The following is a 114,035-nucleotide window of genomic DNA, read 5'->3' as shown; positions in this document are numbered from 1 at the left end:
TGATGTGCGTCCGCAGCCGGGTCTCCTTGAACGGCTTGCGGTGGCCGCCCGACTGGTAGTAGCCGACGGCGCGGAAGCGCTGGACGTTGCCCGTGCAGAAGTCCGAGCCGGTCTCCTCCAGGGTGCCGATCATCAGCTCGTACGCGCTCGGCGGCAGGGTGTCGTCGCTGTCCACGAAGGCCAGGAACTCGGTGCCGTCGGCGATGTGCCGGTAACCGGTGTTGCGGGCCGCGCCGAGGCCCTTGTTCACCTGCCGGACGAGGCGGAAGCGGGAGTCCTTGGCGGCGTACGCCTCGGCGATCGCCGCACTCCCGTCCTTCGAGCCGTCGTCGACCATGACGCATTCCAGGTCGCCGAAGGTCTGCGCGGCGATGGAGTCCAGGCACTCCTCGAGGTAGCGCTCGACGTTGTAGATCGGGACGACGACGGAGAGTCGAGGGGCCATCGGAGCTGCGGGCCTTTCATCGGGGGCGTCGGCCGCGGGTGAATCGGCACAGATGTACGGAGATCCTACCGTCCGCCCCCGGACCGCCCCCGATCAGGGGACGAGGCCCACCAGCACGTACTCGTTGTACTTGAAGACCTTGCCGGCGGCCTCGGGCAGCGGGAAGGAGTACGTCCGCTCGACCCGCAGCCCGGCCTCCTCGGCCAGCGACCGCAGCGCCGCGAAGTCGACGAACCGCACGTGCGTCGGGTCGGAGCGGTAGCCCGCCGCCTGCGGGGTGATCAGCACGACCTTGCCGCCGGAGCGGATGCTCGGCAGATAGCCGGCCATCAGCTCCTTGCAGGTCTCCAGCGGCAGGTGCTCCAGCACATGGGCGACCAGCATGCTGTCGAAGGCGCCGGGCCGGCTGAGTTCCGGGTCCGCCTCGAACTCGGCGGCGGTGTACGCCGTCAGCCCGCGGGCGCGGGCGGTGTCGACCGAGGTCTCGTTGTGGTCCACGCCGACGCTGTCCGGCCCGCAGTTCTGCAGGTTGCGCCCGACGCCGCAGCCCACGTCCAGCACCCGGCCGAGCTCCAGGCGGCGCAGGTTCCAGCGGTACGGGGCCTGGGTGGGCAGCAGCCGCTTGATGCCGGACTGCTCCAGGGTGACCAGGCGCTCCGTGTAGGAGGCGTCGGCGGTGGCGCCACCGGTGGGGGTACCGGGCTTCGGCGTCTCGCGGTCTTCGGGCATGGTCGGCCTCTTCGGGATGGCGGGTGTGCGGCGCGGGGCTGGCAGGAGCCTAAGGGGTCCACCGGCCGCGGCCGTCGCCCGGGCGGCCCCGGGCCCGATCGTAGAGCGGTCGGCGTCGGTGCGCCCGCCCTCCGCGGCAGGCGGGGGTGCGCCGGTCCCGTCCCGGCGGCTAGTCTGCGGCTGGCCGTCCGCCGGTCCCGGGCGACTGGCGCCCGGAGATCACGGCCGGCTGAGCGCCCCCTTAGAATGAGCTGCAAATGCCCCGCTTCAGCGTGATCGTCCCCGTGTACCAGGTCCAGGAGTACCTGGCCGAGTGCCTCGACTCGGTGCTCGCACAGTCCTGCGCGGACTTCGAGCTGATCGCCGTCGACGACCGCTCGCCCGACGGCTGCGGGGCGATCCTGGACGAGATCGCGGCCCGCGATCCGCGGGTGCGGGTGCTGCACCTGGAGGAGAACGTCGGCCTCGGCCGGGCCCGCAACGCCGGGCTCGCGGTCGCCGACGGCGACTACGTGATCTTCCTGGACAGCGACGACACGCTCACCCCCGGCCTGCTCCAGGCCGTCGCCGACCGTCTGGACGCCTGCTCCGACCCGGACATCCTGGTCTACGACTACGCGCGCACCTACTGGGACGGCCGGGTCGTCCGCTCCAACTCGGCACCGATCTTCGCCCGCCCGGGCGCCGACGTGTTCGACCTCGACCAGCGCCCGGACCTGCTCGACCTGCTCATGGTCGTCTGGAACAAGGCCTACCGGCGCGACTGGGTCGCGGCCCAGGGCCTGACCTTCCCGGCCGGGTACTACGAGGACACGCCGTGGACGTTCCCGGCGCTGCTCGCCGCCGAGCGGATCACCATGCTCGACCGGGTGGGCGTGCACTACCGCCAGCGCCGCCAGGGCGGGAACATACTCGCGACCGTCAGCCGCAAGCACTTCGACATCTTCGACCAGTACGCGCTGGTGTTCGGCTTCCTCGACCGCCGTCCCGACCTGGCCCGCTGGCGGCCCGTGGTGTTCGGCCGGATGGTGCACCACCTCAACACGGTGGTCAGCCGCCCCGACCGGGTGCCGCCGGGGGACCGCCGGGAGTTCTTCCGCCGCGCCGCCGAGCACTGCGCCCGGCTCCGCCCGGACAGCTACCGCCCGGCCGCCGGGGTCGAGGGCGTCCGCACCGAGCTGCTCAGCCACGGCCACTACCTCACCTACCAGGGGGTGCGGGCGCTGGCCCGGACCCGCGGACTGGCCGCCCGGGCGGCCCGCCGGGTCCGCCCCGCCGCGGCCGTCCGGGACGTCACCCCCGGCACGGGCCGGCCGGCGCAGGCCGCCGAGGTCCCGGCCGACCGGCAGGCGCAGCCCGCCTCCGACGCGCGGACGCACACCCGCCCCTGACGGGCGGCGGCGGATCACCCCCCGTCACCCGGTCACCGCCGGTCCCCCGGGTCGCCCATCGGCCGCCCAGGGGGTGCCGACCGGTCGGCCGGAGCGCCGCGGCCATGGGGTCGCGACCACTGGGTATACAGGAGTGATCGTCCCTCTTTCAGGTGATCCAGTGGGGTATGCCCGTGGAATTCCTCGTCCGGCTCCCGATCGTCGGCCCGCTGGCCGCCCGGTTTCTGCGGAGCCGCGCCTGGCGGTCCTACGCGCTCTTCACCGACACCCAGGGCAACCGGCTGGCGGGAGCCGTCACGTTCTTCGGGTTCCTCGCGCTGTTCCCGCTGCTCACGGTGGCCCTGGCGATCGCCGCCGCCACGCTCTCCGACAGCCGGGTGAAGCAGCTCCAGGACGACATCGCCAAGCAGACGCCGGGCCTGTCCGACTCGCTCGACCTGAACGCCCTGGTCGCCAACGCGGCGACCGTCGGCGTGATCAGCGGCGTCATCCTGCTCATCTCCGGCCTCGGCTGGGTGGACACCATGCGCGGCGCCATCCGCACCGTGTGGCGGCTGCCCGAGCCCGCCGGCAACGCCGTCGTCCGCAAGGCGTGGGACTGCGTGGTCCTGCTCGGCCTGGGCCTGGTCTGCCTCCTGTCGCTGGGCGCCTCCGCGGTCGCCGGCACACTGGCCAAGCGGATCGCCGACGCCATCGGGCTGGGCGGCGGACCGGGCCGCGTGCTGCTCTCGGTGGTCGGTTTCCTGATCGCCGTCGGCGTCGACCTGCTGCTCTTCGCCTATCTGCTGGCCCCCTTCCCCTCGATCACCGACCAGCCGCGCCGGGCGGTGCTGGGCGGCGCACTGATCGGCGCCGTGGGGTTCGAGGTGCTCAAGGTGCTGCTCTCCTCCTACCTCGGGTCGGTGGCGGGCAAGAGCCTGTACGGGGCGTTCGGGGTGCCGGTGGCCCTGCTGCTGTGGATCAACTTCGTCTCCCGGCTGCTGTTCTACTGCGTCGCCTGGACGGCCCTGGACGATCCGCAGGCCGCCCGCGACCGGATGCGCGCACAGGGCGGCCGACTGGTCGAGGCCGCGGCGCACAAGTAGCGCCCAGCATCTGTCAGGCATTCTTTAATGTGACTAGGATCACGGCCACGTCTCGTCCGGATCACCCCGCGGGACCGAGCCGCCGATTTTGCCGACCCCGTCCGCCGTCCCCCCTGGAGACCCCAGTGACCAGCGCCGAGACCGTCACCACTCCCCCGTCCCGCTCACCCCGGACGACGTGCCCGGCTGGTTCTGGAAGGCCGACCAGGAGATCTTCAGCTGGATGCTGACCCGGCAGACGGCCGCGGGCACCACCGGCGACCTGATGGAGCTCGGCGCCTACCTGGGGCGCAGCGCGATCCTGCTCGGCCGGCACCTGCAGCCGGGGGAGACCTTCACCGTCTGCGACCTGTTCGACTCCGACGCGCCGGACGACGAGAACTCCGCCGAGATGGCCATGTCCTACCGCAAGACGCTCACCCGCCGCGCCTTCGAGGCCAACTACCTGGCCTTCCACTCCGAGCTCCCGACGGTCATCCAGGCCCCGACCTCGGTGCTCGCGGACGGCCGGGTCCCCGCCGACTCCTGCCGGTTCGTGCACATCGACGCCTCCCACCTGTACGAGCACGTCGCCGGGGACATCAAGGTGGCCCGTGACGTCCTCGCCAAGGACGGCATCGTCGCGCTCGACGACTACCGCTCCCCGCACACGCCCGGGGTGGCCGCCGCGGTCTGGGAGGCCGTCTTCGAGCTCGGTCTCAAGCCGGTCTGCATGACGCCGGAGAAGTTCTACGGCACCTGGGGCGACGAGGAGGCGGCCAAGCGCGAGCTCCGCGCCCGGGACTGGCGCGGCGACGGCTACTGGTTCGACGAGGAGCAGCTCGCCGGGCACACCTGCTACCGGATCTCCTGGGACGGCGCGCAGAGCACCCCCACGGCAGCCCCCGCCGCCGCGCCCGCGCAGCGTTCCACGGCCCGCAGGATCGCTCTCGACGTGCTGCCCCCGATCGCCACCCGGGCCGCCCGGCGGGCGCTGCGCGCCGCCCGGGCCCGCGGCGCCGCCCGGGCCTGACCGCGGGCCCTGCGGTCGGCCCGGGGCCTCAGACCCGGGCCGACCGCGGCAGCCGGAGGCGCCGGCGCAGCCGCAGCAGTCCGGCCGCGGCGGCGATCCCGCAGAGCGCGGCGGCCGCCGACCCGGCGAAGCCCACCGGGGCTCCCCGGCGGGCCGGCCGCGGCTCCGCCGCCGGCGTCGCCTGCGGGGGAGCGGCCGGGACGGTGCGGTGCGGGCCGGGGCCGGTCGAGCCGACCGCGTCGGGTACCGCGTTCGGCCCGGGGTCGGCCGACGGGGTGGCCGGTGCGGGCGACTCGGCGGCGGTGTCCTCGGCCAGCTGACCGACCGGGTCCACCTGGTCGGCGGCCGCGAACCCCCAGTCCAGCAGCGCCGCCGCCTCGTCGTACACCTTCTGGTAGGTCGAGGTGTGCATCACGGTGACCAGCAGCGTCCGGCCGTCGCGTTCGGCCGCGCCGGTGAAGGTCGACCCGGCGTTGGTGGTGTAGCCGTTCTTCACCCCGATCAGCCCGGGGTACGTGCCGAGCAGCCGGTCGGTGTTGGCGATGCCGAAGCTGCCGCGCTGCCCGGTCGTCCGGTCCACGGCGCCGGGGAACTGCGCGTCCCGGGTCGAGCAGTAGGCCCGGAAGTCGGCGTTGCGCAGGCCCGCGCGGGCGAACAGCGTCAGGTCGTACGCCGAGGAGACCTGCCCGTCCTGGTCGTAGCCGTCCGGGGTGACCACGTGGGTGTCGCGGGCCTGCAGTGCCTCGGCCCGGGACTGCATCTCGGCGACCGTCCGGTCGACGCCGCCGTTCATGGCGGCGAGCACGTGCACCGCGTCGTTGCCGGAGCTGAGGAACACGCCCCGCCACAGGTCCTCGACCTTGTAGTCCAGGTCCTCCTTGATGCCCACCAGGCTGCTGCCCTGGCCCATCCCGGCGAGTTCCTCGGGGGCGACCCGGTGCACGGCCTCGCGGTCCAGCTTGGGCAGCACCGTGTCCGCGAACAGCATCTTCAGGGTGGACGCCGGCGGCAGCCGGTCGTGCGCGTTGTACGAGGCCAGCACGGCGCCGGTGGTGCCGTCCGCGACCAGCCAGGACCGGCCGGTCAGGCCGCCGGGCAGCGCCGGCGCCCCCGTCCGCGGGGCGACCTGCACCCCGGGCCCGGCCAGCCGCTCGCCGCCCACCGCCCCCGCGGCGGCCCCGGCGGACGCGGCGGACGCGGTCGGCAGGGTGGACAGGAGGGCGGCTGTGGTTGCGACGGCACACCGGTACGCGAGGTGACGGGCGATCAGCATTCCGTAGTCGTACCCGCGGGCCGGGCGCGGGCCGCCCGGCCGCCCGACAACTCCCCCGAACGGATGCGCCCGGCCGGATGCGCATACTGGTCCGGACGACCCGCTCCACCCGTGAAGGACGCCCGATGAAGCTCAGCCGCCGCACCTCCTGGTTCCTCGCCGCGTTCGGCGTGTGGTCGCTCATGATCTGGACGACGTTCGTCAAGAACCTCTGGAAGGACTCCGGCGGCCAGGCCTTCGTCCACGGCGACCACTCCCAGCCCACCGCGTTCTTCTGGATCCACCTGCTGCTCGCGGTGACCTCGCTCGTCCTCGGCCTGGCCATCGGCTGGCTCGGTGTCCGCGCGCTGCGGGCCCACCGCGCCGGCTGACGGCCCGTCGGAAACGGCTTGCCGCGTGCCGATCGCCCCTGCCAGGATCTCCGCCGTGTGCGCACTGTGCGAGCACGTATACGAGTCATCGGGGTGGGTCACTCAGTGTTCCGTACTTCCTCTCCACGGCGGCTGGCCTCGGCCGTCGCGGTCGTCTTCGCCGCAGGTCTGCTGGCGGCACCGGCGGCCTCCGCCGCCGCCGAGGTCAAGGTGTCCGACCCGGCCGTGCTGCCCGGCCCGGGCTTCTTCGCCACCGGCGCGCACACCGACGCCTGCGACGCGACCACCGTGCCCGGCTGGATCTCCACCGCCACGCCGCAGCTGACCGTCCACGCGACGGGCGACCGGGCCCGGTTCACGATCAAGGACTCCGGCGGCCGCAAGGTCTTCGCGGCCGCGGCCACCCCGGCCGCCGGTGCCGCCGCCGTCGCCGCGACCGGACTGGTGGACGGCGGGACGTACAGCTGGTTCGCCCGCAGCGGCGGACAGCAGACCGCGGACTGCCACTTCCGGGTCGACACCACGGCGCCGTCGCTGACCGTCGCCTCCACCGACTTCCCGTCCTCCGACAGCGGTGGGACCCCGCAGAAGTACGCCGGGCAGACCGGCACCTTCACCCTCGCCGGCAGCGACGCCGCGTCCGGCGTGGCCTGCTACCGCTACGTCCTCGACGGCACGCTCGGCACGGGCGGCGGCTGCGACGCCGCCGGCACCGTCCTCGCCGCGGCCGACGGCAGCGCGACGCTCCGGATCAAGCCCACCCAGTGGGGGACCAACGTCCTCCAGGTCCAGGCGTTCGACAACGCGGGGAACGCGGCCCAGCCGGTCGCCTACACCTTCTACGCCCCATCCGACCCCAACCCGCCGAGCGCCCCGGGCGACGTGAACGGCGACGGCGTCCCGGACATCCTGCTCCCCGACGCGGCCGGCAACCTGCAGGTGATCAGCGCCGACGCGGCCACCGCCACCCCGTCCTCGACCACCCCGGCCGCCTACGGACCGCTGCAGACCTGGGCCGGCCGCCGGCTCGTCCACCGGGGCTGGGACAACCACGCGCCGGGCGACGACCTGCTCGCGCACGAGCCGGGCTCGGCCAACCTCTACCTGTACCGCAACCTCGACGCCGGAGCGTTCCAGGGGTCCGCGACCCTCCTGGCACGGCCCTCCGGGTGCGCCGCCGCCGGGTGCGCCACCGACTGGTCGCAGGCCGACCAGTTGGTCTCGCTCGGTGCGCTCGGCACCGGCACACGGCCGTCGCTCGCGAGTGTCGAGGGCGGTGACCTCTGGCTGTTCACCAACCCGGGCATCATGTACCGCTACAACACCGTCAAGCGGCTCTCCACCACCGGCGCCTGGGCCGGCTACGACCTCGTCGCCCCCGGTGCGGCCGCCGACGGCAGCCTCGCGCTGTGGTCCCGGGAGCGGGCGACCGGCGCGCTGCGCACGTACCCGGTCGTGAAGAACGCGGACGGCACGTACGACTTCTCGGCGCTCGCCGACCCGGCCTCCGGCAGCGTCGTCGCGACCCTGCCGGTCGCCGACTACCCCACCCTGGGCAGCTCCGGCGACGGCAACGGGGACGGCCGGCCGGACCTGTACGCGGTGAACGCCGCCGGGCACCTGCTGACCTTCGACGGCGTCACCGCCCCGAAGGACCTCGGCGCCCTGCGCTGACCCCGGACAAGCCCGAGGGCCCGTCCGCGGCGGTCGCGGACGGGCCCTCGGGCTGTGCAGTGTCAGAAGCGGCGGGTGACCAGCGCGCGCTTCACCTCGGCGATCGCCTTGGTGACCTCGATGCCGCGCGGGCAGGCCTCCGAGCAGTTGAAGGTGGTGCGGCAGCGCCACACGCCCTCACGGTCGTTGAGGACCTCCAGGCGCTGCTCGGCGCCCTCGTCGCGGGAGTCGAAGATGAACCGGTGCGCGTTGACGATCGCGGCCGGGCCGAAGTACTGGCCGTCGTTCCAGAACACCGGGCAGGACGACGTGCACGCGGCGCACAGGATGCACTTGGTGGTGTCGTCGAAGCGCTCGCGCTCCTCGGCGGACTGCAGGCGCTCGCGGGTCGGCTCGTTCCCCTTGGTGATGAGGAACGGCATGACGTCCTTGTACGCCTGGAAGAACGGGTCCATGTCGACGATCAGGTCCTTGAGGACCGCGAGGCCCTTGATGGCCTCGACCGTGATCGGCTTCTCCGGGTTGACGTCCTTGATCAGGGTCTTGCACGCCAGCCGGTTGCGGCCGTTGATCCGCATGGCGTCCGAGCCGCAGATGCCGTGGGCGCACGAGCGGCGGTACGTCAGGGTGCCGTCCTGCTCCCACTTGACCTTGTTGAGGGCGTCCAGGACGCGCTCCTTCGGGTCCATCAGCAGCTGGTAGTCGACCCACACCGGCTCCGGGTGCTCCTCCGGGTTGAACCGGCGGATCCGCAGGGTGACGTTGACCAGGGCGTCGCCGCCCGCCTCGGCCGCGTCCAGAGCGGCCGAGTGCTTCTCCATCGTCGGAGTGCTCATCAGTACTTACGCTCCATCGGCTGGTAGCGGGTCTGCACGACCGGCTTGTAGTCGAGGCGGATCGAGGTGGTGCCGTCCTCGGCCACCTCCTGGTACGCCATGGTGTGCTGCATGAACTTCACGTCGTCGCGCTTGGGGAAGTCCTCGCGGTAGTGACCGCCGCGCGACTCCTCGCGGGCCAGCGCGGAGACGACCAGCACCTCGGCCAGGTCGAGCAGGTTGCCCAGCTCGATCGCCTCCAGCAGGTCGGTGTTGTAGCGCGAGCCCTTGTCCTGGATGGCGACGTTCTTGTACCGCTCGCGCAGCGCGGCGATGTCGGCGACGGCCTGCTTGAGGGTGTCGCCGGTGCGGTAGACGGACGCGTTGGCGTCCATCGACTCCTGCATCTCCTTGCGGATCTGGGCGACGGACTCGGTGCCCGCCGACTCGCGCAGGGAGTCGACCATGTTCTGGACGAGCGCCTCGGCGTTCTCCGGCAGCGGCACGAAGTCGTTCTTGGACGCGTAGTCGGCGGCGGCGAGACCCGCACGGCGCCCGAACACGTTGATGTCCAGCAGCGAGTTGGTGCCCAGGCGGTTGGCGCCGTGCACGGAGACGCAGGCGACCTCGCCGGCGGCGTACAGGCCGGGGACGATCTCGGTGTTGTTCTTCAGCACCTCGCCCTCGACGTTGGTCGGGATGCCGCCCATGCCGTAGTGCGCGGTGGGCTGGATCGGGATCGGGTCCGTGTAGGGCTCGATGCCGAGGTAGGTTCGCGCGAACTCGGTGATGTCGGGCAGCTTGGCGTCCAGCTGCTCCGGCGGGAGGTGCGTGAGGTCCAGGTAGACGTGGTCGCCCTCGGGGCCGCAGCCGCGACCCTCGCGGATCTCGCTGTAGATGGCGCGCGAGCACACGTCACGGGACGCGAGGTCCTTCATGACGGGGGCGTAGCGCTCCATGAAGCGCTCGCCGTCCTTGTTGCGCAGGATGCCGCCCTCGCCGCGGGCGCCCTCGGTGAGCAGGATGCCCATGCGCCAGATGCCCGTCGGGTGGAACTGGAAGAACTCCATGTCCTCCAGCGGCAGGCCCCGGCGGTACGCCACGGCCTGGCCGTCACCGGTCAGGGTGTGGGCGTTCGAGGTGACCTTGAACATCTTGCCGGTGCCGCCGGAGGCGAACACCACGGCCTTGGCCTGGAAGACGTGGATCTCGCCGGTGGCGAGCTCGTACGCGACGACGCCGGCGGTCTTGCCCTCGTTCATCAGCAGGTCGAGGACGTAGAACTCGTTGAAGAACTCGACGCCGTGCTTGACGCAGTTCTGGAACAGCGTCTGGAGGATCATGTGACCGGTGCGGTCGGCCGCGTAGCAGGAGCGGCGGACGGGCGCCTCACCGTGGTTGCGGGAGTGCCCGCCGAAGCGGCGCTGGTCGATCCGGCCCTGCTCGGTCCGGGAGAAGGGGAGACCCATCTTCTCCAGGTCGAGGACGGCGTCGATGGCCTCCTTGCACATGATCTCGGCGGCGTCCTGGTCGACCAGGTAGTCACCACCCTTGACCGTGTCGAAGGTGTGCCACTCCCAGTTGTCCTCCTCGACGTTGGCGAGGGCGGCGCACATGCCGCCCTGGGCCGCGCCGGTGTGGGACCGGGTGGGGTAGAGCTTGGTCAGGACAGCGGTGCGGCTGTGCTGCGTCGACTCGATGGCGGCGCGCATGCCTGCGCCACCGGCGCCGACGATGACGGTGTCGTACTGATGAATCTGCATGGGGGTAATTCGCCTCTGGCTCTCGATGGCCGATTAGATGTTCGGGTCGAAGGTGAAGATCACCAGAGTGCCGAGCAGCACGGTGAACACCGCGGCAGCACCCATCAGGGTCTTCAGCCAGAGCCGAGTGGAGTCCTTCTCGGCGTAGTCGTTGATCACGGTGCGCATGCCGTTGGTGCCGTGGAGCATGGCGAGCCAGAGCATGAGCAGGTCCCAGCCCTGCCAGAACGGCGAGGCCCAGCGGCCGGCCACGAAGGCGAAGCCGATCTTGGACACGCCGCCGTCGAGCACCAGCATGATCAGCAGGTGGCCGAGGATCAGGAAGACCAGCACCACGCCGGAGAGCCGCATGAAGAGCCACGCGAGCATCTCGAAGTTGGTGCGGGTGCGGCGCGGGGTCCGCTTGGTGCGCGCACGGGCCGGCTCGACGACGAACGCGTCGGCGGGGTTGCCGGTGCCCAGGCCCTGCCCGGTGTGGGCGTGGACCGAGGGGACGACCAGCTGGTCGGTGGTGTCAGAAGCCATTGCGGATCACCCGAACCACGTGCGAAGAGTGTGCTGCAGGATGGGGTAGAAGGCGCCTGCCAGCAGGACGACCCAGACGCCCACGACGGACCAGAGCATCTGCTTCTGGAACTTGGCGCCCTTCGACCAGAAGTCGACGGCGACGAGCCGCAGGCCGTTCAGCGCGTGGAACAGGATGGCGGCCGTGAGGCCGTACTCCATCAGGTTCACGATCCAGGTCTTGTACGTCTCGATGACCGAGTCGTAGGCCTGCGGGGACACGCGCACCAGCGCGGTGTCGAGGACGTGTGCGAAAAGGAAGAAGAAGATGAGGACGCCGGTGACTCGGTGAGCCACCCAGCTCCACATGCCTTCCCGGCCGCGGTACAGCGTTCCAGCCGGCACGGAAAACCCTCCGGAAGCGGATTGGGGGCTCGGCCGGCTTCGGTGTCGGTCAGCCCGGCCGGGTACGGTCCACCGGCCGCGAGCATCCTATCGACGCCGTGTCGGGAACCGCCTCCGGGGGGCTCAGGTGTGATCAATCAGGCACTCCCGGCCTAATGCCCGCGGGAACCGTCACGCTCGGTGGTGTGATGATCGCGCCACCGGGGCGACGACCGCCCGCCGCCCCGCGGGCCGCCGCGCCCACCGGCCGCGACCCGGGCCCGGGGCGCTCCGCCGCGGTGAGGGGCTCCGGTGTCCGCCGGCCGGCGCGGGTCGTCGCGCCCGTCCCGGCGGGCGCGGACGCGGCGACCGGGTTCACCCTGACGGCCCAATCGGCCGGGGCCGCCGGGCGCAACGGACGGCCCGGCCCGGGCGGGATGCCACCCGCCCGGGCCGGGCCGTGTCGGTTCAGCGGGCGCCCGCCCCCGCGGAGTGCCGGGTGACCAGGTGGGCCAGCCGGATCAGGGCGATCCGGCGCAGCTCGTCCGAGGCGACCAGGCGCTCCTCGTCCGGCTCGTTGGCCAGCCGGGTGCGGATGGAGCTGAGAACGGTGTCGAGCATCTCCTCCGGATCGATGCCCTCCAGGCAGACCACGAAGACGTGGCCGAACTGGGCCTCGTACGCGGCGTGCGCGGCCCGCAGGGCGGTGTGGGCGGCCTGGCTGCCCGGGGCCCGCATGCCGAGGAGCGGCTGCGGCATCCAGCTCTCGTCGGCCAGGGCCTCCGCGAGGTCCGCGGGGCGCAGGTCGTACGAGGCCTCGCTGGCTGCCGCGAGCAGGGACTCTATGTCGGGGTAGGGGCGGTGGGCGGTGAGCCGCAGGGCCCACCGGTGGCTGCCGCAGCAGGCGAGCAGCGCCTCTTCGGCCGCGCCGGTGTCGGCCTCGTTGAAGCGGTGCAGCCCGAGCAGGGACGGTTCCGTCGAAGCGTCGAGGCGCTGCGGCGGGATGTCGCTGGCCAGCGGGTCCTCCTCGTGAGGGCGGGAAGGGGGATGCTCCAGAGACGAAAGGTAGGTGCTGTGCGGTGGCGCGACGTACCGTGCGGGGCATGCGCGGGGAGGTCACCCCAGGCAGCGCCTCCACGGTAGTTGAGGGCTCATCAGTTGGGGAGACGCCGCGCTAAATTCACTCGATCGAGCTATCAAGTTGTGACGTTGAACACCGAGGGACAGAGAAGGGGCGGGGGCGGGCGCCGCGTACGGCGCCCGCCCCCGCCCTCCGCCCGCCCGGGCTACGACTCCCGGTGCACCTTGTGGTTGGCGGCCTGCGCCCGCGGCCGCACCACCAGCAGGTCGATGTTCACGTGCGACGGCCGGGTGACCGCCCAGGAGACGGTGTCCGCGATGTCCTCCGAGGTCAGCGGCTCGGCCACGCCCGCGTACACCGCCGCTGCCTTCTGCTCGTCGCCGCGGAACCGGGTCACCGCGAAGCCCTCGGACTTCACCATCCCCGGAGCGATCTCGATCACCCGGATCGGCTCGCCGCACAGCTCCAGCCGGAGCGTCCCCGCGATCGTGTGCGCCGCGTGCTTGGCCGCCACGTACCCGCCGCCGCCCTCGTACGCCGCGAACGCCGCGGTGGAGGAGAGCACCAGCACCGTGCCGTCACCGGTGGCCCGCAGCGCCGGCAGCAGCGCCTGGGTGACGTTCAGCACGCCGATCACGTTGACCTCGTACATCGCCCGCCAGTCGGCCGGGTCGCCGAGCTCCACGCTCTCCGCGCCGACCGCCCCGCCGGCGTTGTTGACCAGCACGTCCACCCGGCCGACCTCGGCGGCGAACGCGTCCACCGCCGCCCGGTCCGTGACGTCCAGGGTGTACGCCCGCCCGCCGATCTCCTTCGCCAGTTCCTCGATCCGACCCGTCCGGCGGGCCGCCAGCACCACGTCGAATCCGTCCGCGGCCAGCCGGCGGGCCGTGGCCGCACCGATCCCGCTGCTCGCACCGGTGACCACGGCCACCTTCTGCTCGGTCATGCCACTCCCAGGGAGACTGTCCGGTCCGTTCCGCCCCGATCATCTCAAGACGGGCCGCGCCACCTGTGAGGAAGGTCCCAGCCGTGGCATCTGTCCGCTCTCGGCCGGCCGCGACTACATTGCGTGCACAGCTGAACGTTAATCAGGGCTAACTCCACCACCCTCACCCCCACCCTCGCGGAGGACCTCCATGCCAGCCGAGCCCCGCCGCTCCGAGTCGGGCCTGCCGATCGAGCCCCTGTACGGTCCCGAGACCCTGGCGGACTGGGACGCGTCGGCCAAGCTCGGCAGGCCGGGCGAATACCCCTTCACCCGCGGCGTCTACCCGAGCATGTACACCGGCAAGCCGTGGACGATGCGCCAGTACGCCGGCTTCGGCACCGCCGCCGAGTCCAACGCGCGCTACAAGCAGCTGATCGCCAACGGCACCATGGGCCTGTCCGTCGCCTTCGACCTGCCCACCCAGATGGGCTACGACTCGGACGCCACGATCTCGGCGGGCGAGGTCGGCAAGGTCGGCGTGGCGATCGACAGCGTCGAGGACATGAGTGTGCTGTTCGGCGGGATCCCGCTGGGCGACGTCTCCACCTCGATGACGATCAACGCCCCCGGCTCGCTGCTGCTGCTCCTCTACCAACTGGTCGGCGAGGCCCAGGGCGTGCCCTCCGGCAGGCTCACCGGCACCATCCAGAACGACGTGCTGAAGGAGTACATCGCCCGCGGCACGTACATCTTCCCGCCGAAGCCCTCGCTGCGGCTGATCGCCGACGTCTTCCAGTACTGCCGGGCCGAGATCCCCAAGTGGAACACCATCTCGATCTCCGGCTACCACATGGCCGAGGCCGGCGCGAACCCCGCGCAGGAGATCGCCTTCACCCTCGCCAACGGCATCGAGTACGTGCGCACCGCGGTCGCCGCCGGCATGGACGTCGACGACTTCGCGCCGCGGCTGTCCTTCTTCTTCGTCTCCCGCACCACGCTGCTGGAGGAGGTCGCCAAGTTCCGTGCCGCGCGCCGGATCTGGGCCCGCGTCATGCGCGAGGAGTTCGGCGCCAAGAACCCCAAGTCGCTGATGCTCCGCTTCCACACCCAGACCGCCGGCGTGCAGCTCACCGCGCAGCAGCCCGAGGTCAACCTCGTCCGCGTCTCCGTGCAGGCGCTCGCCGCGGTGTTCGGCGGCACCCAGTCGCTGCACACCAACAGCTTCGACGAGGCCATCGCGCTGCCCACCGAGAAGTCCGCCCGCCTGGCGCTGCGCACCCAGCAGGTCATCGCGTACGAGACCGACGTCACCGCGACCGTCGACCCGTTCGCCGGCTCCTACGTGGTCGAGCAGATGACCGACGAGGTCGAGGCCGCCGCACTGGAACTGATGCACAAGGTCGAGGACATGGGCGGCGCGGTCGCCGCGATCGAGCAGGGCTACCAGAAGTCCGAGATCGAGCGCACCGCCTACCGCATCCAGCAGGAGCAGGACTCCGGGGCGCGCACCGTCGTCGGCGTCAACCGCTTCCAGCTGGACACCGAGGACCCGTACGAGCCGCTGCGGGTCGACCCGGCGATCGAGGCCCAGCAGGCGCAGCGCCTGGCGGTGCTGCGCGCCGACCGCGACAGCTCGGCGGTCGACCGCGGCCTCGGCGCGCTGCGCAAGGCCGCCGAGGGCAGCGACAACGTCCTCTACCCGATGAAGGAGGCGCTCGCCGCCCGGGCGACCGTCGGCGAGGTCTGCAACGCGCTGCGCGAGGTCTGGGGGACGTACACCCCGGTCGACCGCTTCTGAGGCCGCCACGCACCGCGGGCCCGGAGTCGTTCACGACTCCGGGCCCGCGGCGTTCACGCGGTGGTGATCAGTGCTTGCGGCCGAGGCGGAAGGAGTCGAAGAACCCCTTGCCCGGGGTGCCGACACCGGTGGCGGTGTCGTAGCCGCGCTTGGCGCTCAGGCCGTAGTCGGCCGCCACCTTGTAGAGGCGGACCTTGAGCACGCCGCCGATGGTGCCGAGGTCGACGACGTTGCCGAACTTGTTGTGCACGGCGGAGTCGTTGACGTCGTTGAACGCCTTGGTGCCGGCCCGGTCGTACAGCGCCGGGTTGGCGAAGCCGATCGCCCGGCCGCCGCGCGCCTCGATGGCGTCGGCCAGCATGGCCGCGGTCTCCGGGGCGGAGACCGAGGTGCCGCCGTAGCCGCCCTCGCTGTAGGTGCCGTTCGCGGTGTAGCCGACCAGGGTGGCGGCCACCAGGTCACCGCTCATCGCGATGTCCGGGGTGGCGCGCAGCGGGGTGGCGGAGGAGCTGCCGTCGGCCGCGGTCTTCGCGATCCGGTCGGAGACGACGCCCTTCTGGTACCACGGCTGCTGGACGTCCTTGGAGACACCGCCGCCGCCGCCGAAGTAGAAGAAGCCCGGGTAGGGGTTCCACGACTTCTGGTCGTCCGAGAGCACCGAGCGCTGGTCGCCCATCGAGACCTCGTGGCCGTAGTGGCCTGCCTTGTCCGCGAGCTCCAGGGTGGAGCCGCCGACCGAGGTGACCCACGGCGAGGCGGACGGCCAGTCGGCCTGCGCCTGGTTGGAGTCGGCCTGGCAGTTCACGCCGGTCGCGGCCGCGCCCGGGGAGCTGTCGCCGCAGTCGCCGCTGGAGAAGGTGAAGCCGATGCCCTGCACCGCGCCGAGCTGGAAGAGCTGGTTGTCGGCGGCTATGGACGCCGCGTCCAGGTCGCCGCTCTTGCCGTGCATGATCTCGCCCCAGGAGTTGGAGACCACGTCGGCGAGGTGCTTGTCGACGACGGTCGCCATGGCGTCGTACAGGTCCTGGTCGTAGCAGGAGTTGGCGCCGACGTAGGTGATCTGGGCGTTCGGCGCGAGACCGTGCGCCATCTCGACGTCGAGGGCCTCCTCGCCGGACCAGTCGCCGCACTCGTCCTGGTGCACCCACTTGTCCGAGGTGACGAGCTCGCCGTACTGCCCCGCGGCGAACGGCTTGTCGCCGTGCGCGGTGGAGAAGTGGTTGGCGTCGGCCTCCATGCTGCCCAGACCGTAGGCGTCGATGATGGCGATCCGGGCCCCCTTGCCGGTCACCTTCTCGTCGGTCACGCCGTACGCCTTGCGCAGCTGCGAGGGGATGTACGAGCACGGGGCGAACGGCTCGTTCTTCTCGTAGCCCTGCGGGGCGCCCGCGGCGGTCTTCGAGCCGTAGCCGTTGTCCGAGCAGGTCGGGTCGGCCGGCAGGGTGGCGGCGGGCTTCTTGAGGTTGCCGGTGGCCAGGCGGGCGGCGTTCGCCTTCGCGTCGGCCTCGCGCACCGAGACGGCGTGCGAGACGTTCTTGTGGACGACGTCGCTCAGACCGCTGACGGCCAGGACGGTGCCGGCGACCTGCGGCGGCACGACGGCGTCGCGCGCGGGGGCGCGGTGGGTGCCGTCGGCCGTCCGGTAGGTGTGGATCGGGGTGCTGAACGCCTTCGCCATGGCGGCGGTGGTGCCGGACACCTCGACGTAGTGGGCGGTGGTCTGCGCCACGGTCAGGCCGGCCCCGGTCACCCAGGCCTTGACGGCCTTCACCTGGGCCGCGGACGCGCCGAAGCGGGCCTGCACCTGGTCGGTGGAGAGGAAGGTGCCGTAGGACGGCGAGGACGGGTCGGAGACCGCCTTCGCCAGGGCGGCGAGGCCCGCGGTGTCCTGGCCGGCGAGGTAGATCCGTGCGGTGGCCGGGGTGGCGTCGGCCACCGCACCCGCGTCGGCCTGCGGGGTCGCCCAGGCGGGGTGGGTCCCGCCGAGCTCCTTGGCGGCGCTGGCGCCGCCGATGGGGGTGGCCGCGTCGGCCGGGGTGGCCATCGCGAGGGTTCCCAGGATCAGCGCGGCGGCGGGTGCCGCCACGGCCGTCCGGGAGAGCCGGCTGCGTGCTGCTGGCACGTCGGTTCCCCATTTCTCGTCTTTTGGACCGTCAGCAATCCCTCGTGGGGGCATGACGGAGCAAGCCTGGGGGCGGATCGTCCGCCCGCGGCAAGAAAGTTGACTGTGCGGTAGCTGTCTATTCGGACATGTGCACGCCGCTCAAGGGATCATGCGAAAGCTTTGCCAGGGCATGACCGTTCGGCGGGGGAGTCGTGAAGAAGCGGTGCCGTGTCCGTCCGGGAGGGGCCTCGTTGACAGGGCAGGGATCACCCGGGAAGGCGGCGTAATCGAGATGTCATACCCACCTGTGCGGCCGCCATGCACCGATCGGGCCACATCTTCGTGGGAAGACGGGCCAAAAGCCCTCCGTCGGCCTACCCTTGTTGAGGTGAACGATCCTCAGCCCGCCGAGCGGGCGTCCCTCGCCACCGCCGTCCGTCCCGGCCCGGGCCTGCGCGCCCGGGTGAAGGCGTACGAGGCCGAGCTGATCGCCTTCCGCCGCGACCTGCACCGGCACCCCGAACTCGGCCGGCAGGAGTTCCGCACCACCCGGCTGATCGCGGAGCGGCTGGCGGAGGCCGGCCTGCAGCCCCGGGTGCTCCCGGGCGGCACCGGGATGACGGTCGACATCGTGCCGCCGGGCACCGCGCCGGGCACCCCGCTGCTGGCCTTCCGGGCCGACATCGACGCGCTGCCCATCGACGACGCCAAGACGGACGTGCCCTACCGCTCGACGCTGCCGGGCCGGGCGCACGCCTGCGGGCACGACGTGCACACCGCGGTCGTCCTCGGCACCGCACTGGTGCTGGCCGAGGCGGCCCGTGCGGGCGAGCTGCGCCGTCCCGTCCGGCTGGTCTTCCAGCCGGCCGAGGAGGTGATGCCGGGCGGCGCGCTGGACGTCCTCAAGGCGGGCGGCATGGAGGGCGTCGGCCGGATCTTCGCGGTGCACTGCGACCCGAAGGTGCAGGTCGGCCGGGTCGGCCTGCGGGTCGGCGCGATCACCTCCGCCTGCGACCGGCTGCTGCTGACCCTGGACGGGCCCGGCGGGCACACCGCCCGGCCGCACCTGACCACCGACCTGGTCACCGCCGTCGCCCGGATGGCCGCCGACCTGCCGGGCCTGTTCGCCCGCCGGATGGACCCGCGCTGGGGCGCCAGCCTGGTCTTCGGCCGGATCGCGGCCGGGTCCGCGCCCAACGTCGTCCCGCAGCATGCCGAGCTGGAGGGCACCGTCCGCTGCCTGGAGCTCGCCGGCTGGCGCGAGGCGCCCGAGGTGCTGGACGAGCTGATCGGCCGGATGGCCGAAACACACCGCGCCAAGTGGGCGCTCGACTACCACCGCGGCGTGCCGCCGGTGGTCAACGAGCAGACCTCGATCGCGCAGCTGGAGACGGCCATGAACGCCCGGTTCGGGGCGGAGGCGGGCCCGGTGGTGGAGGACACCGAGCAGAGCCTGGGCGGCGAGGACTTCTCCTGGTACCTGGAGCACGCGCCGGGGGCGCTCGCCCGGCTCGGTGTCCGCGCCCCGGACGAGAAGGCGGTCCGGGACCTCCACCAGGGCCGGTTCGACGTGGACGAGCGGGCCATCGCCGTCGGGGTGGAGCTCTTCTGCTCGCTGGCCCTGGAGCACTCCCCGGTCTGACCCGCCGGAGGGCCCTCCGGGCCCCTCCGGCGGCGTCGCCGCAGTTCGGAGCCGTGCCCGGCCGCCGGTCGGGCGCGGCTTCGGCGCGTCCACGTCCGGCCGACGTACCCTGGTGGTCCGAAATACCACCCGGTAGTGACAGCGGGTTGAACATAGATGGCGGTCTGTCCGGGTTCGTCCGGGCGAATGACCACATTTTGATAACAACCCGAATGCCCCCGCAGCCCGTAACACAACCGTGTTCTACGCGCGTTACGGTGGCGCTCGACCACGCCAAACGGGTGTGTGAGAAGGAGATACTCCCTTGCGCCGTTCACTGAAGCTCGCCGCGGTTGTGCTCTCGGGTTCCCTGGGCATGGCCTCGCTCGCCGCTTGCGGCGCAAAGAGCACCGACAACACCGCCTCCTCCGGCTCCTCCGGCGCCGCCGCCTCCGGCCTCAAGGTCGGTATGGCCTACGACATCGGCGGCCGCGGCGACCAGTCGTTCAACGACTCCGCCGCCCGCGGTCTCGACCAGGCCAAGAGCGAGCTGGGCGTCCAGGTCAACGAGGCCGAGGCCAAGACCGGCGAGGCCGAGGCCGACAAGGAGACCCGCCTCAAGTCGCTGGTGACCGCCGGCTACAACCCGGTCATCGCGGTCGGCTTCGTCTACCAGAGCGCGGTCGAGAAGGTCGCCAAGGAGAACCCGAACGTCAAGTTCGCGATCATCGACTCGGCTTCCGACACCCAGCCGTCGAACGTCACCTCGCTGACCTTCTCGGAGCAGGAGGGCTCGTACCTCGCCGGCGTTGCCGCCGCCTCCAAGAGCAAGGCCCACCACATCGGCTTCATCGGCGGTGTGCAGTCCGAGCTGATCAAGAAGTTCGAGGCCGGTTACAAGGCGGGCGCCAAGTCGGTCGACCCGAACATCGTCGTCGAGACCACCTACCTCACCACCCCGCCGGACTTCAGCGGCTTCAACGACCCGGGCAAGGGCAAGGAAGCCGCCCAGGGTCAGCTGGACAAGGGCGCGGACGTCATCTACTCCGCCGCCGGCTCCTCCGGCAACGGCGCCATCGAGGCCGTCGCCACCGCCCCTGGCAACAAGTGGGCCATCGGCGTCGACTCCGACCAGGCGCAGCAGCCCGCCCTGAAGAAGTACGCCGACCACATCCTCACCTCCATGGTGAAGAACGTGAACGTCGCGGTGTTCAACTACATCAAGGCGGCGAAGGACGGCAACCCGCTGACCGGCGTCAAGAACTTCGACCTCAAGTCGGGCGGTGTCCAGCTCGCCACCAGCGGCGGCTTCCTGAAGGACATCCAGCCGAAGATCGACCAGGCCACCACGGCCATCACCTCCGGCGCCACCAAGGTCCCGACCGCCCCGCAGGGCTGATCCTGCGACACTGAGCACCGCCCACCTGCCGGGCGGTGAGCAGGGCTTCACGACCGACATCGGAGGGGCCCGGCGGGGCGCGCAAAGACGCGCCCCACCGGGCCCCTCCTGTTCACCCCTCCCGATCGCGGCACGAGCCCGATCCCGGCACTCCGGCGCAACGGCGCGCACGACGACCACAGGAGATCGCCATCACCGGTTCCGATCCCGCCCTCCACACGGGCGGCACCCCCAGCGCGGGGACGGCGACACCGGCCGTCGAACTGCGCGGAATCACCAAGCGCTTCCCCGGCGTGGTGGCCAACCACGACATCGACATCACCGTGCGACGCGGCACCGTGCACGCCCTCATGGGCGAGAACGGCGCCGGCAAGTCCACCCTGATGAAGATCCTCTACGGCATGCAGAAGCCGGACGAGGGCACCATCGCCATCGACGGGGAGCAGGCCGAGTTCAACACCCCGGCCGACGCCATCGCCCGCGGCATCGGCATGGTCCACCAGCACTTCATGCTGGCCGACAACCTCACGGTCTGGGAGAACGTCGTCCTCGGCGGCGAGAAGCTCCACGGGATAGGGGGCAAGGCGCGGGCCAAGATCAAGGAGATCTCCGACCAGTACGGCCTGGGCGTGCGGCCCGACGTGCTGGTCGAGGACCTGGGCGTCGCCGACCGCCAGCGCGTCGAGATCCTCAAGGTGCTCTACCGCGGTGCGCGGATCCTGATCCTGGACGAGCCCACCGCCGTCCTGGTGCCCCAGGAGGTGGACGCGCTCTTCGCCAACCTGCGGGAGCTGAAGTCCGAGGGCGTCACTGTCATCTTCATCTCGCACAAGCTGCACGAGGTGCTCGCCGTCGCCGACGCGATCAGCGTCATCCGCCGCGGCACCACGGTCGGCGACGCCGACCCGAAGAGCGTCACCGCCCGCCAGCTCGCCGAGATGATGGTCGGCGCCGAGCTGCCCTCCCCGGAGAGCCGCGAGTCCACCGTCACCGAGACGGAGATGCTCCGCGCCGACGGCCTGCGGATCGCCAAGCCCGACGCCGAGGGCATCGAGCGCGTCGTCCTGGACGACATCTCGCTGCGGATCCGCAAGGGCGAGATCCTCGGCATCGCCGGCGTCGAGGGCAACGGCCAGGCCGAGCTCGTCGAGGCCATCATGGGCATGCTGCCGCTGGACGCCGGCTCCGTGACCCTGGACGGCCGGGACCTCACCGCCGTCGCCACCCGGGCCCGCCGCGAGGCCGGCATCGGCTACATCCCCGAGGACCGGCACCGGCACGGCCTGCTGCTGGAGGCGCCGCTCTGGGAGAACCGGATCCTCGGCCACGTCAGCGAGGCACCGAACTCCAAGGGCTTCCTGCTCGACCCGGCCGGCGCCCGCAAGGACACCGAGCGGATCGTCGAGGAGTACGACGTCCGCACCCCCGGCATCGAGGTCACCGCGGCCTCGCTCTCCGGCGGCAACCAGCAGAAGCTGATCATCGGCCGCGAGATGAGCCACCGGCCCAAGCTGCTGATCGCGGCGCACCCCACCCGGGGCGTGGACGTCGGTGCCCAGGCGCAGATCTGGGAGCAGATCCGCTCCGCCCAGCGCGAGGGCCTGGCCGTCCTGCTGATCTCGGCCGACCTGGACGAGCTGATCGGCCTCTCGGACACCATCCGGGTGATCTACCGCGGCCGCCTGGTGGCCGACGCCGACCCGGCCACCGTCACCGCCGAGGACCTCGGCACCGCCATGACCGGTGCGGCTGCCGGCCACATCGAGTCCGAGCCCGAGGCCGTCGCCGAGGAGCGGGCGGTCGCCGCCGAGGGGACCGAGTCCGCCGAGGCCGACGCCGCCACCGAGGCCCCCGGTACCGCCGACACCGACGAGACCGCCGCGTCCGACGGGCCCGCCGAACCGGCCGAGTCCGCCGACGACGACACGCAGGCGGGGAGTAACCCATGACGAGTTCCACATCCACCCCGGCGAAGCGCGCCAAGCGCTTCGACCCCGAGCGGATCCTGCTGGCGCTGGCCGCGCCGGTGCTGGCCGTCCTGCTGTCCGTGGTGATCTGCTCCGTGCTGCTGGCCGTCTCGGGCAAGAACCCGTTCGAGGCCTTCCGCGTGATGTTCACGTACGGGACGGCCTCCGACGGCCAGGTGCTGACCCTCAACCGGGCCACCGTGTACTACCTGGCCGCCGCGGCCGCCGCCTTCGGCTTCCGGATGAACCTGTTCAACATCGGCGTCGACGGCCAGTACAAGCTCGGCGTGCTGTTCGCGGCGTACGTCGGCAGCCAGGTCGACCTCCCGGCGGTCCTCCAGATCCCGCTGCTGCTCGTCACCGCGATGCTGGTCGGCGGCCTCTGGGCGTCGATCGCCGGTCTGCTCAAGGTCTACCGCGGCGTCAGCGAGGTCATCTCGACCATCATGCTGAACGCCATCGCCACCGCGGTGGTCGGCCTGCTGCTCATCCCGGGCCGGTTCGCCCCGGAGAAGAGCGGCACCAGCAACAGCATCCAGACCGACCCCATCTCGCAGTCCAGCCACTTCTTCTCGATCGAGACGGCCGGCGGCACGCTCTGGGGCTTCATCTTCGTCGCCGTCCTGGTCGGCGTGCTCTTCCAGTTCACCCTGAGCCGCACCCGGTTCGGCTTCGACCTGCGCGCCTCCGGCCGCTCGGAGACCGCCGCCACCGCCTCCGGCGTGAACGTCAAGAAGATGGTGATCACCACCATGGTGGTCTCCGGCGCCATCGCCGGTCTGATCGGCCTGCCCGAGCTCACCCAGAGCTCGTACTACTTCGGCCAGAACATCCAGCCCGGTCTCGGCTTCATCGGCATCTCGGTCGCCCTGCTCGGCCGGAACACGCCGATCGGCATCGCCTTCTCGGCGCTGCTGTTCGCCTTCCTGGACGTCGCCGGCACCCAGCTGCCGCTCCAGGGCGACTTCCCGCAGGAGATCGTCCAGGTCATGCAGGGCACCATCGTCATCTGCGTCGTCGTCGCCTACGAGCTGGTCCGCCGCTACGGCCTCAAGCGCCAGCAGCAGAAGGTCGGCGCCGAACTCGCCGCCCAGGCCGCCGCGGCCGCCAAGAAGGAGGTCTCGGCATGAGCACCGCTGTCACCGCCAAGCCGAAGACGCCGGCGTCGCCGGCCAAGAAGGGCAGGATCTCGCTGCCCGTCCTGCTCCTGCTGATCGCGGGCGCCCTGGTGCTGTTCTCCGCGGTCGGCGCGGGCACCGGCAACCACGGTCTGACCTCCTCGGGCCAGATCGCCGCGGCCCTCGGCTCCGCCGTCCCGATCGCGATGGCCGGTCTCGGCGGCCTCTGGGCCGAGCGGTCCGGCGTGGTCAACATCGGCCTCGAAGGCATGATGGTCGCCGGCACCTTCTGCGGCGCCTGGGGCGGCTTCCTGGTCAACCCGTGGTTCGGCCTGGTGGCCGGCATGGCGGGCGGCGCCCTCGGCGGCCTGCTGCACGCCCTGGTGACCGTGACCTTCGGCGTCGACCACATCGTCTCCGGTGTCGGTGTCAACCTGCTGATCCCGGGCATCTGCGCGTACGTCAACAAGATCTACTACAAGGACTACGTGGCGGACGGCGCCGGTGCCAACCAGTCGCCGCCGGCCGACTCGCTGCCGCTGATCACCGTGCCGGGCCTGTCACCGTGGCTGGCGAGCGTCGAGAAGCACCACTGGTTCCTGGTCTCCGACCTGGCGGGCATCGTCGGCGGCGTGGTCACCAACCTGTCGGTGGTCATCGTGCTCGCCGCGGTGCTGATCGTGGCCAGCTACTTCCTGCTCTGGCGGACGGTCTTCGGCCTGCGGCTGCGCTCCTGCGGCGAGAACCCGACGGCCGCCGAGTCGCTGGGCGTCAACGTCTACAAGTACAAGTACATCGCGGTCATCGCCTCGGGCGCGTTCGCCGGCCTCGGCGGCGCGTACCTGTCGCTGGTCGCGGCGCACTTCTACAAGGACGGCCAGACCCAGGGACGCGGCTTCATCGGCCTCGCCGCGATGATCTTCGGCAACTGGATGCCCGGCGGCCTGGCGGTCGGCTCCGGCCTGTTCGGCTTCACCGACAGCCTCCAGCTGCGGGACGCCGACTCGGTGCACGTGCTGCTGCTCACCGTCGCGGTGATCATGGGCCTGCTGGCCATGTGGCACGGCTACCGCCGCAAGTACACCACCGCGGTCATCAGCCTGGTGGTCGGCGGCCTGCTCGGCCTCTGGTACGCCACCACCGACGCGGTGGAGCGCCCGCTCATCGTCGCCACGCCGTACGTGATCACCCTCGTGGTGCTCGCCCTGGCGTCGCAGCGCCTGCGGCCGCCGAAGGCGGACGGCCAGATCTACCGCAAGGGCCAGGGCAAGTGACGACGGCTCCGGCGCCGGCACCGGACTGGGAGGCCCTGCGGTCCGCGGCCCGCGAGGCGATGTCCCGCGCGTACGCGCCGTACAGCAAGTACCCGGTCGGTGCGGCGGCCCTGGTCGACGACGGCCGGGTGGTCAGCGGCTGCAACGTGGAGAACGCCTCGTACGGGCTCGGTCTGTGTGCCGAGTGCGGCCTGGTCTCCGCGCTGTACGCCACCGGCGGCGGCCGGCTCACCGCGTTCACCTGTGTGGACGGCGCGGGCGCGCTGCTGATGCCGTGCGGCCGCTGCCGCCAGCTGCTGTACGAGCACGGCGGGCCCGAGCTGCTGGTCGACCTGCCCTCCGGGGTGAAGACCATGGACGAGGTCCTGCCCGATGCCTTCGGGCCGGAGCGTCTCTAGCAGCTCCTCTTGTTACGCGCGTAGAGTGTCGCGGAGGGCCCCGGGCGGGGCCTGCCGCGGCACTCTTCGCTTTCCTGCCCCCGAAGCACCAGAGCACCTCTTGGAGATCCCATGGACGCCCCCTCCGTCATCAGGACCAAGCGTGACCGCGGAGAGCTGACCGACGGTCAGATCGACTGGGTGATCGACGCCTACACCCGGGGCGAGGTCGCCGACGAGCAGATGTCCGCGCTGGCGATGGCGATCCTGCTCAACGGCATGAACCTGCGCGAGATCAGCCGCTGGACGGACGCGATGATCCGCTCCGGCGTCCGGATGGACTTCTCCGCGCTGGGCGTGCCCACCTCCGACAAGCACTCCACCGGCGGCGTCGGCGACAAGATCACCCTGCCGCTCGCCCCGCTGGTCGCCGCCTGCGGCGCCGCCGTCCCGCAGCTCTCCGGCCGCGGCCTCGGCCACACCGGCGGCACCCTGGACAAGCTGGAGTCCATCCCCGGCTGGCGTGCGCTGATCTCCAACGAGGAGATGATGCAGACCCTGCGCGACACCGGCGCGGTCATCTGCGCCGCCGGCGACGGCCTCGCCCCCGCCGACAAGAAGTTGTACGCGCTGCGCGACGTCACCGGCACCGTCGAGGCGATCCCGCTGATCGCCTCCTCGATCATGTCCAAGAAGATCGCCGAGGGTACCGGCGCGCTCGTGCTGGACGTGAAGGTCGGCTCCGGCGCCTTCATGAAGAACCTCGCCGACGCCCAGGAGCTGGCCCGGACGATGGTCGGCCTCGGCAAGGCGGCCGGCGTCAACACCGTCGCCCTGCTCACCGACATGTCCACCCCGCTCGGCCTCACCGCCGGCAACGCGCTGGAGGTCCGCGAGTCGATCGAGGTGCTCGCCGGCGGCGGCCCCGCCGACGTCGTCGAGCTGACCCTCGCGCTGGCCCGCGAGATGCTCGACGCCGCGGGCGTGCAGGGCAAGGACCCGGCCGACGCGCTGCGCGACGGTTCCGCGATGGACCACTGGCGCCGCATGATCGCCGCCCAGGGCGGCGACGTGGACGCGCCGCTGCCCGTCGCCCGCGAGCAGCACGTCGTCACCGCCCCGGCCTCCGGCGTGCTCACCGGCCTCGACGCGTACGCCGTCGGCGTCTGCGCCTGGCGCCTCGGTGCCGGCCGGGCCCGCAAGGAGGACCCGGTGCAGGCCGGCGCCGGCGTCGAGATGCACGCCAAGCCGGGCGACACGGTGGTGGCCGGCCAGCCGCTGCTGACCCTGCACACCGACACCCCCGAGCGTTACGACTACGCGATCGAGGCGCTGGCGGGCGGCATCACCGTCGCCCCCGAGGGCACCGCGTTCACCCCGAACCCGATCGTCCTCGACCGGATCGCCTGACGCGCGCGGGAGCCCGGAACGCCGGCGGGGCGGCGTGCACCGACGGGTGTCGGTGGACGCCGCCCCGGGGCGGGACGAGGTGCTCGGCTCATGGCCGCTACTTCGGGTCGCGGTCGAACGTCGAGGTCGACCAGAAGTAGCCGAGCACCGTGAGGCCGACGCACCAGGCGACGGCGAGCCACCCGTTGTGGCCGATCCCGCTGCCGAGCAGCAGGCCGCGCAGGGTCTCGATGGCGGGCGTGAACGGCTGGTACTCGGCGACCGGCTGGAACCACCCGGGCATCGAGTGGACGGGGGTGAAGGCGCTGGAGAGCAGCGGCAGCAGGATCAGCGGCATCGCGTTGTTGCTCGCGGCCTCGGCGTTGGGGCTGACCAGGCCCATGCCGACGGCGATCCAGGTGAACGCCAGGGCGAAGAGCACGAGCAGCCCGAACGCCGCCAGCCACTCCAGGGCGGTCGCGCCGGTGGAGCGGAAGCCGATGGCCACGGCGACGGCGCCCACCAGGACGACGCTCATGACCGACTGCAGCACGCTGCCGACGACGTGCCCGACGAGCACCGAGGGGCGGTGGATCGCCATCGTGCGGAAGCGGGCGATGATGCCCTCGGTCATGTCGTTGGAGACGGACACCGCCGTCCCGACCACGGTGCTGCCGATGGTCATCAGCAGCAGGCCCGGGACGACGTACGCGATGTAGGCGGCGCGGTCCGGAGTGCCGCCGCCGATGCCCGCGCTCATCGTGTCGCCGAAGATGTAGACGAAGAGCAGCAGCAGCATGATCGGCGTGAGCAGCAGGTTCAGGGTGAGGGACGGATAGCGCCGCGCGTGCAGGAGATTGCGGCGCAGCATCGTGGACGAGTCGCGGACGGCGAGGGAGAGGGCGCTCATCGGACGGCCTTCCTGGGCTGGTGGGGGATGGCGGTGCCGCCGGTCAGGGCGAAGAACACGTCGTCGAGGTCGGGGGTGTGGACGGTCAGCTCGTCCGCCTCGATGCCGGCCGCGTCGAGCCGGTCGAGGACGGAGCGCAGATCGCGCTGGCTGCCGTCGCTGGGGATCTGCAGCGTCAGGGCCTCGTCGTCCCGGCCGACTCCGGGCAGGGCGAGGGCGGCGTCCCGGTGCGCGGCCGGGTCGGCGAAGCGAAGGCGCACGTGACCGCCGGGGACGAGCCGCTTCAGCTCCTGGGCGGTGCCCTGGGCGGCGATCCTGCCGTCGTGGAGCACGGCGATCCGGTCGGCGAGTTCGTCGGCCTCCTCCAGGTACTGGGTGGTGAGGAAGACGGTCACGCCGTCGGAGACGAGCTCGCGGATGATCTGCCACATGGTGTGCCGGGAGCGCGGGTCGAGGCCGGTGGTCGGCTCGTCGAGGAAGATCACCCGCGGACTGCCGACCAGCGTCATGGCGATGTCCAGGCGGCGCTTCATGCCGCCTGAGTAGGTGGAGGCGGGCTGCCGCGCGGCCTCCACCAGGTCGAAGCGCTCCAGCAGGGCGGCGGCGGTGCGCCGCCCCTCGCTGCGGGAGAGGTGGTGCAGGTCCGCCATGAGGAGCATGTTCTCCTCGCCGGTGATCAGGCCGTCGACGGCGGAGAACTGGCCGGTGACGCCGATCGCGGCGCGCACCGCCTGCGGGTCGGCGGCCAGGTCGTGGCCGTCGATGCGGATGTCGCCGGTGCCCGGCCCGGCGGAGACGAGGGTGGAGAGGATCTTCACCACGGTGGTCTTGCCGGCGCCGTTCGGGCCGAGCAGGGAGAAGATCGTGCCGGCGGGGACGGCCAGGTCGATGCCGTCGAGCACGACCTTGTCGCCGTAGGACTTGCGCAGCCCGTTCGCTGCGATGGCCAGGTTCGTCACGGTGGGGGCTCCTCTAGAGGCTGCGGGCGGTGATGTCGCCCTGGCCGGTGGTGGCGTGGATGTCGAGTTCGGTGCTGCCGTCGTTCTTGAGGGCGTTGTCGACCCGGCCGTGGCCGGTGCGGGCGTCCAGGGCGGCGGAGACGCCGCGGGCGGCCCCGACCGTCACGTCGCCCGCCCGGGTGCGGAGTTCGACCCGTCCGCGGGTGGCCTCGGCGATCCGGATGCTGCCCCGCGCGGTGCTGATCTCTGCGGGGCCGCCCAGCCGGCCGACCTCGACGTCGCCGTCGACGGCGGTCAGGCGCAGGCTCGCGGCTTCCTCGATCTCGATCCGCCGGTACGCGCCTTCGAAGGCGACGTCACCGAGGCGTCCGGCGCTGCGCAGCTCGCAGCTGCCGGTGGTGGCCTCGACGCGGGAGCCGGCGGGCAGTCGGACGGTGACTTCCAGGGATCCGGAGGGGCCGAGGTACTGGTTCCCGGGGCCGGCGGTGCGGATCCGCAGAACGCCGTCGGCGAACTCGACCGTCGTCCGCTCGGCCGCCTTCACGTCGCGGCTCCTGGCGGGGTCGGCGGGAAGGATCTCGACGGTGGTGTCGGCCCGGTCGGCGGCGATGACCCGGATGCGTCCGGCGGCGACCTCCAGGACGGCGGAGATCGGGGCGGGGGTGGCGAACGTCTGCATGGGGGGATCCTGTCTGCGCGTTGTTTCTGACACCAGAAACGCTACGTTGCATTCATGGATCCTTCAATGGCCTTGTTGCGCCAAATCCCTATCACTGCACGTAAAAGCGGGATATTCATTGCAATGGTTCTGCATTCAATGCAACGGCAATCGGCCGCGTTCGTTGCAATGGATGAGAGTGAACGCCAAGGCGGCGCTCAGCCGCGGCGGTGGGCCGCGGGTGCCGCCGCCAGGCTGATCCTCAGCAGCTCGTCGGGGGCCTCGCGCATCAGGTCGTGGCCGACCGGGAGCGTGTGCACCGTCCAGGCGGGGTCGGCGGACAGCCGCCGGTGGGTGGGCAGGAACGGGGAGCCCTCGAAGCCGGCCGCGTGGACGTATGTCCGAGGGATGACGGCGCCGCCCGCGCCGGACGGCCGGATCCGCTGGAGCAGGGTGCCGATCGGCTGCGGGGTCGTCCGCGCGTCCGGCGCCGGGTGCAGGCCGACCAGGACGGCGTCCTCGCCGCGGTGCAGCTCCAGGACGGCGAGCACGTCCTCGGTGGGGGTGTCCAGGTTGACCTGGCCGGCCGCCTCGCGGTGGCGCCCGCCGAGGCCGGTGAGGGGCAGGGCGTGCGGCCGGTGTCCGTGCGCCCGCAGGGCGCGGGCGAGCGGCTCGAACCACCGGCCGCCGTGAGGGCGCCGGGGACGAGGACGAAGGTGGCCACGGTGCGCTCCGAGGTCGTGGGCGGTCCGTTCGGAGCGCAGCCTGCCGCGGAAACCCGACAGGGAGTGTCAGGTTTCCGCGGCGGTTCCGCGACCGTGCGCGTGACGGCCGGTCAGCGGGCGGCGAGGCCGCGCCGCCGCACCACCGCCTGCCGGGTGGCGTAGAGGGTGACGCCGCCGGCCAGGGCCATCGCGGTGAGTCCCACGGCGGCCGCCCCGGACCAGCCCGACGCGTGGTAGGCGTCCGCGCCGACCGTGCCGCCCAGACTGTTCCCCAGGTAGTAGGCGATCAGGTAGAGCGCCGAGGCCTGGGCCCGGCCGTGGGTGGCGGTGCGGCCGACCGAGGACGAGGCGGTGGCATGGCCCGCGAAGAACCCGGCGGTGATCAGCACCAGGCCGAGCAGCGCGGCGACCAGCGATCCGGCCAGCGAGAGCAGCAGCCCGGCGGTGGTGACGCCGATCGCGGTGTAGAGCGCACCGCGCCGGCCGAGCCGGGCGGCCAGCCGCCCCGCGGAGGCGGAGGAGGCGGTGCCGACCAGGTAGACCACGAAGATCGACGCGGCGACGGACTGCGGCAGGTCGAAGGGCGCCGCGGTGAGCCGGTAGCCGACTGTGTTGTAGACCGCGCCGAACACCGCCATGAACAGCAGTCCGAGGGCGTAGAGGCGCAGCAGCAGCGGGTTGCGCAGGTGGGTGGTGACGGTGCGGGCGAGCGCCCGGGCGTCCACCGGCGCGGGGGTGAAGTTCCGGGCGGCCGGGATCAGCAGCCGGAACGCGAGCACGGACAGCAGGGCGAGCGCGGCCGAGGTCGCCAGGCCCCAGCGCCAGCCCCAGGCGGCGGCGGCCCAGCCGGAGACCAGCCGGCCGCTCATCCCGCCGATCGAGTTGCCGGCCACGTACAGGCCCATCGCGGAGGCCAGTGCGCTCGGGTGGACCTCCTCGGCGAGGTAGGCCATCGCGGTGGCGGGCAGTCCGGCGAGCGCCGCGCCCTGGACGACCCGGAGCACCACCAGGGTGGTGAGGTCGGGGGCGAACGGGAGGGCGAGCGCGAGCAGGGCCGCGGTCAGCGTGGAGGCGGTCATCACCGCCGTCCGCCCGTACCGGTCGGAGAGTGCGCTGGCCGGCAGCAGGGCGAGGGCGAGCCCGAGGGTGGCCGCCGAGGCCGTCCAACTGGCCTGGCCGGGCGTCAGTTCCAGGTCGGCCGAGAGGATCGGCAGCAGGCCCTGGGTGGAGTACAGCAGGACAAAGGTGGCCACACCGGCGGCGAAGAGCGCGAGGTTGGCGCGCCGGAAGGCGCGGTCCCCGGGGCGGTGGCGGGTGTCGGTCGCGGCGGCGGTCGGGGACGGCGGGGTGAGGGCACCCGGCAGCGTGGCTGCGGATGCCCCGGTACTGGCAGGCGGCATGCACCGAACGTAGGCCGCCGCCGGCTGATGCGTCCAATGCATGATTCATGGAGAATCCATGCCATGGCGCATGACAGCAGCTCGCAGCCGATCCGGCTCGCCGAGCTCGATCCGGAGGCGGCCGTGGTCCGCCTCACACCGCAGCTCGCCCAGTTCGCCGCGGTCGCCCGGCTGGAGCACGTCACCCGGGCCGCGCAGTCGCTCGGGATGCCGCAGCCGACGCTGTCCCGCGCGGTGGCGAGGCTGGAGGCCGAGCTCGGGGTGGACCTGCTGGCCCGTCAGGGCCGGGCCGTCCGGCTGACCCGGGCCGGGCGGCTGCTGCTCGGGTCGGTGGAGCGGGCGCTGGCGGAGCTGGAGCGGGGCGCCGAGGCCGTCCGGGCCGAGGCGGATCCGGCGGCCGGCCGGGTGGCGTTCGGCTTCCTGCACACCCTGGGGACGGAGGCGGTGCCGGAGCTGCTCCGGGGCTTTCGGGACACGCATCCGCGGGTCCGCTTCCAGCTGGTGCAGGACTACGTGGCGGCGATGCTGGTGCGGCTGCGGGCCGGCGAACTGGACCTGTGCCTGGTCTCGCCGCTGCCGGACTCGCCCGAGCTGACCGCCCGTCCGCTGGACGAGCAGCGCCTCCACCTGGCCGTCCCGGCCGACCACCGGCTGGCCGCCCGCCGCCGGATCCGGCTCGCCGAGGTGGCCGAGGAACCGTTCGTGGCGGTGGAGGAGGGCTACGGGCTGCGCCAGATCACCGACGGGTTCTGCGCGGAGGCCGGGTTCGTGCCGCGGATCGCCTTCGAGGGGGAGGAGGCGGAGACGCTGCGCGGGCTGGTCGCGGCCGGGCTGGGGGTGGCGCTGCTGCCGCCCGCGCTGGTGACCCGGCCGGGTGTGGTGGAGCTGGAGGTGACGGCGCCGCGCACCCGCCGGGCGATCGGGCTGGCCTGGGTGACGGGGCGGCCGCTGACCCCGCCGGCGGAGGCCTTCCGCGACTTCGTGCTGTCCCGCCGCGGGCGGCTGCTGGGCGGCCACTGAGACCGGTCGCCGGGCGGGCACCCGGGAAGCCGGTCACCGCGCGCGGGCCGCCGGTGCGCAGCGACACGCGGGGATCGGAAGCAGTAGGAATCTACGCGCGTAGGAGCTACACTCCCGCAATGGAGAAGCAGATCCCCGCCACCGCGGGCACCACAGGCCCCCGCATCCCCACCGCCGACCAGATCGCCCGTGCCCCGAAGGTGCTCCTGCACGACCACCTGGACGGCGGGCTGCGTCCCGAGACCATCGTCGAACTCGCCGCCGCCTGCGGGTACGAGGGTCTCCCCACCACCGACCCGGCCAAGCTCGGCCAGTGGTTCCGCGAGGCCGCCGACTCCGGCTCCCTGGTGCGGTACCTGGAGACCTTCGCCCACACCTGCGCCGTCATGCAGACCCGTGCGGCGCTGGTGAAGGTCGCCGCCGACTGCGCCGAGGACCTGGCCGCCGACGGCGTCGTGTACGCCGAGGTGCGCTACGCCCCCGAGCAGCACCTGGAGGCCGGCCTCACCCTGGACGAGGTCGTCGAGGCCGTCAACGAGGGCTTCCGGCTCGGCGAGGCCAACGCCCGCGCGGCCGGCCACCGGATCCGGGTCGGCACCCTGCTCACCGCCATGCGGCACGCCGCCCGTTCCACCGAGATCGCCGAGCTGGCCAACCGCTTCCGCGACCAGGGCGTGGTCGGCTTCGACATCGCGGGCGCCGAGGCGGGCCACCCGCCCACCCGGCACCAGGCCGCCTTCGACTACCTCAAGGGCGAGAACAACCACTTCACCATCCACGCCGGTGAGGCCTTCGGCCTGCCCTCCATCTGGGAGGCCCTGCAGTGCTGCGGCGCCGACCGGCTCGGCCACGGCGTCCGGATCGTCGACGACATCACCGTGAACGAGGACGGCACCGTCCGGCTCGGCCGGCTCGCCGCGTACGTCCGGGACAAGCGGATCCCGCTGGAGATGTGCCCCACCTCCAACCTGCAGACCGGCGCCGCCGACTCGTACGGCGAGCACCCCATCGGGCTGCTCAGCCGGCTCAAGTTCCGGGTCACCGTCAACACCGACAACCGGCTGATGAGCGGCACCGACATGAGCCGCGAGTTCGGGCACCTGGTGGAGGCCTTCGGCTACACCCTGGGCGACATGGAGTGGTTCACCGTGAACGCCATGAAGTCGGCGTTCCTGCCCTTCGACGAGCGCCTCGCCATGATCAACGACGTCATCAAGCCCGGCTACGCCGAGCTCAAGGCGGAGTGGCTGTTCGCCGGCGCATGACCCAAGTCGCCGACGGCCCCCGGCTGTTGGCGATGCGAGTCGCAGGGCGGGCCGGGGCCGTCGCCGGGGCCCCGGCCCGCTCTGCTGTGATCGTCCGACTATTCAGTCCTGTGAGTGACGCTCCGTTGATCCGCATGCGACGTTGTCACTACGGTGTGCCAGTCAATGCTGACCCGGTGTGATGGCGGGGGCGCCCGCTGGGCGCCCGGGCACGGGCACCGACGACGACTCTGAGGACAACGCATGAAGCAGGCAACCCTGAAGGCCGCAAGCACCGCCGCACTGGGGGTCGCGATCGCCGCAGCTGCCGCGGGCACCGCCTCCGCCGCTGCGCCGGGCGGTCTCGGGCTCCCGACCAGCGCCCTCACCAACCCCGGGCTGACCAGTGCCGTCCCCGGCGCCGTGCAGAAGGTCCCCGGCGGCAACGAGGTCACCCAGGCCGTCGGCACCCTCAACCCGGCCGTCGGCGAGAAGCTCGCCCCGGCCGCGCCCGCCGCCCCGGCCCAGGCCGCCCCCGCGGCGGACACCTCCGCAGCCGACGCCGCACCGGCGACGGCGCCTGCCGCGGCCGACCGCGCGCTGCCGCCCGTCCCGGGCGCCCAGGGCCTGGAGAAGACCCCGGTCGGCGGCGTGCTCGGCACGGTCAGCGGCCTCGGCGGCGCCACCGGCGGCGGCCTGCCGGGCATCGGCGGCTGATCCGCCCGTCCGGCAACGGCGCAGGGCCGCCCCCGCGGGGGCGGCCCTGCGCCGTTGCATCAGGCCTCCTGCGGCAGCAGCAGCCAGAGCGCGAGGTAGATCAGGAACTGCGGGCCGGGGAGCAGGCACGAGACCAGGAAGATGATCCGGACCGTCCACGGCTCCAGGCCGAAGCGGTCGGCCAGCCCGGCGCAGACGCCGGCGATGACGCGGTGGTGGCGGGGGCGGGCAAGGGCGCTCATGACGGGACTCCCGGATGTCGTGGCCCGGTCCGGTCTCTCCGGCGGGCACATCTCCATCCTGGGCGCCGCGGCGGCCGGAGGCGTCAGCCGCTCGGCCGATCCGTGCCCCTGACCTCTCACCGGGACGACGGACGCCGGTCTCGGGGATGTCCTCGGGGTCGCCCCCGACCCGCGGCCGGGGCGCCGGGCCGGGAGCCCGCCGTCGGCCCGCCCTTCAGCGCGGGCGGGAGGCGGGGGACGGCGACCAGGCCGCCGCCGCCGTCGCCCGCAGCGGCCGGGCGGCGCCGGAGGGGCCGGCCGCGGCCCGTTCCGCCGTCCGCGGGCGGGGCACCGACGCGCCGGCCGGCCGCCGCGGGAGCCGCAGCAGCAGGGCGCGGGCGGCCGGCAGGACGGCGAGGTGGCAGAGGGCGGCGCCGACGGTGCCGAGCAGGATGTCGTCCACGTTCAGCACCCGGCCCGGGGTCCAGCTCTCCAGGATCTCGAAGCCGGTCGCGATCAGCGCGGTGCCGCCGACCGTCCGCAGGAAGGACGCCGCCCAGGGGGTCCGCAGCCGACCGAGGGCGGCCGGCAGCAGGACCCCGAACGGGGCCATCGGCAGCACGCCCGAGGCGAGCTGGCGCAGCCCGGCGAAGCCGCCGAGGGCCAGTGCCCGGTCGACCGAGGCGAACGGGGTCAGGTTGGCCGGGTACGTCCAGCTGGCCGCCACCGGCCGGAGCACCAGCCAGCCGAGCAGGACGAGATGGCCGACGAGCAGCAGCCGCCCGGCGGTCCGCAGGGGACGGAGGGTCTCCGGCGGGGGCGCCGCTCCGGTCTCGTTCTCGACCTGCGGGTCGTCCCCGGCCTGGTTACCGGTGCGGGTGGTGGTGCCATGTCGGTGCACACCGGGATGGACGCACCCTCCGTGCCGGAAGGTTCCACCCGGACGGGTGGCCGGTCACGGGCAGTGCGAGGCGGCGGGGGACGGCGACGGTGCGACGCTGAACTCCGGGGCCGGGCTCTTCGCCGCCGGGCTCCTCCCGGCCGTGGCGGTACCGCCCCCGGTGGGTGCGGCCGTCGTCGCCGCGGCCGCCTTGGGCACCTGCACCGGTGTCGGGCAGGCCGTCCGGCTCGCCGGCGCGCCGGCGTCCACCGGCACCGCGGTCGGGCGGATGCCGCAGCCGGCGGCCACCGCGCCGAGCAGGACCAGGGCCGCAGCCCTCCGTACGGTCACCGGGGGTCCTCCTCGACGGGCTGGGCGAGCGGCAGCGTGAGGGTGAAGACCGCGCCGTGCTCGCCGTTGGCGGCGGCGATCGTGCCGCCGTGTATCTGGGCGTTGGCCATCGCGATGGACAGGCCGAGACCGCTGCCCTCCGACCGGGCCCGGCCCTTGTCGGCCTTGTAGAAGCGGTCGAAGACGTGCGGCAGGACTTCCTCGGGGATACCGGGGCCGCTGTCGCGCACCTCGACTACCACCCGCTCGCCGTCCTCCTCCCGGACGACCACCCGCACCGGCGAGCCGCCGTGCTTGAGGGCGTTGCCGATCAGGTTGGCGAACACCACGTCGAGGCGGCGCGGGTCGGCCATCAGCCGCACCCCGCGCGGGGCGTCGACCTCGACCGCGTCGTACCAGGCGCGGCCGTCGATGCAGGACATGATCAGGTCGGCGATGTCGACCTCGTCGGCGACCAGCTTGGCGGTGCCGGCGTCGAATCGGGTCACCTCCATGAGGTTCTCGACCAGGTCGGAGAGCCGGCGGGTCTCGCTCACCACGAGCCGGACGGCGGGCGCGATCATCGGGTCGAGCGCGTCGGCCTCGTCCTCCAGGATGTCGGTGACGGCGGTCATCGCCGTGAGCGGGGTGCGCAGTTCGTGCGACATGTCGGCGACGAACCGGCGGCTCTGCATCTCCCGCGCGCTCAACTCCTCGACCTGGTGCGCGAGGGACTCCGCCGTCCGGTTGAACGTCCTTGCCAGGTCGGCGAGTTCGTCGCCGCCCTCGACCTCCAGCCGGGTGTCGAGCTTGCCCTCGCCGAGCGACCTGGCGGCCTCGCCGAGCCGCCGCACCGGACGCAGCACGGTCGCCGACGCCGCCTGGGCGAGCAGGGCCGAACCGATCAGGGCCAGCAGGGTGGCGATCGCCAGCGACCAGCCGAGCGTGTTGAGGTCGGCCCGCTCGTTCTCCAGCGACTTGAACATGTACGCCGTCGGCCCGCCCGGCACCACCCGGGTGCCGCCCACCAGGAACGGGCGGTTGCCGAGGTTCACCCGCTGCCAGTAGAGGTGGTACGGGTACGGATTGCCCGGTCCGACCGTGCGCGGCGTGTCCACCGCCCGGCGCAGCGTCGGCGGCACCCCGGCGAGGGTGAACCGCGCCGGGTCCGTGGAGACCGCGCAGCCGGGCAGCGCCGGATCCGTCACGACCACGTCGTAGTTGAGCCCGGAGGAGGCCACCTGCTGGGCGAGGTCGGAGAGTTGGGTGCAGTCCGGGGCCGCCGGCAGCGCCGAGACGTTGCGGGTCAGTGACACCCGGAAGTCGTTCAGCGCGGTGTCCTGGGCGCGCTTGAGCACGGCGTCGCGGTTCAGCCAGTACGCGATGCCGGACGCGGACACCGCGGTGATCAGCGCGACGGCGGCGAACACCGCTATCAGGCGGACCCGCAGCGAACGCAGCCGGCGCCACGGGCCGCGGCGGCGCTGCACGGTCTGGAGGTCAGTCAACAGGTCTCACCGGCAACTGGAGGAGGGTCACTGCGTGGGCGGGTCGAGACGGTACCCGACGCCGCGCACCGTGCGGATCAGGGTCGGTGCCGAGGGCACGTCCTCGACCTTGGCCCGCAGCCGCTGCACACAGGCGTCCACCAGCCGGGAGTCGCCCAGGTAGTCGTGCTCCCAGACCAGCCGCAGCAGTTGCTGCCGGGACAGCGCCTGCCCGGGCCGGCGGCTCAGCTCCAGCAGCAGCCGCAGCTCGGTCGGGGTGAGCTGGAGGTCCTCGCCGTCCTTGGTCACGGTCATCGCCGAACGGTCGATGACCAGCGTCCCGTACGTGGAGGAGTCCGAGCTCTCCCGCTCGCCGCGCCGCAGCACGGCGCGGATCCGGGCGTCCAGGACGCGCGGCTGCACCGGCTTCACGACGTAGTCGTCGGCGCCGGACTCCAGGCCCACCACCACGTCGATGTCGTCCGAGCGCGCTGTCAGCAGGATGATCGGCAGCTGGTCCGTCCGGCGGATCCGGCGACAGACCTCGAAGCCGTCGATGCCGGGCAGCATGACGTCCAGGACGATGAGGTCCGGACGCTGCTCCTTGAACAGCTGCAGGCCGTCCTCGCCCGAGGATGCGGCGGCCACACGGTGGCCCTGGCGGGTGAGGGCGAGTTCGAGGCCGGTCCGGATGGCGTCGTCGTCCTCGATCAGAAGCAGGAATGGCACCCGCTCATTCTGGCCCACCGCGGCCTCTCCATCACCCACCCGGGTGGTTGCTGATCGATCGCGGGAACCGGAAGGCGTGATTCAGGCGTCCGGCGGGGTGGGGCACAGCTCCGGACTCCGGTCCCGGCCGCTGTGACAGCCCTGTGACAGTCGGCGGACACCGCCATGACGACGGGCGGGCAGGATTTTCCTTGTCGCCGAGAACGCACCGGTCACCACCGGGAGCAGGACGGCGGCAGCAGGGAACCGCACGTACCGACCATGGGGGCGCACGATGAACGCAACGCTTCTGACCCGCAGCACCGCGGCCGTCCGCGCGTCGCGTTCGACCGCCGCCCCGCGGACCAGGTACGAGGTGCGGACCGACGAGACGTCCGGTGCCGTGATCGTACGGGGTGCGCACACCGCACCGGAACGGCCCACCGCCCCAGTGGCGGCGGGCACCAGGGGGAGCTGTACGGGATCGGCCACCGGGGGACCACGGCCGACAGCGGCTCGACCCTGACGCTGCGCGGGATTCTTCCCGTCGGCGGCCAGGGCCGGGACATCCCGATGGGGGAGGGCCTGAACGGCAACGGCTCGGGGGAGCCGGACGCCCGCCAGGCAGCAGGTGCCACGCTGCTGCGGCTCACGCCCGCGGCAGCCGGCACCGACGACGGTCGGCAGGGAGGCGCGCAGGGGGAGCGCTCGGCCGACGCGGAGGACCGGATCGCCGAGTTCACCGCGTACGTGCGCGAGCGCCGCGCCTCCCTGTACGCCACCGCGTACCACCTGACCGGTGACCGCTACGAGGCCGAGGACCTGCTGCAGAGCGCGCTCTTCAGCACCTACCGCGCCTGGGACCGGATCACCGACAAGGCGGCGGTCGGGGGATACCTCCGCCGCACCATGACCAACCTGCACATCTCCGCCTGGCGGCGCCGCAAGGTCAACGAGTACCCGACCGAAGAGCTGCCGGAGCACGCCGGCGACACCGACGCGATGGGCGGCACCGAGCTGCGTGCCGTGCTGTGGCAGGCGCTGGCCAAGCTGCCCGAGAACCAGCGCACCATGCTGGTGCTCCGCTACTACGAGGGCCGCACCGACCCGGAGATCGCCGACATCCTCGGCATCAGCGTCGGCACCGTCAAGAGCAGCATCTGGCGCGCCCTGCGCCGGCTGCGCGACGACGAGCAGCTCAACCGCTCGGGTGACACCGCGCGGGCCTTCGGCGAACTGGTCGCCTGAGGCACGACAGAGACTCCCGTCGGGGGACGGGTGAAGGGTTCGCGGTTCGCGTCAGGCCCACTCGGGGGAGTGGCCGCCGACGGGGGACGACCGCGGCCCTGGCAGGCAGGGGCCCGGTGCCGGGGAGAGGCACCGGGCCCCTGACCGTGTCCGGACGGGCGCGGCAGGACGCCGCGGGCGCGGGGGGCCGTGCGGTCAGGCCGCGACCGGCTCGGACCGCCGGGCGGTCACCGCCAGGATCCGGCGCTCGGCCTCCGCACCGGCGCAGGCGTACGCACCGAGCGCGACCTGCTGCGAGACGATGCCGCGCTCGGAGCGCATCAGCCGCCAGCCGCGGCGCAGCAGGTACGGGACGGACTTGCGGCCCTCGCGCACGTCCCGGCGGAAGCGCCGCCAGGCGGTGGTGGCGGGCCGGTTGCGCAGACAGAGCGCGTCGCCCAGCAGCCCCTCGGCGGCGCACCGGCCGACCAGCTCGGCGGCGAAGATGCCCTCGGCGACGAACGCCGGCGCGCCGCCCAGGACGAGCGTGCGGGTGCCGATCCGGCCGTTGTCCGGGATGGAGTACACCGGCACCTCGGCGCGGCCGTCCTCCGCCAGCGACCGGATCGCCGCGAGCGCCTGCTCGCCGTGCCAGGAGAGCGGGGAGTCCCAGTCCGTGCCGCCGTCCTCGGGCAGCTGCGGCAGCGTCGGGTCGTCGCCGTCCTTGTAGAAGTCGTCGAGCTGGAGCACCGGCAGGCCGGCCCGCTCGGCGAGCGAGGACTTGCCCGATCCGGAGGGCCCGGACAGCAGGACGACGCGGGCGCGGGGCGCCGGCACAGGGTTCAGCGGGGAGTCACTCACGGGACACCAGTCTGACGCATCGGCGCCGCCCGCAGGAACCGTCCGGACGGACCCGGGCCAATCTCACAGCGCCTCGCCACCGGCACCGGCGCGCAGGTGCCCGCTCACCGCGGGCAGGCAGCGGGCGGGGAGGCACAGGTGCACGGGTCCGCCGTCGCCGGGCGGCCGGTACACGGTCGCCGACCAGTGCGCGTCGTACCAGGCGTCCGGTTCCGGGGCGTGGAAGGAGCCGCCGAGCGGCAGCTCCAGGGCAGGCCCGCGGCGCGGGCGGAAGACCGCGCCCCCGGCCCCAGCTGCAGCCACCCGGCGACGTGCCCGGCGGACCGGCCGGGGCGCTCCGAGCGTGCCGAGCACGGGATCCGCACCGGCAGCCCGGCCCGCAGTCGCCGCTCCGCCCGCCGGGCCCGCGCGTCCCGCAGCAGACCGCCGCCGGCCGCCGCCGCGACCTCGCCCAGAATCTCCCGCACCGTGACTCCCACCATGATCGTCGGAACCGTCGGGAAGGAAGACCCCGCAGGCGCACGGGCGGTTGCCCGCCGACCGGCTGCCCGTGCCCCCGACGAACGGCGGACCCGCACCCCCGGTCGGGGATGCGGGTCCGCGTCGTCCGGTCCGGCCGTGGCCGGGCCGGTCAGATGCCCATCGGGTGCCAGACGGTCTTGGTCTCCACGAAGGAGAGCAGCCGCTTGGTGCCGGGGGCGACCGTCCAGTCCGCCGCGGCCGGGTCGGCGGCCGGGCGGAGGACGCGCTTGAGGGTCTCTGCGGCGGCCGCCTCCAGGGCGGTGGCCGAGCCCGGGCCGTCCGCGTGGACGGCGCCGGTCAGGTCGAGACCGTTGACGTCCTGGTGGGACGCCAGCGTGGGGGCGATGTCGGCCGTGCGGCCGGAGATCAGGTTGACCACGCCGCCCGGCAGGTCGGAGGTGGCCAGCACCTCGCCCAGGGACAGCGCGGGCAGCGGGGCGTCGGCACTGGCCGCGACCACCACGGTGTTGCCGGTGGCGATCGCCGGGGCGATCACCGACACCAGGCCGAGGAAGGAGAAGCCCTGCCCGGCCTGCGGTGCCACCACGCCGACCACGCCGGTCGGCTCCGGGGTGGACAGGTTGAAGTACGGCCCGGCGACCGGGTTGGCGCCGCCCGCGATCTGGGCGAACTTGTCCGTCCAGCCCGCGTACCAGACCCATCGGTCGATCGCGGCGTCCACCAGCGCGGCGGCCTTCTTGGCGCCGATGCCCTCGGCGGTGGCCACCTCGGCGGTGAACTGCTCGCGACGGCCCTGCAGCATCTCCGCGACCCGGTACAGCACCTGGCCGCGGTTGTACGCGGTGGTGCCCGACCAGCCCTTGACCGCGGCGCGCGCGGCCACGACGGCGTCCCGGGTGTCCTTGCGGGTGCCGAGCGGGGCGTTGGCCAGCCACTGGCCCTTGGAGTCCGTCACCTCGTACACCCGCCCGCTCTCGGACCGCGGGAACTTCCCGCCGACGTACAGCTTGTAGGTCTTGAGGACGTCAAGACGCACGGTCGTGTCAGACATCTCGGGCCTCGACATTCAGGTAGGGCTCCAGTCCGTGCCGGCCGCCCTCGCGGCCGTATCCCGATTCCTTGAAGCCGCCGAACGGCGAGGCCGGGTCGAACTTGTTGAAGGTGTTGGCCCAGACCACACCGGCCTTGAGCCGGCTCGCCGTCCAGAGGATCCGCGAGCCCTTCTCCGTCCAGATGCCGGCGGAGAGGCCGAACGGGGTGTTGTTGGCCTTCTCGACCGCCTCGGCCGGGGTGCGGAAGGTCAGCACCGACAGCACCGGCCCGAAGATCTCCTCGCGGGCGATCCGGTGCGCCTGGCTGACACCGGTGAACAGCGTCGGCCGGAACCAGTAGCCGGCGCCCGGCAGGTCGCAGGACGGCGCCCAGCGCTCGGCGCCCTCGGCCTCGCCGGCGTCGGTCAGCTCGGTGATCCGGGCCAGCTGCGCCGCGGAGTTGATGGCGCCGATGTCGGTGTTCTTGTCCAGCGGGTCGCCGATGCGCAGCGTCGACATCCGGCGCTTGAGCGCCTCCAGGAACTCGTCCTGCACCGACTCCTGGATCAGCAGCCGGCTGCCCGCGCAGCAGACGTGGCCCTGGTTGAAGAAGATGCCGTTGACGATGCCCTCGACGGCCTGGTCGATGGGCGCGTCGTCGAAGACGATGTTCGCGGCCTTGCCGCCCAGCTCCAGCGACAGCTTGGTGCGGGTGCCCGCCAGCTGCCGGGCGATCGAGCGGCCGACCGGGGTGGAGCCGGTGAAGGCCACCTTGTCGACGCCCGGGTGGGCGGTCAGCGCGGCGCCGGTGCGGCCGTCGCCGGTGACGATGTTGACGACGCCCTTCGGCAGACCGGCCTGGCGGCAGATCTCCGCGAAGCGCAGCGCGGTCAGCGGGGTGGTCTCGGCCGGCTTGAGGACGACCGTGTTGCCGGCCGCCAGCGCCGGGGCGATCTTCCACGCCAGCATCATCAGCGGGAAGTTCCACGGGATGACCTGCGCGGCCACCCCGACCGGGCGCGGGTTCGGGCCGAAGCCCGCGTAGTCGAGCTTGTCCGCCCAGCCCGCGTAGTAGAAGAACCAGGCGGCGACCATCGGCACGTCGAAGTCGCGGGTCTCGCGGATCGGCTTGCCGTTGTCGATCGACTCCAGCACCGCCAGCTCGCGGGAGCGCTCCTGGACGATCCGGGCGATCCGGAACAGGTACTTGGCGCGCTCGCTGCCCGGCAGCGCCGACCAGTCGCCGAACGCCTTGCGGGCCGCGGCGACCGCCCGGTCCACGTCCTCCTCGGTGCCCTGCGCGAACTCGGCCAGCACCTGCTCGGTCGCCGGGTTGACGGTCTTCAGGGCCTCGCTGCCGCTGGAGTCGACGAACTCGCCGCCGATGAAGTGGCCGTAGGAGGTGGCGATGTCGCCCGCGGCGGCGGGGACTCGGGAGCGGGCGCGTACTCGAACAGACCGCGCTTCTCGGTCACGGGCTCGACCGTCTTCCTGCTGGTGTTCTTGGCCATCTGTCTCAGTCCACCGTCACGTAGTCGGGACCGGAGTACCGGCCGGTGGTCAGCTTCTGACGCTGCATCAGCAGGTCGTTCAGCAGGCTGGAGGCGCCGAAGCGGAACCAGTGCGGGGACAGCCATTCGTCGCCCAGGGTCTCGTTGACCATCACCAGGTACTTCATGGCGTCCTTGGTGGTCTTGATGCCACCGGCCGGCTTCACGCCGATCTGCACGCCGGTCGCGGCCCGGAAGTCCCGGACGGCCTCCAGCATCAGCAGCGTCACCGGCGGGGTGGCGTTGACCGCGACCTTGCCGGTGGAGGTCTTGATGAAGTCGGCGCCGGCCAGCATCGCCAACCAGGAGACGCGCCGGACGTTGTCGTACGTCTGCAGCTCGCCGGTCTCGAAGATCACCTTGAGGTGCGCGGAGGTGCCGTCGGCCCGCTTGCAGGCCTCCTTGACGGCGGTGATCTCCTGGAAGACGTCCAGGTAGCGGCCGGAGAGGAAGGCGCCGCGGTCGATCACCATGTCGATCTCGTCGGCGCCCGCGGCCACCGCGTCGGCGGTGTCGGCGAGCTTCACCGGCAGCGCGACCCGGCCGGCCGGGAAGGCCGTGGCGACCGAGGCGACCTGGATGTCCGTGCCGCGCAGGGCGTCCTTCGCGGTGGCGACCATGTCCGGATAGACGCAGATCGCCGCGACCCGGGGGCGGTCGGGTCGGACGGGTCGGGGTTGCGGCCCTTGGTGCACAGCGAGCGCACCTTGCCGACCGTGTCCGCGCCTTCCAGCGTGGTCAGGTCGATCATCGAGATCGCCAGGTCGATGGCGTACGCCTTCGCCGTGGTCTTGATCGAACGGGTGCCGAGGGTGGCGGCGCGGGCTTCCAGGCCGACCTGGTCGACGCCGGGCAGGCCGTGCAGGAAGCGGCGGAGCGAGGCCTCGGACGCCGCGACGTCCGCGAGACCGCCGCCCGCAGCGCTGGGGGCGTTGGCTGCAAGAGTGGACATAGTCACCAGACCAGCATATCTACGCGCGTAGCGATCCGCTAGTGGGGTCGGGTTTCGATGCCGGACCGAAATGCGCCCGGTTCCGGCCGTGCGCTGCGGCCGGAACCGGGTCCACCCGACCGCTCTCAGCCCGCGCCGTGCCGCTCCAGGACCTCGTGCGTCACCCGGGCCAGCTGCTCCGGGCTCGGCGGCAGCGGCCGCAGCTCGGCGGGCAGCGTGCTGTACGTCGTCACCGCCCTCGGCCGGCTGCTGCCGCGCAGCGAGTACTGCACGACGTCCTTGTCGCGGTGGGCGGCGATCAGGATCCCGAGGGTCTCGTCGTCCCGCTGCGGATCACGGACCTTGTCGTCCACCACGGCCGTGTCGAACCCCGGCTTGCCGAGGTGCTCGGGCTCGGCCCGGCCGATCTTCAGCTCCACGACCACGTACCGGTGCAGCCGCAGACGGTAGAAGAGCAGGTCGCTCCGGAACTCCTGCGCGCCGACCTTGAGCGGGTCTGCCGGCCCACGAAGGCGAAGCCCACGCCCAGCTCCTGCAGGAAGCGCACCACGTGCGCGACCAGGGCGGACTCCAGATCCTGCTCGGAGTGGCCGTCGCCGAGCCGGGTGAAGTCCAGCAGGTACGGATCCCGGACGAGGTCGCGCAGCAGCTCGGAGCCGTCCGGCACGGTCGCGTCGAAGTTGTGCAGCGCCGTGCCCTGCCGCAGGTGCAGGCCGGTCTCGATGCGGTGTACCGGCACGTTGCGCGACCAGCCGTGCTGCACGGCCTGCCGGGCGTAGAAGTCCCTGGTGGGGCGTTCCAGGATGATCCGGCCGATCCGCCAGTAGTGCGTGATCAGTTCGGTGTTCACCACCCGGTGCACCCGGACGTGCGCCGAGGTGATCTCGGCCTTCACGTCCCGCAGCAGGTCGCCGTACCCGGCCGGTTCGGATTCCGCCGCCGCCTGCGCGGGCAGGGTGCCGGCGAGGTCCCATTCGTTGGTCATGGCGCGGATTCTGGACAGCGCGGGGGCGGCTGCGGGCGGGGGAAACGGTTCGCCCTCACTCGAACGAGTCACGCCCGGCCGGGGAGAATGCTCGGGTGACCGCCGCAGCAGACCGCCAGCCCGCGCCCCGCAAGAAGACCGGCCGCCGTCCCGGCAGCGCCGACACCCGGCGCACGGTGCTGGAGGCGGCGCGCGCAGAGTTCGCCGCGCGGGGGTACCAGAAGGCGAGCATGCGGGCGATCGCGCGGGCTGCCGGGGTGGACGCGGCGCTGCTGCACCACTACTTCGGCAGCAAGGACAAGCTCTTCCTGGCCGCGCTGGAGTTCCCGATCGACCCGCGGCTGCTGGTCGCCCGGGTGCTGGAGGGCGATCGCGACGCGGTCGGGGAGCGGCTGGCCCGGCTCGTCCTCGGTCTCTGGGAGCAGCCGACCGTACGGGACCGGCTGCTCGCGGTGCTCCGCACGGCCGCGGCCTCCGAGGAGGTCGCCGGTCTGATGCGCGGCTTCATGGTCGCGGAGGTGGTCACCGGGGTCGCGGCCGGGCTGGACGTGCCGCAGCTCCGGGTCGAACTGGCGATGTCCCAGGTGATCGGCCTCGCCCTGGCCCGCTACGTGATCGCCGTCGAGCCGCTCGCCTCCGCCTCCCCGGACGAGCTGCTGCCGTTGCTGGCCCGCTCCCTGCAGGGCTGTCTCGGTCAGGACTGACCCGGGGCCCGGCCGCCGCGCTCAGGGCACCAGTCCCAGGGCCGAGGCGAAGGCCGGGAAGGAGGGGCGGCCACCCGCCAGGTGTACGCGCGCGGGTCCGTCCAGATGTCGCTGCCGACGACCCGCGGCCCGTCGGGGCCGGTGCGGTAGTCGAGGGCGATGGCCACGTCGTCGCCCGCGTGCCGGCAGACGGCGAGCAGCACGGCCTGTTCGGTGTCGAGCCAGGGAGTTCGACCGCGGCGGCGGCGGTGCTGCCGGGGGTCTGGCGGAACAGCGGGCCCAGGTCGGCGCCGCCGAGGTCGTCCAGTGAACGCGACTGGCGCCGGATCGCCGCCACGTCGGTCAGCAGGTCCAACGGGTCCTCGAACCAGGGCACGGCCGCGGCGAGGACGTCGTCGGCGGGCTGCCGCCACCGGCCGTCGGCGATCAGGTCGAGCAGCAGCTGCGGCAGTCGCAGACCGCGCACGGTGTCGGCGGGCTCGGCAGGGTCCACGGGGGCGTCCGGTGAGGTCACCGGCCCACCCTGGCGGCACCCGCCGATGTTGTCCATGGCCTTGACGGCCGTGGCCCGCGACGCAAAACTCATCACATGATGAATTACACGGCGGGGACAGCCCCCGCGATCCGGATCGACGGGCTCACCGTCGTCCGCGGCGGCCGCCCCGTCCTGCACGCACTCGACCTCGACGTCCCCCGCGGCTCGGTCACCGGGCTGCTGGGCCCCAGCGGCTGCGGCAAGACCACGCTGCTCCGGGCGGTCGTCGGCGTGCAGCGGACGGCCGGCGGCACCGTCGAGGTCCTCGGTCACCCGGCCGGCGCCGCCGCCCTGCGCCACCGGGTCGGGTACGTCACCCAGGCGCCCTCCGTCTACGGCGACCTCACCGTCACCGAGAACCTCGCCTACTTCGCCGCCGTCCTCGGCGCACCGAGGACGGACCCGGCCCGCGTCGTCGAGCAGGTCGGCCTCGCCGGGCACGAGGACGACACCGTCGCCCGCCTCTCCGGCGGCCAGCGGGCCCGGGTCTCGCTCGCCGCCGCCCTGCTCGGCACCCCCGAACTGCTGATCCTCGACGAGCCGACCGTCGGCCTCGACCCGGTGCTCCGCCAGGACCTGTGGCGGCTCTTCCGGGGGCTCGCCGACGGCGGCGCCACCCTGCTGGTCTCCAGCCACGTCATGGACGAGGCCACCCGCTGCGACCGGCTGCTGCTGATGCGCGAGGGCCGACTGCTCGCCCACGACACCCCGCAGGCGCTGCTCGACGCCACCGGCGCCGCCGACATCGACAGCGCCTTCCTCACCCTGGTCGCCGCCGGCGCCGTGCCCGAGAAGAGCCCGCGATGAACCTGCACCGCACCCTCGCCACCGCCCGCCGGGTCCTCGCCCAGCTCCGCCACGACCCGCGGACCATCGCGCTGCTGCTGGTCGTGCCGTGCGTGCTGCTCACCCTGCTGAAGTACATGTTCGACGGGCAGCCGCAGACCTTCGACCGGATCGGCCCCGCACTGCTCGGGATCTTCCCGCTGATGGTGATGTTCCTGGTCACCTCGGTGGCCATGCTTCGCGAGCGGACCACCGGCACGCTGGAGCGGCTGCTCACCATGCCGCTGGGCCGGCTCGACCTGCTGCTCGGCTACGCCCTCGCGTTCGGCCTGGTCGCGCTCGTCCAGGCGGCGCTGGCGTCGGCGCTCACCATCGGCCTGCTCGGCCTGGACGTCGCGGGGCCGACCTGGCTGCTGTTCGCCGTCGCGGTCGGCGACGGCCTGCTCGGCATGGCGCTCGGCCTCCTGGTCTCCGCGTTCGCCGCGACCGAGTTCCAGGCCGTGCAGTTCCTGCCGGCCGTGCTGCTGCCGCAGTTCCTGCTCTGCGGGCTGTTCGTGCCGCGCGCGCAGATGGCCGACGTGCTGCGCTGGGCCTCCGACGTGCTGCCGCTGTCGTACGCGGTGGACGCGATGACCCGGCTCACCGTGCAGAGCGGGGTCGGCGGCGAGGTCCTCCGGGATCTCGCGGTGATCGGGGGATCGGCGCTGCTCGCGCTCGGGCTGGGCGCCGCCACCCTGCGCCGCCGGACGGCCTGAGGGCCCGGGCGCGGCCGCCGTCCGCCGACGCCGTGCCGGACGGGGCGGGGGTCGACGGGAGGGGCGGGGGGCGTGGGGCAGAATCGTCCCCATGACCGAATCCGACGGCACGCCCGACCCGGGCTCCGCCGCCTCCGAGCCGAAGTACGCCGACCGCGTCTACCGCTCCGGCCCCGGCATCATCTCCGGCGTCCTGCTGCTGGCCGTGGCCGGCTGGCTGATCGGCGACGCCCTCGTCTCCGGCACCGGCCGCACCCCGTGGGTGGCGCTGGCCGCCGCACCGGTCTTCTGCCTCCCGGTGATCGCCTACACCCTGCGGCCCGCCGTCTACGCCAACGAGCGGCGCCTGAAGGTCCGCAACCCGCTGCGCACCGTGGTCGCGCCGTGGGCCGCGGTGGAGGACCTGCGCTCGGGCTACTCGGTGGAGCTGTTCGCCGGCGGCCGCAAGTACCAGGTCTGGGCGGTGCCGGTGTCGCTGCGGCAGCGCAAGAGCGCCAACCGGAGGGCGGTGCGGGCGCGGGCGGCCGGCGAGCCGGAGCTCAAGCTGAAGCCGGGCCAGTCGGACCCGACCCGGGCCTGGTCCGACCAGGTGGTGGCGGAGCTCAAGGAGACGGCGGAGCGGCAGGCCGGGGTGCCGGCCGCGGCCGGCGGGGTCGACGTCCGGTGGTGCTGGTGGGTGATCGTGCCGACGTTGCTGGGACTGGCCGCGCTGATCACGCTGATCGTGACGGGCTGAGCCCGCCCGCCCCGCTGCCGCAGGCGCTGCGACGGCGCGGCGGGACACGCGAAAGGGCCCGCACCCCCGGTTCGTCCGGGTGGGTGCGGGCCCTTTCGCATGGGCAGGTCGGGCCCGTGCGGGATCAGGCGGGGATGCCCGCGGCGGCCGCGAGGTCGCGCTTGATGCCGTCCAGCAGGGCGGTGGCGCGCTCCCGGGTGCCGGCCAGTTCGGCGGCGCTCGCGACCGGCAGCACGACCTCCAGGTAGCACTTGAGCTTGGGCTCGGTGCCGGAGGGACGGACGACGATCCGGGCGGAGCGGACGCCCTCGCCGGACAGCCGGTACCGCAGGCCGTCGGTCGGCGGGAGGTCCGCGGAGCCGGCGGTCAGGTCGTCGGCGGCGGTGACGCGCAGCCCGGCGAGCCGGGTCGGCGGGTTCTCGCGCAGCCGCTGCATGGCGTCGGCGATCAGCGACAGGTCCTCGACCCGGGCGGAGAGCTGGTCGGTGGCGTGCAGGCCGTGCTCCAGCGCCAGGTCGTCCAGCAGGTCGACCAGCGTGCGGCCGGTCCGCTTGAGGGCGGCGGCGAGCTCGGCGACCAGCAGCGCGGCGGTGATGCCGTCCTTGTCGCGGACGCCGTCCGGGTCGACGCAGTAGCCGAGCGCCTCCTCGTAGCCGTACCGCAGGCCGTCCGCGCGGGAGATCCACTTGAAGCCGGTGAGCGTCTCGGCGTACCCGAGGTCCGCGGCCTCGGCGATCCGGCCGAGCAGGGTGGAGGAGACGATGGTGGTGGCGAAGGTGCCGGTGGCCCGCTTGGCGACCAGGGCGGCGCCGAGCAGCGCGCCGACGTCGTCGCCGCGCAGCATCCGCCAGCCGCCGTTGCCCGTGACGGGGACGGCCACCGCGCAGCGGTCGGCGTCCGGGTCGTTGGCGATCACGATGTCCGGGCCGACGGCGCCGGCGGTGCGGAACGCGAGGTCCATCGCGCCGGGCTCCTCCGGGTTGGGGAAGGCCACGGTCGGGAAGTCCGGGTCGGGCTCGGCCTGTTCGGCGACGACGGTGGGGGCCGGGAAGCCGGCCTGCTTGAAGGCGGCGAGCAGCACGTCGCGGCCCACGCCGTGCAGCGGGGTGTAGACCACGTCGAGGTCGCGCGGGCCGCCCGGGTCGAGGACGGTCACGGCGCGGTCCAGGTAGGCCTCGACGACGTCGTCGCCGAGCACCTCCCAGCCGCTCCGGGCGAGCGGGACGTCGGCGAGCGAGCCGATCGCGTCGATCTCGGCGGCGATGTCGGCGTCGGCGGGCGGGACGATCTGCGAGCCGTCGCCCAGGTAGACCTTGTAGCCGTTGTCCTGCGGCGGGTTGTGGCTGGCGGTGACGGTCACCCCGGCCGCGGCGCCGAGGTGGCGGACGGCGAAGGCGAGCACCGGGGTGGGCAGGGCGCGGGGCAGGAGCGCGGCGCGCAGCCCGGCGCCGACCACCGCGGCGGCGGTGTCCCGGGCGAAGTCGTACGACTTGTGGCGGGCGTCGTAGCCGACCACGACGAGGTCGCCCAGCTCGGGGTGGTTGCGCACGTACGCGGCGAGGCCGGCGGCGGCGCGGATGACGACGGCGCGGTTCATCCGCATCGGACCGGCGCCGAGTTCGCCGCGCAGCCCGGCGGTGCCGAACTGGAGACGGCCGGAGAACCGTTCGGCCAGCCGGGACCAGGCGATCCGCTCGCCGGACTCGGCGTCGGGCCCTCGGCGGCGGCGAGCATCGCGGAGAGCTCGTCCCGGGTCTGCGGGTCCGGGTCCTCGGCGACCCAGGCCCGGGCCCGGCTGAGGAGGTCGTCGGTGTGTGCATGCGCCATGCTGCGAGCTCCAGGTGAGGATGGGGGCCGACGGGCCGGGCGGGCGGACCCGTGGGGGTGCCGCCCGCCCGGCCGTCTACCGATTCTGCGTCAGAACGGGCTCAGATCCGCTCAAGGACCTTCGCCAGCAGCGCGCCCATCCGCTCGGCGCTGGCCTTGCCGGCCTCCAGCACCTCGGCGTGGTTGAGCGGCTCGCCGGTGATGCCCGCGGCCAGGTTGGTGACCAGGGAGATGCCGAGCACCTCGGCGCCGGCCTCGCGGGCGGCGATGGCCTCCAGGGTGGTCGACATGCCGACCAGCTCGCCGCCGATCACCCGGGCCATGTTGACCTCGGCCGGGGTCTCGTAGTGCGGGCCGCGGAACTGGACGTAGACGGCCTCGTCGAGGGTCGGGTCGACCTCGCGGCACAGCGCGCGCAGCCGCTTGGAGTAGAGGTCGGTGAGGTCGACGAAGTTGGCGCCGACGATCGGCGAGTCGGCGGTGAGGTTGATGTGGTCGCTGATCAGGACGGGCTGGCCGGGCGTCCAGCCCTCGCGCAGACCGCCGCAGCCGTTGGTGAGGACGATGACGCCGCAGCCCGCGGCGGCCGCGGTCCGCACGCCATGGACGACGGTGGCGACGCCGTGGCCCTCGTAGTAGTGGTTGCGGCCGAGGAAGATCAGCGCGCGCTTGTCGCCGATCCGCACCGAGCGGACGGTGCCCGCGTGGCCGGCCACGGCGGGGGCGGGGAAGCCCGGGAGGTCGGTGACCGGGAACTCCGCGAGGGTCTCGCCGAGGGCGTCGGCGGCCGGCACCCAGCCGGAGCCCATCACGAGGGCGATGTCGTGGCGCTCGGCACCGGTCAGCTCGCGCAGGCGGTCGGCGGCGGCCCGGGCGGCGGCATAGGGGTCGGCGGAGACGACCGACTGAGGAGATGCGTTCACAGGGTCGAGGATAGACAGAATTCGCCTACGCGCGTAGACCTAGCCGTGAAGACGCGCCGGATCGTTACCAGGATGAGGGGAAAAGACCGGGAACGGCCGGAAATCGCCGCCCGGGTCCGGAGGATCCTCCGAAGGGCCGCCGGATGCCGTCAGCAGGGCCTGCGGCGCAGGTCCTGGACGTAGTCGTCGGGGGCGCCGGCGCTCTCCGCGGCGTCCGCGACCAGGCCCAGGTAGCGGGCGGCCGGCAGCCCGCCCTCGTAGTCGTTGAGCACGTACGTCCACACCGGGATGTCGCCGTCCAGGGTGTGCGCGCGCAGCCGGATCTTGCGGTAGATGCCGAGCTGGACGCCCTCCCAGCGGTCGAGGCCGTCCTCGTCCATCGGCGACACGTCGTAGAGCGAGACGAAGACCTGCTCCTTCTCGTCCTCCACCACGGTGGCCAGGGAACCCTCCCAGCCGAGCTGCTCGCCGCCGAACGTCAGCCGCCAGCCGTCCAGCCAGCCCGTGCCGCGCAGCGGGGAGCGGGGCCCGCCGGCTCATCTGCCGGGAGTCGAGGTTCGTGGCGTACGCGGCGTAGAGCGACATGGGCGTCAGCCTACGGGAGAGCGCTGCCCGGAGCCGGTGCGGGGAGCGTTCACCGCCGCGTCCGGAGGTGGTGAGGGGATGGCAACGCCCCCGGCGTGGCTTTGGTTCCGGCATGCGGGACAATGGTGCTCGTGACTCGGATCGTGATCATCGGTGGCGGACCCGGCGGATACGAGGCGGCCCTGGTGGCAGCCCAGCTCGGCGCGGAGGTGACCGTCGTCGACCGCGACGGCCTGGGCGGATCGGCGGTGCTGACGGACTGCGTGCCGTCCAAGACGCTGATCGCGACCGCCGAGGTGATGACCACCTTCGACAGCTCCTACGAGGAGCTCGGCATCATCGTCGCCGACGACACCCCGCCGCTGGAGCAGGCGGCCCGGGTGGTCGGCGTCGACCTCGGCAAGGTCAACCGCCGCGTGAAGCGCCTCGCCATCGCGCAGTCCCACGACATCACCCAGGCGGTCACCCGCGCGGGCGTCACCGTGCTGCGCGGCAACGGCCGGCTCGGCGCCGGCGGCCAGGCGGTGGACGGCTCCCGCGAGGTCGTCGTCGACCGCGAGGACGGCAGCAGCGAGTCGCTGCGCGCCGACGCCGTGCTGATCGCCACCGGAGTGCACCCGCGCGAGCTGCCCGACGCCCAGCCGGACGGCGAGCGGATCCTCACCTGGACGCAGGTCTACGACCTGGACGAGCTGCCGCGCGAGCTGATCGTCGTCGGCTCCGGCGTCACCGGCGCCGAGTTCGCCGGCGCCTACCAGGCGCTCGGCTCCAACGTCACGCTCGTCTCCAGCCGCGACCGGGTGCTGCCCGGCGAGGACCCGGACGCCGCCGAGGTGCTGGAGGAGGTCTTCCGCCGCCGCGGCATGAACGTGATGGGCCGCTCCCGCGCCGAGAGCGCCAAGCGGGTCGGCGACAAGGTCGAGGTCACCCTCGCCGACGGCACGGTCATCGAGGGCACCCACTGCCTGATGGCGGTCGGCTCCATCCCCAACACCGCGGGCCTCGGCCTGGAGGAGGCCGGGGTCAAGCTCAACGACTGGGGCCAGATCACCGTCGACCGGGTCTCCCGCACCTCGGCCCCCGGGGTGTACGCGGCCGGCGACTGCACGGGCGTCTTCATGCTCGCCTCGGTCGCCGCCATGCAGGGCCGGATCGCGATGTACCACGCGCTCGGCGACGCGGTGCAGCCGCTCAACCTGAAGACCGTGGCCTCCAACGTCTTCACCGACCCGGAGATCGCCACCGTCGGCTACACCGCGGCCGACGTCTCCTGCGGGAAGATGGACGCCGTCGAGGTGAAGCTGCCGCTTCGCGGCAACCCCGGGCCAAGATGCAGGGCATCCGCGACGGCTTCGTGAAGCTGTTCGCCCGCCCCGGCACCGGCATCGTGGTCGGTGGCGTGGTGGTCGCGCCGCGCGCCAGCGAACTCATCCATTCGATCTCGCTCGCCGTGGACAACAACTTGACGGTCGAACAGGTGGCCAGCGCGTTCACCGTGTACCCGTCGCTCTCCGGTTCGACCGCCGAGGCCGCCCGGCAGCTGCACATCCGCCGGCGCGAGGACTCGGACTCCTGACCGGACGGGGACAGTTGAGGGGCGGTCGCCACGGCGGCCGCCCCTTCGTCTCACCCGGGCGGCCGAGCGCAGGCCCCGCGATCGGAGGCGCGAATTGTACGGTCGCGCGCCGCTCGTACGTGAGCGTTTCTCGTTACCACCCGCAAACGCCTGAAAGCAGACGGTCATTCAGGTTACCGTCGGTTCCGTGTTTGCAGCAGAACGTCGCCAGTTGATCCTCGAAATGGTGCGCGCCAACGGAGCCGTGTCGCTCCGTGAGCTGGCCCGCGTCGTCCAGACCTCCGAAGTCACCGTCCGCCGGGACGTGCGGGCCCTGGAGGCCGAAGGGCTGCTCGACCGCCGGCACGGCGGGGCGGTGCTTCCCGGAGGCTTCAGTCGGGAGCCCGGCTACCCGCAGAAGACCCATCTCGCCGCGGCCGAGAAGAGCGCCATCGCCGACCTGGCCGCCGGCCTGGTGGAGGAGGGCGACGCCGTGGTCGTCGGCGCCGGCACCACCACCCAGGAGCTGGCCCGCCGGCTCGCCCGGGTGCCCGGTCTCACCGTGGTCACCAACTCCCTGCTGGTGGCTCAGGCCCTGGCGCACGCCAACCGGGTGGAGGTGGTGATGACCGGCGGCACCCTGCGCGGCTCCAACTACGCCCTGGTGGGCAGCGGCGCCGAGCAGTCGCTGGCCGGGCTGCGGGTCACCAAGGCCTTCGTCTCGGGCAGCGGCCTGACCGCGGACCGCGGCCTGTCCACCACCAACATGCTGTCCGCCAGCGTGGACCGTGCCCTGGTGCAGTCGGCGACGGAGGTGATCGTCCTCGCCGACCACACCAAGCTCGGTGCGGACACCATGTTCCAGACGGTGCCGACGGAGGGCATCACCCGGCTGGTCACCGACGAGCAGGCCGCCGCCCAGGACCCGACCGCCCGCGAGCTCGACGCGCTGGCCGACTGCGGCGTGCAGATCTCGCTCGCCCCGCTCGGCCCGCCCGCCGAGCCGTCGGCGCACGGCGGACAGCCGCACGCCCCGCAGGTGCACCAGGCGCCGCCGGGCCCGGCCGGGATGCGCCGGGCGGCCCCGCCCGGCGCGCCCCTCCCGGGCCAGCGCCGGCCCGGCGTGCACAGCGGGCTGATGCGTCCGATCGCCACCGGCCGGCCTTGACGACGACGACGGCCGGTCCGCCCACCCGAGGGTGGCGGACCGGCCGTCGCGGTGCGTGACGCGGGTCAGTTGTCCTTGATCTCGCAGAGCGCGGCGCCGCTGGTGACGCTCGCACCGACCTCGGCCTTGAGGCCGACGATGGTGCCCGCCTTGTGCGCGTTGAGCGGCTGCTCCATCTTCATCGCCTCCAGGACGACGATCAGCTCGCCCTCGGCGACGGTCTGGCCCTCCTCGACGGCGACCTTGACGATGGTGCCCTGCATCGGCGAGGCGAGGGTGTCGCCGCCGACCGCGGCGCCCGCCTTCTTGGCGCCCACGCGCCGCTTGGCGACCTTCGTCCCGGTCGCGGCCGGGGCGGAGGCGACACCCAGCGACGACGGCAGCGAGACCTCGATCCGCTTGCCGCCGACCTCGACGACCACGGTCTCGCGGCCCTCGGCCTCCTCGCCGTCGGCGCCCGCGCCCGTGAACGCCGGGATGGTGTTCTCGAACTCGGACTCGATCCAGCGGGTGTAGACCGTGAACGGCCCGTCGCCGCCGTGCACCTCCGGCGCGAACGCCGGGTCGGTGACCACCGCGCGGTGGAACGGGATGGCGGTGGCCATGCCCTCCACGGTGAACTCGGCCAGCGCACGGGCGGCACGCTGGAGCGCCTGCTGCCGGGTGGCGCCGGTGATGACCAGCTTGGCGAGCAGCGAGTCCCAGGCGGGGCCGATGACCGAGCCGGTCTCCACGCCCGCGTCCAGCCGGACGCCCGGGCCGGACGGCGGGGCGAACAGCGTCACGGTGCCGGGAGCGGGCAGGAAGTTGCGGCCCGGGTCCTCTCCGTTGATCCGGAACTCGATCGAGTGACCGCGGATCTCCGGGTCGTCGTACCCGAGCTCCTCGCCGTCGGCGATCCGGAACATCTCGCGGACCAGGTCGATGCCGGTGACCTCTTCGGAGACCGGGTGCTCGACCTGCAGCCGGGTGTTGACCTCCAGGAAGGAGATCAGCCCGTCCTGGGAGACCAGGAACTCGCAGGTGCCGGCGCCGACGTAGCCCGCCTCGCGCAGGATCGCCTTGGAGGCGCGGTACAGCTCCGCGTTCTGCTCGGCGGTCAGGAACGGCGCGGGGGCCTCCTCGACCAGCTTCTGGTGGCGGCGCTGCAGCGAGCAGTCGCGGGTGGAGACGATGACCACGTTGCCGTGGCTGTCGGCCAGGCACTGGGTCTCGACGTGGCGCGGCTTGTCGAGGTACTGCTCGACGAAGCACTCGCCGCGGCCGAAGGCGGCGACCGCCTCGCGGACGGCCGACTCGTACAGCTCCGGGATCTCCTCCAGCGTGCGGGCGACCTTGAGGCCGCGGCCGCCGCCGCCGAACGCCGCCTTGATGGCGACCGGCAGGCCGTGCTCGGAGGCGAACGCGACGACCTCGTCGGCGCCGGCCACCGGCTCCGGCGTACCGGCGACCAGCGGCGCGCCGGCCCGCTGGGCGACGTGCCGGGCGGTGACCTTGTCGCCGAGGTCGCGGATGGCCTGCGGCGGGGGGCCGATCCAGATCAGGCCCGCGTCGATGACGGCCTGGGCGAACTCGGCGTTCTCGGAGAGGAAGCCGTAGCCCGGGTGGACGGCGTCCGCGCCGGAGTCGGCGGCTGCCTTGAGCACCTTGGCGATGTCCAGGTAGCTGGAGGCGGGGGTGTCGCCGCCGAGCGCGTAGGCCTCGTCGGCCGCGCGGACGTGCAGCGCGTCCCGGTCCGGCTCGGCGTACACGGCGACGCTGGCGATACCGGAGTCCCGGCAGGCCCGGGCGACCCGGACGGCGATTTCTCCGCGGTTGGCGATGAGCACCTTGCGCACTGTGGCTCCCTTCTTGAACCTCGTTGAGTCTAGGGATCTGACGACGGTACCGGCGAGTAGTCCCTGGTGGTGAGCTAGCCCACACGGAGCGTCACCCGTTTACGTGATCGGGCGACCACGCTGCGGCAGTCCTGCTGGTGGAGACGTTACGCGCGACGGTCGCCGCGGGCCCGCGGCCTCCTCGCGCGGCGTCGCGGCCACCGTGGCCTTCGCCACACCGGCGTCAGGCGGCGGCGACCGCCGGCCTCGCGGTCGCCTTCGCCGTGGCCTCCGAGGCAAGCTCGACGACGTCCGGCCCGTACGCGCCGGGGTTGAGCACCCGCAGCACCAGGACGAACGTGCTGTCTGTCCCGTGCCGGCGGGCGAGGGTGCGGTGGTTCGCCGCCAGGTAGCGCACCGCCGCGTGGTTGGACGTGGCGGTCTGACCGGCGATCAGGAAGACCGGCCGGTCGCCCGACCCGGCGTGCACCCGGGCCAGCACGACGTAGGCCGGGTCGCCGTCCGGGGCGGGCCAGGAGAGCGCGTACTCCTGGTCGCCGACGGTGACCGTCAGGTCGCCCTCCGCGGAGGCGAACGCGACGCCCGGCAGCCAGCTGGCCAGGTGGGCGGCCGTCCGGTTGTTGCTGGTCGGGCCGCCGAGGCAGAACTCCGCCTTGCCGCCGAGTCCTTGGCGCACCTGGTCGTGCGCCACGATCTCGCTCCGGGCCCCGCACTCGCGCACCAGGGCGGCGAGCTCCATCATCGCGTACGCGTCGTCGCGCGCCACGGTGGTGGTGGCTCCCGGGCCGCCCTTGCGCGGCACCACCAGCAGGCACTCGGTGCCCGCGGGCATGCCGAAGAACTGCCGGGTGCGGCCCAGCCGTCGCCTGCGGCGCAGGGTCTGGGCAAGCCAGCCGATGCCCGCGCTGATGGCCGTTGCCACCAGTCCGAGCACCACGTTGAGCATGCTGTCGAACATCCCCCGCTCCTCCCGCCATGACGGCTGCGCCAGCCTATCGGTGGCCGCACGGGCGCCCGGTGGCCCGGTACGACAGTTGTGCGGCCCGGGTTCTGTCCGGATCCGCAGGGCGATCCGGAGGATTCCGTTCCTCTTTCGGCATGATCCGTAATGGTCTGGACCATTGACCCCCGGGGTGGGTGACCCTAGCGTGCTCCGCGACGGCCCGGGCCGGACCGGGCCGCGCCCACGGGGGAGTTGAGACGATGCGCAGGATCACCGCAGTCCCGGCAGCGGCGGCGCTGGCCGCCGGCCTGCTGCTGGCCGGGTGCGGCAGCGGCGCGGCGGGGAAGGCGGCCCCGGCGGCCGCGAGCACCCCGCCGACGTACGGCTGCCTGACCGCCGCGCAGGCAGCCGAGGGGGCGGTCACGGTCGACGGCGGGCTCGGCTCGTTCGAGGCCTACTTCCGGGACTCCGACGCCAGCGGCGCCAAGGTCGCGATCGTGTTCTCGCACCAGAACGGCGGCAGCCTCTGCGACTGGCTGCCGTATCTCGACGGCTTCACCGGGGCCGGCTACGCCGTGCTCCCGTTCACCGCCAACGGCGACGTCGCCGACGGCATCTCGGCGGCCGCCGGCTACCTCAAGGGCAAGGGCGTCACGAAGATCGTCCTGATCGGCGCCTCCAAGGGCGGCACCGGGTCGCTGGTCGCGGGCGCCCTGCCGGACCTGCCGCTGCCGGCCGCCGCCGTGGTGTCGCTCTCCGCGCCGGAGTCCTTCGGCGGCAACAACGCGGCCACCGCCGTCAAGCGGCTCACCGTGCCGGTGTTCTTCGCTGCTGAGGAGCTCGACCAGCCCTTCGCCGACAACGCGAAGAGCCTGCACGCGGCCACCGCCTCCGCCGAGAAGCAGCTCAAGCTCTACCCCGGCGGGCACCACGGCGCACTGCTGCTCTCCGACGGGGCGTTGCCCGACGTCCAGGCCTTCCTGGCCCGGTGGGCGCCGCCGCAGGGCTGAGCGCGGGTCAGCTCCAGAGGTCGGTGATCCGGATGCCGAGGTCGGCCAGCAGCCGCCGCAGCAGCGGCAGCGACAGGCCGATCACGTTGCCCGGGTCGCCGTCGACGCCCTCGACGAACGGCGCCGAGCGGCCGTCCAGGGTGAAGGCCCCGGCGACGTGCAGCGGCTCGCCGGAGGCGATGTAGGCGGCGACCTCGGCGTCGTCCGGGGTGCCGAAGCGCACCGTGGTGGAGGCGGTCGCCGAGGCCTCGCGGCCGGTCACGGTGTCGATCACGCAGTGGCCGGTGCGCAGCACGCCCTCGCGGCCGCGCATCGACCGCCAGCGCTCCAGCGCCTCCGCGGCGTCGGCGGGCTTGCCGAGGGCGAGGCCGTCCAGCTCCAGCACGGAGTCGCAGCCGATCACGAGTTCGCCGTCGGCGAGCAGGGCGGCGACCGTGCGGGCCTTGGCCTCGGCGAGCACCAGGGCGAGCTCGGCGGGGGTGGCGGCGGTGAGCGCGTCCTCGTCGACCCCGCTGACCCGGACCTTCGGGTCGAGGCCGGCCTGACGGAGCAGCCCGAGCCGGGCGGGGGAGGCGGAGGCGAGCACGAGGGTGCGGCGATCGGTCATGGCGTCCAGCGTATGGCCTGTCAGCGCACCAGCAGCACGGCGGCCAGGACGGCGAGGACGGCGAGCAGCGGGCCCGCGAGCCGCAGCATCCGCTGCGCCCGTCGGGCTTCGGGCGAGGGATCGTCGCCGGGGTCTGACCAGAGCACCTCACCAGCCTGCGCCGGGCGCCGGCGGGACGCCTGAGTACGCGTACTCAACCTCGCGGGCCCGGCCCGGCACTCTTGACGCGGGGGCCGCCGGGCCCTGCAATGGTGCGGTGTTGTCGCGTCCATGACCTGAGCGGGCGGGTCGGGCGGCGGACGGCACAGGTCGGGGGCAGCCGACCTCTCTCCCCCACACGTTTCGGCCGAGGAGACACGCCATGACCCGTTCCACCGTCAGATTGGACGCCGCGGGCCCCTACGCGGTGGCCCTGTTCCGGATCGTCGCCGGCCTGCTGTTCCTCGGGCACGGCGCCGCCTCGCTGTTCGGCGTGCCGGCCTCCGGGCGGGGCGCCGCGACCGTCGAGGCCTGGTCCTGGCCGGGCTGGTACGCCGCCGTCATCCAGCTCGTCGGCGGCGCCCTGGTGATGCTGGGCCTGGGCACCCGGATCGCCGCACTGATCTGCTCCGGCTCGATGGCCTACGCCTACTTCTCCGTCCACCAGGAGCACGCGCTCTGGCCGATGCAGAACGGCGGCGAGCCCGCCGCCCTGTTCGCCTGGGCGTTCCTGCTGATCGCCGCCGTCGGCCCGGGCTCGATCGCCCTGGACGGCCTGCGGCGCCGGAGCCCTGTCACCGGCTGAGCCGCCCGGACCCGGGGACGGCCCGGACACGGGGACGGCCCGGCACCGCGCGCGCGGTGCCGGGCCATCCTGTCGTTCGGGGTCAGCGGGCCCAGCCGGACGTCCGCCAGGCGGACGGGCCGGGGGCGGGCACGCCGCGCATCCGGCGGGCGTGGTCGCGCCACGGGGTGGCCGGGCCGCCCGCCCGTCCGGCCGCCTCGTTGGCGGCCTGCGCGGCGGCGGCCCGGGCTTGGACCACCGCCAGGACGGTGGCCAGCTCCTCGGGGGTCGGCTGCCCGTGCAGCACCTGAATGGGGGCCATGGGTCGATCCTCTCCCAGTTCCGGTCAGAGCGGGATGTTGCCGTGCTTCTTCGGCGGCAGGGTCTCGCGCTTGCCGCGCAGCGCCCGCAGTCCGCGGACGATGTGCCGGCGGGTCTCGCTCGGGGCGATCACCGCGTCCACGTAGCCGCGCTCGGCGGCCAGGTACGGGTTGAGCAGGGTGTCCTCGTACTCGGCGACGAGCTCGGCCCGGCGGGCGTCGACGTCCTCGCCGGCCCTGGCCGCCTCGGTCAGCTCGCGGCGGTAGACGATGTTCGCCGCGCCCTGCGCGCCCATCACCGCGATCTGCGCAGTCGGCCAGGCGAGGTTCAGGTCGGCACCCAGGTGCTTGGAGCCCATCACGTCGTAGGCACCGCCGAAGGCCTTGCGGGTGATCACGGTGATCAGCGGCACGGTGGCCTCGGCGTACGCGTAGATCAGCTTCGCGCCGCGGCGGATGATGCCGTCCCACTCCTGCCCGGTGCCGGGCAGGAAGCCGGGCACGTCGACGAAGGTCAGCACCGGGATGTTGAAGCTGTCGCAGGTGCGGACGAAGCGCGCGGCCTTCTCGCTGGCGTTGATGTCCAGGCAGCCGGCCAGGTCCATCGGCTGGTTGCCGACCACGCCCACGGGGTGGCCCTCGACCCGGCCGAAGCCGGTGATGATGTTGCCCGCGAACAGCGGCTGGGTCTCCAGGAACTCGCCGTCGTCCAGGACGTGCTCGATCACCCGGCGCATGTCGTACGGCTGGTTCGCCGAGTCCGGCACGATCGTGTCGAGTTCGAGGTCCTCGTCGGTGACGTCGAGGTCGGCCTGCTCGGGGTAGGCCGGCGGGTCGGAGAGGTTGTTGGACGGCAGGTACGAGAGCAGGCTCTTGACGTACTCGACCGCCTCCTTCTCGTCCGCGGCCAGGTAGTGCGCGTTGCCGGACTTGGCGTTGTGGGTCCGGGCGCCGCCCAGCTCCTCCATGCCGACGTCCTCGCCGGTGACGGTCTTGATCACGTCCGGGCCGGTGATGAACATGTGCGAGGTCTGATCGGCCATCACCACGAAGTCGGTGATCGCCGGCGAGTACACCGCGCCGCCGGCGCAGGGGCCCATGATCAGCGAGATCTGCGGGATCACGCCGGAGGCGTGCACGTTGCGGCGGAAGATCTCGCCGTACAGGCCGAGCGAGACCACGCCCTCCTGGATCCGGGCGCCGCCCGAGTCGTTGATGCCGACGACCGGGCAGCCGGTCTTCAGCGCGAAGTCCATCACCTTGACGATCTTCTCGCCGAACACCTCGCCGAGCGAGCCGCCGAAGACGGTGAAGTCCTGGGCGAAGACCGCGACCTGACGGCCGTCCACGGTGCCGTAGCCGGTCACCACGCCGTCGCCGTAGGGCCGGTTGCGCTCCTGGCCGAAGTTGGTCGAGCGGTGCCGGGCGAACTCGTCGAACTCGACGAACGAATCCTCGTCCAGCAGCTCCTGCACCCGCTCACGCGCCGTCAGCTTGCCCTTGGCGTGCTGCTTCTCGACGGCCGCGGTGGAACCGGAGTGCACCGCCTCGTCGATCCTGCGCCGCAGGTCGGCGAGCTTGCCGGCGGTGGTGTGGGGGTCGTACGGCGCCTCGCTCATCGAGTTGGCTCTCCCTGATCCTCGGCCGCCCCGGTGCCGAACGCGGCCTGAGGGTGGAGCGGCACTGCGACTACCGTCGGGTAGCGTAGCCAGCGCGGGGCCTTTCCGGTTATGGCCAGCGACACAGTGTGTCGGCGTTTCTTCTGCGGGACGATATGGCGGCCTCTGTCCGCGCGCACCCCGCCCGCGCTCCCGCGCCTGGGCGGCCGCCGTACCCGCCGTCGGTACGCTGGCCCGGTGACCGACGCCGAGCAGCCAGAGCCCACCCGACCCCGCCGCAGCGGACTGCGCGGCTTCGGCCACGGAGGTCCCTCGCCCTGGACGGACCTGGACCGGCCGCCGCTCGACACCGAGGCCCTGCGCCGCGACCTGGTCGTCCCCGGCGGCCTGTGGACGGCCCTGGACGTGGTCACCGAGACCGGCTCCACCAACACCGACCTGGCCGCGCGCGCCCGCGCGGGCGAGGCCGAGGGCGCCGTCCTGATCGCCGAGTCGCAGCAGGCCGGCCGGGGACGGCTGGAGCGCCGCTGGAGCGCCCCGCCGCGCTCCGGGCTCTTCCTCTCCGTCCTGCTCCGCCCCCGGGAGGTCCCCGTCGAGCGGTACGGCTGGCTGCCGATCCTGGTCGGCGTCGCCGCGGCCGCCACCGTCGCCCGGGTGGCCGAACTGGACACCGGGCTGAAGTGGCCCAACGACCTCCAGGTGGTGACCGCCGGCGAGGAGCGCAAGATCGGCGGCATCCTCACCGAGCTGAGCGGCGGCGCGGTGATCGCCGGGCTCGGCCTCAACGTGTCGCTGCGCGCCACCGAACTGCCCGTCCCCACGGCCGGCTCGCTGGCCCTGGCCGGCGCGGCCGTCACCGACCGCGCCACTCTGCTGCGCGCCCTGCTGCGCGAGTTCGCCGAGCTGTACGGCGAGTGGCGGGCCGCGGCCGGCGACCCGCACGCCAGCGGCCTGCTGCCCGCCTACACCGCCCGGTGCACCACCCTCGGGCGCCCGGTGAAGGTCCAGCTCCCCGGGGACCGCGAGCTGGCCGGCGAGGCGGTCGCGGTGGACGGCGACGGCCGACTGGTCGTCCGCACCCCGGATGGCACCCGCCACCCGGTGGCCGCGGGCGACGTGGTGCACGTCCGGCCGCAGCGACCGGACGTCGCCTGATCGGACCGGATGCCCCGGATTGCGGGATTCCGTGCGAACATTCCACCTGGCAGCGGTGTGAGGCGCGCCACTACCCGAGAGGTGGGGGCCGCCCTTGACAGGCAGGACAAGAGGAAGTGCGGCGACCGCACGGGGATGGGCCGGTGGCAGACGAGGGATCGGGCGGCAGCGGGAGCGGCGGAGGCGACGGCGGGGCCGGTGAGCGGACCGTCGCCCTGGAGCTGGAGCGGCTGATCCTCGACGCGCCGCGCAAGTACACCCCTACCAGGCCGCGCGCGCCGCCGACGTGCCGATGGAGCTCGCCACCCGGTTCTGGCGGGCGATGGGCTTCCCCGACATCGGGCAGTCCCGGGCGCTCACCGACAACGACGTGATCGCGCTGCGCCGGCTCGCCGGCCTGGTCGAGTCCGGGCTGCTGAGCGAGTCGATGGCGATCCAGGTCGCCCGCTCCACCGGCCAGACCACCTCCAGGCTGGCCGGCTGGCAGATGGACACCTTCCTGGAGAACCTCACCCAGTCCGTCGAACCCGGCATGACCAGGGCCGAGGTGGCCTACCCGCTGACCGAGCTGCTGCTGCCCGAGCTGGAGCAGTTCCTGGTGTACGTCTGGCGGCGGCAGCTGGCCGCCGTCACCGGCCGGGTGGTGCACGCCGCCGAGGACAACGAGATCACCAGCGGCCGGCTGGCCGTCGGCTTCGCCGACCTGGTCGGCTTCACCCGGCTCTCCCGGAGGCTGGAGGAGGAGGAGCTCGGCGAGCTCGTCGAGACCTTCGAGAACACCTGCGCCGACCTGATCGTCGGCCGCGGCGGCCGGGTCGTGAAGACCCTCGGCGACGAGATCCTCTACGCCACCGAGGACCCGGCCACCGCCGCCGAGATCGCCCTCCTGCTGGTGGAGACGCTCGCGAAGGAGGACACCATGCCCGCGCTGCGGGTCGGCATGGCCTTCGGCACCGTGACCTCCCGGATGGGCGACGTCTTCGGCACCACCGTGAACCTGGCCAGCCGGCTCACCTCGATCGCCCCCAAGGACGCCGTGCTGGTCGACGGCGAGCTCGCCGCCGCGCTGGAGCAGGCCGGCGCGGTGCCGCCGTACGTGCCGGAGGACCCGGCGGGCCACCAGGCCGAGGGCGGGCACCCCTTCCACCTCCAGCCGATGTGGCGCCGTCCCGTCCGCGGCCTGGGCCTGGTCGAGCCCTGGCTGCTCACCCGCAGCACGCTCGGTGACTGAACGGCGCTGGACGCTCACGATTTCACCTTGACAAATCGGGCATAGCCTCACCGAACCGCCATAACCTTGGTCCACTATGGATGCGCACCAGGGCGGACGGACCACAGGGACGAGGCGATCCGGTTGAGCGGCGAGGCGACAGCGGCCCAGCGGCCGGGGGACCAGGCGTCCCAGCCCGCCGCCCCCGACGCCCGGCTGCAGGCGGTCGTCGAACTCGCCCACGACATGGCCGGCGCGCTCACCCCGCTGGAGGCCGTCCGGGCCGCCGCCGTCCGGGCGACCGCCGCCCTGGGCGCCACCATGGCCGCCGTCTCGGTCTGGGACCGCGAGTCCGGCCGGCTCCGGGTGCTCGTCAACTACGGCGACCTCGCCGCGGGCGAGGAGGAGTTCCCCGAGGACGAGTCCTACCCGGTCGCCGACTTCCCGGAGATCGTCACCTACCTCGACGAGCACTGGACGACCGGGCGGCTGCCCCGCGCCTGGGTGCAGACCGTCGAGGACCCGCAGCCGCAGGGCGGTCACGCGCACCCCGAGGCCGGCGCCTTCTGCCTGCAGCGCGCCGCCGGCCTGCGCCGGCGCGGCCGGGCGTGCTGCCTGGTCGCGCCGATCGTGCTGCACGGCCAGGCGTGGGGAGCTCTACCTCGCCCGGACGGAGGGGCTGCCGGTCTTCGCCGACGCCGACGCCGACTACGCGACCCTGCTCGCCGCGCAGATCTCGGCCGGTCTCGCGCAGACCGAGCGCCTCGCCGACCTGCGCCGTCTGGCCTTCACCGACCCGCTGACCGGGCTGGCCAACCGCCGGGCGGTCGATGCCCGGCTGGAGAGCGCCCTGCAGGCCCACAACCGGGACAACACCGTGGTCAGCCTGGTGGTGTGCGACGTCAACGGGCTGAAGCGGGTGAACGACCTGCTCGGCCACGAGATGGGCGACCGGCTGCTGGAACGATTCGCCCACCAGCTGTCGCTGTGCGCCGCGAAGCTGCCCGGCAGTCTGGCCGCCCGGCTCGGCGGCGACGAGTTCTGCCTCCTCGTGGAGGGCCAGAAGGCGGACGAGGTGGTGTCCGTCGCCGAGGAGCTGTGCACCCGGGCGCTGCAGCTCACCGAGGGCGAGGGGGTCGCCTGCGGGGTCGCCTCCACCGGCGACTCGATCGGCCCCGTCTCCACCCCCGACCGGCTGTTCCGGCTCGCCGACGCCGCCCAGTACCGGGCCAAGGCCTCCCGGGCCGCGCACCCCGTGGTGGCCGGCCGCAGCCACGGGCCCGGCTTCGCCCCCGACCCGACGGTGCTGCTCGCCGACGCCGCCGACCCGCACCACCGCACCGACGCCCGGCGCGGCGGCCCCGGGCAGCGCGGCGGCGACCGGCGGCGCTTCCGCGGGGCCGCGCACAGTGCCGACCCGGGCCAGCTGCTCGCCACCGTGCTCGCCGCGCTGGACCACAACGGCACCCAGCGGGCCAACCACCCGGCCGACACCCTGGCCAGGATGGTGACCGTCGCCGAGACCTCCGCCCGGCTGCTGGACGCCGTGGCCTGGTGGGTCTCGTACGTGCCGCCGGGCTCGCACCTGATGCGCACCGCGCAGCACGCGGTCTACCGGATGACCAGCGGTCCGAGCGGGTCCGGGGCGGTCACCCAGCGGGCCCAGATCGAGGCCCCGGACGCCGTGTTCGACCTGCGCCACTACCCGCAGACCCGGCGGGCCGCCCGGGGCGGCGGCTTCGCGCTGCGCGCCGGCGCGGCCGGGAACGACCCGGCGGAGGAGGCCGTCATGGTGGTCAGCGGGTACCGGGCGATGGTCGCCGCCGGCGGGCCGAACGCGGCGGGCGGCTGGCTGGTCGAGCTGTTCGCGGACGAGGCCACGCTGCCTCTGGGCCAGGTCGCCGGGGCGCTGCGCGCCCTGGTCGCGGTCGCGCTCTCCGGCCCCGCGTCGCCGCCGCCGGACTGAGGCCGCCGCAGGCCGGGCCGGCCGGTCCCCGGGGCGTGGCGGGGACGTCACAGCTGGGCCACAGGGCCCTCCGGAGGACTGTCCGGGGCCGCCGGGGGCATGCGACAGTGTGACCGCATCGCACCGGGGGACCTGGGAGGGACCATGCGCACACGCCTGGCCGGAGTACTGCTCACACTGGTGATGGCGGTCGGCGGCGCCGCCGCCGCGGGGGAGAGGCGGTCGCGGCACCGCGGAGTGCGCCGGCAGCCGTCCGGCAGGCGCCGCAGCAGGCCCCGGCCTCCGCCGGGCAGGCGACGACCGTCCGGGCCGCGTCCACCACCACGCAGCTGGCGAAGTCGAAGTCCAAGGTCAAGAGCAAGAAGAAGTCCAAGAGCGGCGTGATCGGCAAGCTCATCGGCGTGCTCGTGATCATCGTGCTGCTGGCCGTGCTGGTCGCCGTCGTGGTGTCGATGCGCCGGCGTTCACGCGACTGATCCGCCGATCCCCGCCGGAGCGGGTGGTGGTGGGTCAGGGCCGGTCGGACGGCACCTGACCCGCGGTCACCCGCTCCGCGCCTGTGTAGACGTTGGCGCTCTCGCCGCGCAGGAAGCCCACCAGGGTCAGGCCCAGCTCCTCGGCGAGTTCGACCGCCAGCGAGGACGGCGCCGACACCGCGGCCAGCAGCGGGATCCCCGCCAGGGCCGCCTTCTGGGTCAGTTCGAACGAGGCCCGCCCGCTGACCAGCAGGACGTGCCCGGTCAGCGGCAGCCGGCCCTCGCGCAGTGCCCAGCCGATCACCTTGTCCACCGCGTTGTGCCGGCCCACGTCCTCCCGGACGCAGAGCAGTTCGCCGTCCGCGGTGAAGAGCGCGGCGGCGTGCAGCCCGCCGGTGGCGTCGAAGGCCCGCTGGGCGGCCCGCAGCCGGTCCGGCAGGGCGTACAGCAGCGCCGGGGAGACCCGCAGCGGGTCCTCGGCCACCGGCCACCTGCTGTGGGTGCGGACGGCCTCCACGGTGTCGCGGCCGCAGAGCCCGCAGGCGCTGGTGGTGAGCAGGTTGCGGTGGGCGGACAGCGGCGCGGCGTGGCCGCGGACGGTGGCGTCCACCACGTTGTAGGTGTTGGCGCCCTCCGCGTCCGTCCCGGCGCAGTAGCGCAGCGCGGCGAGCTGTCCGGTCGTGTGGACGACGCCCTCACCGACGAGGAAGCCCGCCACCAGGTCGAAGTCGTCGCCCGGCGTGCGCATGGTGACGGTCAGCGCCGCCCCGCCCAGCCGGATCTCCAGCGGCTCCTCGGCCGCCAGCGCGTCCGGCCGGACGCCCTGCTCCGCGCCGCGCAGCCGTACCACCCTGCGCCGAACCGTCGCCCGTGCCATCAGCCCTCCGTCCTCGACCCCGCTGCGCCCAGCCTGCGGCACCGCACGGCCGGATGGGAAATCCCCGGCGCGGCCCCGCACGACCCGTCCGCCGCCAGCGGTTGTCAGATTCCCATTCACCTGATTCGATTGTGCATATGGATATGCACGGTGCTGTGGCCCCCGACGCGCCACTCGTCCAGGTCGGCAAGGCCGATGTCACTGCCGAGGACGTCCTCGCCGTCGCCCGGGGCAACGCCCGGGTCGAGATCGGCCCCGACGCCCTCGCCGAGATGGCCGGCGCCCGCGCCCGGATCGACGCGCTGGCCGCCGAGCCGCGCCCGGTCTACGGCGTCTCGACCGGCTTCGGCGCCCTCGCCGTCCGGCACATCAGCCCGGAACTGCGGGCCCAGCTCCAGCGCTCGCTGGTGCGCTCGCACGCCGCCGGCATGGGTCCGACGGTCGAGCGCGAGGTCGTCCGCGCCCTCGTCTTCCTGCGGATGAAGACCCTGGCCTCCGGCCGTACGGGTGTCCGCCCGCTGGTCGCCGAGACCATGGCCGCCCTGCTCAACGCCGGCATCACCCCGGCCGTCCGCGAGTTCGGCTCGCTCGGCTGCTCGGGCGACCTCGCCCCGCTGTCGCACTGCGCGCTCGTCCTGATGGGCGAGGGCACCGCGTACGGCCCCGACGGCGTGGAGAAGGACGCCGCCGAGCTGCTCGCCGCCGCCGGCATCGAGCCGGTCGAGCTGCTGGAGAAGGAGGGCCTGGCCCTCATCAACGGCACCGACGGCATGCTCGGCATGCTGGTCATGGCCATCGCCGACCTCCAGCGGCTGTTCACCACCGCCGACATCACCGCCGCGATGAGCCTGGAGGCGCTGCTCGGCACCGACCGGGTGCTCGCGCCCGAGCTGCACGCCCCGATCCGCCCGCACCCGGGCCAGGCGGCCAGCGCCGCCAACATGCTCGCGGTGCTGGCCGGCTCCGGTCTGACCGGCCACCACCAGGACGACGCGCCGCGCGTCCAGGACGCGTACTCGATCCGGTGCGCCCCGCAGGTCGCCGGCGCCGGCCGCGACACCGTCGCGCACGCCCGCACCGTCGCCGAGCGCGAGCTCGCCGCCTCCGTCGACAACCCGGTGGTGCTGCCCGACGGCCGGGTCGAGTCCAACGGCAACTTCCACGGCGCCCCTGTCGCCTACGTGCTGGACTTCCTCGCCATCGCCGCCGCCGACCTCGGCTCGATCTCCGAGCGGCGCACCGACCGGCTGCTCGACAAGGCCCGCTCGCACGGCCTGCCGGCGTTCCTCGCCGACGACCCGGGCGTCGACTCCGGCCTGATGATCGCCCAGTACACCCAGGCGGCGCTGGTCAGCGAGAACAAGCGGCTCGCCGTGCCGGCCTCGGTCGACTCGATCCCGTCCTCCGCCATGCAGGAGGACCACGTGTCGATGGGCTGGTCGGCGGCCCGCAAGCTGCGCCAGTCGGTGACCAACCTGACCCGGGTGCTGGCGGTCGAACTCGTCGCCGCCTCCCGGGCGCTGGAGATCCGCGCGGAGGGCGGCAGCGGCCCGCTCGCGCCCGCCACCGCGGCCGCGATCGCCGCCGCCCGCGAGGCCGGCGTCGGCGGTCCCGGCCGGGACCGCTTCCTGTCGCCCGACCTGGAGGCCGCGGCCGCCCTGGTCGCCTCCGGCGACCTGCTGCACGCGGTCGAGCGGGTCACCGGCCCGCTGGGCTGACCCGGGGCGGGACGGGTGGGGTCAGCCCCACCCGTCCCGCCGCTGCTGTCCCCGGCCGCGGCCGGCCAGCGCGGAGGAGAGGTTGATGCCGACGATCCCGGCCCAGCAGACCACCAGCCCGGCCAGTCCGGCGGTGCCCGCCGCGACGCCGGACAGCGGGATGCCCATCACCAGCGACAGCACCTGGATCTTGGTGTGCGGGTTGCCGCGCGGCCGTTCGGCCCCGGCCTCGCCCAGCCGTTCGGCGACGCGCTGTTCGACCCGGGCGTCGAGCCGGGAGTCGATCCGGGCGAGGAAGGAGTCGACGACCTCGTTCTCGTACTCCTTGCCGAGCTCCTTGCGGGTCTGCAGGGCGGCGTCGAGGTCGCGGGCCAGGTCGTCCTTGCGAAGGTCCATGGCCATCAGCGTCCTCGCCCGGTGCGGTGGCGGTCCACCGTTGCGACGCGATTTCCGGGAAGGTTCAGGGAGACCTCAGGGTCACCCCGAGGGCCGGCCCTCGGATCGGGCCTCGGCGGGCGCCGGTCCGTTCGGCCACGACCGGTGCGGTGATCGCGGGGGCGGCCGTCGGCGCGTCCCGCAGGGCGAAACGCCGTTGCCCACCTGCCAAGACTGCGCCACAGTCGTCCCAGCCTCCGCCGCCAGCGGTGGGCGCCGCACCCGAGCTCGGAGGTACCGCCGATGACAGCCCTGGACGAGACCGGCACCGTCGGCCCCTCCGCGCGTCTGCTCCAGCTCTTCGAGGGCCACCGGCTCACCCCGACGCAGCGGCGGATCGCCCACGCGCTCGTCCGGCACGCCACCCAGGCGCCCTTCCTGTCCAGTGTCGAGGTGGCCGAGCTCGCCGGGGTCAGCCAGCCGTCCGTGACCCGCTTCGCGGTCGCCCTCGGCTACGACGGCTACCCGGCGCTGCGCCGGCAGCTGCGCGAGCTGGGCGGCGGCGAGCCGCCCGCGGTGGAGAGCCCCGCCGACGCCGTCCGCAACGAGCACCAGCAGGCCGTCCTCGCCGAGATCGAGCACCTGCGGCACCTCGCCGAGCTGCTGGCCGACCCCGAGCCGATCGTCCGGGCCGCCCGGCTGCTCGCCGCCTCCCGGACGCTGCCGGTGCTCGGCCTGCGGGCGGCGTCCGCGCAGGCGCACGGCTTCGCGTACTTCGCGGCCAAGGTGCACCCGGACGTCCGGCTGCTCGACGAGGGCGGCTCGATGCTCGCCGACCGGATCGAGCAGGCCGCGGCCGCCGGTGCCACGGCGCTGATGTGCTTCGCGCTGCCGCGCTACCCGCGGGAGCTGATGGACGCGCTGCTGACGGCCCGGGAGTGCGGTCTGACGGTGGTCACCGTCGCCGACAGCGCGTTCGCGCCGGTCGCCAAACTGTCCGACCTGATGCTGCCGGCCGCGGTCGGCACCGGGCTGGTCTTCGACACCGCCTGCGCGCCGATGATGCTGGGCCGGGTGCTGCTCCAGACCATGTGCGACGAACTCCCGGGCGCCGAGGCCAAGCTGGAGGCCAATGAGCAGTCGGCGGCGGCCCGCGGGCTGTTCCTGGAGTAGGAGCCGGCGGCGGCCGTGTTGCCGACGGCCCTTCAGCGGGCATCCCTCTCTCAGGGCCCGGTGCCGGGCCGGACGGGGGTGCCCGAGATGCGCGTCATCCATCAGATGGTGAGAACCGCGAGACTGGCCGACGGCGCCGACGAGTGGTCGTGCCCCGCCTGCGGGCGCAGGATCGCCCTGCGCTGCCCGCCCGATCCGCAGCTGCGGGTCATCGACGCCGGGGACGAGAGCGCCGTGCACATCGGGGTGACCGAGGCGGACGGGGCCGAGGGCGCGGCCGAGGGCGCGGCCGAGCGGTACGGCCTGGGGCCGATCCAGGAGATCCCGCGTCCGCCGTCGCGGCCCGTCCGGGAGCCGTCGGCCCGCGAGGCCGCCGCGGACGCGGCAGGGCCGGACGCGGACGACCGCGCCTGGCTGGCCGGCATCGGCATCGACTGGGACGGCGACGCGGCCGCCTGAGCCGCCGTCGCCCGTTCGGCGCACACTGGAGGCAGGGGGACCGGCGCCCGTTCGGGCCCCCGGGCAGGTGAGCGCTATGCGGTACCACTGGCACGGCGGCCACGGCGGCGGCTGGGGATGGGTACTGCCGGGGATCACGATGCTGCTGTTCGCGCTGCTGCTCGTGGGTCTGCTGGTGCTGTTGTGGCGGGTGCTGGCGCGGGGCGGCGGGCGGGGCGGCGGGCCACCGGCCCCGCACTGGGGGAGTGCGCCGCCGTCCGGGGCCGAGCAACTGCTCGCGGAGCGGCTGGCCCGCGGGGAGATCGAGGTCGACGAGTACCGGACGCGGCTGGCGGCGCTCCGGGAGGGCGCCCGTCCGCCCGGCCGACCCGGGGAATAGCGCGTGCGAAGGGGTGGTTCATGGCGATGTAGTTGAAACGTGAACGACATGGGGAGTGAGCGCAATGCAGTTCGGGATCTTCACCGTCGGCGACGTCACGGCCGACCCGACCACCGGTCGGACGCCGACGGAGCACGAGCGGATCAAGGCGACGGTGGCGATCGCGCTCAAGGCCGAGGAGGTGGGCCTCGACGTCTTCGCGACCGGCGAGCACCACAACCCGCCGTTCACGCCGTCCTCCCCGACCACGCTGCTCGGCCACATCGCGGCCCGCACCGAACGGCTGATCCTCTCCACCTCCACCACGCTGATCACCACCAACGACCCGGTGAAGATCGCCGAGGACTACGCCACCCTCCAGCACCTCGCCGACGGCCGCGTCGACCTCATGCTCGGCCGCGGCAACACCGGCCCGGTCTACCCCTGGTTCGGCCAGGACATCCGCCAGGGCATCCCGCTCGCCATCGAGAACTACGCCCTGCTCCACCAGCTGTGGCGCGAGGACGTGGTCGACTGGAAGGGGCGCTTCCGCACCCCGCTCCAGGGCTTCACCGCCACCCCCGCCCGCTGGACGGCGTCCCGCCGTTCGTCTGGCACGGCTCGATCCGCAGCCCCGAGATCGCCGAGCAGGCCGCCTACTACGGCGACGGATTCTTCGCCAACAACATCTTCTGGCCCAAGGAGCACTTCCAGAAGCTCGTCGACCTCTACCGCACCCGCTACGCCCACTACGGCCACGGCACCCCGGAGCAGGCGCTCGTCGGCCTCGGCGGCCAGGTCTTCCTGCGGCGCAACTCGCAGGACGCCGTCCGTGAGTTCCGTCCCTACTTCGACAACGCCCCGGTGTACGGCCACGGGCCGTCGCTGGAGGAGTTCACCGAGCAGACCCCGCTGACGGTCGGCAGCCCGCAGGAAGTGATCGACAAGACCCTGACCTTCCGCGAGTCCTTCGGCGACTACCAGCGCCAGCTCTTCCTCGTCGACCACGCGGGCCTGCCGCTCAAGACCGTCCTCGAACAGCTCGACCTGCTCGGCGAGGAGGTCGTCCCGGTGCTGCGCAAGGAGTTCGCCCGCAACCGGCCCGCCGGTGTCCCCGACGCCCCCACCCACGCCTCGCTGCTCGCCCGCCGCGACGCCACCACACTCCAGGAGGCCCGATGACCGCCCCGATCAGGATCGTCGCCGTGTCCGCGGGGCTCGGCGAGCCGTCCGCCACCCGGCTGCTCGCGGACCGCCTCACCGAGCAGGTCCGCGCCGAACTGGCCGGCGGCGGTCGGCCGGTCGAGGTCGAGACCGTCGAACTGCGCGACCTCGCCACCGAGATCGCCAACAACTTCGTGACCGGGTTCGCCGGGCCGGGGCTGCGGGCCGCGACCGACGCGGTCGCCGCCGCCGACGCGGTGATCGCCGTGACGCCGATCTTCAGCGCCTCCTACAGCGGCCTGTTCAAGTCCTTCTTCGACGTGCTGGACCGGGACGCGCTCAGCGGCACGCCCGTCCTGGTCGCCGCCACCGGTGGCACCGCCCGGCACTCGCTCGCGCTGGAGCACGCCATGCGCCCGCTCTTCGCGCACCTGCGGGCGGTCGTGGTGCCGACCGCGGTTTTCGCGGCCTCCGAGGACTGGGGGCCGGGCGGCGACGCGGCCACCGAGGGCCTCGGCCCCCGGATCGCCCGCGCCGCCGACGAACTCGCCGGCCTGCTCACCGCCCGGCCGCCCCGGCAGCGCACGGAAGCCGAGGTGGTCCCCTTCGCCGACCAGCTCGCCGCGTTGCGGGTCGGCTGAGTCGGAGACGGTCCCGACGCGCCGCCCGGGCCCGTCCGGCCCCGTTCCGCCACCGCGCGGGGCGGGGCCGTTCCTGTTCCGATGGTGAAGAGGTCTGGCTTCCCGCGGGATGACTGGATATATTCAGTCTCGGTAAGCCTGAATGAATTCATCCGCAAGGAGGCCGGAGCATGGTGGAGCAGGTGAGCGGTCCGCGTGAGGTTCGCGCGGCGCGTGGGACGCAGCTGACCACGCAGGGCTGGCAGCAGGAGGCCGCCCTGCGGATGCTCATGAACAACCTCGACCCCGAGGTTGCCGAGCACCCGTCCAAGCTGGTCGTCTACGGCGGCACCGGCAAGGCCGCCCGCGACTGGCGTTCGTACGACGCCATGGTCCGCACCCTGCAGACCCTGAAGCAGGACGAGACGATGCTCGTCCAGTCCGGCCGGCCGGTCGGCGTGATGCAGACCCACGAGTGGGCGCCCCGGGTGCTCATCGCCAACTCCAACCTGGTCGGCGACTGGGCGAACTGGGAGGAGTTCCGGCGCCTGGAGTCGCTCGGCCTCACCATGTACGGCCAGATGACCGCGGGTTCCTGGATCTACATCGGCACCCAGGGCATCCTCCAGGGCACCTACGAGACCTTCGGCGCCGTCGCGGCCAAGAAGTTCGACAACACCCTCGAAGGCACCATCACCCTCACCGCCGGCCTCGGCGGCATGGGCGGCGCCCAGCCGCTCGCCGTCACGATGAACGGCGGCGTCGCGATCTGCATCGACTGCGACCCGTCCCGCATCTCCCGCCGGATCGAGCACCGCTACCTGGACGTCGAGGCCAAGAACCTGGACCACGCACTCCAGTTGGCCGTCGAGGCCCGGGACAAGAAGCAGCCGCTCTCCATCGGCCTGCTCGGCAACGCCGCCGAGCTGTTCCCGCAGCTGCTGGCGATGGACGCCCCGATCGACATCGTCACCGACCAGACCAGCGCCCACGACCCGCTGAGCTACCTGCCGATCGGCGTCGCCTTCGACGACATGGCCGACTACGCGGCCGCCAAGCCCGCGGAGTTCACCCAGCGTTCGCGCGAGTCGATGGCCAAGCACGTCGAGGCGATGGTCGGCTTCCAGGACCGTGGCGCCGAGGTCTTCGACTACGGCAACTCGATCCGCGGCGAGGCCCAGCTGGCCGGCTACGACCGGGCGTTCGCCTTCCCCGGCTTCGTCCCGGCGTACATCCGGCCGCTGTTCTGCGAGGGCAAGGGCCCGTTCCGCTGGGCCGCGCTCTCCGGCGACGCCCAGGACATCTACAAGACCGACAAGGCCGTGCTCGACCTCTTCCCGGAGAACGAGTCGCTGCACCGCTGGATCAAGATGGCCCAGGAGAAGGTGCACTTCCAGGGCCTGCCGGCGCGCATCTGCTGGCTCGGCTACGGCGAGCGCGACAAGGCCGGCGAGCGCTTCAACGACATGGTCGCCTCCGGCGAGCTGTCCGCGCCGATCGTGATCGGCCGCGACCACCTCGACTGCGGCTCGGTCGCCTCCCCGTACCGCGAGACCGAGGCCATGCTCGACGGCTCCGACGCGATCGCCGACTGGCCGCTGCTCAACGCCATGGTCAACGTCGCCTCCGGCGCGTCCTGGGTCTCCATCCACCACGGCGGCGGCGTCGGCATCGGCCGCTCGATCCACGCCGGCCAGGTCACCGTCGCCGACGGCACCGCGCTGGCCGGCGAGAAGATCCGCCGGGTGCTCACCAACGACCCGGGCATGGGCGTCATCCGCCACGTCGACGCGGGCTACGACCGCGCCGTCGAGGTCGCGGACGAGCGCGGCGTGCGCGTCCCGATGGGTGAGCTGTGAGCTTCGAGCAGATGTGGGCGGAGCTGCTCCCCGTGGGCCGCTCCGCCTCCTCGGGCGGCTACCGCCGCTTCGCCTGGAACTCCGCCGACGCCGAGTGCCGGGCCTGGTTCGAGGAGCAGGCCCGCTCCCGCGGCCTGGCCTACGAGCTGGACCGCAACGGCAACCAGTGGGCCTGGCTCGGCGACCCGCAGGCCGGCGGCGCGGTCGTCACCGGCTCCCACCTGGACTCCGTCCCGGACGGCGGCGCCTACGACGGCCCGCTCGGCGTGGTCTCCTCCTTCGCGGCACTGGACGAACTGCGCGCCCGCGGCGCGCAGTTCGCCCGGCCGCTGGCGATCGTCAACTTCGGCGACGAGGAGGGCGCCCGGTTCGGCGTCGCCTGCATCGGCTCCCGGCTGAGCTCTGGCGTGCTGTCGCAGGAGCAGGCGTACGAGCTGCGCGACGCCGACGGCGTGCGGCTGCCCGACGCGATGGAGAAGGCCGGCCACGACCCGGCCGCGATCGGCCCCGACGACGACCGGCTGGCCCGGATCGGCGCCTTCGTCGAGCTGCACGTCGAGCAGGGCCGGGCGCTGGCCGAGGAGCACCCCGTCGGTGTGGCCAGCGCGATCTGGCCGCACGGCCGCTGGCGGTTCGACTTCCACGGCGAGGCCAACCACGCCGGCACCACCCGGATCGAGGACCGCCGGGACCCGATGCTCACCTACGCCACCACCGTCCTGTCCGCCCGCAAGAAGGCGCGACTGGCCGGCGCCCTGGCCACCTTCGGCAAGGTGGCGGTCGAGCCGAACGGCACCAACGCCATCGCCTCCCTCGTCCGCGGCTGGCTGGACTCCCGCGCCGCCGACGAGGCCACCCTGGAGCAGGTGGTGGAGGAGATCCGGCAGGCCGCCGCCGAGCGCGGCGACCGTGACGGCGTCCGGGTCGAGCTGACCCGGGAGTCGTACACCCCGGTGGTGGACTTCGACGGTCCGCTGCGCGACCGGCTCGCGAAGACGCTGGGCGGCGTCCCGGTGCTGCCCACCGGTGCGGGACACGACGCCGGAATCCTGGCGTCCCGGATCCCGACCGCCATGCTGTTCGTACGGAACCCCACCGGTGTGTCGCACTCCCCGGCCGAGTTCGCCGAGGAGGCGGACTGCCTCGCGGGCGTCGCCGCACTCGCCGACGTACTGGAGGACCTCGCATGTCAGGGCTGACGTACTGGGCGGAGTACGCCTGGCTGCCGCACGCCAACGGGTCGGTGGTCGAGCGCGACGTGCTGATCACCGTCGGTCCGGGCGGCCGGATCGCCAAGGTCACCCCGGAGAGCGGGCCCTGCCCGGCCGGCGCCGTCCGGCTCGGCGGCCTGCTGCTGCCGGGCCAGGCCAACGCCCACTCGCACGCCTTCCACCGGGCGCTGCGCGGCACCGTCCAGGTCGGCTCCGGCACCTTCTGGACGTGGCGGGACACCATGTACCGCTTCGCCGGCGCCCTCGACCCGGACAGCTACCTCGCGCTCGCCACCGCCGTCTACGCCGAGATGGCGCTCGCCGGGATCACCGCGGTCGGCGAGTTCCACTACCTGCACCACGCGCCCGGCGGCGGCCGCTACGCCGACCCCAACGCGATGGGCCGCGCCCTCGTCGAGGCCGCCGCCCGGGCCGGCATCCGGATCACCCTGCTGGACACCTGCTACCTGTCCTCCGGCTTCGGCGCCGAGGTCACCAAGCCGCAGCTGCGGTTCAGCGACGGCGACGCCGAGGCCTGGGCGCAGCGCGTGGACGACCTCAAGCCCGCCGACCACGCCCGGATCGGCGCGGCCGTGCACTCCGTCCGGGCCGTCCCCGCCGACCAGCTCGGCACCGTCGCGCACTGGGCCGCCGTGCGCACGGCCCCGCTGCACGTCCACCTCTCCGAGCAGACCGCCGAGAACGAGGCCTGCCTCGCGGCGCACGGCGTCACCCCGACCCGGCTGCTCGCCGACCACGGCGTGCTGGGCCGGCGCACCTCCGCGGTGCACGCCACCCATCTCACCGACGACGACGTCCGGCTGCTCGCCGAGTCCTCCACCGCCATCTGCATGTGCCCCACCACCGAGCGGGACCTCGCGGACGGCATCGGCCCGGCCCGCCGGCTGGCGAGCGCGGGCTGCCCGATCACCCTCGGCAGCGACAGCCACGCGGTGATCGACCCGTTCGAGGAGGCCCGCGCGCTGGAGCTGAACGAACGGCTGGCCACCCGTACCCGCGGCCACTGGACGGCCAACGCGCTGCTGCGCGCCGGGAGCGAGGACGGCCACGCCTCGCTCGGCTGGCCGGAGGCCGGACGGATCGAGGCCGGCTCGCTCGCCGACTTCACCGCGGTCGCCCTGGACAGCGTCCGCACCGCCGGCCCGCGGCCGGCCCTCGGCGCCGAGACCGCGGTGTTCGCCGCCTCCGCCGCCGATGTCCGGCACGTGGTGGTCGGCGGGCGGCAGATCGTCGCCGACGGCGTCCACACGCTCGTCCCCGACGTCGCCGGGGCGCTGCGCACCGCCGTCGAGGCGCTCCTGTCCTGACGGCGGCCGCCGCAGGTCCACTGCTCCGACAACGAAAGGTCCCTGCGCCGTGAGTCTCCTGATCACCGGCATCGGCAGCCTGGTCACCAACGACCCCGGGCTCGGTGAGGGCCCGCTGGGCCTCCTCCGGGACGCGGCCGTGGTCGTGGACGGTGACCGGGTCGCCTGGGTCGGTGCGGCCCCCGCCGCGCCCGCCGCCGACGAGTCCTTCGACGCGGCGGGCCGGGCCCTGCTGCCCGGCTTCGTGGACTCGCACGCGCACCTGGTGTTCGCCGGCGACCGCACCGCCGAGTTCAACGCCCGGATGTCCGGCCAGGCGTACAGCGCCGGCGGCATCCGGACGACCGTCGCCGCGACCCGGGCCGCCACCGACGCGGAACTCGACGCCAACCTGGCCCGCTTCGTCGCCGAGGCCCTGCGCCAGGGCACCACCACGATCGAGTGCAAGTCCGGCTACGGCCTGACCGTCGCCGACGAGGCGCGGGCGCTGCGGATCGCCTCCGCGCACACGCCGGAGACCACCTACCTGGGCGCCCACGTGGTGGCCCCGGAGTTCGCCGACGACCCGGCCGGATACGTCGACCTGGTCACCGGCGAGATGCTGGACGCCTGCGCGCCGCACGCCCGCTGGGTGGACGTCTTCTGCGAGCGCGGCGCCTTCGACGGCGACCAGGCGCGGGCGGTGCTCACCGCCGGGGCCAAGCGCGGGCTCGTCCCCCGGGTGCACGCCAACCAGCTGGGCCACGGCCCGGGTGTGCAGCTCGCGGTGGAGCTCGGCGCGGCCTCGGCCGACCACTGCACGCATCTCACCGACGAGGACGTGGCCGCCCTGGCGGGCAGCGACACCGTGGCGACCCTGCTGCCCGGCGCCGAGTTCTCGACCCGCGCCGCCTACCCCGACGCGCGCCGGCTGATCGACGCGGGCGCCGCGGTCGCGCTGTCCACCGACTGCAACCCGGGCTCCAGCTTCACCAGCTCGATGGCGTTCTGCATCGCGGTGGCGGTGCGCGAGATGGGCATGACCCCGGACGAGGCGGTGCACGCCGCCACCGCGGTCGGCGCCCGGGCGCTGCGCCGCACCGACGTCGGGGTGGTGACCCCCGGGGCCCGCGCCGACCTGCTGCTGCTGGACGCGCCCTCGCACGTGCACCTGGCCTACCGGCCGGGCGTCCCGCTGACGGCGGCGGTCTGGCGTGCGGGCGTGCGGGCCGTCTGAGCCCGTACCCGGCCACGCACGAGGCCCGGCACCCCCAGGGGTGCCGGGCCTCGTGCGTGGTGTCAGTGCACGTCGCGGACGGTCAGTGCACGTCGCCCATGAGGCGGATGACGCGCTTGCGGTACATCGCGAGGGCGACACCGGCGATGATCGCCATCGCGCCCTGGAAGGCGAAGTAGCCGGTGCTGCCGACCACGTCGTCGCCGAGGGCCAGCTGGAAGATGGCGGCCACGCAGTCACCGGCGGTGACCGCGAGGAACCAGACACCCATCATCTGGCTGGCGTACTTGGCGGGCGCCAGCTTGGTGGTGACCGAGAGGCCGACCGGGGAGAGCGTCAGCTCGCCGACGGTCTGGACGAGGTACACCACGGCCAGCCACAGCGGGGTGACCTTGACCCCGCCGGAGGCGGCGGCCATGGCCAGCATCATGACCAGGAAGGACGCGCCGATCATCAGCAGGCCGATCGCGAACTTCATCGTGGTGCTGGGGTTCTTGCCGCGGCGCGACAGCGCCACCCAGAGCCAGGCGAAGACCGGGGCCAGCGCCATGATGTAGAGCGGGTTCAGCGACTGGAACCAGCTGGACGGGAAGTTGAACCCGAACAGCGTGGAGGCGGTGCTGTCCTCGGCGAAGACGCTCAGCGTCGAACCGGACTGGTCGTAGATCATCCAGAACACGGCCGCGGCCACGAAGAACCAGATGTAGCCGCTCATCTTGGACTGGTCGGCGGCGTCCAGGTCCTTGTCGCGCTTCACCCGGGCGAAGACGAACACCGGGATCGCGATGCCCGCGATCGACAGCGGCCAGATCGCCCAGTTGATGGTGAAGTGGCCGGTCAGCGCGACGACACCGTAGAAGACGGCGGCGACGGCGAGCCACAGGCCGGCCTTGCGCAGGACGGCCTGCTTCTCGGCGGCCGGGATCGGCGAGCTGACCTCGTCGCTGCGGGCGCTGAGGTGGCGGGTGCCGAGCAGGTACTGGCCGAGGCCCAGCGCCATGCCGACGCCGGCGAGGGCGAAGCCCAGGTGCCAGTTGACGCTCTGGCCGACCGTGCCGATGACCAGCGGGGCGGCGAAGGCACCGAGGTTGATGCCCATGTAGAAGATGGTGAAGCCGCCGTCGCGACGCGGGTCGTTGGGCCCGTCGTAGAGGTGGCCGACCATCGTCGAGATGTTCGCCTTGAGCAGGCCGGAGCCCAGGGCGATGAAGCCGAGGCCGCCGAAGAACGAGAACGACGCCGGGACGGCCAGCATGAAGTGGCCGATCATGATGATCACGCCGCCGAGCGCCACGGTCTTGCGGGCGCCCAGGAAGCGGTCCGCGATCCAGCCGCCCGGCAGGGCGAGCAGGTAGACCATCGCGTTGTAGACGCTGTAGACCGCGGTCGCCACGGCGATCTTCATGCCGAGGCCGCCGTCGGTAGTGGCGGCCGTCATGTAGAGCACCAGCAGGGCACGCATGCCGTAGAAGCTGAATCGCTCCCACATCTCGGTCATGAAGAGGGTGGCGAGCCCTCGGGGGTGCCCGAAGAAGGTCTTGCCACTGTTCGGGGCCGGCCGTACGCCGGCGTCCAGGGTGGTAGTCGCCATAGGTGGTGGGTTTCCTTGCCTGACTTCGTCCGTCGAGGGGGTGATGACGGGCGGGGACCGGACCACTGTACGGCGCTGATTGCATGACATCGTCTGACAAATGCGTAGTCGTCGGTATTGTCCGAGTAAAGTGCCGCCGACCCTTGACATGCATTTCCATGGTACCCCCGGAAAAGTTCCTTCGAACCGAAGATCAAAAGGCAGGATCTCCGCTGGGACGACCTAAAACCTGTGGAGACATGGACACGGCGCCCCGCGCAGGCCGGGCGCACGGCTGTGAACTAGTTCACAGCCCCCTCGGAACGATCGGGGCGGACTACCATCACCCCCATGACCTGTGTGCTGCTGGCCGAGGACGACCCGGCAATCTCCGAACCGCTGGCCCGCGCGCTGCGCCGCGAGGGCTACGAGGTGCTCGTCCGCGACGACGGCCCCACCGCACTGGCGGCCGGCCTCACCGAGGAGGTCGACCTGATCGTCCTCGACCTCGGGCTGCCCGAGATGGACGGGCTGGAGGTCTGCCGACGGCTGCGCGCCGACGGCCGCAGCTGCCCCGTCCTGGTGCTCACCGCCCGCGCCGACGAGGTGGACACCGTGGTCGGCCTCGACGCGGGCGCCGACGACTACGTCACCAAGCCGTTCCGGCTGGCCGAGCTGCTGGCCCGGGTCCGGGCCCTGCTGCGCCGCGGCAACGTCGACCAGCTCACCACCGGCGCGCACGGCGTCAAGATCGACATCGAGTCGCACCGCGCCTGGCTCGGCGAGGAGGAGCTGACGCTCTCCGCCAAGGAGTTCGAGCTGCTGCGGGTGCTCGTCCGGGACGCCGGCCGGGTGGTCACCCGCGAGGAGATCATGCGCCAGGTCTGGGACACCACCTGGTGGACCTCGACCAAGACCCTCGACATGCACATCTCCTGGCTGCGCAAGAAGCTCGGCGACGACGCGGCCAACCCCCGCTACATCGCCACCGTGCGCGGCGTGGGCTTCCGCTTCGAGAAGAACTGACCAGGGGCGTCCGGCAGCGTGAAGCGAAGGATGATCAACTCGCTGCTGGGCGTCGTCCTGGTGGTGGTCGCGGTGTTCTGCGTGCCGCTGGCCCTGATCGAGAAGCAGAGCATCGTCAACGCGGCCCACGACCGCGTCGACGCCGCCGCCGTAAGGGTCCTCGGACTGGTGGAGAACCGGCTCGCCGCGGGTGAGCCGGTCACCGGCGAGAAGTTCGCCGCCCAGGTCCCCGAGGGCTCCTTCGTCACCGTCCAGATCCCCGGCCAGGCCGAGATCGCGGCCGGCCGGCCGGTGACGGGCGCCGCGATCACCGCCACCGAGGAGGGCGCCAACGGCGAGAGCGTCACCGTGGTGCAGTCCCGGGCCGACGTCGACCACGAGATCGGCAACATGCTGCTGCTGCTCGGCGTCGTGGCCCTGCTCGCGGTGCAGGCCGCGGTCGCCCTCGCCGTCTGGCAGGCCAAGCGGCTCGCCCGCCCGCTCACCGACCTCGCGGAGACCGCCGAACGCCTCGGCTCCGGCGACCCGCGCCCCCGCGACCGCCGTTACGGCGTCCCCGAGCTCGACCGGATCGCCGAAGTGCTGGACGTCAGCGCCGAGCGGATCGCCCGGATGCTCACCGCCGAGCGCCGGCTCGCCGCCGACGCCTCGCACCAGCTCCGCACCCCGCTCACCGCGCTCTCCATGCGGCTGGAGGAGATCACCGCACTCGCCGAGGAGCCGGACACCGTCAAGGAGGAGGCGAGCATCGCCCTCCAGCAGGTCGAGCGGCTCACCGACGTCGTCCAGCGCCTGCTCACCAACCAGCGCGACCCCACCAGCCCCACCGCGGTCGCCTTCGACCTCGACGAGGTGATCAAGCAGCAGGTGGAGGAGTGGGGCCCGTCGATGCGGGAGAGCGGCCGCCGGCTGTCCATCGAGGGCCTGCGCGGCACCGCGGTGCTCGGCACTCCCGGCACCGTGGCCCAGGTGCTCGCCACCCTGATCGAGAACTCGCTGATGCACGGCGCCGGCAACATCACCCTGCGGATCCGGCGGACGGGCTCCTCCGTCGTCGCCGAGGTCCAGGACGAGGGGCAGGGCGTGCCGCCCGAGCTCGGCAACCGGGTCTTCGAGCGGGCGGTCAGCGGCCGCAACTCCACCGGCATCGGCCTCGCGGTCGCCCGCGACCTCGCCGAGGCCGACGGAGGCCGACTGGAACTGCTGTCCCTGCGGCCGCCGGTGTTCGCGCTCTTCCTCAACGGCAGCCAGGCCCGCTGAGGTTCAGCGGACTACTTGGCGAACTGGCGCTCCTCGGAGGCCAGCAGCAGCTCGGCCTCCGCGACGACCTCGGCCGGCTCGGCCGGCTCCGGCAGGGCCTTGAACACCCAGGTGCGGTAGGAGACGAAGCGGAACACCGTGCCGACCGCCAGGCCGACCAGCTTGGCCGCGATCTGCTCGATGTGGGTGTCCAGGCCGAGCACGTACACCGAGCAGGCCAGCACGCCGGTCTCGATCAGCATGCCGGCGCCGCTGAACACCAGGAACAGCGTGATCTCGCGCTTGCGGGAGGCGGCGTCGCGGTCGCGGTACAGCCAGTACCGGTAGCCGAGGTAGTTGGTGGCGATGGCCACCAGCGTCGCCGCGACGTTGGAGCGCAGCGAGGCGAGGCCCAGCCCGTTGATGCAGACCCAGAAGACCAGGAAGTTGACCACCACGCCGCTGAGGCCGACGATGCCGAACTTGACCACCTCCCCGGACATGCCGCGCAGACGCTGCACCAGCGACGGCTTGGGAGCGGTGGTGGTAGTCATCCGGGTGTCTCCTGGGGGGCGTGCGGGAGGACGAACGAACAGCCCGCGCGGGCGCAGCGCGAACGGGCGCCTCGTGTACGCACGTGAGCATGCGGTACCACGCGAAGGCCCGGACACTCAGGCTACTCGCTCCCGCGGAGGCCCTTCGTGCCCAGGGGCACCACCCGCGGCCCGGCGGGCGCCGGTGCACCGGCTCCGACCGGCCCGGATATCCTGGGCAACGTGACTTTCGCGGGCAATGCAAAATTTCCAGTGGTGGGCATGATCGGCGGCGGGCAGCTTGCCCGCATGGCGCACCAGGCGGGCGTCCCGCTGGGTGTCCGCTTCAAGCTGCTGGCCGACACCCCCCAGGACTCCGCGGCGCAGGTCGTCGCCGACACCGTCCTCGGCGACTACCGGGACATGGAGACGCTGCGGCGCTTCGCCGCCGACTGCGACGTGGTCACCTTCGACCACGAGCACGTCCCCACCGAGCACCTGCGCGCCCTGGAGGCCGACGGCATCGCGGTGCGCCCCGGCCCGGACGCCCTGGTGAACGCCCAGGACAAGGGCGTGATGCGGGCGAAGCTGGACTCGATCGGGGTGCCGTGCCCGCGCCACCGGATCGTCGCCGACCCGGCCGACGTCACCGCCTTCGCCGCGGAGGGCTCCGGCTACCCGGTCGTGCTGAAGACGGTGCGCGGCGGCTACGACGGCAAGGGCGTCTGGGTGGTCGACGACGAGGCCGGGGCCGCCGCCCCGTTCCTCGCCGGCGTGCCGGTGCTCGCCGAGGAGAAGGTCGACTTCCTGCGCGAGCTGGCCGCCAACGTGGTGCGCTCGCCCAGCGGTCAGGCCGTCGCCTACCCGGTGGTGGAGAGCGTCCAGGAGAACGGCGTCTGCGCCGAGGTCACCGCCCCCGCCCCCGGCCTCGACCCCGAACTCGCCGCCGAGGCCCAGGCACTGGCCCTGCGGATCGCCGGCGACCTGGGCATCGTGGGCCACCTCGCGGTCGAGCTCTTCCAGACCAGGGACGGCCGCGTCCTGGTCAACGAGCTGGCCATGCGCCCGCACAACTCCGGCCACTGGACGCAGGACGGCGCGGTCACCTCGCAGTTCGAGAACCACCTGCGGGCCGTCCTCGACCTGCCGCTCGGCGACCCGCGCCCGCGCGCGAAGTGGACGGTCATGGTCAACGTGCTGGGCGGCGACTACCCCGACATGTACCACGCCTTCCTGCACTGCATGGCCCGCGACCCCGGTCTGCGGATCCACATGTACGGCAAGGACGTGAAGCCCGGCCGTAAGGTCGGCCACGTCAACGTCTTCGGGGACGACCTCGACGACGTCCGCGAGCGCGCCCGTCACGCGGCCGCCTACCTGCGAGGAACGATCACCGAATGAGCGACTCCGCGACCCCCGTCGTCGGCATCGTCATGGGCTCCGACTCCGACTGGCCCGTGATGGAGGCCGCCGCCCAGGCGCTCGACGAGTTCGAGATCCCGTACGAGGTGGACGTCGTCTCCGCGCACCGGATGCCCCGCGAGATGGTGGCCTACGGCGAGCAGGCGCACGCCCGCGGCCTGAAGGCGATCATCGCCGGCGCCGGCGGCGCCGCGCACCTGCCGGGCATGCTGGCCTCGGTGACGCCGCTGCCGGTCATCGGCGTCCCGGTGCCGCTGCGCTACCTGGACGGCATGGACAGCCTGATGTCGATCGTCCAGATGCCGGCCGGTGTCCCGGTCGCCACCGTGTCGATCGCGGGCGCCCGCAACGCCGGCCTGCTGGCGGTGCGGATGCTCGCCGCCTTCGACCCGGAGCTCGCCGAGAAGATGGTCGACTTCCAGGCCGACCTGAACGCCCAGGCCACCGAGAAGGGCAAGAAGCTCCGCGCGAAGGTCGCCGGCGCCGCCGCGTTCGGTTTCGGCAAGTAGCCGGGCCCGCCGGCCGCCGGTCGCGGTAGAACAGGGGATGACCCCTGAGCTGCTCGATCGCGCCCGCGCCGTCCTCCGCGACACCCCGGTGGTGGACGGCCACAACGATCTCCCCTGGGCCATGCGGGCCCAGGCCGGCTACGACCTGGACGCCGTCGACCTGGCGGCGGACCAGAGCGCCCGGTTGCACACCGACCTCGTCCGGCTCCGGGCGGGCGGGGTCGGTGCCCAGTTCTGGTCGGTGTACGTGCGCAGCGACTACGCCGGGGACAAGGCCGTCAGCGCCACCCTGGAACAGATCGACTTCGTCCACGCGCTGACCGAGCGCCACCCGGAGGTGCTGCGCCTCGCGCTCACCGCCGACGACATGGAGGCCGCCCGCGCCGAGGGCCGGATCGCCTCCCTGATGGGCGCCGAGGGCGGCCACTCGATCGACTGCTCGCTGGCCACCCTGCGGGCCCTCCACACGCTCGGCGTGCGGTACCTGACGCTCACCCACAACGACAACACGCCGTGGGCGGACTCCGCCACCGACGAGCCGGCCGCCGGCGGCCTGACCGCCTTCGGCGAGGAGGTCGTCCGGGAGATGAACCGGCTCGGGATGCTGGTCGACCTCTCGCACGTCTCCGCCGACACGATGCGGGCGGCGCTCCGGGTCTCCGAGGCGCCGGTGATCTTCTCGCACTCCTCCGCGCGCGCCGTCTGCGACCACCCGCGCAACGTCCCGGACGACGTGCTGGCCCGGCTGTCCGGCAACGGCGGCCTGGCGATGGCCACCTTCGTCCCGAAGTTCGTCCTGCCCGCGGCGATCGAGTGGACGCTGGCGGCCGACGACAACATGCGGGCGCACGGCTTCCACCCGTTGGAGACCACGCCGGAGGCGATGGGCTGCCAGCGTGCGTACGAGGCCGCGCACCCGCGCCCGGTCGCCACCTCGGCGACCGTCGCCGACCATCTGGACCACATGCGCCAGGTCGCCGGGATCGACCATGTCGGCATCGGTGGCGACTTCGACGGCACCGCGTTCGTCCCGGCGGACCTGGGCGACGTCGCCGGCTACCCGAACCTGATCGCCGAACTGCTCGGCCGCGGCTGGTCCGAGGCCGACATCTCCAAGCTGACCTGGCACAACGCGGTGCGGGTGCTGCGCGAGGCCGAGTCGGCCGCCCGCCGCCTGCAGGCCGTCCGCCGCCCGTCGATCGCCACCATCGACCGGCTGGACGGCTGACGGTTGACCTTGCCCCTGGGGCAGACGGGAGCGTGGAGGGCGTGGAGGACGAAGCACTGCTGGGCATCGGGGCGTTCGCCCGCCGGGCCCGGCTCTCGCCGAAGGCGCTGCGGTTGTACGACCGGCAGGGACTGCTGCCGCCCGACCGGGTCGACCCGGTCAGCGGCTACCGGTACTACCGGGAGAGCCGGCTGGCGCAGGCCCGGCTGATCGTGCGGCTGCGCGGGCTGGACATGCCGCTGGCGACGGTGGCCGAGGTCCTGGCCGTGCCCGGGCCCGAGGCGGCCGCCCTGGTGGCGGCCTACTGGGAGTCCGTGGAGCGCAGGCTCGCCGGGCAGCGGGAGCTCGCCGTGCACCTCCGCATCCGACTGTCAGGAGACGAAGGGAGACCGGACATGTACGAGATCGAGGAGCGCGAGGTGCCGGAGCAGCCGGTGCTCACCGAGCAGCGGCACGCCCGGCCGGAGGACCTGCCGACCTGGATCCCCCAGGCGTGCGACCGGCTGGCCGCGGCGGCTCAGGGCCTCGGCGGCGTGGTGGGGGCGCCGTTCGTGATCTACCACGGCGAGGTCAACGAGGACAGCGACGGCCCGGTGGAGGTGTGCGTGCCGATCCGCCCGCCGGCGGGCGCCTCTCCGGCGCACCCGCACCGCGTCGAGCCGGCGCACCGGGAGGCCTTCGCCCGGATCACCAAGGCCCAGGTCGCGTACCCGCAGATCCTGTCGGCCTTCGACGCGGTGCACGAGTGGGCGAAGCGGGAGGGCCGCACCGTCGAGGGCGCCCCCGCGAGGTCTACTTCGCCGACTGGGCGGCGGCCGGCGAGGCCGACCCGGTCTGCGACATCGCGGTGCCGCTGGCCTGACGGCGCCGCCCGGTGCGCGCTACAGCAGCGGGAGTTCGATGGCCGGGCACTTGTCCATGACCATGTCGAGCCCCGCTGCCGTGGTGCGGTCGAAGGCGGCCTCGTCGACCACGTCGAGCTGGAACCAGACCGCCTTCGCGCCCACGGCGACGGCCTGGTCGGCGATCCCGCCGGCCAGGCCGCTGTTCACGAAGACGTCCACCACGTCGACCGGGAACGGGATGTCGGCGAGCGTGGCGTAGCCCTGCTCGCCGAGCACCGTCTCGGCCTTCGGGTGGACGGGCACCACCCGCTTGCCCGCCCGCTGCAGCACCCGGGCGACCCCGTGCGCGGCCCGCCGGGTGTTGGAGGACAGGCCGACCACCGCCCAGGTGTCGCCGTCGTCCTGGAGGATCCTGCGGACGGTCGCGTCGTCTCCGTACGTCATGACGGGGACAACCGGCCCGCGGCGCCGGTCATTCCGTGACCGGGCGGCCCATCGCGCGGTACGTCCAGCCGGCCGCCCGCCAGGCGGCGCCGTCCAGCACGTTGCGGCCGTCCAGGATCCGGCGCTCGGCGACGAGTTCGCCGACCTCGACCGGGTCGAGCTCCCGGAACTCCTGCCACTCCGTCAGGTGCAGCACCACGTGGGCGCCCTGGACGGCCTCCAGCGCCGAGGCCGCGTACGACAGGCTGGGGAACATCTTGCGGGCGTTGTCCACGGCCTTCGGGTCGTAGACGGTGACCTGGGCACCCTGGAGCTGGATCTGGCCGGCGACGTTCAGCGCGGGGAGTCGCGGATGTCGTCCGAGTTCGGCTTGAAGGCGGCGCCGAGCACCGCCACCCGCCGGCCCAGGAAGCCGCCGCCGCACTGCTCGCGGGCCAGCTCCACCATCCGGGAGCGGCGCCGCATGTTGATCGAGTCGACCTCGCGCAGGAAGGTCAGCGCCTGGTCGGCGCCCAGCTCCCCGGCCCGGGCCATGAACGCCCGGATGTCCTTGGGCAGGCAGCCGCCGCCGAAGCCGAGCCCGGCGTTGAGGAACTTCCCGCCGATCCGCGTGTCGTACGACAGCGCCTTGGAGAGCTGGACGACGTCGGCGCCCGCGCTCTCGCAGACCTCCGCCATCGCGTTGATGAACGAGATCTTGGTGGCGAGGAAGGAGTTGGCGGCGGCCTTGACCAGCTCGGCGGTCGGGAAGTCGGTCACCACGAAGGGCACGCCCTCGGCGATCGGCGTCGCGTAGACCTCGCGCAGCAGCTGCTCGGCGCGCTCGGTGCGCACGCCGACCACCAGCCGGTCCGGGTGCAGGGTGTCGCCGACCGCGAAGCCCTCGCGCAGGAACTCCGGGTTCCAGGCCAGCTCGGCGGCCTCGCCGACCGGGGCCAGGGCGGCCAGGCGCTCCGCCAGCCGGCTCGCCGAGCCGACCGGGACGGTGGACTTGCCGACCACCAGGGTCGGCCGGGTCAGGTGCACCGCCAGCGAGTCGAGCGCGCTGTCGACATAGCTCATGTCGGCGGCGAACTCGCCCTTCTTCTGCGGGGTGTTGGTGCAGATGAAGTGGACGTCGCCGAACTCGGCGACCTCCTCCCAGGAGTCCGTGAAGCGCAGCCGGCCGGTGGAGCCCTCGTGCCCCGGGACGTGCTTCACCAGCAGGTCGGCCAGGCCGGGCTCGTACATCGGCACGCGGCCCGCGGCGAGCGACGCGATCTTCTCGGGGTCGATGTCGAGGCCGAGCACCTCGAAGCCGAGCTCGGCCATGCAGGCGGCATGCGTCGCGCCGAGGTAACCGGTGCCGATCACCGTGATGCGGAGGGCCACGGGCTTCCCCTTCAGTCCAGGTTGGCGGGCCGTCCCGGGGTACGGGCGGCCGCAGCCACCGATGGTATCCGGGCCCGGCGCCCCGGCCCAGCGGCCGGTGGCCGCAGCCCCGGTCCGCGCGGGCGCGCGGGGCCCGGCCCGGTCACGGCCGGATTGCGGCTCCGGCTCGAATCCCCGACCCGTATCCGTACGGCCGTACGGGGCGGCAGAATGCGCGCATGGCAGCGAGGGAGCGCGGGGAAGCCGGTGGGGAGCGCCCGGAGTCGTTGAGTCTGTTCGACCACGAAGCGGACGGGGAGCCGGCGGACGGCCCGGCCGGGGACGGGGAGGATCCGGGCGGTGGCGGGCCGGAGGGCCCGGACGCCGGCGGCGCGGCGGCGGCCGGCGGCGAGGCCCGGCGCCGGCGTCGCACCCGCCGGGTGCTGATCGGCACGCTGGCCGTCCTGCTCGTCCTGGCCCTCGGCCTGTTCGGCGTCGCGTACTGGACGGTCGACCACTACGCGTCCGCGGTGCCGCGCATCCCGAACGCCTTCCCGACCGTGCCGGCCTCCGCCCAGCCGTCGGCCGTGCCGGGCGCCGGCACCACCTTCCTGCTGGTCGGCCTGGACGCCCGCTCGGACGTCGCCACCACCGGCAAGGACGCCAAGGCGCCCGCCTGGAAGGCCGGCGCGCAGCGCAGCGACACCATGATGCTGCTGCACATCTCGGCCGACCGGAAGAGCGCGGCGATCATCTCGATCGCCCGCGACACCCTGGTCGACGTACCCGGCCACGGCAAGGCCAAGATCAACGCGGCCTACTCCTGGGGCGGCCCCGCGCTCATGGTGGAGACCGTGCAGGACCTCACCCACATCAGGGTCGACCACATCGCGGTGATCGACTGGAACGGGTTCCGGGCCCTCACCGATGCCGTCGGCGGCGTCGACATCACCATTCCGCAGACCATCGAGGCCCGCGGCGACGCCCGCCAGTGGGATGCCGGCACCCACCACATGAGCGGCGACCAGGCGCTGCTGTACGTCCGGGAGCGCTACGGCCTGCCCAACGGCGACCTGGACCGCACCAAGCGGCAGCAGAACTTCCTCCGCGCGCTGATGCTGCAGACGATGAACGCCGGCACGCTCGGCAACCCGACCCGGCTGACCGGCCTGCTGAAGGCGGTCGGCGACGTGGTCAGCGTCGACGACCGGCTCAGCAACAGCGACCTCTACGACCTCGCGTGGAGCATGCGGGGGCTGCGCCCGGACGGCGTGCGGTTCATGAACGCCCCCTTCGGCGGCTTCGACACCGTCCAGGGCCAGTCGGTGGTGCTGCTGGACGACGCGGCCGCCACCACGCTCTGGGAGGCCGTCCGCAGCGACCGGATGGACGCCTACCTGGCCCAGCACCGGACCACCAGCGACACCCTCGGCGACAGCGTCCGCTGACCGCGCCCGGGCGGGGCGGGTGCGGGGCGGGTGCGGGGCGGGCGCGGGGGTGCCTACAATGGGTCGCGCTTGTGCTACTTAACGGTAATTAACACGGTCGAGGGGCGAAACACATGGCGGGCAACTCCGGAGCGGACTTCGACCTCTTCCGGCTCAGCGAGGAGCACGACATGCTCCGTGAGTCGGTGCGCGCGCTCGCCGAGGCGAAGATCGCCCCGTTCGCGGCGGACGTCGACGAGCAGGGCCGGTTCCCGCAGGAGGCGCTGGACGCGCTGCAGGCCAACGACCTGCACGCGGTGCACGTGCCCGAGGAGTACGGCGGCGCGGGCGCGGACGCGCTGGCCACCGTGCTCGTCATCGAGGAGGTCGCCCGGGTCTGCGCCTCGTCCTCGCTGATCCCCGCGGTCAACAAGCTCGGCTCGCTGCCCGTCCAGCTCTCCGGCTCCGAGGAGCTCAAGGCCAAGTACCTGGGCGCGCTCGCCCGCGGCGAGGGCATGTTCTCCTACTGCCTGTCCGAGCCCGAGGCCGGCTCCGACGCGGCCGGGATGAGGACCCGCGCCGTGCGCGACGGCGACTCCTGGGTCCTCAACGGCGTCAAGCGGTGGATCACCAACGCCGGCGTCTCCGAGTTCTACACCGTCATGGCCGTCACCGACCCCGCCCTGCGCTCCCGCGGCATCTCCGCGTTCGTGGTCGAGAAGGACGACGAGGGCGTCTCCTTCGGCGCCCCGGAGAAGAAGCTCGGCATCAAGGGCTCCCCGACCCGCGAGGTCTACTTCGACAACGTCCGCATCCCCGCCGACCGCATGATCGGCGCCGAGGGCACCGGCTTCGCCACCGCCATGAAGACCCTCGACCACACCCGCGTCACCATCGCCGCCCAGGCCGTCGGCATCGCCCAGGGCGCCCTCGACTACGCCAAGGGCTACGTCCAGGAACGCAAGCAGTTCGGCAAGGCCATCGCCGAGTTCCAGGGCGTCCAGTTCATGCTCGCCGACATGGCCATGAAGCTGGAGGCCGCCCGCCAGCTCACCTACGCCGCCGCCGCCCGCTCCCAGCGCACCGACAGCGACCTCACCTTCTTCGGCGCCGCCGCCAAGTGCTACGCCTCCGACGCCGCGATGGAGATCACCACCGACGCCGTCCAGCTCCTCGGCGGCTACGGCTACACCCGCGACTACCCCGTCGAGCGGATGATGCGCGACGCCAAGATCACCCAGATCTACGAGGGCACCAACCAGGTCCAGCGCATCGTCATGGCCCGCAACCTCCCGTAGGGCAGGCCCGGATCACCCGAGAGCCCCCGGTCGGCGAGCGCAGCGCTCGCGGGCCGGGGGCTCCGTGCGCCGGCCCGCGCGTGCCCACCCGCCGGGCGGGCAGGCCGGCCCAGATCTCGTCCGGGCCGGTGGAGCGGGTCAGGACGGCGTTGGCGCCGACGATCGTGCCGGCGCCGACGGTGAGGACGCCCGTCTTGCAGACGATCTTCGCCCCGGCGCAGACCACCACCCCGTCCTCCAGCACCACCCGCCGCATCGCGCTCTCCTCCTGCGGCACCCACGGGTCCGCCCGGCCGATCGTGACGCCGTTGTAGAGCGTCACCCCGGCGCCGATCGTGGTGTACGGGTGGAGCACGGTGCCGAAGCCGCGGTGGAACACGACCAGCCCGGGGCCGATCTCGACTGCGGCGGGCACCTCCATGCCGTACAGCGCGAGGGCCTCCTGGACGAGGCGGCCGAACAGCGGGTGGCGGCGGTGGCGGATCAGAGCGGTGACCAGTGACATGCGGCACATTGTGACCGGGTGGACACCCTCCGTGCCGCAGGGCCGGCAGGAACGCGCCGGGGGCCGCGCGCGGAGCTCTCGCCCGGCGCGCGGCCCCCGGCGGGCGCCGCCGCGTGGTGCCCGGCAGCTACTTGGTGTCCGGCACCGCGGTGTCGTTCTTGAAGGCGTCGAACACCGCCTGCGACTTCGCCGCGTCCCACTTGACGGCCGATTCGCCGGTCGGCGTCCGGTAGTTGGCGTTGCCGATCGGCACCGTGATGCTCTTGCCGCCGCCACCGGAGACGCTCTTCATGGCGAGGAACATCGAGCCCAGGTCGGTCAGGCCGGTGTCGTTGTCGACGATCAGCGTGCCGAGGCTCGAACTCACCATCGGGTAGAAGGTGAACGGGTTCAGCAGGGTCGCCGGGGACGCCGCCTGCTTGGCCAGCGCACCCAGGAACTTCTGCTGGTTGCGCATCCGGCCGAGGTCCTGGTCGGCCATCTGGTGCCGCTGCCGCACGAAGGCCAGCGACTGCGTGCCGCTGAGCGTCTGGCAGCCCGCCTTCAGGTCCAGGCCCGAGTCGCGGTCCTTGACGGCCTGGTCGATGCACATGTCCACGCCGCCGACCGAGTCGACGATTCCGACGAAGCCGGCGAAGCCGATCTCCGCGTAGTGGTCGATGTGGATGCCCGTCCGGGTCTCCACGGTCTGCACCAGCAGCCGGCCGCCGCCGTTCGCGAAGGACGCGTTGATCTTCGAGTCGGTGGCCTTGATGGTCTTGCCGCTGCCGCTGGTGTCCAGGTGCGCCGGAATCTGCACCCAGGAGTCGCGCGGGATCGACATCAGCGTGTTCCCGTGGTCGCCGATGTGCAGGATCATCATCGAGTCGCTGCGCTTGCCCTGCGCGGAGCCGGTGTGCAGCGCGGTCTCGTCGGCGTCGGTCAGGCCCTGGCGGCTGTCCGAGCCGACGATCAGCCAGTTGGTGCCCTTCCCGGCGGCCGGCCGGCCGTCGTACGGGGCGAGCACGTTCTCGTGGTTGAGCTTGGAGTCCGCCCAGAAGTACGTGCCGACACCCGTCACCAGCAGCGCGCCGACCAGCGACAGCGCGGCCACCTTGATCGTGCGGCCGCGCGACCAGCGCGACGGCGAACCCTGCGCCGCCGGACCGGACCCGCCCGGACCGTGCGGGCCGTCAGGACCGCCGGGCCCGCCCGGGCCCCCGGGCCGCCGTACCCGGGCTGCGGCCGGGCCGAGCCGTAGCCGGCCTGCGGCGGGATCGGCCCACCCGGGCCGCCGTACCCGGCCGGGGCCCCCGGGCCGCCCGATCCGTAGGGCGTGCCCTGGACACCGGGGGAGGCCTGACCGCCCTGCGGGCCGACCTGGCCGCGGCCGTCGGGCGCCCCGTACGGCCGGGGTGCCGCGCCGGCGCCGCGCGGGTTGAGCTCCGGCGGCAGCGGCGGCTCGGCGGCCGACCCGCCCCGGCGGTACCCGCCGTCGCCCTGCGCGTTCGCGCCGCCCCCTGCGGGCGGTCCTCCTGCCACGTGTTCATGGTGGAGAGGATGCCCGAAAGCCGCCCCCGCAGTACGCCCGGCCCCGCGCAGGGCCCCTTGTATCCGTTTTGATGCACGGAACGGACGGTTCGGCGGAATGTTCACCTGCTGGAACCAACCTTGACCGGCCGAAACGGCGCGTGCTTGCATGACGGCATGGAGCAGCGAACGATCCTCACGCGTCGGCGGCACGTCGACCTGCTGCGTGTGGCCCGCTCGCTGTGTCGTGGCTGACCGTCCGGCTCCCGTCCCACCCTCCCCGCGCCCGCACCGTCGCGTCGCGCCGTAGCCCGCCCACCGCGGGTGCGCACCCGCACCGCTACCGCCCGGGGAAGCCCGCCGCCCGCCCCGCCACGACCCGAGGGAACACCATGGCCACCGTCCTGTCCGTCTCCGGCTCCCCCTCCCGCGCCTCCCGCACCACCCGGCTGCTGCGCCACGTCGACGCCCGCCTCACCGCGCACGGCCACGAGGTCGTCCCGTTCGAGGTCCGCAGCCTCCCGGCCGAGGCCCTGCTCACCGCGGACACCTCGCACCCCGACATGGCCCGCGCCCTGGAGCTCTTCGCGCGCGCCGACGGCATCGTGATCGGCACCCCCGTGTACAAGGCCGCCTACTCGGGCCTGCTCAAGACCCTCCTCGACGTGCTGCCGCAGTACGCGCTGCGCGGCAAGGCCGTGCTGCCGCTGGCGACCGGCGGCTCGGCGGCGCACGTGCTCGCCGTGGACTACGCCCTGCGCCCGGTGCTCAGCTCGATGGGGGCCGGGCACATCACCCAGGGCTGGTTCGTCCTGGACCGCCACATCACTGTCCGGGAGGACGGCACCACCGCGATCGAGCACGAGACGGACGTCCTGCTCACGCCGGTCGTGGACGCCTTCGCCGCGGCCCTGGAGCGGACGGGGACGCTCGTCGCCGCGCACTGACCCTGGTGCCGGGGGAGCCGTCCCCTAGGGGTGGCTCCCCCACCCCGTACATCTCCCGGTCACCGGGCTTCCTCCCGGCGGATGACGAACCGGCCGCCGGTCGCTCCTAACGTGGTCTTTACAGCACCGTCCCGTCCACGGGGTGGTGCTGGCCCCACCTCGAAGACGGTTGCCAGCACCCTGTCGCAGGACGTGCCGGACGGGTCAGGCTGTGGGGCAACGGGTGGACGACGCATCGAGGAGAACCCAGTGACGACGGCAGCCAACGCCGTGCAGGACCCGCAGCTTCCCGGCGGCATGCCCGCCATCGCCGCCTCGGCGCGGCAGGTGACCAAGGCGTACGGCGCCGGTGAGACCAGGGTCACGGCGCTCGACGCCGTCGACGTGGACATCCACCGCGGCCGCTTCACCGCGATCATGGGGCCCTCGGGCTCCGGCAAGTCGACCCTGATGCACTGCCTGGCCGGTCTCGACACCGTCACCGAGGGGCGGATCAGCATCGGCGACACCGAGATCACCGGGCTCAAGGACAAGCAGCTGACCCGGCTCCGCCGGGACAAGATCGGCTTCATCTTCCAGGCGTTCAACCTGCTGCCGACCCTGAACGCGCTGGAGAACATCACGCTGCCGATGGACATCGCCGGCCGCAGGCCGGACGCCGCCTGGCTCGACCAGGTGATCGAGACCGTCGGCCTGGCCGACCGCCTCAAGCACCGCCCGACCCAGCTCTCCGGCGGCCAGCAGCAGCGCGTCGCGGTCGCCCGTGCCCTCGCCGCCCGCCCGGAGATCATCTTCGGCGACGAGCCCACCGGCAACCTCGACTCCCGTTCCGGCGCCGAGGTGCTCACCTTCCTGCGCCGCTCGGTCGACGAGCTCGGCCAGACCATCGTCATGGTCACCCACGACCCGGTCGCCGCCGGCTACGCGGACCGCGTGCTCTTCCTCGCCGACGGCCGGATCGTCGACGAGATGCACGCCCCCACCGCCGACTCCGTCCTCGAACGCATGCGCCGTTTCGACGGCAAGCGCACGAGCTGAGCGGGGGCGAAACCATGCTGCTCAAGACCTCGCTACGGAGCTTCTTCGCCCACAAGGGGCGGATGCTGCTCTCACTGATCGCCGTCGTCCTGTCCGTCGCCTTCGTCTCCGGCACCCTCGTCTTCTCCAACACCGCGACCTCCACCTTCGACCGGCTCTTCGCCTCCACCGCCTCCGACCTCGCCATCAGCAAGGCCAAGGACGACATCGCGGCCGGTGAGCAGGAGGGCGGCAAGGCCGCCACCGTGCCGGTCGGCACCGTGCAGAAGCTCGCCGGCCAGCCCGGCGTCAAGACCGCCATCGGCCAGGTGTTCGTCCAGAACGCGACCCTGGTCGACCCGGCCACCAACAAGTCGGTCGGCCCGACCTCCGGCGCACCCACGCTCACCGGCAACTGGGTCGACACCCCGCGCAGCTCGGTCGACATCACCTCCGGCGCCGCCCCCGCGGGCAAGAGCCAGATCATGCTCGACGCCGACACCGCCAAGAAGGCGGGCCTCAAGCTCGGCAGCCCGCTGCGGGTCATCACCATGAGCGGCAGCTACGACTTCACCGTCTCCGGCATCGTCACCTTCCGCACCACCAACCCCGGTGCCGCGCTCGCCTTCCTGGACACCCCCACCGCCCAGCAGGACCTCCTCGGCGAGACGGCGTTCACCTCCGTCGAGATCTACGGCGACGGCAGCCGCACGGACGACCAGCTCAAGCAGCAGGCCCTCGCCGCGCTCGGCAGCGGGTACGACGCGAAGACCGCCGCCGAGCAGAAGGCCGAGAACGCCAAGGGCGTCGGCTCCTTCCTCAACTTCATGAAGTACGCCATGCTCGGCTTCGCCGGCATCTCGCTGCTGGTCGGCGGCTTCCTGATCATCAACACCTTCTCCATGCTGGTCGCCCAGCGCACCCGGGAGATCGGCCTGCTGCGCGCCCTCGGCGGCAGCCGCAAGCAGGTCAACCGCTCGGTGCTGATCGAGGCGCTGATCCTGGGCGTGCTCGGCTCGACGATCGGCCTCGGTGCCGGCCTCGGGCTGGCCGCCCTGCTCATCCAGCTGATGAAGGCCGTCGGCATGAACCTCGACGCCTCCTCCTCGACATCACCTGGACCGTCCCGGTCGCCTCCTACGCGGTCGGCATCCTGATCACCGTGCTGGCGGCCTGGTTCCCGGCCCGCCGCGCCGCCCGGATCTCGCCGATGGCCGCCCTGCGCGACCACGGCACCCCGGCCGAGGCGTCCGCCAACCGGATCCGCGCCGTCGTCGGCACCGTCGTCACCGGCCTCGGCGCCGCCTCGCTGGCGGCCGCGGCCGCCGCCGACTCGGCCTCCGTGGGCGGTGAGTGGCTGGGCCTGGGCGTCCTGCTGAGCCTGGTCGGCTTCGTCGCCATCGGCCCGCTGCTGGCCACCGGCATCATCCGGGTCCTCGGCGCCGCCCTGCCCGCGCTGTTCGGCCCCGCCGGCAAGCTCGCCCAGCGCAACGCCATGCGCAACCCGCGGCGTACCGGCGCCACCGCCGCCGCGCTGATGATCGGCCTGGCGCTGGTCACCGGCGCCTCCGTGGTGACGTCCTCGATGGTCAGCTCGGCCAACGCCCAGATCGACTCGTCGGTCGGCGCGGACTACATCATCACCGGCCAGGGCCCCGGCGTGGGCATCGGCCCCGCCATGGTCGCGGCCGCACGCGCCACCTCGGGCCTCGCCCACGTCACCGAGCAGAAGGCGGTGCCCGCCCAGCTCGTCACCCCGGACGGCGCCTCCACCAAGACCGTCGTCTCGGCCGCCTCCCCGTCGTTCACCGACGACTTCCACCTGCCGATCGCCACCGGCACCGCGGAGGCCGTGTTCAACGGCGGCATCTCCACCGACCAGGACTTCGCCACCAAGCACCACCTGAAGGTCGGCGACCCGATCAAGGTCGACTACGGCCAGGGCCGCACGCAGACCCTCCCGGTCGGCGCCATCGTCAGCACCGGCAACTCGATGTTCGACAACAACTACTTCACCGGCATCGACACCGTCGCCAAGGCGATCCCGGCCGCCGATCTGCCGGCCGACGCGGCCCTCTTCGGCAAGGCCGCGCCCGGTGCCGACCGGGCGGCGACCCTGACCGCCCTCCAGAAGTCGATGGAGGCCTACCCGCAGCTCACCGTGAAGGACCAGGCCGGCTACAAGGACCTGATCCAGAGCCAGGTGAACCAGCTGCTCTACATGGTCTACGGCCTGCTCGGCCTCGCCATCGTGGTCGCCGTCCTCGGCGTGGTGAACACCCTGGCCCTGTCCGTCGTCGAGCGGACGCGCGAGATCGGCCTGCTGCGGGCGATCGGCCTGTCCCGCCGCCAGCTGCGCCGGATGGTCCGCCTGGAGTCCGTGGTGATCGCGGTCTTCGGTGCCCTCCTCGGCACCGGCCTCGGCCTCGCCTGGGGCGTCACCTCCCGCAAGGTGCTCTCCACCCAGGGCCTGGACACCCTGACCATCCCGACCGGCACCATCGTCGCGATCCTGGTGGCCTCGGCCGTGGTCGGCCTGCTCGCCGCCCTGCTGCCGGCCTTCCGGGCTGCGCGGATGAACATCCTGGCGGCCATCGCCACCGACTGACGCGTCACCGCACCGGCCGGGTGCATCCACCGCCGTGCAGGGACCGGGCGCCACGCCCGGTCCCTGCACGTCTTCCGTTGCGTGTCCGGTCGCAGGTCCTCAGCCGCACCCGCCCGCTCAGGGGCATCCGATGTCGTCGCCCGTGGTCACCGCCACCTTGGGGCCGGCCGGCCCGGGCGAGGCCGACGGTGCGGCGGTCGGCGCGGCCGGCGGCGAGGAATGCGGGGCGGGCGAGGTCTCGCCGCCCCCGCCCCCGGCGGTCGGCGCCGCGGGCCTGCCCGTGACGCCGCGGTAGTCGGGGCCGACCACCACCTGCAGGGTGGCACCCTGGCCCGGTACCGGGACGAGTTCCGCACCGGGCAGTGCGGCGGCGAGCGTTCGCGCGGACTCGTTCCACCGCGGGTCGTAGCGGACGGCGGTGTGCGCAGCCGGGCCGTCGGCGTTGGACGGTGTGCCGGTGGTGGCGAAGCCGGCCGCCCGCAGGTCGCCGTCCACCCGGGAGCCGAGACCGGTCGCCCCGGCCCCGTTGAGCACCTGGACGCGGATCTGTCCCGGCGGCACCGTCCCGGCGGCAGCCGGCCCTGCGGTGCCGGCCGGTTCACCGGCACCGGCCGGCGCGGCGGACGACGGCGCCGGGGCGGGGCGACCGGTCAGCGACCGCCCCTGCCGGACGGCGTCGAACAGCGCCTTGGCCCCCTTGGTGTCCCACAGCACGGTCGAGCCCCAGCCGGGCACCTGGTGGTCCAACTGGGCCACCGGCACCGTGGCGAAGTCGGCGGAGCCCGCCGAGAGGTCCTTCAGCCGGGTGGCGAAGTCGAGCAGGGTGTCGCCGGTCAGCCCCCTGTCGGCCTTCAGCGACCGCAGCGCGGTACCGAGCACGGAGGTCAGCCGGGCCGGGTCGAGCAGCAGGTCCTGGGCGACGGCCTGGTGCAGCAGCTGGGCGACGAACCGCTGCTGCCGGCGCATCCGGCCGAGGTCGGAGGTGCCGTCGACATGCCGGGCCCGGACGTACTTGAGCGCGCCGGCCCCGTCCAGCCGGGTGGTCCCCGCCGGCAGGTCGAGCCCCGAGTAGTCGTCCTTGAGCGGCTTGGCGGTGCAGACCTCGACACCGCCGAGGGCGTCCACCGTGCCGACGAAGGACAGGAAGTCGACCTGGAGGTAGTGGTCGATCCGCAGCCCGGTGTTCTGTTCCACGGTGCGGACAGTGAGCGGTGCCCCGCCCATCCCGTACGCGGCGTTGATCTTCCCCTTGGTGGCGGGCACCTGGCGGTGGGTCGCCGGGTCCTGGTGCGCGGGGATGTCCACGTAGGAGTCGCGCGGGATGCTGACCACCGTGGCCCGGCCGCCGTCGCCGGCGAGCTGGACGATCATCATGGTGTCGGTGCAGTGGCAGGACTCGCCACCCGCGTGGAGCACGTCCTTCAGGGTGTTCTCCGGGATGCCCTCCCGGTCGTCGGTGCCCACCACGAGGAAGGTGGTGAGTCCGTCGTCGGCGGGCCGGTCGCCGCCGCCGATCGCGTCGACCCGCTGGATCGCGCCGCCGAGGCCGTGCAGGACGACCCAGCCGCCGCACGAGGTGGCGAGCACCGCGAGCGACACCATCCCGGCGGTCAGCCGGCCCCAGCGGCGGGGCCGGCGCCGCGGCACGGGGGCCGCCGTCCGGCCGGGGGCCCGTCGTCGGCGGGGCGGCGGGAGAGCGGGCCGGGGCGTGGAGCGCATCTCGGGATGGTAGGCCCGCGCCGGGGCCGCCCCGGGTACGGCACGCCGCTCTGCACAGGGTCGCCCCCAGCGTGCCCCGGACCTCCCGCGCCGGGCCCGCCGGACGACCTCCGTCGGCCCGCCGGGCATCCTCCGCCGGGGCGCCGGGCGGGCGTCCGGGCCGTCCGGGCGGCCGCCGGGCCGTTCCCGGAGGGGCCGGGAGGTGCGCCGTCACGGGACCCTCGTCTGACATCGGCGGGCGGCGCCGGTACGGTGGGCGCGATGAACACCAAGGCTGCTGAGGAGCTGCCGGCGGTCTCCGTGATCATGCCGGTGCTCAACGAGGAACGTCACCTGCGCACCGCCGTCCGGCACATCCTGGAGCAGGAGTACGCCGGGGACCTGGAGGTGGTGATCGCGCTCGGCCCGTCCTCCGACCGGACGGACGAGATCGCCGCCGGCCTGGTCGCCGAGGACCCGCGGGTCCGGACGGTGCCCAACCCGACCGGCCGCACCCCCGCCGGGCTGAACGCCGCGATCCGCGGCTCGCGCCATCCGATCGTGGTCCGGGTCGACGGCCACGGCCTGCTCACCCCCGGCTACATCGGCACCGCCGTCCGGCTGCTGAGCGAGATGGAGGCGGCCAACGTCGGCGGCATCATGCACGCCGAGGGCGAGACCGAGTGGGAGAAGGCGGTCGCCGCCGCCATGACCTCCAGGATCGGGGTCGGCAACGCGGCCTTCCACACCGGCGGCCTGGCCGGCCCGGCCGACACCGTCTACCTCGGCGTCTTCCGCCGCGAGGTGCTGGAGCAGCAGGGCGGCTACAACGAGGAGTTCATCCGCGCCCAGGACTGGGAGCTGAACTACCGCATCCGCCAGGACGGCGGTCTGATCTGGTTCACCCCGCAGCTGCGGGTGACCTACCGGCCGCGGCCCAGCGTGCGGGCCCTGGCGAAGCAGTACAAGGACTACGGCCGCTGGCGCCGGGTGGTGACCCGCTACCACCGCGGCTCGGTCAACCTCCGCTACCTCGCGCCGCCGGCCGCGCTGCTGGCCTGCGTCGCCGGCCTGGTGCTGGGCGCTGCGGTGCACCCGGCGTTCCTGGTGGTGCCCGGCGGCTACCTGCTGGGCATCCTCGGCGGCTCGGTGAAGGAGGGCCGCGGGCTGTCCCCGAAGGCTCGCGTCCAGCTGCCGGTGGCGCTGGCCACCATGCACATGAGCTGGGGCTTTGGCTTCCTCACCTCGCCGCGGTCGCTGGCCCGCCGGGTGATCGCCAGCAAGCGACCCGAGCCGATGGCGCCGCGCACCGAGCACGCCTGACCTCCCGCCCCCGCCCGGGGCGCCCCTCGCCCGCAGCCCGGCCCGGCCCGCACACCGCGTGCCGGGCCGGCGTGCTCCGGCGGCGACGCGCCCCGGCAGCTGCTCCGACTGCTTCGAGCAGGCTGCCCGAATCCGTCCGCGGGCCCGTCCTGCGGCGCTATCTTCGGCGCCATGGGGATCACCGAGGGGGACGCCGTCCGGATCGAGCCGAGCGCGGACGTCGACGAGCGGGCCGTGATCGGCCCCGGCAGTACGGTCTGGCACTTGGCGCAGGTCCGCGAGCACGCCGAGATCGGCGCCGAGTGCATCATCGGACGCGGCGCCTACGTCGGCCCGGGCGTCCGGCTGGGCGACCGGGTCAAGCTGCAGAACCACGCCCTGGTCTACGAACCCGCGGTGGTCGAGGACGGCGTGTTCGTCGGCCCGGCCGCGGTGCTGACCAACGACCTCTACCCGCGCTCGGTCGACCCGGACGGCCGGCTCAAGCGCGGCGACGACTGGCAGGCCCGCGGGGTGACGCTCCGTCGGGGCTGCTCGATCGGCGGCCGTGCGGTGCTGGTCGCCGGGGTGACGGTCGGCCGGTGGGCCCTGGTCGCGGCCGGTGCGGTGGTGCACCGGGACGTCCCCGACTTCGCCCTGGTGGCCGGGGTGCCGGCCCGCCGGATCAAGTGGGTGGGCCGGGCGGGGGAGCCCCTGGAGCCGTCCGGCGAGGATCGCTGGCGCTGCCCCCGCACCGGGGAGGAGTACGTCGAACAGGACGGTGTTCTCGCCCCGGTCGGCGACTGATCGGCCGTCGACCGGGGCCCGTGGCCGACCGACGGGCCGCCGGCCGACGGGCCGGCGGCTGCCCGGCCGTCACCCGGGCTCACCAGGTGTAGATGCCGCCCTGCGGGTTGACGGTCATGCAGGCGGTGGCGTCGTCGGCGCGCTCCGTCCGGACGGAGGTCGGCACCGCGGTGGGTGCGGGCGCCGGGGTGAGGGCGGTGCCGCTCGGCCAGTCGGCGCCGATCACCAGCGCCAGGGTGCGGGAGGTGCCGGCTTCGTGCAGCGCGGTGGACGGCAGCCCGAGGGCCGCCGCCACGGTCTGCGCCCGGGTGAGCTGCCCGGCGCCGTAGGTCAGCGTGGTGACGGCCTGCGAGCTGCCGCCGGTGGCCGCCACGGCCTTGGTGAACCCGGCCTTCACCAGGGCGTTCCTGATCTCGTCGGCCCGGTTCCGGGCACCGGAGGCGTTCCGGACGGTGACCGCGACGGCGCCCGGGTCGGACGGAGCGGACGGCGACGGGACGGTGGCCGGGCCGGAGGAGGCCGCGGAGGGGGAGGCGGCGGGCGAGGCCGCCGCGCCGGCCGCCGGCTGTCCGTCCAGTGGGGTGTCCGCGTGCAGCATCCGCCAGATCTGCGCGGTGTTCGCCTGGTCCAGCACCAGCTTGGCCTTCGGGTTGGCCGGGTCGGGCAGGACGGGGACGGTGAGCGAGGTGGTGCGTTCGGTCGGCACCTGCCGGAGGTCCTGCCCGAGGTCGTAGAGGCGTTTGAGGTCGGCCAGCTCCCGGTCGACGCTCAGCGCCTTGGTGGCGGCCTCGGCGAGCGACATCAGCCTCCCCGGGTCGTCCAGCGCACCCTTGGACTTGAGCTCGCGCATCATCGAACTCAGGTACATGTGCTGGGCTTTGGTGCGGTTGATGTCGGAACCCCAGGCGTCGCGCACCCGCAGCCACTGGAGGGCCTGGTCGTGCTTGACGACGGAGGTGCCCTTGGGCAGCTTCAGTCCGGTGCCGCCGATGCCGGGCTGGTAGCGGTCGTACATGTTGCGGTCGACGCAGACGGGGACGCCGCCGATGGCGTCGGCCATCTGCACCACGCCCGCGAAGTCGACCATCATGTAGTGGTCGATGTCGAGGTGCGTCAGGCCGACCCAGGTGCCGAGCACGCAGCCCGGCCCGCCCTGGGCGAGGGCTTCGTTGATGGGGTGGTGCCGCAGCGCGGGGTGCTGCACGCCCTTCTCGTCGTGGCAGGCGGGGATGTCGACCAGGGTGTCGCGCGGGATGCTGATCATGGACGCGTTGGTGCGGTCCGCCGAGACGTGGAGCAGCATCTGGACGTCGGCCAGGCCGGGCCGGGAGGCGTCGTCGGCCGAGCCGCCGAGGTCGACGTTCTCCTTCGAGGCCCGGCTGTCGGTGCCGATCATCAGGATGTTGAGCGGGGTCTGCCCTTGGCGTTGGGCGCGGTGCGTTCGCCCTGCTGGTCCGTCAGGTTCTTGGTGCCGGCCTGGATGTTGCCGTTCAGGTGCCGGTAGTACAGGTAGCCGGCGCCGCAGCCGGCCACGAGGGTGGCACCGGTGGTGATCGCCACGACGCGCAGCCAGCGGCGGCGCCTGGGCCGCCGCCGGGTCCCGCCGCGGCCCGCCCGCCGGGCCGCGGCCCGTCCACCGGCCGCTCCTCCACCTGCTGCTCGTCCACCGTCGGCCCGGCCGGCGGCCGCCCGCTGCTCCGCCGCCCGGCCGCCCGGTGCCGCGTTCCCGTCGGCGCCGGGTATCGGCTCCCCGCTGGTCATGCTGTCGGCCGCCTCTCCCGCCCGGGCCGACGAGGGCCGGCCGGGTCGTCCCGGACCGGCGGCGCGGGTGCCGTCGGCCGCCGTCCGGCCCGTCCGGGGTGCTTCCGGCAGGGCGGGCCGCGACCCGCGGTTGCCCGTGCCGGCCGGTACTCCTCACCCCCTTGACGCGGCGACCTGCCGGGCGCGTTACCGACGGGCGGACATCCGTCCCGGATCTGACGCTCTGTCGACCGACGTGCCACGGGGTGTCGTCGCGCGCCCGTGGTCCCGCCCACCGCCGCGGCGGCTACTTCGCGCAGAGGTCGGTGTCGTCGGCCTGCACCCGCTGGATGTCGGTCGGGGTGCCGCTCGGCATCGGCGAGGCGGGGACGGCCGCGGCGGAGCTGCCGGAGCTCCCGGCACTGCCGGTGGTACCGGGGCCGCCCGGGGCGGGGCCGGTGTAGTCGGTGCCGATGACGACCACCAGGGCGTCCTTCGCGCCGAGCGAGGCGTTCTGCCGGATGGCCCCGGCGGGGAGCCCGAGGGCGGTGGCGAGGGCGGCCGCCTCCTCGGCGTGGCCGACCGGGTAGCCGATCGAACTGGCGCTCACCGGGCGGGCGTTGTCGCCGACCTCGGCCTTGGTGAACCCCTTGGCCTGGAGGTCGGCGGCGGCCCGGCCGGCCTGCCGGCCGACCCCGGTGCCGTTGCGCACGGTCACCTCGACCTCGGCCGGGTCCAGCAGGGGCAGCGGCGTCGGCCGCCCCGAGGCGCGGCTGGCGGCGGTGGCCGAGGAGCGGGCCCGGGCGGTGGCCGTCCGGCCGTCCGACGAGGTACCGGAGCCGGTGCCGTCGGCGCGGCCGGTGGCGGTCGTGGCGGTCGTGGCGGCGTCGCCGAGCGGCCGGTCCGCCGCGACGAGCGCGAACAGCTGCCCGGCGGAGGGCTGCCGGAGCACCAGCCGGTCCTTGTCGCGGGGGTCGTCGGCCACGGGCACGGTGGTGAAGGTGATGTGCCGGGTGTCGACCCGGCTCAGCTCCACCGCCAGGTCCTTGAGCCGCCGCACGTCGTCGATCCCGGAGTCCACGGTGAGCGCCCGGGTCGCGGCGTCCGCGAGGGCGAAGAGCTTGGTCGGGCTGGTCAGCGTGTCACTGGACTTGATCTTGCGGATCATCGAGCTCAGGAACTGCTGCTGGAGCGGGATCCGGGTCAGGTCGCCGCCGAAGCCGACGGCGTGCCGGGTGCGGACGAACGCCAGGGCCTCCTCGCCCTGCACCACGTGGCGCCCCCGGGACATCCGCAGGTGCGAGTCGGGGTCGTCGATGTCCTTGGCGGCGCAGACCTCGACGCCGCCGACCGCGGTCGACAGCGTTTTCACGGCCTCGAAGTTCACCATCATGAAGTGGTCGACGCGGATCCCGGTGAGCTTCTCGACCGTCGTCCAGGTGCAGCCGGGGTCGCGGCCGTCCTCGCCGAGGCTGCTGTTGAACATCGCCCGCTTCTCGCCGGGGATCCGCCGGCCGCCCGTCCGGCAGTCGGGGATCGGCACCATCAGGTCCCGCGGGATGCTCATCACCGTGGCGTTGCTGCGGTCCCTGGCGACGTGCAGCAGCAGGGTGGTGTCGGCGTGCCCGGCACTGCCCTCGTCGCCGTAGTCGCGGCCGAGGCCGACCCGGCTGTCGGTTCCGATGACCAGGATGTTGAGCGCGCCGTCGATCGCCCGCGGCCGGTCGGCGTCGGGGCCGACCTGGACGTCCACCGAGGAGATGTTCCCGGTGAAGTGCTGGTACGCGTAGTACGCGCCGCCGCAGCCGGCGACCAGGGCGAGTGCGGCGGTGACGGCCGTCCAGCGCAGCGCCCGGCGGCCGCGGCGGGCCTTGCGCGCACGGCGGTGCGCGGCTCTGCGGGCGGGGGCCTCCCCGGACACCGGAGCGGCGGACACCGGGCCGTCGGACACCGGGCCGTCGGACACCGGGGCGGCGTCCGCTCTGCGGCGTCCGCGGGCGGGCCGCCGGTCGAGCGGGCGGTTCTCGGGGGCGGCGGGGTCGTGCACCTGCGGGTCCGTCGGGCCGGCCGCGCGGGGAGGCGACCGGACCGCAGTCCGGACGCCGGTGTCCGCTGTTCATTGCGGACACCCTAGACGAGCCGCGGCGGCCTTCCGCCGCATCGCGGGCGAAGACAACCCCTGCTGATGAACGCTCAGTACAGGCGGAACGCCCGCACGTTCGCATCGGCGCCCGTGCGGGCGTTTCGCGGCGTGCGGGCGTTCGGGGGCGGGCAGGGGCGGGCGGGATCCGCCGGGCGCTGGGCCGAACGGCTCAGCCGAGCCGCACGGTCACCCGTTCGGCCTCGATCCGCTTCTCCCACTGCTCGGGGGTCAACGCGTCGGCGTTGCGGCAGATCACCACGGAGGCGCCGGCGGCCAGCGGGGCCAGCAGGCCCGCCTCCAGGCCGCTCCAACCGTCGTACGCGAGCGTCGACAGCACCCGGTCGCCGACGCCGATGCCGAGCCGCGCCGCACCCTCGCGGGCCAGGGCCACGGTCTGCTCACCCGTCAGCTTGAGCGGCATCCCGTCGACCTCGGTCTCCAGCGCCTGGGCCTGCGGGTCGACGGGCGAGTACGGGGCGAACCGGTCGCCCTGGCCGGGGACCTCGGCGGCGTAGTCGAGGAACCCGTCGGGGCGCTGCGGGAAGCGGCCGCCGAGCGGGCGCAGTGCGAGCGCCACCCGTTCGCCGGAACAGGCCTCGGCGGCCTCCAGTCCGTCCGGTCCGCTGATCACCAGGTCGGCGGCGGCGGGGTCGCCGCCGGGGATCACGGTCACCCCGACGGACCAGCAGGCCAGCAGCCAGACCGCGGTCTGCCAGTGGGCCGGGAGCAGCAGCGCGGCCCGGTCGTCGGGCCCGGCGTTGAGCTCGTCCTGGAGCAGGTTCGCGGTCTTGGCCACCCAGTTGTCGAAGGTCTTCGCGGACAGTTCGACTCTTTCGCCGGTCGAGTCGTCGTAGAAGGTGATCAGGGGGCGGGAGGGGTCGGCATCGGGGGCCCCGGGGCGCAGATAGGCGTGCAGCAGCTCGGCGGGGATGCGGGCGTCGGCAGCGAAAGGCGCAGTCATGGTGCAGTCCAGCCTACGGCCTCCGGTCGGACGCCCGGCAGGGGAGTGGGGCTTGGCGGGGCGACGTGGCGAGCAGGGTTTTTTGCCGTCAATATCCGATTTATGCGCCTTGAACGAAGGGCCGCCCTCGCGGCGGCCGTCACCACGACCACTCTGCTCCTCCAGTACCTGGCCGCCGTGCCCGCGCACGCCGGCCCCGACCCCGGTGGCGTGACCACCATCGACCTGGCGTCCGACCGGCGCGGCCCGGACACCCTGCGCCAGGTGACCCCACGTACCACCGGCACCTTCGCCCTGCTGGGCGTCAGCTGGGACAACCCGGAGGCCGCACTCGACGGCACCGTCCAGGTCCGCACCCGCTCGGCGCTGACCGGCGAGTGGAGCCCCTGGTACGACCTGCCGGCGGAACAGGACGACCGTCCGGACGAACCCACCGGCCGCGGTGCCACCGCCCCGCTCTGGGTGGGCCCGAGCAACGGCGTCGCCGTGCGGGTCGCCGCCGGCACGCATCCGTTCCCGGCCGGGCTGCGGGCCGAACTCGTCGACCCCGGGGCCGATCCGGCGAGCGCCCCCGAGCCCCGGCCGGCCGAATCCGCCCCTCGTACCGGCGCCGCCCCGCGGCCGGCCATCGTCACCCGGGCCGGCTGGGGGCCGACGAGTCGCTGCGCGAGCCGGGCTTCGTCTACACGGGCGACGTCCGGGTGGTCTTCGTCCACCACACCGACACCACCAACGACTACGCCTGCTCCGACGCCCCCAAGATGATCAGGTCGATCTACCAGTACCACGTCAAGAGCAACGGCTGGCGGGACATCGGCTACAACTTCCTCGTCGACCGCTGCGGCACCATCTACGAGGGCCGGGCCGGCGGCGTCGCCGAGCCCGTGCTCGGCGCCCACACCCTCGGCTTCAACACCAACTCCTCCGGCGTGGCCGCGCTCGGCACGTACGTCTCCGACCAGGCCCCGCAGGAGCAGATGGACGGCATCGCGCAGATCGCGGCCTGGAAGCTCGGCCTCACCGGCCGGGACGCCCAGAGCACCGCGACGCTGGTCTCCGCCTCCGACGGCAGCCTGTACAAGAAGGGCACCTCGGTGAAGTTCGACGCGATCTCCGGTCACCGGGACGCCTTCGCCACCGAGTGCCCCGGCGCCGCTCTCTACGACCGGCTCGGAGAGATCCGCACCGCCGCCTCCCGCCTGCAGGGCAACTGACCCGGCCACTCCTGAACCAGCCGCCGGCCGGACCGCACACCGGTCCGGCCGACGGCTGTCCGGGCCGGCCGTGTCACCGCCCCGGCGTATCGTTCGTGGCGCCCGGCCGCTGCAACCGCGCCGGGCGCGGCGGCAGGGCGGGCAGGGGCGGCGAGAGGAAGTGACGGGCGATGCCGGGCACGGTACGGCGATGGCGGCCCGGGTACCCGCTCGACCTCGCCCGGTGCCTCTTCCCGCTGCGCCGCGGCCCCGGCGACCCGTCCTTCCGGGGCGGCGCCGACGGATCGTTCTGGCGGGCCTCCCGCACCCCGGACGGCCCCGGCACGCTGCGGGTCGCCGTCCGTGACGGCGAGGTCGAGGGCCAGGCCTGGGGCCCCGGCGCCGCCTGGCTGCTGGCAGGGCTCCCGGACCTGCTCGGGGCCGCTGACGACCCGTCCGCGCTCGTGCTGCCGCCCGGCCCGCTGCGGGAGGCCCAGCGCGGCCACCCGGGGCTGCGGATGCTCCGCACCGGCCTGGTGATGGAGTCGCTGGTGCCCGCCGTGCTGGAGCAGAAGGTGACCACGGCCGAGGCGTACCGGGCCTGGCGCACGCTGCTGCGCGACTTCGGCACCCCGGCACCGGGCCCGTCCGCCGACCTGTGGGTGCCGCCGTCGGCGCGGGAGTGGGCGATGATCCCCAGCTGGGAGTGGCACCGGGCGGGCGTCGATCCGAAGCGGTCGGCGACCGTCGTCCGGGCCGCCCGGCTGGCACCCCGGCTGGAGGAGGCCTCGGCCCTCCCCGGTGAGCAGGCCTTCGCCCGGCTCACCGCGGTGCCGGGCATCGGCGTCTGGACGGCGGCGGAGACCCTCCAGCGCAGCAACGGCGACCCGGACGCGGTGTCGGTGGGCGACTACCACCTGCCCAACCTGGTCGGCTGGGCGCTGGCCGGGCGGCCGCGCAGCGACGACGCCCGGATGCTGGAGCTGCTGGAGCCGTACCGCCCGCAGCGCCACCGGGTCTGCCGGCTGATCGGCCTGACCGGCGCCCGCGCCCCGCGGTACGGGCCGCGGCTGGCCCCGAACGACCACCGCGGGCGGTAGCCGCCCCGCGGCTCAGCGCACGGCGAGGAACGGCTCCGCGGTGCGGGCCGGCCGTTCCCGCGGCGCCTCGGCGGGGCGGCCGACCGCGACCGCGCCCATCGGGTCCCAGCCGGCCGGCAGGTCCAGCGCCTCGCGCACGGTGTCCCGGCAGAACATCGTGGAGGACACCCAGGCGGTGCCGTAGCCCTCGCCGGTGAGGGCGACCAGCAGGTTCTGCACCGCCGCACCGATCGCGACGGTGAACATCTCCCGTTCGGCCGCGGCCCGTCGCCCGTCCGGGTAGTCGTGCGAGCCGTCCATCACCAGGCAGGGCACCACCAGGTACGGCGCGTTGCGCAGCACGTCGCCGCGGGCGGTGCGGCGGGCGATCTTCGCGTCGTCCCAGCCGTCGAGCTCGCGCAGGTCGCGCCGCCAGGCGTCGAGCATCGCGTCGAGCAGCCGTTCGCGGGTCCCCGCGCTCTCCAGCAGGACGAACCGCCAGGGGTGGTGTGGTGCGGCGCGGGTGCGGTCACGGCCGCGGCGACCGCGCGCCGCACGGCGGCCGGGTCCACCGGTTCGGCGGTGAACGCCCGGACGGTGCGGCGCAGGGTCACCGCCTGGCGCAGCGCCTCGGAGGTGCCGAGCCGGAACATGTCGTCGGCGGCCGGCCGGATCAGCGGCCGCACCCTTCGCCGTCCTCGGCGGTGACCAGGTGGGGCAGGCCGCGGACGACGGCGACCGGGGTGCCGCTGGCCTTGCCCTTGACCAGGTCGGCGGCGGCGGCGAGCTCGTCGGCGGTGGCGGTGACGGTGAGCCGCAGTTCGTTGCCGTGCGCGTCGGTGCGGCCGCGGTGGTCATCCAGCACGGGCAGGCCGGCGGCGCCGATCGCGACGTCGGTCAGGCCGGTGCGCCACGGCCGGCCGAAGGTGTCGGTGAGGACGACGGCGAGCCGGTGCCCGGTCAGCTCCGTCAGCCGGGCCCGGATGGCGCGGGCCGAGGCGTCCGGGTCCTCGGGCAGCAGCAGGACGGTGCCGGGGGCGGTGTTGGAGGCGTCGACGCCCGCGGCGGCCATCACCAGGCCGTTGCGGTTCTCGACGATCCGGGCCGGGCCGCGCCGGGCGACCACCCGGACGGTCTCGGCGTCGATGGCGGCCTCCCGGTCGGCGGCGTGCAGCAGCCGGCCCTCCGCCTTGCTGACGATCTTCGAGGTGACCAGCAGGATGTCGCCGTCCTGGAACTCGCCGTGTTTGGCGATCAGTTCGCCGAGGTCGGTGCCGGGCTCCACCTCGGGCATGCCGGTGACGGGGATGATCTCCAGGCTCATCCGCGGACCTCGGCGGCGAGCTCCAGCGCGGTGCGGGCCATCGCCGCAGTGGCCGGCACGTCGGTCATCATCAGCGGGACGGCGCGGCACCGGATGCCCGCCTCCTCGACGCCCTGCACGGCGTCCGCGTCGGAGGTGTCGACCAGCCAGCCGTCCAGCAGATCGGCGCCGTAGTACCGGGCCACCGCCTCGGCGGTGGTGTCGACGCCGACCGCGGCGAGCACCTTGTCGGCCATGCCGCGCACGGGTGCGCCGCCGACGATCGGGGACAGACCCACCACCGGCGCGGCGGCCGAGGCGACCGCCTGCCGGATGCCGGGCACCGCGAGGACGGTACCGATCGAGACCACCGGGTTGGACGGCGGCAGCAGGATCACGTCGGCGGCGGCGACGGCCTCCAGCACGCCGGGTGCCGGCTTCGCGGTGTCCGCACCGACCGGGATGATCGCCTCGGCGTCCACCGCGGCGTGCAGCCGCACCCAGTACTCCTGGAAGTGCACCGCGCGGGTGCCCTGTCCGTCGGTGATCCGGACGTGCGTCTCGACCCGGTCGTCGCTCATCGGGATCAGCCGTACGCCGGGCTGCCAGCGGTCGCAGAGGGCCTCGGTGACCGCGCTGAGCGGGTAGCCGGCGGAGATCATCTGGGTGCGGACGATGTGGGTGGCGAAGTCCCGGTCGCCGAGGCCGAACCACTCGGGCCCGACGCCGTACGCCTTCATCTCCTCCTTGACCGACCAGGTCTCGTCGGCCCGGCCCCAGCCCTGGTCCTCGTGGATGCCACCGCCGAGGGTGTACATCACGGTGTCGAGGTCGGGGCAGACCTTCAGACCGAAGAGGTGGATGTCGTCGCCGGTGTTGCCGATGACGGTGATCTCGTCCCCGGGGGCGACGGCCTCCTTGAGTCCGCGCAGGAAGCGCGCTCCGCCGATGCCGCCTGCCAGTGCCACGATGCGCATGGGCCCATCCTGCCAGCAGCTGCGGCCGCTACCGCGGTTCGGGCTGCAGCTCGGGCACGACCGCGCCGTACTGGTTCATCTCCACCAGGCCCGGGGTGTAGAGGTGGATGGAGACGGCGGGCTCCAGCGAGGCGTTGACCACCTCGTGCAGGTACCCGGCGGAGAACACCCGCCGGCTGCCGGGGCGCAGGACCCGGGTGCCCTCGCCGGACCGGGTCAGCGAGCGCTCGGTGAGCTCGCCCCGGACGACGGTCATCACGCCGGAGGACTGGCCGTGGTCGTGGAAGCCGCTGCTCTGGCCGGGCAGCCAGCTGAGCAGCCACACCTCGTAGCCGGGGCCGGTCTCCAGCCGGGCGTACCAGCGGGTCAGGGCGTCGTAGCCGACCAGCGGGGCCCAGCGGTCGCGGTCGGCCGCGATCTCGCGGACGAGCCGGGCGTAACCGGCGACGGTGGTGGGGTGCTCCGGCAGGTCGGTGCGGGCGAGGTGCGGGAAGGCCAGCGGGTCGCCGGCGATGGAGACGTCGCTCAGGCCGTCCGTCCAGGCCGGGCGCGGTGCGGCGAGCGGGACGGCGGTGGTGCGGCGGGTCAGGTTCTGCTTGCGGTCGCGGTTGCGCTGGCGGAGGCGGGGCATGCGCACGGGGCTGTCCTCGGAATGGGCCGGTCGGTCGGATTCAGCCGGTTCCGCGGGGTGCAGGGGGATCGTCTCTGCGGGACTGTCGCGCGGGCGGCCTCGTTGTTCGGGCTGTGGCGGCGCGCGGTGGGACGCGGGCGCCTAGATACAGCAGGAACAGAGGCGACAACAGAGCGAGCTCGCGGCGCGACTCACCGCGGCCTGGCGGCCGTGGCGGTGGGCGGCGGACTCTGACATGTGTGCAAGGAGACCGCAAGAGGGGCGGCAGTGTCAACCCGATCTGCCGGACATTCAGGTCACATCAGGCATGAACCACCGGATGGAGTGATAAATCAGCCTCTAGGTTTCGATGTGAAGATCGCCGGGAAGGCAGCCCCGTACCCGGGCAACCGGGCCGCCGTCGCAGACGTCCCTCCCTACGAGGGCCGCCGCCACCGGGGCGGCCCCTGCTGACGGAGTGCCAGCTCCCGGGTGGTCTCGGGCGGTTGCGCCCGCCCTGGGCCAGATGTCCGGGTTGTCCGGATATGTACACTAATGGTGGCGGCTTGGTTCCGGGGAGTGAATCCTCGACCCAATACCAGAGCTCGGCTTGACTGGGCCAGAGTGACGCAACTGTAATTTCACTCGTGTCGTTCCGCCGCTCAGGCAACGGCAACACCACGGGGACGCCAAGAGGGGCAGAGGAGGCGCGCCAGAATGAGCGAGCTCTTTGAGCTTTTGATCGGTGACGGCATCGCAGAGGAAGAGGAAGAGGAGCTCGGCTGGCAGGAGCGCGCCCTGTGCGCGCAGACCGACCCGGAGTCCTTCTTCCCCGAGAAGGGCGGTTCGACCCGCGAGGCCAAGAAGGTCTGCCTCGCCTGCGAGGTCCGCTCCGAGTGCCTGGAGTACGCCCTCGCCAACGACGAGCGCTTCGGCATCTGGGGCGGCCTCTCCGAGCGCGAGCGCCGTCGTCTCAAGAAGAGCGCGGTCCGACGAGCCGAAACCCCAGCTGTGCCGGGCGCCCCACCGAGCGGTGGGGCGCTTTCGCGTTCCCGCACCCGCCCTTCCCCAGGACCGGCGGCGCCGCCGACACGCAGAGCCGTTAGTGTGGTGCGCCATCCGGATGTCCGCCATCCGGGCCCGCGCAGCGCCACCCGCCCCCGCCGGCCCCGACGCACCGTCGGTGACCACGGTCCCCACCGGGCGGCACCGCGCACCACCCGCCGTCGCCAACCGGCTGCGTCCGCCGAAAAAACTGGGGCCCGCGAACTCGATGACTGTCTACAGCCACCAGAGCGGCTTCTCCGCTGCCCGGCCACCCGCGTACCCGCGCCACCTGGTCACCGCCGTGATCGTCTCGCACGACGGCGCCCGCTGGCTGCCGCAGGCACTGGCCGGCCTGCTCGGCCAGGACCGCCCCGTGCAGCGCATCCTCGCCGTCGACACCGGCTCCACCGACGCCTCCCCGCAGCTCCTCCAGGACACCCTCGGCGACTGGCTCCCGGAGAGCGGCCCCCTCGTCCTCGGCCGCCGCTCCGGCTTCGGCAACGCCGTCGCCCAGGCCGTCTTCAACAGCCCGCCGCTGCGCCCCGAGGACCTCACGTACAGCCTCGACCCGTCCGGCTACGACCCGGTCACCGGCGGCTGGGACGACTTCGGCGACCCCCTCGGCCAGCAGGACGACCTCGGCCGCGGCGGCCCCCGCGAGAGCCACCCCGTCGAATGGCTCTGGCTGCTCCACGACGACTGCGAGCCGCAGACCGACGCGCTGCGCCGTCTCCTGCAGGTCGCCGACTCCACGCCCACCGCCGCCGTCGTCGGCCCCAAGCTGCGCAGCTGGTACGACCGCCGCCAGCTGCTGGAGGTCGGCGTCACCATCGCCCGCTCCGGCCGCCGCTGGACGGGCCTGGACCGCCGCGAGCAGGACCAGGGGCAGCACGACCAGGTCCGCCCGGTGCTCGCCGTCTCCAGCGCCGGCATGCTGGTGCGCCGCGACGTCTTCGAGGAGCTCGGCGGCTTCGACAAGGCGCTCCCGCTGATGCGCGACGACACC

Annotated in this window: 92 protein-coding genes and 16 pseudogenes (2 of these 108 cut by a window edge); 56 read left to right on the top strand and 52 right to left on the bottom strand. The window is 73.4% G+C overall.

All coding sequences use genetic code 11. The annotated features are described in order from the left end of the window. Positions 1–445 carry the start of a bifunctional glycosyltransferase/CDP-glycerol:glycerophosphate glycerophosphotransferase gene (locus ABEB13_RS17225; protein WP_345706226.1) on the bottom strand. The gene continues 3,104 nt to the left of window position 1, outside the view, so only the first 445 of its 3,549 coding nucleotides appear in the window; it begins with the start codon at positions 443–445; its stop codon lies off the left edge, out of view. Between the two features lie 93 nt (positions 446–538). Beyond that, a complete protein-coding gene (locus tag ABEB13_RS17220) occupies positions 539–1,174 on the bottom strand; it encodes a class I SAM-dependent methyltransferase (protein ID WP_345706225.1) in 636 nt (211 codons plus the stop codon). Positions 1,175–1,431: 257 nt separating this feature from the next. Here ABEB13_RS17220 and ABEB13_RS17215 point away from each other — a divergent pair. From ABEB13_RS17215 to ABEB13_RS17205, 3 genes and pseudogenes are all read left to right on the top strand, one after another. Next, a pseudogene (locus ABEB13_RS17215) lies at positions 1,432–2,436 on the top strand (glycosyltransferase family 2 protein); the annotation flags it as partial. A gap of 296 nt (positions 2,437–2,732) precedes the next feature. Then, positions 2,733–3,650 carry a YihY/virulence factor BrkB family protein gene (locus tag ABEB13_RS17210; protein ID WP_345706224.1) on the top strand — a complete coding sequence of 306 codons (918 nt, stop codon included), beginning with the start codon at positions 2,733–2,735 and terminating at the stop codon, positions 3,648–3,650. A gap of 178 nt (positions 3,651–3,828) precedes the next feature. Next, positions 3,829–4,662, top strand: a complete 834-nt coding sequence (locus ABEB13_RS17205; RefSeq protein ID WP_425559888.1) for a class I SAM-dependent methyltransferase — start codon at positions 3,829–3,831, stop codon at positions 4,660–4,662. 28 nt (positions 4,663–4,690) lie between these two features. Here the strand turns inward: ABEB13_RS17205 and ABEB13_RS17200 are convergent, their stop codons facing one another. Continuing rightward, complete coding sequence (locus ABEB13_RS17200) at positions 4,691–5,935, bottom strand: D-alanyl-D-alanine carboxypeptidase family protein (protein WP_345706223.1); 1,245 nt, start codon at positions 5,933–5,935, stop codon at positions 4,691–4,693. Between the two features lie 125 nt (positions 5,936–6,060). Between ABEB13_RS17200 and ABEB13_RS17195 the strand changes: the two genes are divergently transcribed. Next, positions 6,061–6,306, top strand: a complete 246-nt coding sequence (locus ABEB13_RS17195; RefSeq protein ID WP_345706222.1) for an SCO4848 family membrane protein — start codon at positions 6,061–6,063, stop codon at positions 6,304–6,306. Positions 6,307–6,399: 93 nt separating this feature from the next. Then, the gene (locus tag ABEB13_RS17190) at positions 6,400–7,980 is read left to right on the top strand and encodes a hypothetical protein (RefSeq protein ID WP_345706221.1); all 1,581 of its coding nucleotides are present in this window, start codon (positions 6,400–6,402) and stop codon (positions 7,978–7,980) included. 62 nt (positions 7,981–8,042) lie between these two features. Here ABEB13_RS17190 and ABEB13_RS17185 read toward each other — a convergent pair whose 3' ends face one another. The 6 genes from ABEB13_RS17185 to ABEB13_RS17160 all read right to left on the bottom strand — a co-directional run bounded on the left by ABEB13_RS17185 (position 8,043) and on the right by ABEB13_RS17160 (position 13,476). After that, on the bottom strand, positions 8,043–8,816 hold the full coding sequence (locus ABEB13_RS17185; protein ID WP_345706220.1) for a succinate dehydrogenase iron-sulfur subunit: 774 nt from the start codon (positions 8,814–8,816) through the stop codon (positions 8,043–8,045). Next, positions 8,816–10,558 (bottom strand): succinate dehydrogenase flavoprotein subunit, encoded by a 1,743-nt coding sequence (gene sdhA / locus ABEB13_RS17180; protein ID WP_345706219.1) that lies wholly within the window; start codon positions 10,556–10,558, stop codon positions 8,816–8,818. The genes ABEB13_RS17185 and sdhA overlap by 1 nt, the downstream gene beginning before the upstream one ends. 33 nt (positions 10,559–10,591) lie before the next feature. Beyond that, positions 10,592–11,083 carry a succinate dehydrogenase hydrophobic membrane anchor subunit gene (locus tag ABEB13_RS17175; RefSeq protein ID WP_345706218.1) on the bottom strand — a complete coding sequence of 164 codons (492 nt, stop codon included), beginning with the start codon at positions 11,081–11,083 and terminating at the stop codon, positions 10,592–10,594. Between the two features lie 6 nt (positions 11,084–11,089). After that, positions 11,090–11,467 carry a succinate dehydrogenase, cytochrome b556 subunit gene (gene sdhC / locus ABEB13_RS17170; RefSeq protein ID WP_345706217.1) on the bottom strand — a complete coding sequence of 126 codons (378 nt, stop codon included), beginning with the start codon at positions 11,465–11,467 and terminating at the stop codon, positions 11,090–11,092. A 447-nt stretch (positions 11,468–11,914) separates the two neighbouring features. Beyond that, positions 11,915–12,451: a 2-oxo-4-hydroxy-4-carboxy-5-ureidoimidazoline decarboxylase gene (locus ABEB13_RS17165; RefSeq protein ID WP_425559966.1), complete on the bottom strand. Its 537-nt coding sequence runs from the start codon at positions 12,449–12,451 to the stop codon at positions 11,915–11,917. A 281-nt stretch (positions 12,452–12,732) separates the two neighbouring features. After that, on the bottom strand, positions 12,733–13,476 hold the full coding sequence (locus ABEB13_RS17160) for an SDR family oxidoreductase (protein WP_345706216.1): 744 nt from the start codon (positions 13,474–13,476) through the stop codon (positions 12,733–12,735). Between the two features lie 190 nt (positions 13,477–13,666). Here ABEB13_RS17160 and ABEB13_RS17155 point away from each other — a divergent pair, with 190 nt between their 5' ends. Beyond that, positions 13,667–15,256, top strand: a complete 1,590-nt coding sequence (locus ABEB13_RS17155) for an acyl-CoA mutase large subunit family protein (protein WP_345706215.1) — start codon at positions 13,667–13,669, stop codon at positions 15,254–15,256. A 67-nt stretch (positions 15,257–15,323) separates the two neighbouring features. On the opposite strand, the gene ABEB13_RS17150 is transcribed toward ABEB13_RS17155, so the two are convergent. Beyond that, positions 15,324–17,378, bottom strand: a complete 2,055-nt coding sequence (locus ABEB13_RS17150) for a S53 family peptidase (RefSeq protein WP_345706214.1) — start codon at positions 17,376–17,378, stop codon at positions 15,324–15,326. Positions 17,379–17,748: 370 nt separating this feature from the next. Here ABEB13_RS17150 and ABEB13_RS17145 point away from each other — a divergent pair, with 370 nt between their 5' ends. The 7 genes from ABEB13_RS17145 to ABEB13_RS17115 all read left to right on the top strand — a co-directional run bounded on the left by ABEB13_RS17145 (position 17,749) and on the right by ABEB13_RS17115 (position 26,526). Beyond that, positions 17,749–19,002 carry an amidohydrolase gene (locus ABEB13_RS17145; protein ID WP_380232596.1) on the top strand — a complete coding sequence of 418 codons (1,254 nt, stop codon included), beginning with the start codon at positions 17,749–17,751 and terminating at the stop codon, positions 19,000–19,002. 304 nt (positions 19,003–19,306) lie between these two features. Beyond that, complete coding sequence (locus ABEB13_RS17140; protein WP_345706213.1) at positions 19,307–20,380, top strand: BMP family lipoprotein; 1,074 nt, start codon at positions 19,307–19,309, stop codon at positions 20,378–20,380. A gap of 293 nt (positions 20,381–20,673) precedes the next feature. Next, positions 20,674–22,329, top strand: a complete 1,656-nt coding sequence (locus ABEB13_RS17135) for an ABC transporter ATP-binding protein (RefSeq protein ID WP_345706212.1) — start codon at positions 20,674–20,676, stop codon at positions 22,327–22,329. After that, entirely contained in the window at positions 22,326–23,477 is a 1,152-nt protein-coding gene (locus ABEB13_RS17130) for an ABC transporter permease (RefSeq protein ID WP_345706211.1), read from the top strand. The genes ABEB13_RS17135 and ABEB13_RS17130 overlap by 4 nt, the downstream gene beginning before the upstream one ends. Next, entirely contained in the window at positions 23,474–24,739 is a 1,266-nt protein-coding gene (locus ABEB13_RS17125; protein ID WP_345706210.1) for an ABC transporter permease, read from the top strand. The genes ABEB13_RS17130 and ABEB13_RS17125 overlap by 4 nt, the downstream gene beginning before the upstream one ends. Further along, the gene (locus tag ABEB13_RS17120; RefSeq protein ID WP_345706209.1) at positions 24,736–25,137 is read left to right on the top strand and encodes a cytidine deaminase; all 402 of its coding nucleotides are present in this window, start codon (positions 24,736–24,738) and stop codon (positions 25,135–25,137) included. Before ABEB13_RS17125 ends, ABEB13_RS17120 begins: the two co-directional genes overlap by 4 nt. A 111-nt stretch (positions 25,138–25,248) precedes the next feature. Beyond that, a complete protein-coding gene (locus tag ABEB13_RS17115) occupies positions 25,249–26,526 on the top strand; it encodes a thymidine phosphorylase (protein WP_345706208.1) in 1,278 nt (425 codons plus the stop codon). A 97-nt stretch (positions 26,527–26,623) separates the two neighbouring features. On the opposite strand, the gene ABEB13_RS17110 is transcribed toward ABEB13_RS17115, so the two are convergent. The 5 genes from ABEB13_RS17110 to ABEB13_RS17090 form a co-directional block, all read right to left on the bottom strand. Next, positions 26,624–27,415, bottom strand: a complete 792-nt coding sequence (locus ABEB13_RS17110; RefSeq protein ID WP_345706207.1) for an ABC transporter permease — start codon at positions 27,413–27,415, stop codon at positions 26,624–26,626. Then, entirely contained in the window at positions 27,412–28,374 is a 963-nt protein-coding gene (locus ABEB13_RS17105) for an ATP-binding cassette domain-containing protein (RefSeq protein ID WP_345706206.1), read from the bottom strand. The genes ABEB13_RS17110 and ABEB13_RS17105 overlap by 4 nt, the downstream gene beginning before the upstream one ends. 13 nt (positions 28,375–28,387) lie before the next feature. Beyond that, entirely contained in the window at positions 28,388–29,053 is a 666-nt protein-coding gene (locus tag ABEB13_RS17100) for a DUF4097 family beta strand repeat-containing protein (protein ID WP_345706205.1), read from the bottom strand. Positions 29,054–29,250: 197 nt separating this feature from the next. Beyond that, positions 29,251–29,583, bottom strand: a complete 333-nt coding sequence (locus ABEB13_RS17095) for a hypothetical protein (protein ID WP_345706204.1) — start codon at positions 29,581–29,583, stop codon at positions 29,251–29,253. 284 nt (positions 29,584–29,867) lie between these two features. Beyond that, positions 29,868–31,157, bottom strand: a complete 1,290-nt coding sequence (locus tag ABEB13_RS17090) for an MFS transporter (RefSeq protein ID WP_345706203.1) — start codon at positions 31,155–31,157, stop codon at positions 29,868–29,870. 63 nt (positions 31,158–31,220) lie between these two features. Here ABEB13_RS17090 and ABEB13_RS17085 point away from each other — a divergent pair, with 63 nt between their 5' ends. The 3 genes from ABEB13_RS17085 (at position 31,221) to ABEB13_RS17075 (ending at position 34,138) form a co-directional block, all read left to right on the top strand. Continuing rightward, positions 31,221–32,177 carry a LysR family transcriptional regulator gene (locus ABEB13_RS17085; RefSeq protein WP_345706202.1) on the top strand — a complete coding sequence of 319 codons (957 nt, stop codon included), beginning with the start codon at positions 31,221–31,223 and terminating at the stop codon, positions 32,175–32,177. 119 nt (positions 32,178–32,296) lie between these two features. Further along, on the top strand, positions 32,297–33,442 hold the full coding sequence (locus ABEB13_RS17080) for an adenosine deaminase (RefSeq protein WP_345706201.1): 1,146 nt from the start codon (positions 32,297–32,299) through the stop codon (positions 33,440–33,442). Between the two features lie 243 nt (positions 33,443–33,685). Beyond that, the gene (locus ABEB13_RS17075; RefSeq protein ID WP_345706200.1) at positions 33,686–34,138 is read left to right on the top strand and encodes a hypothetical protein; all 453 of its coding nucleotides are present in this window, start codon (positions 33,686–33,688) and stop codon (positions 34,136–34,138) included. 59 nt (positions 34,139–34,197) lie between these two features. Here ABEB13_RS17075 and ABEB13_RS17070 read toward each other — a convergent pair whose 3' ends face one another. The 5 genes from ABEB13_RS17070 to ABEB13_RS17050 form a co-directional block, all read right to left on the bottom strand. Continuing rightward, positions 34,198–34,380 (bottom strand): PspC domain-containing protein, encoded by a 183-nt coding sequence (locus ABEB13_RS17070; RefSeq protein ID WP_345706199.1) that lies wholly within the window; start codon positions 34,378–34,380, stop codon positions 34,198–34,200. A 214-nt stretch (positions 34,381–34,594) separates the two neighbouring features. Then, positions 34,595–35,260, bottom strand: coding sequence for a VanZ family protein (locus tag ABEB13_RS17065; protein ID WP_345706198.1), 666 nt, complete (start codon positions 35,258–35,260; stop codon positions 34,595–34,597). A 54-nt stretch (positions 35,261–35,314) separates the two neighbouring features. Beyond that, positions 35,315–35,590 carry a hypothetical protein gene (locus tag ABEB13_RS17060; RefSeq protein ID WP_345706197.1) on the bottom strand — a complete coding sequence of 92 codons (276 nt, stop codon included), beginning with the start codon at positions 35,588–35,590 and terminating at the stop codon, positions 35,315–35,317. Beyond that, positions 35,587–37,077 carry an ATP-binding protein gene (locus ABEB13_RS17055; protein ID WP_345706196.1) on the bottom strand — a complete coding sequence of 497 codons (1,491 nt, stop codon included), beginning with the start codon at positions 37,075–37,077 and terminating at the stop codon, positions 35,587–35,589. Before ABEB13_RS17055 ends, ABEB13_RS17060 begins: the two co-directional genes overlap by 4 nt. A 27-nt stretch (positions 37,078–37,104) precedes the next feature. Beyond that, positions 37,105–37,785 carry a response regulator gene (locus ABEB13_RS17050; protein WP_345706195.1) on the bottom strand — a complete coding sequence of 227 codons (681 nt, stop codon included), beginning with the start codon at positions 37,783–37,785 and terminating at the stop codon, positions 37,105–37,107. Positions 37,786–38,337: 552 nt separating this feature from the next. On the opposite strand from ABEB13_RS17050, the gene ABEB13_RS17045 reads away from it, so the two are divergent. Further along, positions 38,338–39,012, top strand: coding sequence for a SigE family RNA polymerase sigma factor (locus tag ABEB13_RS17045; RefSeq protein ID WP_345706194.1), 675 nt, complete (start codon positions 38,338–38,340; stop codon positions 39,010–39,012). 195 nt (positions 39,013–39,207) lie between these two features. On the opposite strand, the gene ABEB13_RS17040 is transcribed toward ABEB13_RS17045, so the two are convergent. The 6 genes and pseudogenes from ABEB13_RS17040 to ABEB13_RS17015 form a co-directional block, all read right to left on the bottom strand. After that, positions 39,208–39,852, bottom strand: coding sequence for an ATP-binding protein (locus tag ABEB13_RS17040; protein WP_345706193.1), 645 nt, complete (start codon positions 39,850–39,852; stop codon positions 39,208–39,210). A gap of 63 nt (positions 39,853–39,915) precedes the next feature. Then, positions 39,916–40,155 carry a hypothetical protein gene (locus ABEB13_RS17035; RefSeq protein WP_345706192.1) on the bottom strand — a complete coding sequence of 80 codons (240 nt, stop codon included), beginning with the start codon at positions 40,153–40,155 and terminating at the stop codon, positions 39,916–39,918. A 328-nt stretch (positions 40,156–40,483) separates the two neighbouring features. Then, entirely contained in the window at positions 40,484–41,386 is a 903-nt protein-coding gene (locus tag ABEB13_RS17030) for an aldehyde dehydrogenase family protein (RefSeq protein ID WP_345706191.1), read from the bottom strand. Beyond that, positions 41,379–42,877: pseudogene (locus ABEB13_RS17025) on the bottom strand (aldehyde dehydrogenase family protein). The gene ABEB13_RS17030 and the pseudogene ABEB13_RS17025 overlap by 8 nt, the downstream one beginning before the upstream one ends. A 5-nt stretch (positions 42,878–42,882) precedes the next feature. Further along, positions 42,883–43,868: pseudogene (gene deoC / locus ABEB13_RS17020) on the bottom strand (deoxyribose-phosphate aldolase). Between the two features lie 125 nt (positions 43,869–43,993). Continuing rightward, a pseudogene (locus tag ABEB13_RS17015) lies at positions 43,994–44,853 on the bottom strand (PDDEXK nuclease domain-containing protein). A 95-nt stretch (positions 44,854–44,948) separates the two neighbouring features. On the opposite strand from ABEB13_RS17015, the gene ABEB13_RS17010 reads away from it, so the two are divergent. After that, entirely contained in the window at positions 44,949–45,557 is a 609-nt protein-coding gene (locus ABEB13_RS17010; protein ID WP_345706190.1) for a TetR/AcrR family transcriptional regulator, read from the top strand. Here ABEB13_RS17010 and ABEB13_RS17005 read toward each other — a convergent pair. Further along, the gene (locus ABEB13_RS17005; protein ID WP_345706189.1) at positions 45,548–45,760 is read right to left on the bottom strand and encodes a hypothetical protein; all 213 of its coding nucleotides are present in this window, start codon (positions 45,758–45,760) and stop codon (positions 45,548–45,550) included. The two genes, ABEB13_RS17010 and ABEB13_RS17005, sit on opposite strands and share 10 nt — an antisense overlap. Before the next feature lie 386 nt (positions 45,761–46,146). Here ABEB13_RS17005 and ABEB13_RS17000 point away from each other — a divergent pair, with 386 nt between their 5' ends. From ABEB13_RS17000 to ABEB13_RS16990, 3 genes are all read left to right on the top strand, one after another. Beyond that, positions 46,147–46,899: an ABC transporter ATP-binding protein gene (locus tag ABEB13_RS17000; RefSeq protein WP_345706188.1), complete on the top strand. Its 753-nt coding sequence runs from the start codon at positions 46,147–46,149 to the stop codon at positions 46,897–46,899. Next, complete coding sequence (locus tag ABEB13_RS16995) at positions 46,896–47,633, top strand: ABC transporter permease (protein ID WP_100889883.1); 738 nt, start codon at positions 46,896–46,898, stop codon at positions 47,631–47,633. The genes ABEB13_RS17000 and ABEB13_RS16995 overlap by 4 nt, the downstream gene beginning before the upstream one ends. Before the next feature lie 91 nt (positions 47,634–47,724). Continuing rightward, positions 47,725–48,369: a PH domain-containing protein gene (locus ABEB13_RS16990; protein ID WP_345706187.1), complete on the top strand. Its 645-nt coding sequence runs from the start codon at positions 47,725–47,727 to the stop codon at positions 48,367–48,369. A gap of 124 nt (positions 48,370–48,493) precedes the next feature. Here the strand turns inward: ABEB13_RS16990 and ABEB13_RS16985 are convergent. From ABEB13_RS16985 to ABEB13_RS16975, 3 genes and pseudogenes are all read right to left on the bottom strand, one after another. Continuing rightward, positions 48,494–50,196, bottom strand: a pseudogene (locus ABEB13_RS16985) (phospho-sugar mutase). Positions 50,197–50,297: 101 nt separating this feature from the next. Further along, positions 50,298–51,119 (bottom strand): purine-nucleoside phosphorylase, encoded by an 822-nt coding sequence (locus ABEB13_RS16980; RefSeq protein WP_345706186.1) that lies wholly within the window; start codon positions 51,117–51,119, stop codon positions 50,298–50,300. A 149-nt stretch (positions 51,120–51,268) separates the two neighbouring features. Further along, a pseudogene (locus ABEB13_RS16975) lies at positions 51,269–51,704 on the bottom strand (gamma-glutamylcyclotransferase family protein). A gap of 122 nt (positions 51,705–51,826) precedes the next feature. On the opposite strand from ABEB13_RS16975, the pseudogene ABEB13_RS16970 reads away from it, so the two are divergent. After that, positions 51,827–53,280, top strand: a pseudogene (locus ABEB13_RS16970) (NAD(P)H-quinone dehydrogenase). A 223-nt stretch (positions 53,281–53,503) separates the two neighbouring features. Beyond that, positions 53,504–54,427 carry a DeoR/GlpR family DNA-binding transcription regulator gene (locus tag ABEB13_RS16965; RefSeq protein WP_345709702.1) on the top strand — a complete coding sequence of 308 codons (924 nt, stop codon included), beginning with the start codon at positions 53,504–53,506 and terminating at the stop codon, positions 54,425–54,427. A gap of 65 nt (positions 54,428–54,492) precedes the next feature. Here the strand turns inward: ABEB13_RS16965 and ABEB13_RS16960 are convergent, their stop codons facing one another. Then, positions 54,493–56,265: an acetyl/propionyl/methylcrotonyl-CoA carboxylase subunit alpha gene (locus ABEB13_RS16960; protein ID WP_345706185.1), complete on the bottom strand. Its 1,773-nt coding sequence runs from the start codon at positions 56,263–56,265 to the stop codon at positions 54,493–54,495. Between the two features lie 223 nt (positions 56,266–56,488). Next, complete coding sequence (locus tag ABEB13_RS16955) at positions 56,489–57,223, bottom strand: hypothetical protein (protein ID WP_345706184.1); 735 nt, start codon at positions 57,221–57,223, stop codon at positions 56,489–56,491. A gap of 245 nt (positions 57,224–57,468) precedes the next feature. Here ABEB13_RS16955 and ABEB13_RS16950 point away from each other — a divergent pair, with 245 nt between their 5' ends. After that, entirely contained in the window at positions 57,469–58,218 is a 750-nt protein-coding gene (locus ABEB13_RS16950; RefSeq protein WP_345706183.1) for an alpha/beta hydrolase family protein, read from the top strand. Between the two features lie 7 nt (positions 58,219–58,225). On the opposite strand, the gene ABEB13_RS16945 is transcribed toward ABEB13_RS16950, so the two are convergent. Both ABEB13_RS16945 and mmpB read right to left on the bottom strand, forming a co-directional pair. Then, positions 58,226–58,825: a nucleoside triphosphate pyrophosphatase gene (locus ABEB13_RS16945; protein ID WP_345706182.1), complete on the bottom strand. Its 600-nt coding sequence runs from the start codon at positions 58,823–58,825 to the stop codon at positions 58,226–58,228. 20 nt (positions 58,826–58,845) lie between these two features. After that, the gene (gene mmpB, locus ABEB13_RS16940) at positions 58,846–58,971 is read right to left on the bottom strand and encodes a morphogenic membrane protein MmpB (protein ID WP_345706181.1); all 126 of its coding nucleotides are present in this window, start codon (positions 58,969–58,971) and stop codon (positions 58,846–58,848) included. Between the two features lie 215 nt (positions 58,972–59,186). On the opposite strand from mmpB, the gene ABEB13_RS16935 reads away from it, so the two are divergent. Then, complete coding sequence (locus ABEB13_RS16935) at positions 59,187–59,609, top strand: DoxX family protein (RefSeq protein ID WP_345706180.1); 423 nt, start codon at positions 59,187–59,189, stop codon at positions 59,607–59,609. 82 nt (positions 59,610–59,691) lie between these two features. On the opposite strand, the gene ABEB13_RS16930 is transcribed toward ABEB13_RS16935, so the two are convergent. Continuing rightward, the gene (locus ABEB13_RS16930) at positions 59,692–59,910 is read right to left on the bottom strand and encodes an acyl-CoA carboxylase subunit epsilon (protein WP_345706179.1); all 219 of its coding nucleotides are present in this window, start codon (positions 59,908–59,910) and stop codon (positions 59,692–59,694) included. 24 nt (positions 59,911–59,934) lie between these two features. Continuing rightward, a complete protein-coding gene (locus ABEB13_RS16925) occupies positions 59,935–61,527 on the bottom strand; it encodes an acyl-CoA carboxylase subunit beta (protein ID WP_345706178.1) in 1,593 nt (530 codons plus the stop codon). A 285-nt stretch (positions 61,528–61,812) separates the two neighbouring features. Between ABEB13_RS16925 and ABEB13_RS16920 the strand changes: the two genes are divergently transcribed. The 3 genes and pseudogenes from ABEB13_RS16920 to ABEB13_RS16910 form a co-directional block, all read left to right on the top strand. Further along, positions 61,813–62,682, top strand: coding sequence for a biotin--[acetyl-CoA-carboxylase] ligase (locus tag ABEB13_RS16920; protein ID WP_345709701.1), 870 nt, complete (start codon positions 61,813–61,815; stop codon positions 62,680–62,682). A gap of 143 nt (positions 62,683–62,825) precedes the next feature. Then, positions 62,826–63,913 (top strand): annotated as a pseudogene (locus ABEB13_RS16915) (adenylate/guanylate cyclase domain-containing protein). Between the two features lie 225 nt (positions 63,914–64,138). After that, positions 64,139–65,291, top strand: a pseudogene (locus ABEB13_RS16910) (GGDEF domain-containing protein); the annotation flags it as partial. 1,077 nt (positions 65,292–66,368) lie between these two features. Here the strand turns inward: ABEB13_RS16910 and fdhD are convergent. Then, on the bottom strand, positions 66,369–67,211 hold the full coding sequence (fdhD, locus tag ABEB13_RS16905) for a formate dehydrogenase accessory sulfurtransferase FdhD (protein WP_345706177.1): 843 nt from the start codon (positions 67,209–67,211) through the stop codon (positions 66,369–66,371). Between the two features lie 143 nt (positions 67,212–67,354). Between fdhD and hutH the strand changes: the two genes are divergently transcribed. Continuing rightward, entirely contained in the window at positions 67,355–68,929 is a 1,575-nt protein-coding gene (gene hutH, locus ABEB13_RS16900; protein WP_345706176.1) for a histidine ammonia-lyase, read from the top strand. Positions 68,930–68,950: 21 nt separating this feature from the next. Here hutH and ABEB13_RS16895 read toward each other — a convergent pair whose 3' ends face one another. Continuing rightward, positions 68,951–69,325 carry a hypothetical protein gene (locus ABEB13_RS16895; protein ID WP_345706175.1) on the bottom strand — a complete coding sequence of 125 codons (375 nt, stop codon included), beginning with the start codon at positions 69,323–69,325 and terminating at the stop codon, positions 68,951–68,953. A 282-nt stretch (positions 69,326–69,607) separates the two neighbouring features. Here ABEB13_RS16895 and ABEB13_RS16890 point away from each other — a divergent pair, with 282 nt between their 5' ends. The 9 genes and pseudogenes from ABEB13_RS16890 to hutI all read left to right on the top strand — a co-directional run bounded on the left by ABEB13_RS16890 (position 69,608) and on the right by hutI (position 78,692). Next, positions 69,608–70,477, top strand: coding sequence for a MurR/RpiR family transcriptional regulator (locus ABEB13_RS16890; RefSeq protein ID WP_345706174.1), 870 nt, complete (start codon positions 69,608–69,610; stop codon positions 70,475–70,477). A gap of 105 nt (positions 70,478–70,582) precedes the next feature. Further along, complete coding sequence (locus tag ABEB13_RS16885; protein WP_345706173.1) at positions 70,583–70,936, top strand: hypothetical protein; 354 nt, start codon at positions 70,583–70,585, stop codon at positions 70,934–70,936. Between the two features lie 76 nt (positions 70,937–71,012). Continuing rightward, positions 71,013–71,315: an SHOCT domain-containing protein gene (locus tag ABEB13_RS16880; RefSeq protein ID WP_345706172.1), complete on the top strand. Its 303-nt coding sequence runs from the start codon at positions 71,013–71,015 to the stop codon at positions 71,313–71,315. 64 nt (positions 71,316–71,379) lie between these two features. Then, positions 71,380–72,476: pseudogene (locus tag ABEB13_RS16875) on the top strand (LLM class flavin-dependent oxidoreductase). Beyond that, entirely contained in the window at positions 72,473–73,099 is a 627-nt protein-coding gene (locus ABEB13_RS16870) for a CE1759 family FMN reductase (RefSeq protein WP_345706171.1), read from the top strand. Before ABEB13_RS16875 ends, ABEB13_RS16870 begins: the two are co-directional and overlap by 4 nt. Positions 73,100–73,281: 182 nt before the next feature. Beyond that, the gene (gene hutU, locus ABEB13_RS16865; RefSeq protein ID WP_345709700.1) at positions 73,282–74,937 is read left to right on the top strand and encodes a urocanate hydratase; all 1,656 of its coding nucleotides are present in this window, start codon (positions 73,282–73,284) and stop codon (positions 74,935–74,937) included. Positions 74,938–74,948: 11 nt separating this feature from the next. Next, positions 74,949–76,136 (top strand): allantoate amidohydrolase, encoded by a 1,188-nt coding sequence (locus tag ABEB13_RS16860; RefSeq protein WP_100892808.1) that lies wholly within the window; start codon positions 74,949–74,951, stop codon positions 76,134–76,136. Continuing rightward, positions 76,124–77,476 (top strand): formimidoylglutamate deiminase, encoded by a 1,353-nt coding sequence (locus ABEB13_RS16855; protein WP_345706170.1) that lies wholly within the window; start codon positions 76,124–76,126, stop codon positions 77,474–77,476. The genes ABEB13_RS16860 and ABEB13_RS16855 overlap by 13 nt, the downstream gene beginning before the upstream one ends. A gap of 49 nt (positions 77,477–77,525) precedes the next feature. Further along, positions 77,526–78,692 carry an imidazolonepropionase gene (gene hutI / locus ABEB13_RS16850; protein WP_345706169.1) on the top strand — a complete coding sequence of 389 codons (1,167 nt, stop codon included), beginning with the start codon at positions 77,526–77,528 and terminating at the stop codon, positions 78,690–78,692. A gap of 82 nt (positions 78,693–78,774) precedes the next feature. Here the strand turns inward: hutI and ABEB13_RS16845 are convergent, their stop codons facing one another. After that, on the bottom strand, positions 78,775–80,283 hold the full coding sequence (locus ABEB13_RS16845) for a peptide MFS transporter (RefSeq protein WP_345706168.1): 1,509 nt from the start codon (positions 80,281–80,283) through the stop codon (positions 78,775–78,777). A 330-nt stretch (positions 80,284–80,613) separates the two neighbouring features. On the opposite strand from ABEB13_RS16845, the gene ABEB13_RS16840 reads away from it, so the two are divergent. Both ABEB13_RS16840 and ABEB13_RS16835 read left to right on the top strand, forming a co-directional pair. Beyond that, positions 80,614–81,288, top strand: a complete 675-nt coding sequence (locus ABEB13_RS16840) for a response regulator transcription factor (RefSeq protein ID WP_100889910.1) — start codon at positions 80,614–80,616, stop codon at positions 81,286–81,288. 18 nt (positions 81,289–81,306) lie between these two features. Next, entirely contained in the window at positions 81,307–82,548 is a 1,242-nt protein-coding gene (locus ABEB13_RS16835; protein WP_100889911.1) for an ATP-binding protein, read from the top strand. An 11-nt stretch (positions 82,549–82,559) separates the two neighbouring features. Here the strand turns inward: ABEB13_RS16835 and ABEB13_RS16830 are convergent, their stop codons facing one another. After that, positions 82,560–83,081, bottom strand: coding sequence for a GtrA family protein (locus ABEB13_RS16830; protein WP_345706166.1), 522 nt, complete (start codon positions 83,079–83,081; stop codon positions 82,560–82,562). Positions 83,082–83,342: 261 nt separating this feature from the next. Here ABEB13_RS16830 and ABEB13_RS16825 point away from each other — a divergent pair, with 261 nt between their 5' ends. The 4 genes and pseudogenes from ABEB13_RS16825 to ABEB13_RS16810 all read left to right on the top strand — a co-directional run. Beyond that, positions 83,343–84,461: a 5-(carboxyamino)imidazole ribonucleotide synthase gene (locus tag ABEB13_RS16825; protein WP_345709699.1), complete on the top strand. Its 1,119-nt coding sequence runs from the start codon at positions 83,343–83,345 to the stop codon at positions 84,459–84,461. Then, entirely contained in the window at positions 84,458–84,991 is a 534-nt protein-coding gene (gene purE, locus ABEB13_RS16820) for a 5-(carboxyamino)imidazole ribonucleotide mutase (protein ID WP_345706165.1), read from the top strand. Before ABEB13_RS16825 ends, purE begins: the two co-directional genes overlap by 4 nt. Positions 84,992–85,028: 37 nt before the next feature. Then, on the top strand, positions 85,029–86,219 hold the full coding sequence (locus ABEB13_RS16815) for a dipeptidase (protein WP_345706164.1): 1,191 nt from the start codon (positions 85,029–85,031) through the stop codon (positions 86,217–86,219). A gap of 32 nt (positions 86,220–86,251) precedes the next feature. After that, positions 86,252–86,425 (top strand): annotated as a pseudogene (locus ABEB13_RS16810) (MerR family DNA-binding transcriptional regulator); the annotation flags it as partial. A 675-nt stretch (positions 86,426–87,100) separates the two neighbouring features. On the opposite strand, the gene ABEB13_RS16805 reads toward ABEB13_RS16810, so the two are convergent. Both ABEB13_RS16805 and ABEB13_RS16800 read right to left on the bottom strand, forming a co-directional pair. Next, a complete protein-coding gene (locus tag ABEB13_RS16805) occupies positions 87,101–87,508 on the bottom strand; it encodes a CoA-binding protein (protein WP_345709698.1) in 408 nt (135 codons plus the stop codon). A gap of 28 nt (positions 87,509–87,536) precedes the next feature. Further along, positions 87,537–88,879, bottom strand: a pseudogene (locus ABEB13_RS16800) (UDP-glucose dehydrogenase family protein). A 218-nt stretch (positions 88,880–89,097) separates the two neighbouring features. Between ABEB13_RS16800 and ABEB13_RS16795 the strand changes: the two are divergent. Both ABEB13_RS16795 and ABEB13_RS16790 read left to right on the top strand, forming a co-directional pair. Beyond that, positions 89,098–90,306 (top strand): LCP family protein, encoded by a 1,209-nt coding sequence (locus ABEB13_RS16795; RefSeq protein WP_345706163.1) that lies wholly within the window; start codon positions 89,098–89,100, stop codon positions 90,304–90,306. 113 nt (positions 90,307–90,419) lie between these two features. Next, positions 90,420–91,583 carry an acyl-CoA dehydrogenase family protein gene (locus ABEB13_RS16790; protein WP_345706162.1) on the top strand — a complete coding sequence of 388 codons (1,164 nt, stop codon included), beginning with the start codon at positions 90,420–90,422 and terminating at the stop codon, positions 91,581–91,583. Here the strand turns inward: ABEB13_RS16790 and ABEB13_RS16785 are convergent. Further along, a complete protein-coding gene (locus tag ABEB13_RS16785; RefSeq protein WP_345706161.1) occupies positions 91,561–92,088 on the bottom strand; it encodes a serine O-acetyltransferase in 528 nt (175 codons plus the stop codon). The two genes, ABEB13_RS16790 and ABEB13_RS16785, sit on opposite strands and share 23 nt — an antisense overlap. A gap of 127 nt (positions 92,089–92,215) precedes the next feature. Beyond that, a complete protein-coding gene (locus ABEB13_RS16780; protein WP_345706160.1) occupies positions 92,216–93,181 on the bottom strand; it encodes an LCP family protein in 966 nt (321 codons plus the stop codon). Between the two features lie 808 nt (positions 93,182–93,989). On the opposite strand from ABEB13_RS16780, the gene ssuE reads away from it, so the two are divergent. From ssuE to ABEB13_RS16765, 3 genes and pseudogenes are all read left to right on the top strand, one after another. Continuing rightward, positions 93,990–94,544 carry an NADPH-dependent FMN reductase gene (gene ssuE, locus ABEB13_RS16775; protein WP_345706159.1) on the top strand — a complete coding sequence of 185 codons (555 nt, stop codon included), beginning with the start codon at positions 93,990–93,992 and terminating at the stop codon, positions 94,542–94,544. Positions 94,545–94,793: 249 nt separating this feature from the next. Next, a complete protein-coding gene (locus tag ABEB13_RS16770; RefSeq protein ID WP_380231311.1) occupies positions 94,794–95,582 on the top strand; it encodes an ABC transporter ATP-binding protein in 789 nt (262 codons plus the stop codon). A gap of 14 nt (positions 95,583–95,596) precedes the next feature. Further along, positions 95,597–98,169 (top strand): annotated as a pseudogene (locus tag ABEB13_RS16765) (ABC transporter permease). A 117-nt stretch (positions 98,170–98,286) separates the two neighbouring features. On the opposite strand, the gene ABEB13_RS16760 reads toward ABEB13_RS16765, so the two are convergent. Then, the gene (locus ABEB13_RS16760; RefSeq protein WP_345706158.1) at positions 98,287–99,888 is read right to left on the bottom strand and encodes an LCP family protein; all 1,602 of its coding nucleotides are present in this window, start codon (positions 99,886–99,888) and stop codon (positions 98,287–98,289) included. Between the two features lie 261 nt (positions 99,889–100,149). Here ABEB13_RS16760 and ABEB13_RS16755 point away from each other — a divergent pair, with 261 nt between their 5' ends. Continuing rightward, positions 100,150–101,190, top strand: a complete 1,041-nt coding sequence (locus tag ABEB13_RS16755; protein WP_345706157.1) for a glycosyltransferase family 2 protein — start codon at positions 100,150–100,152, stop codon at positions 101,188–101,190. A gap of 171 nt (positions 101,191–101,361) precedes the next feature. Continuing rightward, complete coding sequence (locus ABEB13_RS16750; protein ID WP_345706156.1) at positions 101,362–101,976, top strand: acyltransferase; 615 nt, start codon at positions 101,362–101,364, stop codon at positions 101,974–101,976. A gap of 79 nt (positions 101,977–102,055) precedes the next feature. Here the strand turns inward: ABEB13_RS16750 and ABEB13_RS16745 are convergent, their stop codons facing one another. The 4 genes from ABEB13_RS16745 to ABEB13_RS16730 form a co-directional block, all read right to left on the bottom strand. Beyond that, entirely contained in the window at positions 102,056–103,372 is a 1,317-nt protein-coding gene (locus tag ABEB13_RS16745; RefSeq protein WP_345706155.1) for an LCP family protein, read from the bottom strand. Further along, a complete protein-coding gene (locus tag ABEB13_RS16740; RefSeq protein ID WP_345706154.1) occupies positions 103,372–103,737 on the bottom strand; it encodes a hypothetical protein in 366 nt (121 codons plus the stop codon). Before ABEB13_RS16740 ends, ABEB13_RS16745 begins: the two co-directional genes overlap by 1 nt. 286 nt (positions 103,738–104,023) lie before the next feature. Then, a complete protein-coding gene (locus ABEB13_RS16735) occupies positions 104,024–105,763 on the bottom strand; it encodes an LCP family protein (protein WP_345706153.1) in 1,740 nt (579 codons plus the stop codon). Between the two features lie 265 nt (positions 105,764–106,028). After that, positions 106,029–106,820, bottom strand: a complete 792-nt coding sequence (locus ABEB13_RS16730; protein ID WP_345706152.1) for a TIGR03089 family protein — start codon at positions 106,818–106,820, stop codon at positions 106,029–106,031. Positions 106,821–106,922: 102 nt separating this feature from the next. On the opposite strand from ABEB13_RS16730, the gene ABEB13_RS16725 reads away from it, so the two are divergent. The 3 genes from ABEB13_RS16725 (at position 106,923) to ABEB13_RS16715 (ending at position 109,113) form a co-directional block, all read left to right on the top strand. Then, entirely contained in the window at positions 106,923–107,585 is a 663-nt protein-coding gene (locus ABEB13_RS16725; RefSeq protein WP_345706151.1) for a hypothetical protein, read from the top strand. Then, a complete protein-coding gene (locus tag ABEB13_RS16720) occupies positions 107,522–108,034 on the top strand; it encodes a peptidoglycan recognition protein family protein (RefSeq protein WP_345706150.1) in 513 nt (170 codons plus the stop codon). The genes ABEB13_RS16725 and ABEB13_RS16720 overlap by 64 nt, the downstream gene beginning before the upstream one ends. A gap of 170 nt (positions 108,035–108,204) precedes the next feature. Continuing rightward, on the top strand, positions 108,205–109,113 hold the full coding sequence (locus tag ABEB13_RS16715; RefSeq protein ID WP_345706149.1) for a DNA-3-methyladenine glycosylase family protein: 909 nt from the start codon (positions 108,205–108,207) through the stop codon (positions 109,111–109,113). 12 nt (positions 109,114–109,125) lie between these two features. Here ABEB13_RS16715 and ABEB13_RS16710 read toward each other — a convergent pair. The 3 genes and pseudogenes from ABEB13_RS16710 to ABEB13_RS16700 form a co-directional block, all read right to left on the bottom strand. Beyond that, positions 109,126–110,416, bottom strand: a pseudogene (locus ABEB13_RS16710) (coenzyme F420-0:L-glutamate ligase). Continuing rightward, the gene (gene cofD, locus ABEB13_RS16705) at positions 110,413–111,372 is read right to left on the bottom strand and encodes a 2-phospho-L-lactate transferase (protein WP_345706148.1); all 960 of its coding nucleotides are present in this window, start codon (positions 111,370–111,372) and stop codon (positions 110,413–110,415) included. Before cofD ends, ABEB13_RS16710 begins: the two are co-directional and overlap by 4 nt. Before the next feature lie 28 nt (positions 111,373–111,400). After that, positions 111,401–112,009 (bottom strand): cysteine dioxygenase, encoded by a 609-nt coding sequence (locus ABEB13_RS16700; RefSeq protein WP_345706147.1) that lies wholly within the window; start codon positions 112,007–112,009, stop codon positions 111,401–111,403. 690 nt (positions 112,010–112,699) lie between these two features. On the opposite strand from ABEB13_RS16700, the pseudogene ABEB13_RS40595 reads away from it, so the two are divergent. Together ABEB13_RS40595 and ABEB13_RS40590 are read left to right on the top strand one after the other, a co-directional pair. Next, positions 112,700–112,945 (top strand): annotated as a pseudogene (locus ABEB13_RS40595) (WhiB family transcriptional regulator); the annotation flags it as partial. Positions 112,946–113,255: 310 nt separating this feature from the next. Beyond that, a pseudogene (locus ABEB13_RS40590) lies at positions 113,256–114,035 on the top strand (glycosyltransferase); it runs 3,164 nt beyond the window's last position.

Source organism: Kitasatospora paranensis (assembly GCF_039544005.1).
GTDB lineage: Bacteria > Actinomycetota > Actinomycetes > Streptomycetales > Streptomycetaceae > Kitasatospora > Kitasatospora paranensis.
The sequence above is the reverse complement of the archived record's forward strand: the minus strand, read 5'-3'. Positions and strand labels throughout refer to the sequence as shown.

Bases quoted from the DNA above. Each gene is read 5' to 3' on its own strand.
- ABEB13_RS17070 (WP_345706199.1), bottom strand. From the start codon at position 34,380: ATGAGCGCCCTTGCCCGCCCCCGCCACCACCGCGTCATCGCCGGCGTC.
- ABEB13_RS17075 (WP_345706200.1), top strand. From the start codon at position 33,686: ATGAAGCAGGCAACCCTGAAGGCCGCAAGCACCGCCGCACTGGGGGTC.
- ABEB13_RS17000 (WP_345706188.1), top strand. From the start codon at position 46,147: ATGATGAATTACACGGCGGGGACAGCCCCCGCGATCCGGATCGACGGG.
- ABEB13_RS16890 (WP_345706174.1), top strand. From the start codon at position 69,608: ATGACAGCCCTGGACGAGACCGGCACCGTCGGCCCCTCCGCGCGTCTG.
- ABEB13_RS17160 (WP_345706216.1), bottom strand. From the start codon at position 13,476: ATGACCGAGCAGAAGGTGGCCGTGGTCACCGGTGCGAGCAGCGGGATC.
- ABEB13_RS16965 (WP_345709702.1), top strand. From the start codon at position 53,504: ATGGTGCGCGCCAACGGAGCCGTGTCGCTCCGTGAGCTGGCCCGCGTC.
- ABEB13_RS16885 (WP_345706173.1), top strand. From the start codon at position 70,583: ATGGTGAGAACCGCGAGACTGGCCGACGGCGCCGACGAGTGGTCGTGC.
- ABEB13_RS17155 (WP_345706215.1), top strand. From the start codon at position 13,667: ATGCCAGCCGAGCCCCGCCGCTCCGAGTCGGGCCTGCCGATCGAGCCC.
- ABEB13_RS17210 (WP_345706224.1), top strand. From the start codon at position 2,733: ATGCCCGTGGAATTCCTCGTCCGGCTCCCGATCGTCGGCCCGCTGGCC.
- ABEB13_RS16880 (WP_345706172.1), top strand. From the start codon at position 71,013: ATGCGGTACCACTGGCACGGCGGCCACGGCGGCGGCTGGGGATGGGTA.
- ABEB13_RS16950 (WP_345706183.1), top strand. From the start codon at position 57,469: ATGCGCAGGATCACCGCAGTCCCGGCAGCGGCGGCGCTGGCCGCCGGC.
- sdhA (WP_345706219.1), bottom strand. From the start codon at position 10,558: ATGCAGATTCATCAGTACGACACCGTCATCGTCGGCGCCGGTGGCGCA.
- ABEB13_RS16935 (WP_345706180.1), top strand. From the start codon at position 59,187: ATGACCCGTTCCACCGTCAGATTGGACGCCGCGGGCCCCTACGCGGTG.
- ABEB13_RS17130 (WP_345706211.1), top strand. From the start codon at position 22,326: ATGACGAGTTCCACATCCACCCCGGCGAAGCGCGCCAAGCGCTTCGAC.
- ABEB13_RS17100 (WP_345706205.1), bottom strand. From the start codon at position 29,053: ATGCAGACGTTCGCCACCCCCGCCCCGATCTCCGCCGTCCTGGAGGTC.
- ABEB13_RS16790 (WP_345706162.1), top strand. From the start codon at position 90,420: ATGGCGGGCAACTCCGGAGCGGACTTCGACCTCTTCCGGCTCAGCGAG.
- ABEB13_RS16730 (WP_345706152.1), bottom strand. From the start codon at position 106,820: ATGACTGCGCCTTTCGCTGCCGACGCCCGCATCCCCGCCGAGCTGCTG.
- ABEB13_RS16845 (WP_345706168.1), bottom strand. From the start codon at position 80,283: ATGGCGACTACCACCCTGGACGCCGGCGTACGGCCGGCCCCGAACAGT.
- ABEB13_RS16715 (WP_345706149.1), top strand. From the start codon at position 108,205: ATGCCGGGCACGGTACGGCGATGGCGGCCCGGGTACCCGCTCGACCTC.
- ABEB13_RS16995 (WP_100889883.1), top strand. From the start codon at position 46,896: ATGAACCTGCACCGCACCCTCGCCACCGCCCGCCGGGTCCTCGCCCAG.
- ABEB13_RS17030 (WP_345706191.1), bottom strand. From the start codon at position 41,386: ATGTCTGACACGACCGTGCGTCTTGACGTCCTCAAGACCTACAAGCTG.
- ABEB13_RS16825 (WP_345709699.1), top strand. From the start codon at position 83,343: ATGATCGGCGGCGGGCAGCTTGCCCGCATGGCGCACCAGGCGGGCGTC.
- ABEB13_RS16805 (WP_345709698.1), bottom strand. From the start codon at position 87,508: ATGACGTACGGAGACGACGCGACCGTCCGCAGGATCCTCCAGGACGAC.
- ABEB13_RS16830 (WP_345706166.1), bottom strand. From the start codon at position 83,081: ATGACTACCACCACCGCTCCCAAGCCGTCGCTGGTGCAGCGTCTGCGC.
- ABEB13_RS16740 (WP_345706154.1), bottom strand. From the start codon at position 103,737: ATGACCAGCGGGGAGCCGATACCCGGCGCCGACGGGAACGCGGCACCG.
- ABEB13_RS16815 (WP_345706164.1), top strand. From the start codon at position 85,029: ATGACCCCTGAGCTGCTCGATCGCGCCCGCGCCGTCCTCCGCGACACC.
- purE (WP_345706165.1), top strand. From the start codon at position 84,458: ATGAGCGACTCCGCGACCCCCGTCGTCGGCATCGTCATGGGCTCCGAC.
- ABEB13_RS16870 (WP_345706171.1), top strand. From the start codon at position 72,473: ATGACCGCCCCGATCAGGATCGTCGCCGTGTCCGCGGGGCTCGGCGAG.
- ABEB13_RS16945 (WP_345706182.1), bottom strand. From the start codon at position 58,825: ATGACCGATCGCCGCACCCTCGTGCTCGCCTCCGCCTCCCCCGCCCGG.
- ABEB13_RS16855 (WP_345706170.1), top strand. From the start codon at position 76,124: ATGTCAGGGCTGACGTACTGGGCGGAGTACGCCTGGCTGCCGCACGCC.
- ABEB13_RS16750 (WP_345706156.1), top strand. From the start codon at position 101,362: ATGGGGATCACCGAGGGGGACGCCGTCCGGATCGAGCCGAGCGCGGAC.
- ABEB13_RS16860 (WP_100892808.1), top strand. From the start codon at position 74,949: ATGTGGGCGGAGCTGCTCCCCGTGGGCCGCTCCGCCTCCTCGGGCGGC.
- ABEB13_RS17125 (WP_345706210.1), top strand. From the start codon at position 23,474: ATGAGCACCGCTGTCACCGCCAAGCCGAAGACGCCGGCGTCGCCGGCC.
- ABEB13_RS17195 (WP_345706222.1), top strand. From the start codon at position 6,061: ATGAAGCTCAGCCGCCGCACCTCCTGGTTCCTCGCCGCGTTCGGCGTG.
- ABEB13_RS16725 (WP_345706151.1), top strand. From the start codon at position 106,923: ATGCGCCTTGAACGAAGGGCCGCCCTCGCGGCGGCCGTCACCACGACC.
- ABEB13_RS17090 (WP_345706203.1), bottom strand. From the start codon at position 31,157: ATGCCGCCTGCCAGTACCGGGGCATCCGCAGCCACGCTGCCGGGTGCC.
- ABEB13_RS16785 (WP_345706161.1), bottom strand. From the start codon at position 92,088: ATGTCACTGGTCACCGCTCTGATCCGCCACCGCCGCCACCCGCTGTTC.
- ABEB13_RS17200 (WP_345706223.1), bottom strand. From the start codon at position 5,935: ATGCTGATCGCCCGTCACCTCGCGTACCGGTGTGCCGTCGCAACCACA.
- ABEB13_RS16760 (WP_345706158.1), bottom strand. From the start codon at position 99,888: ATGCGCTCCACGCCCCGGCCCGCTCTCCCGCCGCCCCGCCGACGACGG.
- cofD (WP_345706148.1), bottom strand. From the start codon at position 111,372: ATGCGCATCGTGGCACTGGCAGGCGGCATCGGCGGAGCGCGCTTCCTG.
- ABEB13_RS16895 (WP_345706175.1), bottom strand. From the start codon at position 69,325: ATGGACCTTCGCAAGGACGACCTGGCCCGCGACCTCGACGCCGCCCTG.
- ABEB13_RS17175 (WP_345706218.1), bottom strand. From the start codon at position 11,083: ATGGCTTCTGACACCACCGACCAGCTGGTCGTCCCCTCGGTCCACGCC.
- ABEB13_RS17085 (WP_345706202.1), top strand. From the start codon at position 31,221: ATGGCGCATGACAGCAGCTCGCAGCCGATCCGGCTCGCCGAGCTCGAT.
- ABEB13_RS17080 (WP_345706201.1), top strand. From the start codon at position 32,297: ATGGAGAAGCAGATCCCCGCCACCGCGGGCACCACAGGCCCCCGCATC.
- hutH (WP_345706176.1), top strand. From the start codon at position 67,355: ATGCACGGTGCTGTGGCCCCCGACGCGCCACTCGTCCAGGTCGGCAAG.
- ABEB13_RS16955 (WP_345706184.1), bottom strand. From the start codon at position 57,223: ATGTTCGACAGCATGCTCAACGTGGTGCTCGGACTGGTGGCAACGGCC.
- ABEB13_RS16930 (WP_345706179.1), bottom strand. From the start codon at position 59,910: ATGGCCCCCATTCAGGTGCTGCACGGGCAGCCGACCCCCGAGGAGCTG.
- ABEB13_RS16990 (WP_345706187.1), top strand. From the start codon at position 47,725: ATGACCGAATCCGACGGCACGCCCGACCCGGGCTCCGCCGCCTCCGAG.
- ABEB13_RS17115 (WP_345706208.1), top strand. From the start codon at position 25,249: ATGGACGCCCCCTCCGTCATCAGGACCAAGCGTGACCGCGGAGAGCTG.
- fdhD (WP_345706177.1), bottom strand. From the start codon at position 67,211: ATGGCACGGGCGACGGTTCGGCGCAGGGTGGTACGGCTGCGCGGCGCG.
- ABEB13_RS16755 (WP_345706157.1), top strand. From the start codon at position 100,150: ATGAACACCAAGGCTGCTGAGGAGCTGCCGGCGGTCTCCGTGATCATG.
- ABEB13_RS16795 (WP_345706163.1), top strand. From the start codon at position 89,098: ATGGCAGCGAGGGAGCGCGGGGAAGCCGGTGGGGAGCGCCCGGAGTCG.
- ABEB13_RS16840 (WP_100889910.1), top strand. From the start codon at position 80,614: ATGACCTGTGTGCTGCTGGCCGAGGACGACCCGGCAATCTCCGAACCG.
- ABEB13_RS16925 (WP_345706178.1), bottom strand. From the start codon at position 61,527: ATGAGCGAGGCGCCGTACGACCCCCACACCACCGCCGGCAAGCTCGCC.
- ABEB13_RS17045 (WP_345706194.1), top strand. From the start codon at position 38,338: ATGGGGGAGGGCCTGAACGGCAACGGCTCGGGGGAGCCGGACGCCCGC.
- ssuE (WP_345706159.1), top strand. From the start codon at position 93,990: ATGGCCACCGTCCTGTCCGTCTCCGGCTCCCCCTCCCGCGCCTCCCGC.
- ABEB13_RS17185 (WP_345706220.1), bottom strand. From the start codon at position 8,816: ATGAGCACTCCGACGATGGAGAAGCACTCGGCCGCTCTGGACGCGGCC.
- ABEB13_RS16745 (WP_345706155.1), bottom strand. From the start codon at position 103,372: ATGATCGGCACCGACAGCCGGGCCTCGAAGGAGAACGTCGACCTCGGC.
- ABEB13_RS17110 (WP_345706207.1), bottom strand. From the start codon at position 27,415: ATGAGCGCCCTCTCCCTCGCCGTCCGCGACTCGTCCACGATGCTGCGC.
- ABEB13_RS17220 (WP_345706225.1), bottom strand. From the start codon at position 1,174: ATGCCCGAAGACCGCGAGACGCCGAAGCCCGGTACCCCCACCGGTGGC.